Genomic DNA, 113,977 nt, shown 5'->3' with positions numbered 1-113,977 from the left:
CCAAGGGGTCCGATGCCAGGGATTCCATTTTCCAGGGTTCCGATGACGCACCATCAGTCCGACCATCCGTTCTTCGCCGCGCCTCCGCGCCGGTCGGCCCGCCCTCGGCGGCCGAGCCGGACGCTCGCCGCGGCCCTCCTGGGCGCCGTCCTCCTCCCGGGAGCCGTCCTCGTGCCCGGCACCGTCCTGGCACAGGGCAGCGCCGCCGCGCCGACGGCATCGCTCACGAAGGTGGCGAGCTTCGACCACCAGGTGACGGGCGTCACCGTGTCCAAGGACGGGCGGATCTTCGTGAACTTCCCCCGCTGGACCGAGGACACCGAGGTGTCGGTCGCCGAGCTGAAGGACGGCAAGCTGGTGCCGTTCCCCGATGCGGCCTGGAACTCCTGGCGCAACGCCCGCAAGGACGAAGTCACGGCCAAGGATCACTGGGTCTGCGTGCAGAGCGTCGTGGCGGGCCCGAACGGCAACCTCTGGGTGCTGGATCCGGCCGCGCCCGCCATGGCGGCCCTCGTGCCCGGCGGTCCCAAGCTCGTCGAGATTGACCTGAAGACCAACCAGCCGGCGCGCACCATCGCCTTCGACGAGACCGTCGCGCCGCAGGGCTCCTACCTCAACGACGTGCGCTTCGCCCCCGACGGCAAGACCGCCTACCTGACGGATTCCGGCGCCAAGGGGGCCCTGGTGGTGGTCGACCTCGATAGCGGCCGGGCCCACCGGGTGCTCGACGGCGATCCGACGACGCAGCCCGACAAGAGCGTGACGGTGACCTATGACGGCAAGCCCCTGCGCCGGCCGGACGGACGCGGCGTCGAGTTCGCCGCCGACGGCATCGCCCTCTCCCCCGACGGCAAGACGCTGTACTGGCAGGCGATCAAGGGCAAGACGCTCTACAGCCTGCCCACCGAGACCCTCGCGGGGAGCATCACCAGCGCGCTGATGCCGACCGCGCTGGCCGACAAGAGCGTGTCGGGCCGCATCGAGACCGTGGGCGAGAACGGGCCGGCCGACGGCCTGATCATCGCCCGCAAGGACGGGCGGATGTACGTGACCTCGCCGCAGGACGATTCGATCAAGGTGCGCGACCTCTCGGCGAAGGGGAACAGCCTGAGCACCGTGGTGCAGGACAAGCGCCTGCGCTGGCCCGACACCTTCGCGGAAGGGCCGGACGGGACGCTCTACGTCACCACCTCGCACATCCAGGACTCGGCCTTCTACAAGCCCGACGCCCCGGCGGCCCTGCCGACGGAGCTGTGGAGCTTCAAGCCGGGGACAGCGGACGCCACCGGTTCGACCGCCCCCGCGCCGGCCGCGCGCTGACCCGTCCCGCGCCGCCCCGCCGACGGGGCGGCGCCCTCATCGCACCCGCAGCCCTCGAGGATCGATGCCGACGATACGACGACGCGCGCTGCTCGGCGGCGCGGGAGCGGTCCTCGCCCTGCGCGCCTGGCCGGCCGCAGCGGCCCCCATCGTCCGGGTCGACGATCCGCGGCTGCGCGACGTGCTCGATCCCGGCGCGGCGCTGCGCACGCTCTATGCGGGCGGACGCTGGTGCGAGGGCCTGTGCTACGCCCCCGGCCTCGGCGGCCTGATCGTCAGCGACGTCCGCGCCAACCGGATGATCCGGATCGCCGACGACGGCGGCGCCGCCGTGTTTCGCGATCCCTCGAACAACGCCAACGGCAACACCCTCGACGCCGAGGGCCGACTCGTCACCTGTGAGCATCGCGGGCGCCGGGTCGTGCGGCGGGAGCCGGACGGGAGCCTCACGGTGCTGGCCGACGCCTTCGAGGGCCGGCCTCTGAATTCCCCCAACGACGCCGCCCTGGCTCCAGACGGCGCGATCTGGTTCACGGACCCCGTCTTCGGCATCACCATGCCGGACGAGGGCCTGATGGCAATTCCGGCGCAAGCGGCGCGGCGGGTCTACCGGATCGATCCGTCCGGCCGGGTCGAGGGCATGACCGACGCCGTGGGCCAGCCCAACGGCATCGCCTTCAGCCCGGACGGGCGCCGCCTCTACGTCAGTGACACCAGCGCCTCCCTGAAGAACCCGGAAGGCGCCCGCACCATCCTGGCCTTCCCGGTGCTGGAGGGCCGGAGGCTCGGCCCCCCGAAGCCCTTCGCCACCGTGGAGGCCGGCGTGCCGGACGGCCTCGCGGTGGATGCCGATGGCCGGGTCTACGCCGCCTGCTTCGACGGCGTGCGGATCTACGCGCCCGACGGCACGCTCCTGGGGCGCATCGCCACCGCGACCGACGCCGCCAACGTCGCCTTCGGCGGCCCGGATGGCCGGCGCCTCTTCATCGGCGCGGGGGCCCACGTCCTCGCCATCGACCTCAGGGTGCGCGGCTCCGCCCGGGGCTGACCTGCCATCTTCCTCCCCCTCGCTCGTACCGGATCCCACCATGACGCTCGCTCGCCGTGACCTCCTCGCTGCCGGCATTGCCGGTGCCGGCTTCGCCGGGACGGCCGCCCTCGCCCGCCCCGGAGAGGCCGTGGCGGCGACGTCCCCGGAGGTCGCCACCCGCCGGGCGGCGGGCGGGCTCGAACTTGCGTTCACCGCCAACGCCCCCTCGACCCCCACCGGCCTCGCCATCTCGGCCGGCGGCCGGCGCTTCGTGATGATGCCGCGCTTCACCGCGACGGTGCCCTACACCCTGGGTGAGGTGCTGGCGGACGGAGAGGTCCGGCCCTACCCGGACCTGCCGACGAACCAGCCCGACCCAGAGAACCCGCAGGCCCGCCTGTTCCACGTGCCCAACGGCGTCTTCGACCGCGACGACACCCTGTGGTGCCTCGATGCCGGCCTGCCGGACGGCTCCGGACCGCCGGTGAAGGGCGGGGCGAAGCTGGTGCAGATCGATCTCTCCGAGAACCGCATCCGCCGGGTGGTCCCGCTGGAGGCCGGCATCACCCCGACCTCGTCGCTCAACGACCTGCGGGTGGATATCCGCGACGGCTACGCCCGCGCCTACATCACCGACCAGGGCCAGGACGGGGAGGGCGCCATCCTGGCCGTCGACCTCGCCAGCGGCCGGGTGGTGCGCCGCCTCGCCGGTCATGCCAGCACCAAGTCGCAGAAAGGCCTCCTCAAGATCGTCGAGGACCGTCCGGTGGTGCAGCGGAAGGGGGAGGGACCGCCGCGCCCGGTCCAGGGTGGGGCCAACGGCATCGCCCTCAGTCCCGACGGACGACGCCTCTACTACGCTCCGCTGATCGGGCGCCGCCTCTACGCGGTGGAGACCGCCGCGCTCCTCGATCCCGAATCCAGTGACGCGGCCGTGGCGGCCGGCGTCACGGATCTGGGCGAGAAGGGCATGACCGGCGGCCTGACCACGGATTCGAAGGACCGGGTCTACCTCGCCATGCAGGAGTTCAACGCGGTCGGCCGGCGCGACCCCGACGGCACCGTCACGCTCATCGCCTCCGATCCGCGCCTGATCTGGGCCGACACGTTCTGGATCACCCCGGATCGCTGGCTCCACATCTCGTCCGCCCAGGTGAACCGGCGTCCGGAATACAACGGTGGCAAGGATCTGCAGGCACCGCCCTATGCCATCCTGCGGATGCGAATCGACGCCGATCCGGCGTGAGGCGCGCGGATCCGCTTCCCGGGTCAGGGCCGAGCCGTTCCCCGGAATTACCCGCACCGGTTGCAACGCAACCTTAAGCTTTCGTTCCTAACCTGGGTGCGTTTAGGCCGCATCGGGGTGAGTCATGCCGCAGCGAAGGACCACGATCGACGCCATCCGCGGTCTGTGCCTGATCAATATCTTCGTAAACCACATCCAGGACGGCGCCATCTCGGTCGTGTCGCCCTCCCGGCTCGGCTTCTCCGACAGCGCCGACATCTTCGTCCTGCTCAGCGGCATCTCCATCGCCCTGGCGGCGAGCCAGGCCTCGCGGCGCCGGCTGCCGGACATCGTCGCCCACCTGTGGCGGCGGGCGGCCCGGATCTACGCCTTCGAACTGGTCATCGTCTTCGCGACGCTCGGTCTCCTGGCAGCCATCCTGGCCCTTCGCGGCGTGACGGGCGTGCACGCGCAGGAAACCGGCCTGTTGCGGGAGCACGGCTTCCCGAACCTGCTGGGCCACGCGCTCACCCTTCGCCAGACGGTGGGCTACTCGTCCGTCCTGCGCCTGTACGTGGCCCTGATGCTGATCGCACCGATCCTGTTGCGCCTGGCCGGGTGGCGGTTCTGGGCGCCCCTGCCGCCGGCGCTGCTGCTCTGGATCGCGGCCGGTCACTTCCACCTGGTGCTGAGCAACAGCCTCACGGGCGCGCCCTTCTTCCTGACGATCCTGCCCTGGACCCTGATCTTCGCTGTGGGGATCACGATCGGACAGGGCCTGGTTAACGGCGTCGCCCTGCCGCGCCCGCGATGGCTGACCGGCCTCGCCCTGGGCTATCTCGTCGCTTACCTCGTGCTGGCGGTGGTTGTCGTCCGTCTCTGGCCGGCGGCCGCCGACTGGGCCGCGACGCGCAACGACGCGTTCTGGCTCGGCGCGAGCAAGACCTACCAGTCGCCCCTGCGCGTCCTGCACGTGCTCGCCCTGGCCTACTTGGTGATGGCCCTGCCGCGGGCCCCGCTGATCCGCCTGCTGCACCAGGTGCCGCGCGACCACCTGCTGACCCGGCTCGGCCGCCGCTCCCTTCCGGTCTTCACCGCCGGCGCAATCGGGGCCATGCTCGCCAGCGAGGCGCTCGATCTCGCCGCCCTGTCCTGGAACGCCGCCTGGCTTCCCTTGCTGCTCCTGGAAGCCGGCATGATCGCGCTGTTCATCGGCATCGCCCTGCGCATCGGCGAGCGCCCGGGCCGGACGCGGCCCTCCCGCCCCGCGCAGCCGGAGGGTCGAGCTTCCCGGCGGGACCCTCAGGTTCCGACACCGGATCGCCCCGCCCTCGGCCTGCGGGAGCGCGCGGCGCTCGCCTGACGCCCTATTCCGACCAGCGCAGGGCCGCGGCGGCGGCGAGCGTTCCGATCACGCCCGCGATCAGGCTGAGAGCGCACAGGATGGCCAGCGGCGTGGTGAACGGGACGGTGCCGCCGAGGGCCGACTCGCTGGCCGAGACGCCGAAGATCAGCGTCGGGATCATCAGCGGCAGCACCACGACCGCCAGGATGAGTCCGCCCCGGCGGATCGAGGCGGTGAGGGCGGCGCCCACGGCACCCACGAAGGTCAGGGCCGGGGTGCCCACCAGCAGGGTGAGGGCGGTCGCCGCCATGGCCCGTCCGTCGAGGGCGACGAGGAGCCCGAACAGGGGCGAGGCCAGGGCGAGCGGCAGGCCGGTGGTGAGCCAGTGCGCCAGCACCTTGGCGAGCACGACGCCCTCCAGCGGGGCCGGCGAGCCGCTCATCAGGTCGAGGGAGCCGTCCTCCTCGTCTGCCTGGAACAGGCGGTCGAGGCCGATCAGGGTCGAGAGCACCGCGGCGAGCCAGAGGATGGCCGGGCCGATCCGCGAGAGCAGGTTGAGGTCCGGGCCGAGGGCGAACGGCACCAGGGCGACGATCATCAGGAAGAACACGAGGGAGAGCGCCCCCGAACCGCCGACGCGGGCGGCGAGCGCGAGGTCGCGGGCGACGAGGGCCCTGAGGGCGCGCATCACCACCAGACCTCGTCGGCCGCGGCCACCGGAGCGGCCTGCGTCGATGCAGCGGGCGCCTCGATCCGCAATTCCCGGGCGTCGACGAGGCCGAGGGCCTGGTGAGTCGCTGCGATGACGAGGCCGCCCGCCGCACGGTGCCGCGCCATCATTCCCGCCAGGACCTCCTGTGAGGCCGCATCGAGGGCGGCCGTCGGTTCGTCGAGGAGCCAGAGCGGACGTCGGCAGACCAGGAGGCGGGCCAGCGCGACCCGCCGGCGCTGGCCGGCGGAGAGATAGGCCACGGGGAGGCGCAGGGCGTGGCCGAGGCCGAGTTCCTCCAGGGCCGCCTGCGGGCTCGCGGTCGGTGCGCCGAGGAGGTCGCGGGCGAAGGCGAGGTTCTCTTCCGCCGTCAGCGGGCTCTTCAGCCCGTCGCGATGGCCGACCACGTGCAGGCACTCGGACAGGGTCGCCTCGCCGACCTCGCTCGCCGTGACGGTTCCGGCCTCGGGCTTGAGCCGGCCGGCCAGCACCGCGAGCAGCGTCGACTTGCCGGCCCCGTTCCGCCCGGTGACCATCAGCGCCTCCCCCGGCCCGAGGGCGAAGGACAGGCCCGAGAAGATGCGGCGGCCGGAGCGGCGGACGGCGAGGTCTTGAGCGGTCAGCCGCACGGGGTGTCCTGAATCATGAGCCTCATCGAACCGGCGACCGGCAGACGTCGCGGCGGTGGCCGATCTTGATCACGAGGATGCGCAGGGCGTCGTCCTCGATCGCGGCGATCACGCGAACGTCGCCGATCCGGTCTTTCCAGAAGTTGCCGAGCCGAGAGCCCTTCAGGGCTTCGCCAATGACACGCGGATCGTCCAGTGGCGAGCCCGGTCGCGCAGAAAACTCAGGCTGCGCTGGGCCGCCGCGTGATCGGCACGGGCGAGTTCGCGTTCCGCGGAACGCTCGAACTCAACCCGGCAGACCGGAGCGCAATAGCAGGTCATCTAGGGGAACGGCATCCCTCGCGCCGCTGCGGACCGCCGCGAGGCGCATCTCGGCGTCCTCAAGATCCTCCAGGTTTTCCAGGTGTTCGAGGTGTTCGAGGATGGCGTCCCCGGCGTGATCGTCCTAGCTCCGGCCCGTGCGCCGGGCCAACGCTTCCAGGCGGTCTTCGATCTCGGGCGGCAGGCGCAGCGAGCGCATCGGTGTCTCCATCGGATTGCCGGAGCCCAGCAGGGGGGCCTCGTTTGGCGAAGACGCGTCCGAACAGATCTCACCCGGTGTCAGGGCACCGGTAGCGGCCAGTTTCGAAGTGTTCTATAACGCGCGCAGGCTGCGCCGCGCGAGATTTCAGGGCGTCCAAATCGCCCTTCGCGCAACACCCTATCCGGGCACCCCCGGGGCGGCGCGCGCTTCATAGCGCTCCCAGCCGAACACGTGTTTTCGTGGCGCAGGTTATGCCTGCGCGTGTTCGACCAACCGCTCGCGAGGAATTATAACGCCGTGGCATCGCTCGACAGCTTCCAGTCTCGCCAGACCCTCACCGTCGGAGACAAGTCCTACACCTACTACTCGATCCCCCATGCCGAGAAGTCCGGCCTCGCCGACGCCACCGCGCTGCCCTTCTCGATGAAGGTGCTGCTCGAGAACCTGCTGCGCTTCGAGGACGAGCGCTCGGTCAAGAAGGACGACATCTCCGCCACCGTCGCCTGGCTCGGCAACAAGGGGAAGACCGAGACCGAGATCGCCTTCCGCCCCTCCCGCGTGCTGATGCAGGACTTCACCGGCGTGCCCGCGGTGGTCGACCTGGCCGCGATGCGCGACGCCATGGTGGCCCTGGGCGGCGACCCGCAGAAGATCAACCCGCTGGTGCCGGTCGACCTCGTGATCGACCACTCGGTGATCGTCGACGAGTTCGGCACCCCGAAGGCGCTGGCCGACAACGTCGCGCTGGAATACTCGCGCAACGGCGAGCGCTACACCTTCCTCAAGTGGGGCCAGTCGGCCTTCGACAACTTCTCCGTCGTGCCGCCCGGCACCGGCATCTGCCACCAGGTGAACCTCGAGTTCCTGTCGCAGACGGTCTGGACGAAGTCGGAAGACGGCACCGAGCTCGCCTATCCGGACAGCCTCGTCGGCACCGATTCGCACACCACCATGGTCAACGGGCTCGCGGTCCTCGGCTGGGGCGTCGGCGGCATCGAGGCCGAGGCCGCGATGCTCGGCCAGCCGCTCTCGATGCTGATCCCCGAGGTCGTCGGCTTCAAGCTGTCGGGCAAGCTGCCCGAGGGCACCACGGCCACCGACCTCGTGCTCACCGTGACTCAGATGCTGCGCAAGAAAGGCGTGGTCGGCAAGTTCGTGGAGTTCTACGGCCCCGGCCTCGACGACATGGCGGTGGCCGACCGCGCCACGATCTCCAACATGGCCCCCGAATACGGCGCCACCTGCGGCTTCTTCCCCATCGACCAGAAGACCATCGACTTCCTCAAGGTCACCGGCCGCGCCGACGACCGGATCGCCCTGGTGGAGGCTTACGCCAAGGCGCAGGGCATGTGGCGCGACGCGGCCACGCCGGACCCGGTCTTCACCGACACGCTCGAGCTCGACATGGGCGACGTGCGCCCGTCGCTCGCCGGCCCCAAGCGTCCGCAGGACCGGGTGCTCCTCGACGGTGCCAAGCCCGGCTTCGCGCAGTCGATGGAGACCGAGTTCAAGAAGGCCGCCGACATCGCCAAGCGCTACCCGGTGGAGGGCGCGAACTTCGACATCGGCCACGGCGACGTGGTGATCGCCGCCATCACGAGCTGCACCAACACCTCGAACCCGAGCGTGATGATCGGCGCCGGCCTCCTGGCCCGCAACGCCGTCGCCAAGGGCCTGCGCTCCAAGCCCTGGGTGAAGACCTCGCTGGCGCCCGGCTCCCAGGTGGTGGCCGAGTACCTGGAGAGCGCCGGCCTGCAGAAGCCCCTCGACGCCCTGGGCTTCAACCTCGTCGGCTTCGGCTGCACCACCTGCATCGGCAACAGCGGCCCCCTGCCAGCCCCGATCTCGAAGGCCATCAACGACAACGACGTCGTCGCCGCCGCCGTGCTCTCGGGCAACCGCAACTTCGAGGGCCGCGTGAACCCCGACGTGCGGGCGAACTACCTCGCCTCGCCGCCGCTGGTCGTCGCCTACGCGCTGGCCGGCTCGATGCAGATCGACATCACCACCGAGCCCCTGGGCACCGGGTCTGACGGCCAGCCCGTCTACCTGAAGGACATCTGGCCCTCGAGCGCCGAGGTGCAGGCGTTCATCGAGGCCAACATCACCTCGACCCTGTTCAAGTCCCGCTACGCCGACGTGTTCGGCGGCGACGACTACTGGAAGGCCGTCGAGGTCACCGAGGCCGAGACCTTCAAGTGGGATTCGACCTCCACCTACGTGCAGAACCCGCCCTACTTCGTCGGCATGCAGAAGACCCCGGCGCCGGTGGAGGACGTGGTCGACGCCCGCATCCTCGGCCTGTTCCTCGACTCGATCACCACCGACCACATCTCGCCGGCGGGCAACATCCGGGCGAACTCCCCGGCGGGCGCCTACCTGCAGGAGCATCAGGTCCGGGTGCAGGACTTCAACCAGTACGGCACCCGGCGCGGCAACCACGAAGTCATGATGCGCGGCACCTTCGCCAACATCCGCATCAAGAACCAGATGGTCCGCGACGCGTCCGGCACCGTGGTCGAGGGCGGCTGGACGCTGTTCCAGCCCTCGGGCGAGCGGATGTTCATCTACGACGCCGCGCAGAAGTATCAGGCCGAGGGAACCCCGCTCGTTGTGTTCGCCGGCAAGGAGTACGGCACCGGCTCGTCGCGCGACTGGGCGGCCAAGGGCACCAAGCTCCTGGGCATCCGCGCCGTGGTGGCCGAGAGCTTCGAGCGCATCCACCGCTCGAACCTCGTCGGTATGGGCATCGTGCCCCTGGTTTTCCAGGGCGAGATGTCCTGGGCCTCGCTCGGCCTCAAGGGGGATGAGACGGTCTCGATCCGGGGCCTGTCGGGCGACCTGAAGCCGCGCCAGACCATGATCGCCGAGATCATCTCCGCGGACGGCACGAAGCGGGAGGTCCCGCTGACCTGCCGCATCGATACCCTCGACGAGCTCGAGTACTTCCGCAACGGCGGCATCCTGCCCTACGTCCTGCGTTCGCTGGCGGCGTAAGGCTCCCCAGCCTCTGCGGACCGCGAGTCTGAGGCCTCGCCCGAAAGGGCGGGGCCTTTTTCCGTTCCAGAGGCCTTGAAAAACTTCACTCAGGTTAACAAATCGATGCAAATCAAACCTAGAGTTTGATTTGCATCGGAGGTCCCCGTTGGCCGCCGTGAATCGAGGAGCGAAGCGATGTCGGCGTTGTCTTACCCCTGCTACAAGATCAAGAAGGACGTTCGGGGGCATTGGTACTGGATCTACTACGCCAAGAACGGCGAGGAGATTTCCAAGAGCAGCGAGAGCTACGTGGCGAAGGCGGATTGCCTCCACGGCCTCAAGCTCAACAAGGCTTCGGGCAACGATCCGATCTACGAGGTCTGAGACGACGCAGTTGAGCCCTGCCAGGGCACGCCGCTGCGTCCCGCAGTAGCGTGCCCATCGCATCCGGCTTGACGCCACGGCGCGCCCGGTCGAAACCGCGAGGCATGACGATGCGCCCCATCCTCCTGACCCACGCGACGCTCTGCGACCCGGCCACGGGCCGCCAGGCGCCCGGCCACGTCCTCGTGCGCGACGGCCTGATCCGGGAGGTCGGCTGGGGGCCCCTCGCCGGGGTGCCGGACGAGGCCGAGACCGTCGATTGCGGAGGCCACGTCCTCAGCCCCGGCCTCATCGATCTGCGGGCCTTCGTGGGCGAGCCCGGCGCCGAGCATCGGGAAACCCTGGCCAGCGCCAGCGCGGCGGCGGCGGCCGGCGGCGTCACCACCCTGGTCTGCATGCCGGATACCAATCCGGTCATTGATGGGCCGGCCATCGTCGACTTCGTGCTGCGCCGCGCCCGCGACACGGCCAGCGTCCACGTCCTGCCGGCCGCCGCCATCACCAAGGGCCTCGCCGGTCAGGAAATGACCGAGTTCGGCCTGCTGCAGGAGGCCGGTGCCGTCGCCTTCACCGACGGCCTCAAGGCCGTGACCAATGCCCAGGTCATGCGCCGCGCGCTGACCTATGCCCGCGACTTCGGTGCCCTGCTGATGCAGCACGTGGAGGAGCCGGACCTCGTCGGCGACGGCGTGATGAACGAGGGCGAGATGGCCTCCCGCCTCGGGCTCCTCGGCATCCCGCGCGAGGCCGAGACGGTGATGCTGGAGCGCGACATCCGCCTCGTGCGCCTCACCGGCGCCCGCTACCACGCCGCGATGATCTCCTGTGCCGATTCGATCGAGATCGTGCGCCGGGCCAAGGCGGACGGGTTGCCGGTCACCTGCGGCGCCTCGGTGAACAACCTGGTCCTGAACGAGGGTGATATCGGGCACTACCGCACCTTCTGCCGGCTCTCGCCGCCCCTGCGCCACGAGACCGACCGCCTCGCCCTGGTGGCCGGCCTCAACGAGGGCGTCATCGACGTCATCGTCTCCGACCACAACCCGCAGGACGTCGAGACCAAGCGCCTGCCCTTCGCCGAGGCCGCGGACGGGGCGCTGGGGATCGAGACGCTGCTCGGCGCGGCCCTGCGACTGGTTCATACCGGCGACGTCACCCTGCCGCGCCTGCTGGCCGCCCTGAGCGCCAGCCCGGCGGCGCTCCTCGGACGACCGGCCGGACGCCTCGCAGTCGGCGCGCCCGCCGACCTGGTGCTGATCGATCCGGACCTGCCCTACGTCATCGACAAGCGCGCGCTGAAGTCCCGCTCGAAGAACTCACCCTTCGACGAGGCGCGCCTCCAGGGGGCCGCCATCCTGACGATGGTGGCGGGCCGCATCGTCTTCCGCGCCCCCGCCGAGACCGAGGCCGCCGCGTGATCACCCTGGATACCCTGCCCTGGACCCTGCTGCTGGCCGCGCTGGCGGGAGGCTACCTTCTCGGCTCGATCCCGTTCGGATTGATCCTGACCCGCTATGCCGGGCTCGGCGACGTGCGGGCGATCGGCTCCGGCAACATCGGTGCCACCAACGTGCTGCGCACCGGGCGCAAGGGTCTCGCGGCCGCGACGCTGCTGGGCGACGCCCTGAAAGGCACGCTGGCAGTGCTCCTCGCCGGCCGCTTCGGGCTGGAGGCGGCCCTCGTCGCCGGCCTCGGCGCCTTCCTGGGGCACCTGTTCCCGGTCTGGCTCGGATTCAAGGGCGGGAAGGGAGTGGCGACCTTCCTCGGCGTCCTCCTGGCGCTGAGCCCCCTCGGCCTCCTGGCCTTCGCCGCCATCTGGCTCGGCCTCGCCTTCACGCTGAAATACTCCTCCCTCGCGGCCCTGGCGGCCTCGGGCCTGACGCCCCTCGTCCTGTGGGCCCTGGGACAGCCTGCGGTTGCAGGCCTATTTCTCCTGCTCGCCATCCTGCTATGGTGGAAGCACGCGCCCAACATCCGTCGGCTGATTGACGGGACCGAGGGGCGCATCGGGCAGAAGGGCTGAGGCCCGTCGCCCGCTCCGGGAGGGGAGGGCGATGCAGCTCACCGATGCCCAGCGTCTCGACTGGCTGCGCCTGATCCGCAGCGAGGGCATCGGCCCGCGCAGCTTCCGCACCCTGGTCAACCGTTTCGGCGGCGCCGGCCCGGCGCTGGACGCCCTGCCGAACCTCACCGGCCGCAGCGGCCGGCGCATCACGCCGCCGAGCCGGGCCGAGGCCGAGGCCGAGCTCCACGCGGCCGGTCGCCTGGGCGCCCGCCTGGTCGCCCTCGGGGAGGCGGACTACCCGAAGCTGCTGCAGGCCGCCGATTCGGCGCCGCCGCTGATTGCGATCCGGGGCGAGGCCGCGATCCTGAATCGCCCGGCCATCGCCATCGTCGGCTCGCGCAACGCCTCGGCCGCCGGCCTCGCCTTTACCGAGCGCCTCGCCCGCGGGCTCGGCGACGCCGGTCTCGTCGTGGTCTCGGGTCTGGCGCGCGGCATCGATGCCCGCGCCCATCGGGCCGCCTTGGCGCCCGGCACCGTGGCGGTGCTGGCGGGGGGACAGGATCGGATCTACCCGGCCAGCCATGCCGCCCTCGTGGAGGCGATCCTGGAGGCGGGCGGGGCGGTGCTGGCCGAGATGCCGATGGGATGGGAGCCGCGCGGCCGCGACTTTCCCCGGCGCAACCGCATCATCTCCGGCCTCGCCTACGGCACCGTCGTGGTGGAGGCCGCCCGCCGTTCGGGCTCGCTGATCACCGCCCGCTTCGCCCTGGAGCAGGGCCGCGAGGTCTTCGCCGTGCCGGGTTCTCCCCTGGACCCGCGGGCGGAAGGCACCAACGACCTGATCCGCCAGGGCGCGACCCTGGTCTCCGACGCCACCCACGTCACCGACGTCATCGCCCCGCTGCTGGCGGGCGGCGCCGATGCGCGCAGCGTCGAGGCCCTGGCCGTCGACCGGCCGGACCTCGCCGACGCGCCGATCTTCTGGGACGAACTCGACGTCGACGGCATCGTGCTGCCGCTCCCCGCCGAAGATTTCGCCCCACCGGAGCCGACCGACGACCGCGCCCGTCTCATCGCCTATCTGAGCCCGACCCCGATCGGGACCGACGAGCTGGCGCGCACCGCCGGCCTCAGCGTCCGCGTCGTCCAGACCACCCTGCTCGAGCTGGAGCTCGACGGGCGCATCGAGCGCCACGGCAGCGGATCGGTGTCCCTGGTGGGGTGAGGGCCGTCAGACGGGTGCCCCCGAGTCCTTCGGGACGGCGGCGTTCGGCGGCGCCCGCTCCAGGCCACGGACACCGCATCAGGCGTCGTCGTCGTGCTCCTCCTCGCCCAGGGCGCGACGCATCTGGTCGAGGCAGCCCTGCAGGATGTAGGCGGCGGCCAGCATGTCGACGACCTCGCCGCGCTTGGCCCGCGAAGCATCCGCCGCGATGAGCGCGCGGGTGACGGCGGCGGTGGAGAGGCGCTCGTCGCAGTAGAGGACGGGCAGGGGCAGCAGCGGCTTCATGTTGCGCACGAAGGAGCGGGTCGACTGGACCCGTGGGCCCTCGCTGCCGTCCATGTTCAGCGGCAGGCCGATGACGAGGCCGCCGACGGCATGCGTCTCGCACAGCATCCGCAGGCGCGCGACGTCCGGGGTGAACTTCACCCGCCGGATGGTCTCCAGGGGCGAGGCGATCTGGCGCCCGACATCCGACAGGGCGAGCCCGATCGTCTTGGTGCCCAGATCGATCCCGATCAGGCGGGGACCGCCCTGCGACGCCTCCGCGAAGGCCCGCATCTCGGCCTCGTCCATGTTCGTCGCTCTCCCGTGCCGGCGCCCGTCCTGCGCGATCCGGCCCCGGCCGGCAAGGGGCTCCTGGCGGATCAGTGCAGGCCGGTCGAACCTTCGGTGCCGTCGCCGACGAAGCTGGCGGGGAGGGGCTCGGCGCCCATGCCGAGGATGCCGCGCACGGCCGCACCCTGGCTCCGCCGCATCAGGTCGACGAGGTCGGCCCCGCCGAAGCGCACCGATTCGAGGTCGGCGCCCAGGACCCAGATCTCGTACTCGTCGCCTCCCGGCACCACGTCCCAGAACAGGAACTCGCCGGCCTCGGAGCGCCCGAAGAAGCCGGCCCGCTCGATGACGGTCGGATCGTCGCCCTCGACCTCGAAGCGATGCTCGGGACGGTCGCCGAGGACGGAGGCGATGCTGTGGGCGATCAGCTCGGAATGGGCGACGAGGTCCGTCTCGGGTGCCTCGCTCGGGACCGCCACCCGGAAATAGCCGTTGGCGAGCCCTGCCCCGAGGCTCCGGCAGAAGGTGCGATAGCTCTCGGGCAGGCCGTAGCCGAGCTCCGCCTCTGCCCGGTCGAGGGCCGCCTCGGTGGCGACCGGCCCCGGCGCACAGGGCGAGAACACCGTCTCCCACATGAATCTGATCTCCGGCTCGCCGTTAACCCTAAAGAAACGTTGTCATAGCCTTGCGGGGACCGGATCGGCCAGAGCAGGGTTAAAGAACCGTTAAGACGCTGAAAGCCGACCGCATGCCCCTGCCGCCCCGCGCGACCACGCCCGCCCCACGCCGGATGCCCCTGCGGCACAAGCTGATGCTGGCCCTGGCCTGCGAGATCCTGCTCGTCGGGTTCCGGCAGGCGGATCGCGGGCCGGCGCGGGCCGGGATCCTGATCGAATCGCCGGTGCTGCCGCATCACGCGATCGCCTGAGACGCCGGGGTCGCGTTCCCGATCCGGTACGCGCTTGGCCCCGCCGTTGCGAGCGCGGGAAGGCGGGTGCTATAGCCCGGCCCGACGCTCCATCGCCCGCGGAACCCCGCCGGGCTTCGGATGGGGCCCTGAGGATCTGAAGACAGCATGTCGGTCGACGCAACGACGGTGAGGCGCATCGCGCACCTGGCGCGCATCGCGGTGAGCGAGGATGAGGTCGCCCCCCTGCAGGGCGAGCTGAACGCGATCCTGGCCTTCGTCGAGCAACTCGGCGCGGTCGACGTGACGGGGGTCGAGCCGATGACCTCGGTCACGCCGATGGCCATGAAGAAGCGCGAGGACGTGGTCACCGACGGGGCCAAGGCCGACGCCATCGTGGCCAACGCGCCCGAGACCGAGGACCACTACTTCCTCGTGCCGAAGGTCGTCGAGTAGGCGTACGCGCCGCCGACCCCCGAACCCGGCCGCCCCGAGGGACGGTCCGCCCGGCGCCCGAACGGCGACGGCGGCGGTGCCCCGGGACCCACCAGGACGAGCGCCCAGGACTCTCCCACCCATGACCTCTCTGAACGAACTCACCCTGGCGGAGGCCCGTGACGGGCTCAAGGCCAAGGACTTTTCCGCCACCGACCTGACCCGCGCGCATCTCGACGCCATGGAGAAGGCGCGGGGGCTGAACGCCTACCTCGTCGAGACGCCGGACCGGGCCCTGGCCATGGCGCAGGCGGCCGACGGGCGGATCGCCTCCGGACAGGCCCGTCCGCTGGAGGGCATTCCCCTCGGGATCAAGGACCTGTTCTGCACCGAGGGCGTGGCGACCACCGCCGGCTCGAAGATCCTCGAGGGCTTCACGCCCGCCTACGAATCGGCCGTGACCGCCAATCTCTGGCGCGACGGCGCGGTGATGCTCGGCAAGCTGAACCTCGACGAATTCGCCATGGGCTCGTCCAACGAGACCTCCGCCTACGGCGACGTGGTCTCGCCCTGGCGCCGCGCCGGATCGGACGCCAAGCTGGTGCCGGGCGGCTCGTCGGGCGGCTCGGCGGCGGCGGTGGCCGCCCATCTCTGCCTCGGCGCCACCGCGACCGATACCGGCGGCTCGATCCGCCAGCCCGCCGCCTTCACCGGCACCGTGGGCATCAAGCCGACCTATGGCCGCTGCTCGCGCTGGGGCACGGTGGCCTACGCCTCCTCCCTCGACCAGGCGGGCCCGATCGCCCGGACGGTGCGCGACTGCGCGATCCTGCTCGCTTCGATGGCCGGCCAGGATGCGCGCGACACCACCTGCGCCGACCTGCCCGTGCCGGACTTCGAAGCCGCCGTCGCCCGCGGCGTGAAGGGGCTGACCATCGGCATTCCGAAGGAGTACCGGGTCGAGGGCATGTCGGCCGAGATCCAGGCGCTCTGGGACCGGGGCGCCGCCATGCTCCGGGACGCCGGCGCCACGGTGCGGGAGATCTCGCTGCCGCACACCCCGTACGCGCTCCCGGCCTACTACATCGTCGCACCGGCGGAGGCCTCCTCCAACCTCGCCCGCTACGACGGCGTGCGCTACGGCCTGCGGGTGCCCGGCAAGGACATCGCCGGCCTCTACGAGAACACCCGGGCCGCCGGCTTCGGCCGCGAGGTGAAGCGCCGCATCATGATCGGCACCTACGTGCTCTCGGCGGGCTACTACGACGCGTACTACGTGCGCGCCCAGCGCATCCGCACCCTGATCAAGCGCGACTTCGAGCAGGCCTACGCCTCCGGCATCGACGCGATCCTCACCCCCGCGACCCCGTCGGCGGCCTTCGGCATCGGCGAGAAGGGCTCGGGCGACCCGGTCGAGATGTACCTGCAGGACGTGTTCACCATCACGGTGAACATGGCGGGCCTGCCCGGCATCTCGGTGCCGGCCGGTCTCGACGCCCAGGGGCTGCCCCTCGGGCTCCAGCTCATCGGCCGGCCCTTCGACGAGGAGACGCTGTTCGCCGCCGCCCAGGTGATAGAGGACGCCGCCGGGCGGACCAGGCTGCCGGCCGCGTGGTGGGCATGAGGCGCGCCCGATGACGGTCCCGGTCTATCCCTTCGACGTCTGGATCTGGGCCGCCTTCGATCCGGTGCTGATCGCCATCGCCTTGGTGATGGGCTGGAAGTCGGACCAGTTCGTGAAGGTCATCCTCGTGTCGCTGATGGCCTTCGCGATTTCGGTGCTGGTGTCCTGGGCCGTCACCGCGATCGGCATTCCATGGCCGGCGCCGGTGAGCCACGACGGGCCGACCTTCTTCCCCGTGCGCTGGATCGCCGGCTTCCTGTGGGGCACCGTGGGCTTCCTGGCGCACCAGCTCTACCGCCTGCGCGCTTGACCGCGCCGGCGGGCCCTTCCACCTTTTCCGGCGCGCAGCCGCGCCACGCACCCCTTCCGGCGCATCCCCGCGCCCCGCAACGCTGAATTCGGGCCATCATGACCGCTGCCGTGAACCCCAAGAAGCTCATCAAGGGCGGCCTGCACGACTGGGAGGTCGTGATCGGCATGGAGATCCACGCCCAGGTCACGAGCCGCTCCAAGCTGTTCTCCGGCGCCTCCACCGCGTTCGGCGGCGAGCCGAACGACCACGTCTCCCTGGTGGACGCGGCGATGCCCGGCATGCTGCCCGTCATCAACCAGGAGTGCGTGGCCCAGGCCGTGCGCACCGGCCTCGGGCTGAAGGCGCAGATCAACCACCGCTCGGTGTTCGACCGGAAGAACTACTTCTATCCGGACCTGCCGCAGGGCTACCAGATCAGCCAGTTCAAGGACCCGATCGTCGGCGAGGGCGAGGTGCTGGTCGATCTCCCCGACGGCGAGTCGATCACCGTGGGCATCGAGCGCCTGCACCTGGAGCAGGATGCCGGCAAGTCCCTGCACGACCAGAACCCGACCCAGAGCTTCGTCGACCTCAACCGCTCCGGCGTCGCCCTGATGGAGATCGTCTCGCGGCCGGACCTGCGCTCGTCGGAGGAGGCGCGCGCCTACGTGACCAAGCTGCGCACCATCCTGCGCTACCTCGGCACCTGCGACGGCGACATGGAGAAGGGCTCGCTCCGCGCCGACGTCAACGTCTCGGTGCGGAAAGTCGGTGACCCGCTCGGCACGCGCTGCGAGATCAAGAACGTCAACTCGATCCGCTTCATCGGCCAGGCGATCGAGACCGAGGCCCGGCGCCAGATCGCGATCATCGAGGATGGCGGCACGATCAGCCAGGAGACCCGCCTGTTCGATCCGGGCAAGGGCGAGACCCGCTCCATGCGCTCGAAGGAGGAGGCGCACGACTACCGCTACTTCCCGGACCCGGATCTGCTGCCGCTGGAATTCGACCAGGCCTACGTCGATGCCCTGGCCGCCGGCCTGCCCGAGCTGCCCGACGCCAAGAAGGCGCGCTTCATCGAATCCTATGGGCTGTCGCCCTACGATGCCGGCGTGCTCATCGCCGAGCGCGCCTCGGCCGACTACTTCGAAGCGGTGGCCAAGGGCCGCGACGGCAAGGCCACGGCGAACTGGGTCATCAACGAGCTGTTCGGGCGCCTGAACAAGGAGGGCCACAGCATCGAGTCCAGTCCGGTCTCGGCCGACCAGCTCGGCGCCATCGTCGACCTCATCGGCGAGGGCGTGATTTCGGGCAAGATCGCCAAGGACCTGTTCGAGATCGTCTGGTCCGAGGGCGGCGATCCGCGCCAGATCGTCGATGCGCGCGGCATGAAGCAGGTCACCGACACCGGCGCCATCGAGGCTGCCGTGGACGAGATCATCGCCAAGAACCCCGACAAGGTCGCCCAGGCCCGTGAGAAGCCGACCCTCCTCGGCTGGTTCGTTGGCCAGACCATGAAGGCGACCGGCGGCAAGGCCAATCCGGCGGCGGTGAATGCGCTGCTGAAGGCGAAGCTCGGGATCGAGTAGCGATCGGGCCTGTATTCCGCGCGTCGGACAGCCGCGGCCGGAACCGTTTGGCGAACCAGCCCGTCCGGCTTGTCGATGCATGCATCGTCCGCTGAGAGCGCGTGCTGCCTTCGGGCGCGGGACCGGCCTTCCTCAGCGTGACGGTCGCGGTCCGTCGGCGCCCGAACCCTGGCTCAGATGCTCCCGCGCATGGGTCGAGCCGCTCGCGCGGAAGCGCAGCGGCGACGCGTCGAGATGAACGTTCTCGTGGGATTTCGGCGCGACGCGCGCCAGCCTGTGTTGAGAAAACTGGCGGCGGAAGCGGCCGAGGTGGGGCTTGGTGCATGTCTGAAGTCGTGCCGTGATGGCCGCTTCTGCGCCCCGGAGACCGCTTCCGTCCCGTAATTCGCGTGTGCGCTGCTCAACGTCCAGGTCGAATCAGCCCTGGATGATCGCCGCAGCCGCCTGCTGGGGTGGAGTCATTCCAACATCTCCTGCGTCCGGTCGGTCGTGATCGTTATCCGATCAAGGCCTCCTCGTTGCTTGAGCTGTGCTTTGCCGTCGAAGCACCACATCAAGGTGCGACCGGATCGTGGATGCGTCAAGAGCCTATTTGCATGATTTCGCGACTGTATTCATTCCCATCGCCACGGCCTTAAAATATCCTGTCGCGGCAGTCGCTTGGGCGCGGCTGCAACCCCTCGCCATGGCGCAACAGCCTACGGGGTGGGGGCCGCGGATCCGGTGAAGCGGCTGCGCAGGCGTGCGAGCCAGTCCTGCCGATGCGTGCCGGGCTCGCCCACCGAGATGGTGGCGGTCATGCCGGCGACCAGGGTGACGCCCTCGGGCACCGCCTCGATGCGGATGCGCACCGGCACCCGCTGGGCGAGGCGGACCCAGGTGTAGACCGGGTCGACGTTGGGCAGGCCCTGGGTGCTCGCGGTGGCGTTGGCGGTGCTGATGCCCAGGGTGATGCTCTCCACCGTGCCGCGGATCAGCGGGTCGTAGCCCAGAAGCTCGGCCGAGACCGGATCGCCCACGTGGATATGGGCCATCTTGGTCTCCTCGAAGTACCCGTCGATCCAGAAGGAATCGGTGTCGATGATGGCGATGTTGACCGTGCCGGTGGTGGCATAGTCGCCAGGGCGCAGCAGGAGGTTCGTAACCCGGCCATTCACCGGCGAGCGCACCTGGGTGCGCTGAAGGTTGGTCTTGGCTTGAGAGAGCTGCGCCTTGGCCGAGGCCACCGCCGCCTCGGCGATCTTGGCGGTGCCCGCATATTGCTGCTTCTCCTCCACCGAGGTCGAGAGGGTGGTCAGCGCCTCGCGCCGGGCGGCCTGGGTCCGCTTGACCTGGAGGTCGGCCTCCCGGTTGTCGAGCTCGGCCTGGGCCGAGGTCACCGAGACCTCGAAGTCGAACGGGTCGATCACATAGAGGATGTCGCCCTTCTTCACGGTCTGGTTGTCGGCGACGCGCAGCTCTGTGATCTGGCCCGAGACCTGGGGCGCCACGCTGGCGACCTGCACGCGCACCCTTCCGTCGCGGGTCCAGGGAGCGGTCACGTAGAACTGCCAGACCAGGGCCGCCGCCACGAAGGCGCAGGCCAGGATGAGTCCGGTGATCAGCAGGCGCAGCACCCGGCGCCCCCAGCCGGGCGCGCGGGGGCGGGTATCCGGCGCGGCGGCACGGGGGCGGCTGTCGGAGCCTGTGGCGGCGGTCTCGGCGGGCGGGTCTTGAGCCATGGTCACAGGAACACGATCAGGAGAGCGAGGAGGCAGACGTAGAGGCCGGCCTCCGCCAGGGGCGGGTTGGCGACGTAGCGGGCGATGCGCAGGCGCGCGAAGATCAGGCGCAGCCCCACGAGGATCGCCAGTGCGCCGGCGGCGTAGGCCACGAAGGGCGAGAGCATCACGCCGCCGAGATCGAGGTCGCTGCGCATCAGGCGACTTGGATGCCGAGGCGCCGCAGGAAGCGCCCCTGGCCCTCGGCAACGTGGGCAGCGGTTGCGAGGTCGCTCACCGCTCGGGCCAGGTGCAGGCGCGTGGCCGGATCGGCCTGTCCGCCGGCGGCGAGAAGGGCCGCAGCGGCCTCCCGCATCCGGCCGACATCGACGCTCGCGAGGGCCGCGCCGGCCCGGCCGGCGACCGACGCCAGGGCATCGTCCCGGGCGAGACCGCGCAGCTGCGCCTGGGCGCGGGCGGCGGCCGACTCCATCCGGGCGAGGTCGAAGGCGCGGTCGAGGTTCGCCCGGCGCACGGCGGCACTGCCCGAGCTCCAGCGGGCGAATTGCAGCAGACGGTCGCTGTTGAGGCTGGTCCGCGTCGTGGCGTCGCCGCCTCGGCCCGCCAGGGCCTCGACCAGGGCGCGCCGGGCCGAATCGAGGGCGAAGGCGCGGTGACGGGCGTTGGAGACGGGAAGAATGACCCGGACGGTGCAGAAGAGGATCAGGGCCGCGAAGATCACCAGGAACGCGTTGGTGAGGAACCCCTGCGGGTCGTAGCTCTGAGGGTTGGCGGGCGAAAGCAGCACGGGGAAGAACACCAGCAGGATGAAACCGATGCCGAAGGTCGGCGGATTGAGGCTGAGGAAGCAGGCGGCGCAGACCACCGGCGCTATGGCGATGGCCAGCAGGGGAAAGCCCTGGACGCCGGCGAGCGCCCCGAACAGCACGAGACCGGCGCAGAGGGCTGCCAGCGGCATGCCGATGAGCACGCCCTTGGCGAAGACGCGCGGGTCGGGGGTGATCGAGGAGAGCGAGCAGGTCGACGCCACCTGGACCAGGGCGAAGGAGGTCGCGGGCCATCCCGTGGCGACGAGCAGGAGAGCCGTGAGGCCGAAGGCGATCACCACTCGCATGGCGCCCCGAAGGGCTTCCGGCATGTCGCGGTGGGTCGGGAGCGGCACGTCGCGCAAGGGGCGGCCGCCATGGGCGAGGACGCAATGCCCGTCCGCCGCGAAGGCGGCCGCCCGGGCGAAGTCGAGGGCGCGCTGCAGGGCGAGGATCGCGTCGAGGGGCTGGCCGCCCGTGCGCACCGCATCCTCGACGAGATCCGACAGGCGTGCCGCCGCCCGCACCGCGTCGGCCTCCGGCTCCGTGAGCCCGAGGCAGAGGGCGCGCGCCTCCACCACGGCGGGCGGCGGGGCCGGGAGGCGGGCCACGGCCCCGCGAAGATGGCGGGCGGCCGCCGCCATGACGTAGAGCGCCGCGATGGCGCTGCGGGCCCCCGCGGCCCGGTCCGGCCCGTCGTCGAGTTCACCCGCGATGGCGCTGGCGTCGCCCCGCAGGGCGGCGATCTTGCGGATCAGCGCCGCGGTCCGCTCGGAGCCGGGATCGCCCTGGGTCAGGGTCTCGCGGGCGAAGGCCCGGGTCTCCGCGAGGGCGTCGCCGAGGGTGTCGCGCACGGCCCGCCAGATGCTCGGCGACCCGAGGGCATCGTTGATGAAGGTGATCGCCACGATACCGAGCGTGATCGCGGCGACCCGATCGACGGCCGCGTCGAAGGTGCTCTGTGGCGTATCAATATGGGCGATGGCGATGATCGCCACGGTGTAGCCCGACAGCATCGCCCCGTAGGCGCGGGTATCCTGCAGAAAGTGGGCGGTGTAGACGCACAGGCCGAGCCAGGTCGCGAAGGCGACGAGGAGCACCACCCGGTCCTGCGCGAACAGCGCCATCAGGACAATGGCCACGGCAGCGCCCACCAGGGTGCCGAGAAAGCGGTAGAGTGCCTTCGACAGCGCCTGCCCGCGCTTGGGCTGGGCCAGGATCGCCACGCAGACGGCCGCCGAGGAGGCGCTCGAGAGCTGCAGCCAGAAGGCCGCGTAGAGAGCCAGGACCATGGCGAGCCAAATCCGCACGGCGAAGGCCCAGGCGGCGGGCTTCGGGATCACGCGCTCGAGGGCGCCGAGGATCCGGTCCGGCAGGCGGGGCAGGCTGTCGGCGAGGGTGCTCACCCCGGGACTCCGGCGGGCATCGCGTCGGAGGCACGCGCCGCGACCCGGGCCTGCCACAGACAGAGCAGCGGGGTGACAAGGAGTTCGACGGCCAGGGCGGCCAGCATCAGGAAGGACGGCAATCCCGTCAGTGCCCAGCCGAGGAGGCGGGCGAGCCCACCGAGGGCCACCACCAGGGTGAGGAAGCGGAACAGGGTGGTCTTGGCCTCGATGCCGGGCACGCAGGTCCAGAACAGGATGCCGATGCCCATGTGCAGGCCGGAGAGGTATCGGAAGTGGCTGTCGGCGGAGACGTCGACGAGGCCGCCGTGTCCGATCCCATTCAGACCGAACAGCACCCCGTAGAGACCGGAGGCCACCGGGACCAGGGCCATCACCGCCACCGCGCGCTGCAGCGCCTGCCGTTCCCGCATCGTCGCGTCCGTTCGGAATCCGCCTATCAGGATCGGCAACCGGGACGGTCAGGCTTACGTTCCTTGGCGACCCGCGAATGGGCCCGCCCGGTTCCGCACGGGATGTCGGCCGCCCGCGGAAGATCGCGCGCGGCCGGGTCGCCTCAGGCCTTCATCTGTTTCAGGCGCTTGACGCACTTGCTGTAGTATTGCGGCCATTTCGGTCCCTGCGCGGCCTTGTCGGCGACCGAGAGGGCGCGCCACTCGGCGCCGCATTTCTTCTGACGCTCGCGCGCGGCGCTTTGGCCGACGCTGAGTTCCTTGACGGGCTTCGCCGCCGCGGCTTGTGCCAGCGCACCGCTGGCGACGAACGGGCTTGTCAGAAGGAGGGGACTTGCCAGAAGCAGCAAGCCCGCGAACAAAGCACGGGTGTGACGCGAACGGAACGACAGCATGACGACCCCCGGGGACGCTTGGGCGCCGCCGTGTGGCGGGCCGGCCGCATCACAGCCACAACCCCGGGCGAGGGCAAGTGCCATTTGTACGGGTATCGACGCGATCCACCGCTCGTGCCACGTGTTGGAGCGATGGCACGGAGTCTGCAACCATCCGCTCGCGTTCCCGATTGTTTCGGCGGGTCGAGCGAGCCTGAATAGGGTCGGAAACATCAGCATGGCACACGCGCCGGGAAAACCCATCGACGTGCACACCTGGAGCACGCCGAATGGCTGGAAGATCCCGATCATGCTGGAGGAGTGCGGGCTGCCCTACCGGGTGGTGCCGGTGAATATCGGCCGGGGCGACCAGATGGCGCCCGACTTCCTGAAGATCTCGCCGAACAACAAGATCCCCGCCATCGTCGACCCGGACGGACCGGGGGGCGAGCCCATCACGGTATTCGAGTCCGGTGCGATCCTGCAGTATCTCGGGCGCAAGACCGGCTGCCTCTACCCGGCCGACGCGCGCGCCCGGGTAGCGGTGGACGAGTGGCTGTTCTGGCAGGTCGGCGGCTTCGGGCCGATGCTCGGTCAGGTCCATCATTTCCGCATCTACGCGCAGGAGAAGATCCCCTACGCCATCGACCGGTTCACCGCGGAGGCGCAGCGCCTCTACGGCGTGCTCGACCGGCACCTCGCGGACCACGAATTCGTGGCGGGCGACTTCTCCATCGCCGACATCGCGATCCTGCCTTGGGCCAAGTACCACGAGAAGCAGAGCATCGAGCTCGCCAGCATGCCCCACGTGCGGGCCTGGCTCGACCGCGTCATGGCGCGGCCGGCCGTGCAGCGGGGATTCGCGGCGGTCTGAGCGGCTGCCTCACCCAGCCAGCGTCACCTCGAGGGTGTCACTGGCCGGCGTCCCTTGGCGGGCGTCCTCTGGCCGCCATCACTCGGCCGGCGGCGCGACCGCCTTCGCGGGGGCGGCCTTGGCGGCCTTCGGTGCGGGCCGAGGGGCGGGCGCCGAGTCGGGCGTGGCGGCGGAGGCCTGCTGGTTCACGTCCGGCACCCGGGTCCAGGTCTGCGAGCCGCACAGGACCCGGAGGAGGCAGCCGGAGACCGAGAGCTCGGAGCTGCTCTCGCGCTCCAGGCTGACCTGGTACATCTTGCCCTCGTCGGCGTTGTAGATCTCGCCGGAGAACTTCGCCTCCTCGGGCTTCAGGTTATCGAGGAGGGTCAGGCCAAGCACCGGGCGGCTGCGCTTCTTCGGATCGGGATTCTTGATATCCGTGCGCGGGGTCCCGTCCTCGTTGGTCGCGGTCTTGGCCCACACCACCTTCCCGCAGATGTTGGCGGCACCCGGACCGCAGCGGTCGATGCGGACCTTGGCGCGGCCGTCTCCGGTGAGCCAGGTGCCCGAGGGGTCCTGCGCGGGGGCGGCGGATGCGGGGGCGAGGCCGGTGAGGATGAGGGCGGCGGTAAGAGCGACGCGCATGTCCTGGTCTCCATCGTGGCGTGGCTGCGGCAGGAGGCCGGCGGCCAGAGAGTCGGCAAGGGGATCGGCAAGCGACCCGGCGCGGGGGCAGGGCCGTGTTCGTCTGGCCACAGGAGGCGTCCGCATTCGGGCGATTTTCCGGCGCTGTTGCGCCAAAGCCATGGCGGCGGGAAAACCGGCACCGATCGTCGGGTTATCCCCCGCGTTCGCGCCTCGGGTTGAGGGGCGGGAGCCTGCCGGCTATAAGCCCGGCGCCGAAGCCATTTTCGGCTGAGCGATCACAACCGGACGGACCATGGCCACCGAGCGCACCTTCTCCATTCTCAAGCCCGACGCGACGAAGCGGAACCTGACCGGAGCGGTCAACGCCGTGATCGAGAAGGCGGGCCTGCGCATCGTCGGCCAGCGCCGCATCCAGATGAGCCGCGCCCAGGCCGAGAAGTTCTACGAGATCCACAAGGAGCGCCCCTTCTTCGGCGAGCTCGTGGAGTTCATGACCTCCGGGCCGGTCGTCGTGCAGGTGCTCGAGGGCGAGAACGCCGTTGCCAAGTACCGCGAAGTGATGGGCGCCACCAACCCGGCCAACGCCGATGAGGGCACCATCCGCAAGACCTTCTCCGAGTCGGTCGGCGAGAACACCGTTCACGGCTCCGACAGCCTCGACAACGCCAAGGCCGAGATCGCCCAGTTCTTCCAGGATTCCGACATCGCCGGCTGAATCCTTCGGGGTTCGGACACGGTCGACCAAACCGGCGCGCCGGAGCTTCCCGGAAGCTTCGGCGTTTGCCGTCCCAGTGTGGCCCCGGCGCCCTTGCGCGGCGGGGGCACGGACGTGAAACCGGTTCGTTCCCGAATCGCTCTCACGGACCCATCATTCCATGCGCTCCATCGCCCCGCGCACCGGCCGACTCCTGCTCGCCGCCGGCCTGCTCTCGCTCGTCGCCGCCTGCAATACCAACAAGTCCGGCCCGACCGCGTCGCTCGAAGGCTACACCCCCGATCCGGCGCTGAAGACGGCCTCCGCCGGCAACCTGACCGGGCGCGTGCGTCACGCCTGCACGGTCACCCAGGCCCGCCTGCAGAACGTCTCCGAGGTCTCCCTCGCTCGCCCCTGTGGCTGCTACGCGAACCAGACGCTGGCAAGCCTCGACAGAAGCGAACTCGATGCCTACCGCAGCACCGGCTACTTCAATGATTCCGCCCGCGGCAAGGCGCTGAACGCCCTCGACAGCTGCAAGCTGCCGCGTCCGGCGTAAGGCTCGGCTCGTCCCGGACAGCCGCGGCTGGCAACGCGTCGGAGCCGCTTCAGTGCGACGACGCGTTGTCCGGAGCCGGCGCGTCTCCCCGCTCGCCCGCCGCGATGCGCGCGGCCTGGAGGAGCTCGTCGGCGAGGCCCGGATCGTCCACCGCCCGGGCCAGGACGACGGCGCCCACGAGGGTGGACAACTTGGCGAGCGCCCGCTGCCGGCGGCGCTCCTTCGCACCCTGGGGCGAGAGCTCGGACAGCAGACCGACGAGGTGCCGAACCCCGTGGGTAAAGCGTGCCCGCAGGGGACTCCCCGTCGGCTCGCGGGCCACGTCGTTGGCCAGGGCGGCGAGGGGGCAGCCCAGGCCGGGCGACTGGACGTGGCCGACGGACAGGTAGTTGGCGATCAGCATGTCCAGGGCGCCGCGTCGGTCCTCCCCGAGGGCCGAGTCGAACGCCTCGACGGCCAGCGCATCCTTGCTGGCGAACTGGCCGTAGAAGCCGCCATGCGTCAGGCCGGCCGAGGCCATGATGTCGGCCACCCCGACTCCGTGGAGGCCACGCTCCCGGAACAGGGCGGCGGCGACCTCGACGACCCGTTGGCGGTTGAGCTTGGCCTGCTCCTGCGAAACTCTCGGCATCTCCGGCTCTCCCATTGCCGTCCCGGCCTTATATAGATGCGGGCCGTCATCAATACAGGTCCGCGTCGGCCGACCCGCCGAGGGGGCAGGGTGCGGGTCGGCCGACGGACCGCGCGGGGCTGAGGAAGCCCAGCGCGATGGGCTTATATCATCGGCGCCGGGATCTCACCCCGCGCCCGCGTCAGGTCCCGGCCGCGTGCGGCGCCGCCTCGGTCGCGTTCCCTGCGGGGCGTGGCTGACGGGCCACCCGGAACCAGAGGGCATAAAGGGCGGGCAGGAACAGGAGGGTCAGCAGGGTGCCGACGCCGACGCCGCCGATCAGCACGTAGGCCAGCGCGCCCCAGAACACCGAGTGGGTGAGGGGAATGAAGGCCAGCATGGCGGCGGCCGCCGTCAGGATCACGGGGCGCGCCCGGCGCACGGTGGATTCCACGATGGCGTCGTAATCCCCCAGGCCCGCCGCCTGATCGTGGTGGATCTGGTCCACCAGGATCAGGGTGTTGCGCATCAGGATGCCCGAGAGGGCGATCAGCCCCAGGATCGCGTTGAAGCCAAAGGGCTGGTGGAAGAGCAACAGCGTCGGGGCTGCGCCCACCAGACCGAGGGGCGCCGTGGCGAAGACCATGAACATGGTGGCGAATGAGCGGACCTGGATCATGATGACGGTGAGCGTCACGATCAGCATGATCGGGAACACCGCCACCAGGGACAGCATCGCCTTCTCGCTCTCCTCCACGGCACCCGCGGTATCGATGCGGTAGCCCGGCGGGAGCTTGGCCTTGATCGGCGCCAGGAGGGGAAAGACCTGGGCGTGGATGTCCGGCGGCTGCTTGCCGTCGAGCACGTCGCCCTGGACGCGGATGTAGGTCTCGCGGTTGTAGCGCTTGAGCACCGCATCCTCGGTCCGGCTCTCCAGGCGCGCCACCTGCGAGACCGGCACCTGGCGCCCGTCCCTGGTCGTCAACGTCAGGTCGCCGATCTCGCCCAGGGAGCGCCGCTCGGGCCCGGGGCTGCGCAGGACGACGTCGACGGAGCGCAGGTTCTCGCGCACCTGGGTGGCGGGCGTGCCGTTGAGGTAGCTCTGCAGCTGCTGGCCGGCCTCCTTCGGGGTCAGGCCGATGAGGCGCAGGCGTTCCTGGTCGAAGGCGAGGCGCAGGCTCGGGGTCTTGTCACCCCAGTCGAGGTGCACGAGGCGCATGTTGGGATTGGCCGCCATGACCTCCCGAACCTCGGCGGCGATGCCGCGGATGACATCGAGGTCGGGCCCCACCACCCGAAAGGCGACGGGAAAGCGGATGGGTGGGCCGAACACGATCTGAAGCACCCGCACGCGGGCTTCCGGAAAGCGGCCGTCCTCCACGAGCTGGCGCACCTTGCCCCGCAGGACGTCGCGCGCCTGGGCGTCGGCCGTCTGCACCACGATCTGCGCGAAGGCCGGATCGGGCAGCTCGGGATCGAAGGAGAGGACGAAGCGCGGCATACCCTGCCCGATATAGCTCGTGATCTCCTTGGCCTCGGCCAGGTCGCGCACGGCCGCCTCGACCCGCTTGACGCTGGCCTCGGTGGTGGCGAAGGCCGAGCCCGCCGGCAGCGTGACCTCGACGATGAGCTCGGGGCGTTCGGAATTCGGGAAGAATTGCTGCTCGACCTTGCCCATCGCCACCACGGCGAGGGCGAAGAGCCCCACGGTGATGCCGGCGGCGAGCCACTTGTGGTCGACGGACAGGCGCACGACGCGGCGCAGGCGCTCGTAGGTCTTCGTGGCGTAGATCGCGTCGTGGCCGCCCGCCACCGTCTTGATGTTCGGCAGGAGCTTGACGCCGAGATAGGGCGTGAAGGTCACGGCCACGATCCAGGAGATGATCAGCGAGAAGGCCACCACCCAGAAGATGTTGCCGGCATACTCACCGGCCGTGGAGGCGGCAAAGCCCACGGGCAGGAAGCCCGCGATGGTCACCAGGGTGCCGGTGAGCATCGGCGCGGCCGTGGCGCTCCAGGCATAGGTCGCCGCCTCGATGCGGTCGGCGCCTTCCTCCATGCGCACCACCATCATCTCGATGGCAATGATGGCGTCGTCGACGAGGAGACCGAGCGAGATGATGAGGGCGCCCAGCGTGATGCGGTCGAAGTCGCGACCGGTGACCATCATCACCACGAACACCGCCGAGAGGGTGAGCGGCACGGCCAGGGCCACCACGATGCCGACCCGGAAACCGAGCGCCACCAGGGAGACGAAGATCACCACGCCGAGGGCGGTGAAGAACTTGACCATGAATTCGTGGATGGCTTCGTCGATGACCTTGGCCTGATCGGTGATCTTGGTGAAGCTGATGCCCACCGGCGTCTCATGGTGGATCGCCACTTCCTCGGCATTGAGCGCCTCGCCGAGCTTGAGCCCGTTGAAGCCCGGCTTCATCACGAGGCCGAGCATCAGGGACGGCTCGCCGTCGTTGCGGATCTCGAAGGTTCTGGGGTCCTCGTAGCCGCGCCGGACCTCGGCGATGTCGCCGAGCTTGAGGCTGCGGTCACCGGCGGCCACGGGCAGGTCGCGGATCGCGTCGAGCCCGTCGATGGCCCCGTCGAGGCGCAGGTACACGCGTGGACCCGCCGCCTCGACGAAGCCGGCCGGGGTGACGTCGTTCTGGTTGGCCAGCGCAGCCAGCAGCTGCTGGCCGGTGACGCCGAGGGTCGCGAGGCGCTGGTAGGAGATCTCGACGAAGATCTTCTGAGCCTGCTCGCCCAGGATGTTGATCTTTTCCACGCCCGGCACCCGCAGCAGGCGCTGGCGCAGGTCCTCGGCGCGCAGCACGAGCTCGCGATGCGACAGGCCCTTGGCCTGCACGGCGTAGAGGGCGAAGTAGATGTCCGAGAACTCGTCGTTGAAGAGCGGTCCCAGTACCCCGCGTGGCAGGCTGGAGGCCTGGTCGGAGAGCTTCTTGCGGGTCTGGTAGAACTCCGACGGGAGCTTGGCCGGGGGCATCGCATCCTTGAAGATGACCTTCGTCACCATCACGCCTGGGCGCACCGTGGTCTCGGCCCGGTCGTAATAGACGAGCTCCTGCAGACGCTTCTCCAGGGGGTCGGCGACCTGGCGCTGCATCTCCTCAGCCGTGGCGCCGGGCCAGGCGGCCGAGACCGTCATGACCTTGACGGTGAAGGCCGGGTCCTCGGCCCGCCCGAGCTTCTCGAAGGCGAAGAAGCCCGCCCCCGTAAGGGCGATCAGCAGGAACAGGGTGACGGCCCGCTCGCGGACGGCGAGCGCCGAGAGATTGAAGCCGCTCATCGCACCACCCCGGTCATGCTGGCGGGCGCCGGGCGCACCCGCTGGTCCGCCTTGAGGAGATGCGCGCCGAGCGCCACGATCCGGTCGCCGGGGTTGAGGCCGCCGACGATCTCCGCGCGCTCCTCGCCCAGGCGGGCGACCTGTACGATCTGCGAACGCACGGTCTCGGTGGCGGCATCGTAGCGCCAGACCGCGGTGCCGCGCCCCTGGTCGAACAGGGCCGCGAGGGGCACCTCGACGCGCGGCAGGCGGGCCGTCGCGGGGGCCCTGAGCTGAAGGGTGACGGTGGCGCCCAGGGGCGCGGCCTCACCGCCGCCCGACAGGATGTAGCGCGCCCGGTAGGTGCGGGTGGCCGGGTCGGCGGTGGCCGACAATTCGCGCAGGCGCGCCGGGTAGGTCGCCGCGCCATCGGCATAGAGAGTGGCGGAAGCCTCCCCCTCGGCGGCGCGGCGGCTGCCCTCGGGCAGGAACACCTCCGCCTCGCGCGCCCCGTCGCGGGCGAGCTTGACCACGGTCTGGCCGGCCGCGACCACTTGGCCGGGCTCGGAAGGCACCTCCATCACGACGCCGTCGGCATCGGCCTGGAGTTCGGCATAGCCCGCCTGGTTCTGGATCTGGCTGGCCTGGGCCTCGGCATTGGCGAATTGAGCGATGGCGGCATCGGCCGCACCCTTGTTCTGGTCGTAGGTCTGCCGCGAGGTCCAGCCGTCGGCCACCAGCTTGCGGCTGCGCTCCTCGTCGGCCTTGGCCTTGATCATCTGGGCCCGGGCCGCCTCGACGGAGGCGCGGGCGGCATTCAGGGCAAGCGAGAAGTCGGTGCGGTCGAGGCGCATCAGGGGCTGGCCACGGCGCACCCGATCACCCGGATCCACGAGGCGGTCGAAGATCTTGCCTCCGACCCGGAAGCCGAGATTGCTCTCGGTGCGGGCCCGGATCACCCCGGTGTAGCGCGAGACCGCGTCGGGGCCGGGGGCCACTTCGGCGATCTGAACCAGGGGCGGCTCGGGGTTCACCGCCGTCTCCGCCGGCGAGCACGCGCCGAGGGCGAGGGTGGCAAGTCCGGGTACGAACCACTTCTGCATGACGCATCCTCCGCAGCCGGACCGTCCGCCGCCCTAAGATTACGAGCATAATCTATTTTGGCGAAGGGTCGGGGTCAAGGATGCCGTGGCGGCCGGCGTGCGAATGGACACGGGGAAACAGGAACACCGGGAGAGGTGAAGTCCCTGATCAGGAGTTCTGAACGACCGGATCGGTCGACGCGGCACCCGTGCCCCTCAGCGCCCTGGCGCTGGCGCCGGGCCGGACCGCACGACCAGGGAGGCCAGCAGCACCGCCATGAAGAAGAGGAAGTACTGGTTCACCGACAGTTCCTCGAACATCATCGAGGGCACCAGGAACAGGGCCGTGTAGGCGGCGAAGGGACCGGCAGCGGCGGGTGCGAGGGCGATACGCACCAGGGCGGCGAGGAGGAGCAGGGCCGTCGCGATGCCGCTCTGGAGCGCGAGGGAGATGAAGCCGTTATGCGGCGTCACGAGCCCGGTGAGGGCGCGGAGTTCTTCGCGCCGCGTGGTCTCGCCGACGCCGAACGGGTACTCGGCCACGAGTTGCAGGGCGGTGAAGCCGGAGATGAAGCGCTCGTCGGCGTTGCCCGAGACGTTGCCGTCGCCGGCAAAGCGCGTCTCGATCGACTGCGCCAGCTTCTGGGGCAGGGGGATCTCGCCCGTCATCGAGAAGCCGATGAGCAGGATCCCGAGCACCCCGAGGACGGGCAGCACCACCTGCAGCCGGATGCTCCGGCGCATCAGCACCAGCAGGATCAGCACCGGCATGAACAACCCGGAGCGGTTGTTGGTCAGGGGGAAGCTCGCCAGCAGGGCCGCGAAATAGGCGAGGTAGATCAGGTTCAGGCGGTAGCGCAGGCTGAGCAGCAGGGCCGCGGCCCCGCCGAGGGCGAAGACGTGGCCGGTCTCGTTTCCCGACGCCCAGAGGCCGCCCTGCTTGTCCTCGACGAAGAGCTTGAGTTCCTCGTCCAGGCCGTCGGTCGGAACTCCGAGGCCGAAGCGGTCCAGCGGAAGTCCGGAGGACGAGAGCAGCAGGACGACCAGCGATCCGCCGAGGCCTGCGAGAAGGCCCCAGCAGAAGGCGTTCTCCAGGCTCCGGTCGCGGAACATCACGAGCAGGATCATCGCCAGGACGAAGTAGAGCAGCAGGACGAGGGTCAGGTAGACATCGCCCGCCTGGATCTCGGCCTTCAGCACCAGCGAGAGGGCAATCAGAATGCCGACGGCTCCGATCGGGACAGCCTGGCGCAGCCCCTCGACGATCACGGCGCGGCGCAGGCCGAACCAAGGGATCAGCAGGAAGGGCAGGAGGTCCGACAGGCGTTGGACCGGCAAGCCGAAGCTCGACGTCAGGACGTTGAGCTGCAACGCGACCCCGAGCAGGAACACGGCGGCACGGTCGGCCACGATCGGCACCGCCCGCGTCCGTTGCATCCCGACCGCAATCGGCTCCGCTGGCCCCGTCATCGCTCCGGACCCTCCGAGAATACGCCGTGCACCCGGCGGGGGCACGCCTCCGACCACGCGCGCACTCTCGCGCGCAAAGGTTTGCGAAGCGTGCAGGCGGCGGAACGCGCCCGGCTCAGCCGCCGCGGCGGACGAAGAACCCGAGCGCCGCGCGGACCGTGGGACGCAGGAAGACCAGGGCGAGGGCACCATAGGCCACCATGCCCAAGCTCACGCAGGCGAACAGGCCGAGGCGGTCGCCGAGGGCCGCATGGATCGGCTCCTGCATCAGGAGCACCAGGGCCGCCATGGCGCCGGCGCAGGCGGTGGCGGGCAGCAGCACCCCGACGAGACCCCCGTTGCTCACCGGGACGAAGCGCCCCGCCCGCGCGACGATCAGGGGCGAGAACAGGTAGGCCCGGACTACGTGGCCGATGACGAGGGCCGACAGGCCGAACGGTCCGGTGAGGATCGCCGCCACGGCTCCGATCCCGAACTGGACGCCGGCGAGCTTCAGGGCGGTGCCGCTGCGGCCCAGGGCCGTAAAGATCATCCACAGCATGGAGGTCACGACGAATTCCGGCGCCAGGAGCGCGAGGATGCGCAGGACCGGCGCCGCATCGTGCCACTGATCGCCGAACAGGAACGGGATCAGCGTCGGGGCCACGGCCGCCATGCCGAAGAAGGCCGGCAGCGCCAGGAACGCCGAGGTCCGGGTGAAATCGTGGAAGGCGGCGGCGAGGTCGGCGGGGCGATCCTGCAGGCGGGCATAGGTGGTCAGCCCGACGGCCGAGAACGGGATCACCGCGACTTGGCTCACGAGATCGATACAGCGCCAGGCGAGGCGCAGGTGACCGACATCGGTGGTGGACAGGAAATAGGCGGCGATCACCTCCTGGCTGCGGATCGAGAACACCAGCAGCAGGTTGGTGGAGAAGACCCGCGAGCCGAAGGCGAGCTGGCGCCGGGCCGCCGCGAGATCCAGGCGCCGGGCCGGGATCCAGGGCATCGCCGCCCAGGTCAGGAGCGTGGTCGCTCCGGTGGCGACGAGGCGCTGGACCACCAGGCTCCAGACTCCGTAATCCGCGAGCGCCAGGGCCAGAGCGGCGGCGCCCCCGAGGATGTTCGCGCCGAGCGCCCGCAGGGCGAGCTTGCGGAAGCCGAAGCTGCGCTGAAGGCGCGCCTCGTGGATCGCGCCCAGGGCCGAAATCACGAAGCAGGCGGAGAGCGCGCAGAGGGCGGGATGCAGTTCGGGCAGGTCGAGCAACCAGGCGATCGGCCAGGACAGACCGACGAGGGCCGCCGCGTAGACGACGCTGGAGGCCAGGGTCACCCAGAAGGCCGTGGCGGCGAAGGCCTCGTCGAGGTCGGCCTGCTGGACCACCGCATCGGGCAGGCCGCCGCGGGCGACGATCTGCAGGATGTCGATGAAGACGGCGGCGACGGCGACGAGCCCGAACTCGGCGGGCTCGATCAGTCGGGCCAGGACCAGGAACACCCCGAAGCTGAGCACGACGTTGCCGACCGAGGCCACTGCCACCCAGCGGGCCGCCGCGAAGGAGCGGCCGGAGACGTCCGGCTCGTCGGTGACACCGAGGGAGGCCGGCGCGGTGGCGGCCTGCCCCGGAAGCAGTGCGGTGGCGCTCACGCGCGGTCGGCCCGGCGCTCGTCCACAAGCTCGGCGTAGAGGTCGAGATACTTCTCCGCCACGCGCTCGGAGGTCGATTCGCGGATGACGTGCTGGAAGCTGCGCTCGTCCGGCAGGTCGACGCGACCGCGGGCGATCACGGCCCGGACCCGGTCGGCGAGTTCGGCCGCGTTGCCCGGCGTGAACAGCCACGCGGCGTTGTCCTCGCCGATCAGCTCCGGGATGCCGCCCGAGGCCGCACCGATCACCGGCACGCCCATGACGTAGGCCTCGTAGATCGTCCGCGGCGAGGGCTCGGCCCAGAACGAGGGCACGATGAGCACATCGATCTCGCTGAGGAAGTCGGCGGGCTTGGCCCAACCCACGAACTCGATCGGTAGGCCCTCGGCCTGCGCCTTGAAGCGGTCGATCGAGTCGTCCATCGCCTGGCCGGCCACGAGACAGCGCCAGTCGCCGGGTCCGACCGCGCGGAATGCGTCGACGAGGGTGCCGACGCCCTTCTCGACGTTGATGCGGCCGAGATAGCCGAACGTCAGCGGTCTGCCGGTGCGGTCGATCCGCCGCCGCGCCTCGGGATCGCCGTCCGGTACCGTGCAGGAATAGTAGATGACCCGGCGGCGCTCCGGCGCAAGATGGCGGAACAGGCCGTGATCCACGTGGGTCTTCAGGATTTCGGTCCCGACGCTGACCACGGCCCCCACCGCCCGGTTGGTAATCTGCTTGGTGGCGTTCACCACCTTGCAGCCGAGGTGCCAGTGCGTGCAGGGCTTGCCGTGCCGGAACATCGCGGCATTGCCGCAGATCAGGTCGTATTCGCAGACCGTGTGAACGATCGGGATGCCGCGCTTGGCCGCCTCGCGCCAGACCAGGGTCGAGACGTCGAGCAGCGAGTGCGTGTTGACGAGGTCGGGCCGGAAGTCGTCGAGGACGCGGCCGAACTCGGCGGCGATGGCGAAATTCCACTGCTGCTTGAGCTTGGCCCAGGTGCGGCCGACCCGTGTCACCTTGGGCCAGTCCTCCAGCCAGAAATCGTTGTTGTGGGCCATGCGGTAGACGGTGACGCCGTTGCGCACGGTCTTGGGCTCGGCCTCTCGGGCGATGCAGGCCGCCGCCACAATGTGACCGGCCGCGACCAATTCCTCGGCGAGGTGCTCCACCGAGCGCTCGGCACCGCCGACGATGTAGGGCGGGTAAAGCGCGCTGAGATGCAGGATGCGCAGCGGCCCAGTAGCGGCGATCCGCGCGGCGCCCTCCACGCCGCGCGCTGCATAAGCCGGCGCAGCGGTCGGCGCCAGCGGGGCGCGGGCGAGGCCCGCGGCCGTCATCGGGGCAGCGGCCATCTCGGAAGCGGTCATCACGGAAGCGGTCATGGGCGACACTCGTCGAGACGCGGAGGCTCGGAGAAGGCCACCGGCGGGAGAGGATGGGGGGAGGCCGCGACGCCAGCGCGAACGGCGGCGTAGAGCGCGAGATAGGCGGCGGCGACGGCGTCGGGGTCTGTGCCCGATCGAACGGCTTCGGCACGGGACAGACCGTCGGAAAGACACTCCGGCGCGGCCACGACCCGCGCCATCGCGGCGGCCAGGGCGGCAGCATCGCCGGGAGGGACGAGCCAGGGACCGGGGCCGACCTGCTCGCCGATTCCACCCACGGCGGTACCGATCACCGGCACGGCGCGACCGTAGGCTTCCGCCACCGTGCGGCCGAACGCTTCCGGCCAGACCGGCGGGACGACGAGACAGTCGATGGCGTCGAGGAAGGCATCCTTGTCGGCATACCCGGCAAACGTTACCGGCAACCCTTCGGCCAGGGCACGGTATCGCTCCAGTCCATCCGCCGCGCGGCCGGCGATGACGAGGCGCCAGCCCTCGGGTGGCAGGTGGCGGCAGGCCGCCAGTAGTACGTCGGTGCCCTTCGAGGCCTCGATGCGTCCGAGGGAGCCGAACACGACCGGGTCGCCGGGCCGGCGCGGCTGGCGTGCGGAGGGACCGCCGGGGGCGATCGGGTTCCAGATCACCTGGCGGAGCGAGTGGGGAATCGCGGTGAAGAAGCCGGCGGCCAGGTGCCGGTCCAGGATGTCGGTGCCGACTGCCGCAACCGCGGAAACCGCGCGCTGGCACCGGCGGTGGGGCTGGGCGTAGAGCCGGCACTTGAGGTGCTGGCCGACGCAGGCCCGTCCGTGCTTCGCCATCGCCCCGTTGGTGCACAGGCTCGTGAAGTCGTGAAGCGTGTGGACCACCGGAATGCCGAGGCGCCGGAGCATCGGCCAGATGGCCGGGGTGATCTCCGAGATCGAATGGGTGTTCACAACATCGGGGGCGAAATCGCGGACCGCCGCCTCCATCCGGCTCAGCGTCTGCCGGTTCCACTGCGTGGCGAGCTTGTAGCGGAGGCGGTCGAGGCGTCCGTGCCGCGGCCAGTCGAGACTGTGGAAGGGCGTACCGTGTCCGGTCCGATAGACGGTGACCCCGTCCTGCAGGGTCGGAGTCTCCCACCGGCGCGAGGCGCAGGCCACCGCAACGGCATGGCCGAGGCCGGCCTGAATCCGGGCCAGGGTCTCCACCATCAGTTCGGCGCCACCGACCTGCTCGGGGGCGTAGAGGGAGCTAAGGTGCAGGATGCGCATCCGCGGCCTCCCCGGCGGGCATCGGGCGGGCGGCGTCCTGCAGCGCCTCGCTAAGCACGCCCTCGTAGCGCCGGGCGGTCTCGGCCCAGTCGTAGCGGCGGGCGTTGGCGTAGCCGCGCACGATCAGGTCGGCACGCAGGCCGGGCTCGTGCAGGAGGCGGCGCAGGGCCGCGGCGAGCGCGGTGGGATCCGTGGGATCGAAGGTAAGCGCACCGTCCCCGGCGATCTCGGGCGTCGCCGAGCGATCCGAGCACAACACCGGGCAGCCCAGGGTCTGCGCCTCGAGCACCGGCAGGCAGAATCCCTCTGCGAAGGAGGGCACGCAGAGGCACAGGGCGCCCCGGTAAAGGCTGGCAAGACGATCCTCGCCGATGCGCGACAGGCGCGTCAGCCGCACCGGCGCTCCCGCCAGGGCCGCCGCGATGGTGTCCTGCGGGTCCTCGCCCACATGGACGATGGCGAGGTCGGGATGGGTGTGGGAGAGCGCCGCGGCCGCCCGCGCCAGGGTGGCGAAGTTCTTGTTGTGGGTGGCATTGCCCACCGCCAGGACGTAGGCGCCCCGCGTGGCTTCGGGCGCGACGCCGCTCGATGCCGACGCATCGAGCATGGCCGCGGAGGGCACGGTCCGGACCCTTTCGCGCAAGGAGGGGTAGAACTGCCCGAGGCTGTCCCGGGTGGTGTCCGAGACCGCGATCACGCGGGCGCTGTTGCCGAGAACGAGCCGGAAGATCAGGTCCGTCGTGAGCGCCTCGCGCCACCCGGTGCAGTCCGGGATGGTGCGGAAGTAGAGGTCATGCACGACGCTGACGCGAGCCCGGCCCCCGAAGGCCGCACCGTAGGGATCGGCGTTCAGCACCACGTCGATTCCCTCGGCCCGGCAAAGGGCCGGGACGGTGACGGCCTGGCGCAGGACATCGAGGACCATCAGGCGCGGGCGCGGCACCGTCAGGACCGCGACCCGGTCGCGGATCGCCTCGGGCAGTTGCGTGCGGGTCCAGGGCGAGCGCAGGACGACTGCGACGTTGCCCCGGTTGAGCAGCCCGGCAACCACCCGGAAGGCGACCAGCGCCACGCCGGACGGGCGCCCCCCGTGCTGGCTCGGCATGTTGACGAGGACGCGCATCATCGTGGCTCGGCAGCTTCGGAAGAGGGGATGGCCTGTATGCGTCACGCGCGGGCGGCGACCCGGCGGATCAGGGCGGCGAGGTCGTCCTGCATCCGGGCGGCGCCGTAGCGGGCAAGGGCTCGCTCGCGGGCCAGACGGGTGCGCTCCGCGAAGGCCTCCGGGCGATCCAGGATCTCGCTGAGGGCGGCGGCGATGCGATCGGGTCGACGGGGCGGCACCAGGGTGCCGAGGGCTCCGCCGTCGAGGATCTCGCTGGAGGCACCGGCATCGGTGGCGACCACCGGCACGCCGGCCAGCATCGCCTCGACGAGAGTCCGGCCGAATGGCTCGGGATCGACGGAGGGATGGACCACCGCATCGACGGCCTGCATCAGGCGGGGCACGTCGCTGCGCTGGCCCAGGAACAGCACCCGGTCCGAGACGCCGCGGGCCGCCGCGAGATCGCGCAAGGTCGCCGCGTAGGCCTCCTCGCCGAACAGGGCCGAGCCCACCACCACGCAGCGCAGGCCCGGCACCACTGCGAGCGCCTCGATCACGACGTCCTGCCCTTTCCAGGGTGCGAGACGGCTGAACACGCCGACGAGGGGACCGATCGGCAGGCCGAGTTCCGCGCGCAGTTCGGCCGCGGGGCGCGGGTCGAGGGTCAGGTCGAGGCCGTTCGGCACCACCGTCACCCGATCGCGGCGGCCGCCGGCCTGCACGAAGGCCTCGGCCGCGGCCCGCGAGGGGACGACGACGCGCACCGCGCAGGCATTTGCGAGCCGGACCTGGATGATCCGCTGCGCCCGGCCGAAATGAGCGCCGTCGAGGATGTCGTGCAGGTGCCAGACCAAGGGGCGACCGACGAGACGGGTGGGCAGGGCCGCGAGCAGGAAAGCTTTCTGGGAATTGGCATAGACCACGTCGCAGCCACGCGCCGCCCCGGCGAGGTCCCACGCCAGACGGGCGAGGCGCCCGAGCACCGGAAGGGCGTGCAGCGGGGAGGCGTCCCGGCGCAGGCCTGACAGATCGGCGCCCGGCGCGGCGAGACGGATCGTCAGGCCGGCCTCCCGCAGGGCATCGGCGAGGGGACCGCCTTCGAACAGGAACGCCTGAGAGTCCGGCCAGGCCTGGACGACGTCCTGCAGGACGAGCTCGGCTCCGGACATGGTGCCGGTGTGGCTGACGAACAGCACCCGGGGGTAGGCCGCCCGCGCCTCCATCGAAGGCGCGGCGGGCGCGAGTTCGGACCCGACCGCGGTGGAGAGCACCCCGGCCATCAGGCGGCTCCCGCGCGATGCGGCAAGGACAGGGGCATCGCCTCGTAGGCCGGCTGGCCGCCGGACTTGACCATCGTCATGGCGATGCCGAGGACGGCACCGCCCGCTTTGCGCAGGCTCGTCACGGTCTCGATCGTGTCGGATAGCTGCGAGCGGCCCGCACGGGTGCAGCAGAGCACGCCGTCCACGTGACGGGCGAGCATGCAGGCATCCATCAGCAGGCTGGTCGGTGGACTGTCGAGGAGCACGAGGTCGTAGCGCCGGCTCCAGCGCAGGAGGTTCGCCATCCGGTGATTCATCAGGAGCTCGGTCGAGTCCGGCGTCGGGACGCCGGCCGGGATGACGTCGAATCCGTCCTTGGCGATGACGGCCGCCGCCGCGTCGATCTCGCCGCGCAGGACGCCGGCGAGGCCCGGGCTGCGGCCGAGACCGAGGGACGCCTCGAAGTTGGGCCGGCGCAGGTCGCACTCGATCACCAAGACGCGGCGGCCGCTCGCGGCGCTGAGGCCGGCGATCGCGAAAGTCGTGAAGGACTTGCCCTCGCGCGGCTTGCCCGAGGTCACCAGGACCGTGCGCGAGCCGTCGCCCCCCGCCAGGAACAGGTGGGCGTGGAGAGTCCGCAGCACGTTCCGCATGCCGGGGTCGGCCTTCGCCCGCTGGAGGGCTTCGGCCAGGGGGAGTTCCCGGCGCCGGTCGGAGAGACGGCCCATCAGGCCGCCGGCATCCAGGCAGGGCAGTTGGGCAAAGACCGGAGCGCCGGTGCCGGCCACCAGCTGGGCGGGCGTGCGGACCCGGCGGTCGGCGAGGTCGCGCAGCAGGGCGACGCCGGCGGCCAGCACGGTCGCCAACACGACGGCGCCGGCGAGGAAGGGCACGGGCTTGGGCGAGAACGCCTCCTGCGGCACTTCGGCGAGGCTCACCAGGCGGGTGCTGCCGGTGAGGATGCGGCGCTCGGTCTCCAGCTCGCTCGCCCGCTTGACGAGGTCGGCGTAGCGGGCGCGCTTGATCTCGGCGTTGCGGACCATGCCCTCGATCGAGGCTTCGTCGTCCATCGCGGCGGCCGCCTCGGACTTGGCGCTGTCCATCTGGGCGCGCAGGGAGCGCGCCAGGGTGTTCGAGGCCTCGTAGGTCTTGCGCAGGCCGTCGGCGACGTTGGCGAGCTCCCGGTCGATCCGGGCGCGCAGGCTGGCCTGCTCGGTCTGCAGAGCGCGAACGGTCGGGTGGTTCGGGCCGAGCAGAGTGCTCTGATTGGCGAGTTGGGCACTGACCCCGCTGATCTGCTGCTTCAGGTCGCCCACGGCGCGGCTGGCGAGCACCGCCGGGGCGCTGTCGGAGCCACGGCGCCGGTCGGCCTCGATCTCCTTCAGGCGTGCGGCGGCATCTGCCTTGGCCGCCTCGGCGGCAGCGAGCTGCTGGCTGATCCCGGTGAGGCGCTCGGCGCTGATCGGACCGGTCGCGCCCTTCACGAGTCCCTTGCGGCGGCGGAAGGCCTGGATGCGTGCCTCGTCGTCGCGGATCGAGGCGTCGAGCTGCTTGATTTCGGTGAACAGCCAGTCGGTGGCCGCCTTGCGGCTCGAGGCCTGCGCGTTGCGCTGGTCTTCCAGGAAGGCGTTGATGAGGGCGTTGGTCATCGTCTGCGCCACCTCGGGCAGCGGCGACTTGTAGCCGATGGCGATGACGCGCGAGCGGCCGGCGCTGCCGACCATGTAGCGCTTCTGCAGATACTCCACGAGCGCGTCGCGATCCGCACCGAGCTTGGCGCAGACGGCATTCTTCTTTTCCGTGATCCGGTCGGGGTGCCCGCGGGTGACGGTCTCACGGCACTCGGCCATCACCGCCTCGGCGAGGCCGCTCTCGGCGGCGAGGCGCATCATGCGGGGCGAGCGGATCACCAGGATCTGGCTCTCGAGATCGGCCGGGTCGCCGAGCTTCTGGATCCAGGCCATCGAGGCGTTGCTGGCGCCCGGCTCGGGCTCGGCCACGATAACGGAGCCGGTCGCGACGTACTGGGCCGGCGTGCGGATCAGAATGGTCACCGCGAGCCCGAGGATGGCGACGAAGATGGTCGCGAACAGGACGCGGCGGCGCCAGATCTTGAGGAGAGGCGCCATGAGGGCGCCGCCGCGCTCGCGGTCCTGCTCGGGGACGCGCCCGGCGACCGGCGCGCGATCGGGCATGTCGAGGGTGAGGAGGGACATGCGCGCCGTTCCTCAGGACACGGCTTCGAAGCGGGGAACAGCCTCGAGCCGAGGGAGGGTGCGCAGGCGTGGCTCGCAGGCGGCGCGATGCATCGTGAGCTGTTCGTCGACGAAGCGCGAGAACCGGATGCGGAACAGCTCGGCGGAGAACGGCTCCGCCTGATTCCGGCAGGCCTCGCGGGTGAAACTGTCCTCTTGGCGGATGAAGTCGCAGACGCAGGACGCGATGGCATCGGGCTCGGGCGTATCGAAGAACATGCCCGTGCGGTTCGGCCCCCGCACCAGCACGGTCTCGCGGGCTCCTCCGCGACCGAGGGCCAGGACGGGCGTGCCCTCCGACTGGGCCTCCACCACGATGATCCCGAAATCCTCCTCGGCCGCGAAGACGAAGGCGCGGGCAGTGGCCATGAGGCGGCGCAGCTCCTCGTCGGAGACGAACCCCGCAAAGGTGACGTTCGGCGTCGCGATCGCCTTCAGCCGCTCGGCCTCCGGACCAGTGCCGGCGACCACGAGGTTGAGGCCGGGCAACTGTGCGAAGGCGCGCACCACGGCCTCGACGTTCTTGTAGGGCACGAGGCGGCTCGCCACCAGGAAGTGGTTCCCGCGGGGCCCGTCGTAGCGCTGACTGGACAGGGTGACGGGCGGAGGGATCACCTCGGCGCCACGGCCGTAGACCTTGTGGATCCGCCGCGCCACGAAGCCGGAATTGGCGATGATCGCGTTCGGCCCGGCCGCGGTGCGGTAGTCCCACAGACGCATCCGGTGGAGGATGAGGCGAGCAAGCAGGCCCTTGAGGCCGCTCGCGCAGCCGCTCTCCCGCAGGTAGGTGTGCTGCAGATCCCAGGCGTAGCGCATGGGCGAGTGGACGTAGGACACGTGAAGCTGGTCCGGTCCGGTGAGCACGCCCTTGGCCACCGCGTAGCTGCTCGAGATGACGAGGTCGTAGCTCGACAGGTCGAATTGCTCGATGGCGAGCGGCATCAGCGGCAGGTAGTGCCGGTGCCGGGTGCGTACGAAGGGAAGGCGCTGGATGAAGCTGGTGCGCGCTTGCGTGTAGCCGAGATAGGCCCGGGCGGACTCGGGCAAAAAGTCGAACAGGGTAAAGACATGCGCCTGAGGATAGATCTTCAGCAGTTGGCGAAGCACCTGCTCGGCGCCTCCGACCACGTATAACCAGTCGTGAACGATCGCTACGCGCATCCGAACCATCCTCGCCGGCGTGCCGGACACAGAGAATCTCCGCCGACGGGCGGCAAGACCACCGACCCAGGAGAGCATTCTCTCTTCGAACTTCAATACTATGATCGACCCAGGCGTTAAAGCAGCGTCACAGGCGATTATTACTTACAGATAATGCTCTACGGATGCTTTTTATCGAAAATCTCCTCACCCGTCTTAGGTTTTTATTAGGGATCCGGGTAGAGGGCGGTCGCACGAAGCGGCTTTTATCCAGCTATAGAGGAACGGGCCCGGGCAGTGCTGCAGGACGTGGGCTCCCGTCGCAGACCCGCCGCAAGGCGGCTCCGATGGGCCTTTCCACGCAGCGGAACAGCCATTCCGCGAGGAGCACAGAGGCGCTGAAGGCCAGGACGAAGACCAGCGCGACGCGCTGGGGACCGGGCGCCACCAGAATGGCCGCCGCCTTGGCGCTGACGTGCAACATAAGGTTGTGGATAAGATAGAATGCATAGCTGGCGTTCCCCTGCGAGAAGAGCCAGCGCGCGCGCAGGACGACGCCGCCCTGCTCCAGCAGAAGCAGCGCGCCGACCGCCAGCACCGCGGCACTCCCCCAAATGAGCGGACGCAGGAAACCCGTCATCTCCAGATCGGCGCCGAGGGCTCCCGCGACCACCTGTCCACCGAGGATGAGGGCGCCTGCGACCGCGAGGGCGGCGCCAGCTGTCCGCCGAATTGGAAAGCCGGGCGTGGGCGTCCCCAGGCGGAGATAGGCGTACCCGAGAGCCGCGCCGGCGACGAATTCGAGCACGATCGGCTTCGTGTAATAGGCCCAGTAGAGCCCTGGCACAGGCGCTAGGCCGAGAAGGACCACCGCGCCGAAGGCGGCGGCGAGGCCAATCAGTCGCGCCCGCACGCCTGCCAGCATCAGCAGGCCAGCGAAGCCGGCATAGAAGAACATCTCGTAATTGAGCGTCCAGCCCACCGAATTGAGGGGCTCGACGTAGCCGCCCCGCGAGAACGGCAGGAACAGCAGTGACTGCACCACATAGTCCAGCCGCAGTTCGACGATGCCGATCGGCTTCAGTCCGGCAAGCGCGATCAGCGCCAGCGCAAGGGTGACGAGCCAGTAGAGGGGCACCACCCGGATCGCCCGGCGAAGTAGGAAAACGCCAGGGCTCTCACGCCGACCAGCCGTGCTCACGAACATGATGAAGCCGGACAGGACAAAGAACACGTCCACGCCCGCCGCTCCGAAAGCCAGGGCGTTGGGCCTCGGCAGGATGGGGCCCGCGTAGAGTCCGAAATGCGTCAGGAAGACCGAGTAGGCCGCCAGGGCGCGCAGGATCTGCAGGTTGTAGATCATCTCTCGCCGAAGGATCGCGTGCGTCCGCCGAACAGGAGCGGATCCCGAACAACGCCTGATCATCGAACTTGAGCGCTCGACGGTTGGCAAAGTCACGTCATTCCAGGCATTATCCTGAATCATTGTGTATTTCGTCAATCATCGTCAGAGTTTGTTCATCACATTATCAGCTGTCTCACCCCTGCCCTGAGATTGACGACAAATTGTTTAGGAGAGCGTTCTTAGGAAGAGACCCGGGAAGGTCGCCGACTGCAAGGATCTGCGCGAAGATCAAGAGTCTGCGTCAAAGTTCGGCACGCGGGCGAGCATCAGAAGGCCCTTATCCGGCAAGCTCAATTGCATACAGCAGAGGCCGGTATTTACCATTGCGCTCCTTGTTGTTTGACAATTCATTCGGCTGACCAATACATGAATCATTGCTTAGACAGGAGCCGTACCTTGGTCACATCCCAGGATATCCGCCAGATCCTCGCAACCAATGAGGCGCTGGCCCCGGTCGCCGAACAGATCGGCGACGACGACAGCCTGTTCGATCGCGGCCTCGACTCGTTCGGCTCGGTCCAGCTGATGCTGGCCCTTGAGGAGCGGTTCGGCATCGAATTTCCGGACGAGTTCCTAACCCGCAAGTCCTTCGCGTCGATCGCTGCGATCCGCGAGACCGTGGCCACCGTCCTTCGTCCCAAGGCCGCATGAGCACCGTGACCCAGCGTGGGCAGCGCGCGGCGGCAGTCGCTGCGCTTCACGCCGATTCCGTCGACCGCGACGGTCGCTTCCCGCTGGAGGCGGTCACGGCCCTCAAGGCGGAGCGGCTGCTGGGACTACAGATCCCGAGCCAGTTCGGCGGCGAAGGCGCGGGCCTGAGGGAGATCGCGGACCTGTGCAGCACCCTTGGGCAGGCGTGCAGCAGTGCCGCGATGGTGTTCGCCATGCACCACATCAAGGTCGCGAGCCTCGTGGCACACGGGCTGGACAGCGCTTGGCACTGCCACCTGATGGAACGGATCGCCCGGGAGCAGCTCCTCGTCGCCTCCTCGACCACGGAAGCTGGAATCGGCGGCGACCTGCGTACCAGCTTCTGCGCCGTCGAGACCACCGGCAGCGTCTTCGCCCTCGGCAAGGACGCTTCCGTGATCTCCTACGGGACGCAGGCGGACCTGATCCTCGCTACCGCCCGACGTCACCCCGAGGCCGCGGGCTCCGACCAAGTGCTGGTGGCCCTGTTCGCCGACCAGATCTCCCTGGAGCGCAAGACCGTGTGGGACACCCTCGGCATGCGCGGCACCTGCAGCGACGGCTTTCGTCTCGAGGCGCGGGATATTCCCGTCGAGCAGATCCTGCCCAAGCCCTTCGCGGAGATCGCGGCCCAGTCGATGCTGGCCTCTTCGCACCTCCTGTGGAGCAGCGTCTGGTTCGGCATCGCCAACTCCGCCGTCGACCGCGCCCGCACCTTCGTGCAGGCCGAGGCCCGGCGCCAGCCGGGACAGGTGCCGCCCACGGCCCTGCGCCTCGCGGAAGTTTCCAACACCCTCCAGGCGATGCGGGCCGCCATCGTTTCGGCGCTCCGCCGCTACGAGGACGCGCAGGGTGACGCCGACACCATCGGGTCGATCGGCTTCTCCGTCATGCTCAACAACCTGAAGACGACCGCCTCCGAGATGGCCGTCGATATCGTGCAGCGCGCCCTCTCGATCGTCGGCCTCGCCGGCTACAAGAACGGCACGCCCTTCAGCCTCGGCCGGCCACTGCGCGACATCCTGTCGGCACCGCTGATGATCGGAAACGACCGCATCCTCGCCAACACCGCCAAGCTTCTGCTCGTGCAGAAGGGCGGCGGCCAGCTCATGAGCGCGTGATGGACTCGACCTTCTCTCTTCCGGCAGATTCCGGGGCCGCCGAGATCTTTGACGATGCCCCGGGCGCCGTCCCGAGCTTCCTCGACCGCCTGTTCGACCAGGGCCTCCTGGTGCGCACCGGCATCGACGGCCTCTACGGCCGCAGCGGCGCCTTCGAGAGCGTCGTCGACGCCCTCGAGCGCCTGATCAGCCGACTCGGTGCGACGGATAGCGCGGAGGTGATGCGCTTTCCCCCCGCCATGAGCCGGCCGGCCTTCGAGCGCAGCGGCTACCTGAAGGGTTTCCCGAACCTCGCCGGCACGGTGCACAGTTTCTGCGGCAACGAAGCGGAGCATGCCGAGCTTCTCGCCTGCGTCGAGGCCCGGAACGACTGGACCGGTCACCAGCAGGCGACGGACATCGTGCTCACCCCCGCGGCCTGCTACCCCCTCTACCCGGCCGCCGCAGCGCGCGGCCGTCTGCCCGCGGAGGGTGGCCTGTTCGACCTGCAATCCTACTGCTTCCGGCGCGAGCCCAGCCTGGAACCGACCCGGATGCAGCTCTTCCGGATGCGCGAATTCGTCCGCATGGGTAGCCCTGAGCAGGTACTGGCCTTCCGCGAATCCTGGCTTGCCCGCGGCAGCGAGATGATCCGCAGCCTGGCGCTGCCGCTGGCGATCGACGTGGCCAACGATCCTTTCTTCGGCCGGGCCGGTCGGATGCTCGCCAACAACCAGCGCCAGCAGAACCTCAAGTTCGAGCTGAACGTGCCCGTGAACAGCGTCGAGAAGCCGACTGCCTGCCTCAGCTTCAACTACCACCAGGACCATTTCGGAACGACCTGGGACTTACGCCAAGCCGACGGCAGCGTCGCCCACACCGCCTGCGTCGGCTTCGGCCTGGAGCGGATCACGCTGGCGCTCCTGCGCCATCACGGCCTGGACTTTGCTGCCTGGCCGGATTCCGTGCGCACCACCCTGTGGGGTTGAGCTGGTGACCGCCGCCCTTCTCCAGCCGGCGCCGGGGCTCGGCCCCGCGATGCCCTACGCGCCGCATCCGCTGCATGGAGCTGATCGCAACTGGCCGGAGACGAACTGCTATGTCGACCTCTGGATCGAACTCCTGCACGGGCGCGGCCTCGTGCCGGAGGCGATGTTGGGGTTCACCCTGCGGCAGGATTTCGAAGGCGACCAGTTCACGTTCTTCAAGCCACAGGCAGCCGATCTCGAGCGGCTCTACGGGCTCGAGGTGCTGGAACTCGCGGTCTACGACACCCTCGAAGCACAGGCGCTGCTCCAGGTCCGGCAGGGCCGGCCGGTGCTGGTCGAGGTCGACGCGATCTACCTGCCCGACACCCAGGGCACCACCTACGGCCGGGAGCACGGCAAGACCACGATCGGCATCCTGGCTCTCGACCCGGACACACGGGAGCTCGACTACCTCCACAATGCCGGGCGCTTCCGGCTCTCCGGCGACGATTATCATGGCCTCTTCGGATCCGCCGTGCTGCCGCCCTACGCGGAGTTCGTGAAGGCGGTCGCCCCTCCCATGAGCCCGGCGGAGTTGCCGGGCGCCGCGCTCGACCTGCTCCGACGCCACCGCGACCGGGCGCCAGGGCACAACCCGATCCTGGCGTTTCGCGACACTCTCACGCGGACGGCACCAGCCCTGGTTCAGCGCCCCCTCGGGATCTTCCACGCCTACGCCTTCAACACCACGCGCCAGCTCGGCGCGAATTTCGAGATGCTCGCGAGCCATCTCGCCTGGCTTGAGGCAGCGGGTGCGGGGCGTTTCGCTCCCGCCTCGGACGTGGCCTCACGCCTCGCCGTCGAGGCCAAGGCCTTCCAGTTCCAGCTTGCCCGGGCCTTTCACCGCCGCAGTGCCGACGGCCTCGCAGCGCGTCTCGACCGGCTCGCGGCCACCTACGCGGACGTGTTCGCGGCCCTCGACCGCGCGCTCGATTGATAGGGACGGATCATGGCCCGGATCCGGTCGATCGACGGTGTCGTGCCGCAGGCCGTGGACGGCCCCTGGCGGCTCACCCTGACGCCGCCCGGTGCCTGGACCGGGCCTGGCGACCTGTTGGAGACCGCCGACTGGATCCCCGCCCCGGTGCCCGGTACCGCCGCCGCGGCCCTGCGGGGCGCCGGACTCTGGTCCGAGGCGACCCCGACGCCGATTCATGATCAGGACGTCTGGTACCGGAGTCCGCTGGCCCGGAGTGGCCCCGTCCGCCTGCGCTTTGAGGGCTTGGCGACGCTCGTCGAGGTCTGGCTCGACGGCGTGCCCGTTTTGGTCTCACGCTCGATGTTCGAGGCTCACGCCGTCGAGGCCGATCTCCGGCCGGGGACTGAGCTGGCCCTCTGCTTCCGGTCGCTCAAGGCGGAGCTCGACCGCCCGTCGAAGCGCGGGCGCTGGCGCCCCCGGATGATTACTCCGGGCTCCCTGCGCCACGTCCGCACGAGCCTCCTCGGGTTCATGCCGGGCTGGTGCCCGGAAATCGACCTCGTGGGTCCCTACCGCCCGATCACGGTGGAGCCCCAGCACCCCGGTCTGATGGAAGCCGACCTTCGGGCCATCTATGATGGCGACGCAGGCCGGCTCTCGGCGCGCCTTCGGATCAGCGGCCACCCCGCGTCGGTCACGCTGCTTTGCGACGGGCGGGCGATCGTCCTGACAGAATCCGCGCCCGGCCTGTACGCCGGAACCCTGGCGCTGCCCGGGATTGCGCCCTGGTGGCCTCATACCCACGGTACGCCCCACCTCCATGCCGTGAGCGTGGCGATCGACGGCACGACAATCGATCTCGGCCGGACAGGCTTTCGCACCCTGGCGCTGACACGTCCCTTCGCAGAAGGTTTGGCCCTCGCCGTCAACGGCGTGCCGGTGTTCTGCCGCGGCGCCAATTGGACCCCGTCGGACCTCGTCGGCCTCGGCACTGAAGATTGCGGCACCCTCGTCGACCTCGCGCGCGAGGCCGGCATGAACATGCTGCGCGTCTCCGGCACCACCCTCTATCCCGCGTCCGAATTCTACGACCTCTGCGACGCCGCCGGCATCCTCGTCTGGCAGGACCTGATGCTGGCGAATTTCGATTATCCGCACGACGCCGCCGATTTTACCGACGCCCTCGCGCGCGAGGTGACGGGCGTGCTCGACCGAGTTCAGCTCGCCCCCTCCCTCGCCGTGATCTGCGGCGGCAGCGAGGTCTGGCAGCAGGCGGCCATGCTCGGAGCGCCGCGGACCGTCTGGGCCGACGCCTTCTGCAGCGAAACGTTGCCCGGGCTCGTCGCCGACACCCGTCCCGACCTCGTGGTGGTGCCGAACTCGCCGTCGGGCGGCGACCTGCCGTTCTCGCCGAGCGCGGGCTGTACCCACTACTACGGCGTCGGTGCCTATCGTCGGCCTCTTGAGGATGCGCGCCGGGCCGAGGTGGGCTTCGCCAGCGAATGCCTCGCCTTCGCCAACCTGCCGGAACCGGCGACGCTCGGGCAGCGACGGCCCGCCGATCCGCTCTGGACGCGCGGCATCCCCCGCGACCGGGGCGCAGACTGGGACTTCGAGCAGGTGCGCGACCACTATGTCGGCCTGCTCTACGGGGTCGATCCCGCCGCCCTGCGCGCCGACGATCCCGAGCGCTACCTCGAGCTCGGCCGCGCTGCCGTGGCCGAGGTCATGGAGCAGACCTTCGCCGAGTGGCGCCGGGCGCGCTCACCGACGGCCGGCGGCCTCGTCTGGTTCCTGCGCGACCTCGGGCCAGGCACCGGCTGGGGCGTGATCGACTGGACCCAAGCTCCAAAATCCGGGTGGTACGCTCTGAAGCGGGCCTTCCGTCCGGTTCAGGTCACCCTGTCGGACGAGGGCCTGGGCGGTCTATACCTCCATGTTCACAACGAGACCGCCGGGCCTGTGGACCTGCGCCTCGCACTGACCTTCGCGGACCGCACCGGCAAGGTCGCGGCGCGGGCCGAGCGCGGGATCACGCTCGACCCGCGCGCCTTCCTGACCCTCTCCTCGGCCGAGATGCTCGGCCGCTTCTTCGATGCCACCGACAGCTATCGCTTCGGCCCCCGCATCCACGACGTGGCACATGCCCGTCTCACCGATACGGACGGCGCGGTCGTCGCCGAGAGCTTCCACTTTCCCGGCACCCGGCCGATCACCCCCGAGGCGATCGGCCTGCGGGTCGAACCCGTGGCGGGTGCATCCGTGCCGACCCTGCGCGTCGGAACCGACCACCTCGCCCTCGCTGTGACCGTGCGGAGCTCCGCGGCGCGGCCCTGCGACAGTGGCTTCCACCTAGCGCCGGGGTCGGACAGGCTGGTTCGCTTTCCCGGTTGCCAGCAGCTCCCGCAGGGCATGGTCGCGGCCCTCAACAGTAGAGAGAGCGTGAGGTTCGGTCATGACGCGTGAGGTCCGCCACCAGCATGGGACGAGCGCGGCGCCCGACGCCGCCATGCCGGTGACCTTCGACGACCTGTTCGGGTGGATCCACCCGGCCGCGGGCCGGCGTGGCGTGGTCCTGTGCGGCGCCTTCGGGTTCGAGCAGATGGCCGCTCATCGCCCCTGGCGTGCCCTGGCGGATCGGATCGCCGCGGCCGGCTGCCCGACCCTGCGGTTCGACTATCCGGGGGAGGGCAACTCTGGCGATCCAGCCGAGGCGCGGGTTTCGGCCAATGTTGCGGCAATCCGCCGGGCAGTGCGCTTCCTGCGCGAGACGACCGGCGTCACGGAGATCGTCCTCGTCGGCCTGCGTCTCGGCGCCAACCTGGCTCTTCTGGCGGCCCAGGAGGAGGCGGTCGACCGCTTGGTCCTGCTGGCGCCGGCCGTCACCGGACGCGCCTATCTCCGCGAGATGCGGCTTCGCGCCCGGACGGTGGCCGGTGTCGCGGGGGGGGTGGCCCCGACGGTGGATCCGGACGGCCTGTCCGTCGGGGGCTTCCGCATGGATGCGGCCTTCCTGGCCGATGTCGGCGCCCTCGACGCCACCGCGATCCCGCGTGCCCCGGCGCCGCGAACCCTCCTCCTCGCCCCGGAAACCCGGACGCTGGCGGGACGCCTGACGGCACTCGGCAGTGCCGTCGAGACGGGACCACTGCCGGGCCTTCCGCTCCTCGTCGGCGACCCGATCTTCGCCGAGGTCCCTGAGGCGGATTTCGATCGCATCACCGCTTTCGCGACGGACGGCGTGACGATCGCCGGACCCGCGATCCCCCTGCATCTCGGCCCGGCGCGCCTGGCCGGCATCGGCTGGTCCGAGGCGCCCGCCCGGTTCCAGCCGGACCTGTTCGGCATCCGCTGTACGCCGCGTCGGCAGGATCCGGGCGCGCCGACGGTGGTGTTCGTCTCGACCGGCATGACCGTGCATTCGGGCTGGGGCCGGCAGACCACGACACTCGCCCGCAGGCTCGCCGCGGACGGAGTTCCCTCCTTCCGCTTCGATCTCGCCGGCATCGGCGACAGCGGCCGCCGGTCGGATGGCCGCAAGCCGCCCTACGCCCCCGACGGGTTCGCGGATGTGGGCCGGGCCCTCGATCACCTGGCCGAGGTCCGAGGATCCATCGTCCTCGTGGGCACTTGCAGCGGCGCCCATGCGGCGTTCCAGGCCCTCTGCCGCGACGCGCGGGTCGATGGAGCGCTCCTCGTCAACCTCTACTGCTTCGATTGGGACCCGGACGAGGATGTCGACGCCGCGATCCGCCAGACCTTCGGCAGCACCGGTACCTACGCGGCGCTGCTCAAGCGGGGTGCGACCTGGCGGCGGCTCCTGCGCGGCGAGATCCACGTGCGGGCGATCGGTGCGACCCTGGCCAAGCGCAGCCTCTCTGCCGCCGTGCGGCGGCTGCGGCGCCTCGTAAACCCAATCTCCCCCGGCGGCTCCGTCGCCCGACGGGTCGCGCGACTGCGACGACGGGGTGCCGAGATCCGCCTCGTCTACAGCGCCGGTGACCCCGGGCTCGTCGCCCTGCATCGCCATCTCGGCCGCGCGCCCGGTCGGGCGGATCGGCGTCTCGGCGCGCCCGTGGCGATCGTGCCGGAGGTCGACCACAATTTCAGCTCGCCCGCGGCCCAGGCCCTGCTCGGGCATCACCTGCGCGACCTCCTGCGGGCGGTTCAGGAGGCTCAGGCGTTTCACGCTGAAGCGCGCAGACCCGTCGAGACGGATTCCGGAGCCACCAGTCTGGCGAGCCTGGCGTGAGCCGGCTCACCCGCCGGGCGACCCTGGCCCTGGCGGCGGGGGCCTTCGCACCGCGGGTCGTGGCCGCGCCCGCGCCCGTGCATCGCTGCGAGGACCTGATCGATGCCATCGGCATCAACGTGCATCTCGGCCATGGCGGCTCGCCCTACGTCGCGCGCTTTGCCGAATGCGCCGCCGCCCTCGACGACCTCGGCCTGCGTCACCTGCGCGACGACATCGTCCTCGTCGGCACGGAGCCTGCCGGACAGTTCGAGCGGATCGCCGGTCTCGCCCGCCGGGGCTACCGCTTCAGTCTGGTCTTCTACGACGGCCTGACGCCCGGTCCCCGCGTACCGCCGGAGCGCTTCGCCGAGATCGCCGACTGGGCCGAGGACGGGCTCGTCGTCGTGGAGGGCGGCAACGAGCCGCCGGTGGCCGCGCGGCCGGGCCTTGCCCGCCTGTCCGCGGATCATCAGGCGGCGCTGTTCCGCACCGTGCGGGACACCCCGCGGCATCGCACCGTCCGGGTTGCCGGGCCGAGCTACATCCAGGCCAACATCGCCGCCGCGGAGAACCTGTCCGCCTCGGTCGATCTCGCCAATGTCCACGCCTATCCGGGGATGGAGCATCCCGAGACCCGAGGCGCGGGCAGTCTCGGCGGTTTCGTCGCGGCCGTTCGTCCGGTCTTCGGCTCCGCGCCGGTCATCGTCACGGAAACGGGCTATCACACGGCCCTGGCCACCCGGAGCGCCCACCTGCCGGTCTCGGAAGCCGTCCGCGCCCGCTACCTGCCGCGCCTGCTCCTGTGGAGCTACCTGCAGGGCGTGCGGCGGACCTATCTCTACGAGCTGATCTCCGCCTTCGAGGGGGGCGAGGCCGACCCCGAGAGCCGGTTCGGCCTCATCGCCCATGACGGCACGCCGAGCGCGTCCTTCGCGGCCGTGCGAAGCCTGATCCGCCTGTTCGCCGGCCGCGCAGAGGAGGCGCGGGCGTCCCGGGACCGCATCGGGGTCGTGCTGCCGGTGGGCGTGCCCGATCTCGTGGCGGCCAGCTTCGCGCGGGCGGACGGCGCCCTGCTGGTGCCGATCTGGCTCGGGCTCGACGGCTGGGACCGGAACGCCCGGGCGCCCCGCCCGGACAGCGCGCCGCGCGCCGTGGACTTGCACCTTTCGAGCCCGCCCCGGCGGTTGCGGCTGCACCGCTTCGGCGATGACGGTGTCGTCGGCATCACCGCGCTGGCGCCGATGCAGGTCTTCACGGTGGCGGTCACTGACCGCCTCGCCGTGCTCGAGATCTGGTAGTCCGCCGGTCCTAAGGGGCCGGTTCGTCGACGAACTGGATGCCGATCTCACCCGGCTTGCGCCAGGCGACCCGGGCCGGGCGACGCTCGCCCTGCATCTCCAGGAGCAGCGTGAAGCGGTCGGGAATGCCGACCACGCTGGCGACCCGGAGGCGGGCGCCGGACGGGGAGCGGTTGCGCAGGGTGCAGTCGATCACGCCGCCACCGTGCAACGCGATCTTGCCTGCCAGCAACGTGCGGGAACGGGGCTCGGATCGTCTCTCTTCCATCGGGAGTGCCATGTGGTTGTGGTCTGAGCGAAGGTAAGTCCTGAGTGGTTACGACCCGGTAACGACAATGCCCGGGGCGGATCGGCATCGAAACGGCGCACCGATCATGTCCTGGGTGGGCCGGACGATGTGGAAGACCTTGCGAGTGTTCAGCGGTGAGGCCGTCGGCAGGCAGGGACGCGGCACCGAGGCGGCATCCGGCCGGGTGATCCTGACCCCAATCCGGGAGACATCATCGACCCGGCAGGCGATCTTGGCGGGTTTGTCGAGGGTGAGGCGGCCGGCGTGATCGGACCGGATCCAGGGCGCGGCGCGGCGGTCTTGCATGGGACGGATCTCGAGACCGATCGGACATCCCAGGATTCGGACGTCGCAGGATTCGGATATCGCAGGATTCAGGCGCCCGTGCGAAGAACGGCCTAACCGGGTCGCTCAAATTGCCCGTACCCCGCGAGAAAGCCTGCAACGCGGACGTCCGGGCGGGAAAACCGCGCCGGGTATACGGCGGAGGTCGTGTCGAGGTCGCGCGACGGGCCAATGCCCCCGGGTGACAGCTGTGCACGGGACACAACCCTCGGCTGGAACCGGGGGGTGCGACGTCCCGTTCGGCAGGGAGACAACCGGAGCCGAGCGCCATGAAGATCGTCACCGTCGCGGACCTCATCGTCGACACCCTGGATCAGGCGGGCGTCCAGCGGATCTACGGCATCGTCGGCGACAGCCTGAACGCGCTGACCGAGTCGCTGCGGGCCCGGGGCACCATCGACTGGGTCCATGTCCGGCACGAGGAGGTGGCGGCCTTCGCGGCGGGGGCCGACAGCCAGCTCTCGGGCAAACTCGCGGTCTGCGCCGGGTCCTGCGGGCCGGGCCATGTCCACCTGATCAACGGCCTCTACGATTGCCACCGCACCCGCACCCCGGTGCTGGCGATCGCGGCCCATATTCCCTCGTCGGAGATCGGTTCGGGCTACTTCCAGGAGACGCATCCGGGCGAGCTGTTCCGCGAGTGCAGCCACTACTGCGAGATGGTGGGCGACGCCTCCCAGCTGCCGCAGGTATTGGAGAACGCCATGCGGGCGGCGATCGGCCTCTCCGGCGTCGCCGTGGTGATCATCCCGGGCGACGTCGCCCTGATGGACGCGCCCACCCGCGGGGTCGCCCCCAATGCGGGGCTGATCCCGCCCAGGCCCGTGGTGCGGCCGGCCGAGACCGAGCTCACCGCGCTCGCCGACCTCTTGAACGGCTCCGAGCGGATCACCCTGCTGTGCGGGCGCGGCTGCGCGGGGGCCCATGCCGAGCTGCTCCAGCTGGCCGAGGCCCTGAAGAGCCCGATCGTGCATGCGCTCGGCGGCAAGGACGTGGTCGAGTACGACAACCCCTACGACGTCGGCATGACCGGGCTGATCGGCTTCGCCTCGGGCTATGCCGCGATGATGTCCTGCGACACGCTGCTGATGCTCGGCACCGACTTCCCCTACCGGCAGTTCTACCCGCAGGACGCCACAATCGCGCAGGTCGACATCCGCCCGGGCCAGCTCGGGCGCCGGTGCAAGCTCGACCTCGGCCTCGTCGGCCACGTGGACGACACCATTCGGGCCCTGCTGCCGAAGCTCACGGTCAAGACCGAGCGCAAGCATCTCGATGCCGCCCTGAAGCACTACGCCAAGGCGCGGGAGGACCTCGACGACCTCGCCACGGTCACGCCGACCCGGAGCTGGTTCGGCCTCAAATCCGGCCCGCAGCCGATCCACCCGCAATACCTGACCAAGCTCGTCAGCGAGGCGGCCGACGACGACACGGTGTTCACGGCCGATGTCGGCACCCCCACGATCTGGGCGGCGCGCTACCTCAAGATGAACGGCCGGCGCCGGCTGATCGGCTCCTGGGTTCACGGCTCGATGGCCAACGCCATGGCGCAGGGCATCGGCGCGCAATCGGCCTATCCCGACCGGCAGGTGGTCTCGCTCTCCGGCGACGGCGGCTTCACCATGCTGATGGGCGACCTCCTCACCCTGCGCCAGCAGCAGCTGCCCCTGAAGATCGTGGTCTACAACAACGGCACCCTCGGCTTCGTCGAGCTCGAGATGAAGGCCGCCGGCTACATCGAGACCGGCGTGTCCCTCGACAACCCGGACTTCGCCGCCATGGCCCGCGGCGCCGGCATCCATGCCGTCCGGGTCGAGGACCCGGCCGAGCTGGAGGGCGCCGTGCGCGAGGTGATGGCCCATCCGGGACCGGCCCTCCTCGACTGCGTGGTGGCCCGCCAGGAACTCTCGATGCCCCCGAAGATCGACGGCAAGCAGGTGAAGGGCTTCAGCCTCTACGTCCTGCGGGCGGTGATGAGCGGGCGCGGGGATTCGGTGCTCGACCTGGCGAAGACGAACCTCCTGCGCTGAGGGCCGGAGCCGCGCGAGCGGCCCGGGCTCTCCGGCCGCCCCCGGCCCCGAACCGCCGCCGCGGGCGCGGCCGGGTTTCGCCCGGCCGCCCGAGGCCGTCAGCCCAAGGGGGAACGGCCCTCGATCGCGCCGAACTGCAGGTAGTGCAGCATCGGGTCCATCTGCGCGGCGCCGACGTCCGGGTTGGCCGCTTCGTACGCGTTGGTGTGGAAGCCGGCGGAGGGATCGCGCCCTTCCTTCCAGCCGAACGCGTGATAATGCGCCAGCGGATCCATGTCGGCCGCGGCGACGTCCGCGTAGGCATTCAGGTACGCCTGGGTGTCGAAGATCGCATTCGGGTTGCGGCCCTCGTGCCAGCCGTTGGTCTCGTAGTGCTGGTACGCGAAGGCGAAGCTGTCCCCGCCGGCCTTGAGCGCCGCCTGGGCGACGTCGCGGTTGGACAGCAGATAGTATTCCGCGTCGAAGCCCGGATGCGTGTTCAGGTCGGTGGCGCGGCCCACGGCGTCGTAGGTCTCGCGTCCCTCGGCCTGACCGAAAGCGAGGTAGTGGGTCAGGGGATTCATGCCGTCCGCCTTCACGTCGGGATTCCGGGCGAGGTAGAGCTCGTTGTCGAAGCTCGACGACGGATCGCGGCCCTCTTTCCAGCCCTGGGTCTCGTAATGCGTCAGGGGATTCACCTTGGCGGCCGCGACATCCGCATTGGCCGCCAGGTAGCCCGTGGTGGAGAACGCGGCGTTCGGATCGCGGCCCTCCTGCCAGCCGAACTGGGCGTAGTGCGTGTCGGCATCCATGCCGTCCCGCCAGACGTCCTTGTTGCTCCCGTAGTAGAACAGGTCGTCGACCAGCGGGCTCGCATCGTTCTCGACGATGGTCCCATCGGTGAACCTGATCTCGTAGATCCCGGTGACGTCGTGGGACAGCCCGTTCGGATCGATGAGGAACGCGCGTCCCTCGTCCATCCGGACCTGCGAGGCGTCGAAGGCGAAGTTGAACGTGACGGAGTCGCGCGATCCCACGTCGATGATCGCCCCGATCGTCTCGGTGGCGCGCCCGTCATGGCCCAGGCCATCGGTGTAGGACGCAGCGATGGTGAGCGACTTGCCGCCATCCTGGTAGCCGGGCGTATAGACACCGGTGGTGTTCGTCTCGACCACGATCCCGTCGAGCGTGACGTCGTAGGCCACGCTGCCGGCGGCCGGGTCGCCATCCGCGTCCGTCACCCGGGCGGTGAGCATCTGTCCCTCGACGGCCTTGCCCTCGCTGAGGCCGGCCAGGATCAGGCTGCCGGCCCGGTCCCCGTCCGCCACGCTCCCGCCCGCGGCCGCGACCACGCCGTCATGCCCCTGGGCATCGGTGTAGCTGGCGATTACGGAGAGGGCCTTGCCGCCATCGGCGTAGCCGAGGGTGAACTGGCCGGACGTGTTGGTCTCGACCGTGCTGCCGTCGAGCTGGAAAGCATAGCTCGCCCCACCCGGCGCCGGGCCCCCGTCGGGGTCCGACAGGCTGGCGCTCACCGTCTGGCCCTCCACCACCAAGCCGGACAGCAGGAGGCTGCCGGCTCGGTCCACGTCCGTGACGCTGCCCCCCGCGGCTGCCACCACGCCGGCATGGCCCTGCCCATCGCTGTAGCTGGCGATCACCGAGAGGACCTTGCCGGCATCGGCATAGCCGAGGGTGTACTGGCCGGACGTGTTGGTCTCGACGGTGGCGCCGTCGAGCTGGAAGGCATAGCTCGCCCCACCCGGCGCCGGGGTGCCGTCGGGATCCGACAGGCTGGCGCTGACGGTCTGGCCTTCCGCCACCAGGCCGGACAGGACCAGGCTGCCGGCCCGGTCCCCGTCCGCCACGCTCCCGCCCGCGGCCGCGACCACGCCGTCATGCCCCTGGGCATCGGTGTAGCTGGCGATCACGGAGAGGACCTTGCCGCCATCGGCGTAGCCGAGGGTGAACTGGCCGGACGTGTTGGTCTCGACCGTGCTGCCGTCGAGCTGGAAAGCATAGCTCGCCCCACCCGGCGCCGGGCCCCCGTCGGGGTCCGACAGGCTGGCGCTGACGGTCTCGCCCTCCGCGACGAGGCCCGAGAGCAGGAGACTGCCGGCGCGGTCCACGTCCGTCACGCTGCCCCCCGCGGCCGAGGCGATGTCCGCGTGGCCCTGCGCATCCGTGTAGCTGGCGACCACCGCGAGCAGCTTGCCGGCATCGGCGTAGCCGAGGGTGTATTGGCCGCTGGTATTCGTTTCGACGGTGCTGCCATCGAGTTGGAATGCGTAGCTCACGCTCCCCGGCGCCGGAGTCCCATCGGGATCCGACAGGCTGGCGCTGACGGTCTGGCCCTCCGCCATCAGGCCGGACAGGAGCAGGCTGCCGGCCCGGTCTACGTCCGCCACGGCGCCACCCGCGGCCGAGGCGATGTCCGCGTGGCCCTGCGCATCCGTGTAGCTCGCGACCACCGAGAGCAGCTTGCCGGCATCCGCATAGCCGAGGGTGTATTGGCCGCTGGTATTCGTCTCGACGGTGCTGCCGTCGAGTTGGAAGGCGTAGCTCACGCTCCCCGGCGCCGGAGTCCCATCGGGATCCGACAGGCTGGCGCTGACGGTCTGGCCTTCCACCATCAGTCCCGACAGCAGGAGGCTGCCGGCCCGGTCCACGTCCGTGACGGCGCCAGCCGCGGCCGAGGCGATGTCCGCATGACCCTGTCCATCGGTGTAGCTCGCGACCACCGCGAGCACTTTGCCGGCATCGGCGTAGCCGAGGGTGTACTGGCCGGAGGTGTTGGTCTCGACGGTGCTGCCGTCGAGCTGGAAGGCGTAAGTCACGCTCCCCGGCGCCGGAGTCCCATCGGGGTCCGACAGGCTGGCGCTGACCGTCTCGCCCTCCGCGACGAGGCCCGACAGCAGGACGCTACCGGCTCGGTTCGCGTCCGTGACGGTGCCGCCCGCGGCCGCCACCACGCCGTCATGCCCCTGCGCATCCGTGTAGCTGGCAACCACCGCGAGGACCTTGCCGGCCTCGCCATAGCCGAGCGTGTACTGGCCGGAGGTGTTGGTCTCCACCGTGCTGCCGTCGAGCTGGAAGGCGTAGCGCACCCCGCCGGGTGCCGGGACCCCGTCGGGATCCGACAGGACGGCACTGACGGTCTGGCCCTCGGCCATCGACCCCACCAGGATCAGGCTTCCGGCCCGGTCCACGTCCGTGACGGTGCCGACTGCGGCCGAGGCGATGTCCGTGTGCCCTTGCGCATCGGTGTAGCTCGCGACCACCGAGAGCAGCTTGCCGGAATCGGCGTAGCCGAGGGTGTGCTGGCCGGAGGTGTTGGTCTCGACGGTGCTGCCGTCGAGCTGGAAGGCGTAGCTCACCCCACCGGCGGCCGGGACCCCGTCGGGATCCGACAGGCTGGCGCTGACCGTCTGGCCTTCCACCATCGGTCCCGACAACAGGAGGCTGCCGGCGCGGTCCACGTCCGTGACGGCGCCAGCCGCGGCCGAGGCGATGCCGGCATGGCCCTGCCCATCGGTGTAGCTCGCGACCACCGAGAGGGCCTTGCCGCCGTCGCCGTAGCCGAGGGTGTACTGGCCGGAGGTGTTGGTCTCGACCGTGCTGCCGTCGAGCCGGAAGGCGTAGCTCACGCCCCCCGGCGCCGGGGTGCCGTCGGGATCCGACAGGCTGGCGCTGACCGTCTCGCCTTCCGCGACGAGGCCCGAGAGCAGGACGCTGCCGGCGCGATCCACGTCCACCACGGTGCCGCCCGTGGCCGAGGCAACGCCGGCATGGCTCTGCCCATCGTTGTAGCTCGCGACCACGGACAGGGCCTTGCCGGCATCGGCGTAGCCCAGGGTGTACTGGCCGCTGGTATTCGTCTCGACCGTGCTGCCGTCGAGCTGGAAGGCGTAGCTCACGCTCCCCGCGGCCGGGACCCCGTCGGGGTCCGACAGGCTGGCGCTGACCGTCTCGCCTTCCGCCACCGTGCCCGACAGGAGCAGGCTGCCGGCCCGGTCCACGTCGATGACGGTGCCGGCCGAGGCGGAGGCGGTGTCCGCGTGCCCGAGGGCGTCGGTGTAGGTGGCCGTGACGGCGATGATCTTGCCGCTGTCGCCGTAGGTCGGCGTGTAGCTGTTGGACGCGGTCGCCTGCAGCACCTGATTCGTGACGATATCCAGGAAGGTGTAGAGCACCGTCCCGCCGGGCATCAGGCCATCGGCATCGCTGAGGGTCGCCACGATGGGCGTGCCTTCGGTCGCATCGCCGTTGGTCAGGCCGGACAGGGTCAGGTCCCCGGGCTGATTGGTCTCCGCGATCGTGTAGGGGCCTGCCGCGTAATCGCCGGGAATGAAGACCGCGTTGTTGACGTCCGCGAGGACGTTCAGGCTGATCGGCCCACCGATCTGCGCGGTCGGAAGGCTGAATTCCAGCACCGTGCGATCGGCATTGTAGGCGTAGGCGAGGGGTGTGCCCGAGACGAGGTTCTCCCCATCGGCCCCTGTATAGAGATAGGGTTTCCCGTCCGGCGCGATGTTGATGTTGAAATCGTAGCCGCCGTAGAGGCCGAAGAGTGTGTATCCGGTCGCCGCGCTGGCGTCGGTGTCGAGCCAGAGCGTGGTGTAGGTCCCGATCGCGGTTCCGGCGGGGGCCGTGATGGCGAAGGATGCCACGCCGCCCTCGATGTGCCCATAGAGGCCGTAATCCGTCGGCCCGCTGCCGACAGGATTGAGACGATCGGAAGGCGCCCATTCACCGAGATTACCGTCCATCGTATACATGGCGTCCCTGTCTCCCTGCGACAGAAAAGATACGAACAACGACGACCACAGCGTATCTAACGACGCGAACAGGTCCTGATGCGCGCTTCAGAGGAGCCAGATGAGTGGCAGTAAAGATCAGGGCTCCAGAACAACCATTCGCGATTAGACGATAACGCTGCCGTTTTTGCGTCTATTTTTACGTACCGCAGCGGGACAACGAGGAAAATCAAACCTTTGGTTCTTTGAATAACGAAAAATGATTAGAGACTTCGGGCGGGCACGGGCGGATGATCCACGCCGCGGCGGTGCGGGTTCGGCGCAGGCGCCAGCGCGGCCCGCCGCGTCCGGCGGATCGCTGCGGTGGGCTCGGGGATCGGCTCCGGAGCGGCGCCGGCGTGCCGATCCGGGCACGGCCGCGCGGACCCGCGCCTCAGGTGCTGAGGTTCAGGCGGTAGCGGTACGCGTCGCCGCGGAACAGGCCCTCGACATACTCGATCATCACCGAGTCGCCGTTGTAGCTGTGGCGCTTGATCAGCAGGCAGGGGAGGGGCTGGGCGAAGGCGAAGATCTCGCATTCGGCCGCATTCGGCATCGTCGCCTCCACGGTCTGCTCGCAGCGCACGAGGCGGCCGCCGGGGTGCTCGGCGAGGAAGGCGTAGACCGAGCCGGAGAGGTCGCCGGTCTCCAGGGCGGGCACGGCCCGGAGGTTGTACCAGGCCACCTCCCGGGACATCGGCACGCCGTCGCCGGAGCGCACGCGGGTCAGCCGCAGGAACGGGGCCGTGGAGGGCAGGCCGAAGATCGAGGCGATCGAGCGGTCCTCGGTGACCGCCCGCTCCAGGATGCGGGAGGAGGGGATCTTGCCGAGCTCCCGCATCTCCTCGGTGAAGCCCTTGAGGCGGTCCATGCCCGGGCGCACCGGCTCGGGGCGGTGGCGCACGAGGAAGCCGGAGCGCCCGCGGGGGACGAGCAGGTCCTCGTCGCTGAGCTCGGCATAGGCGCGCTGGACCGTGACGCGGCTGACCCCGAGACTGTCGGCCAGTTGTCGTTCGGCCGGCAGGATGACGCCCGGCGGCAGCGAGCCCGACAGGATCAGCTCGCGCAGCTGGCCCTCGATCTGCCGGTAGAGCGGCATGGCGGTGTCGCCGCGCAGCCGCAGCAGGGACAGCACCGAGGGGCGATCACCGGCCGCGAGATCCGGCGCGACATCGCCGTGTATCGTCCGATTTCTAGGGCGCACGTCCGACCGACCTCCGGTAGGGATGCTTATATCGGATCAGCCCGGGGTGCTCCATGCGGGTCTTCGTCATCGGCAGCTTCGTGATCGCCTGCTCGGTCAAGGTCGCGCGGCTGCCGCAGGCGGGCGAATCCCTCGCGGGCTCGGCCTTCCGCGCCGAGCCCGGCGGCAAGGGCTTCAACCTCGCCCTGGCCGCGCACCGGCTCGGCGTCCGGGTGGACGGGCTCTTCGCCGTCGGCGAGGACGTGTTCTCCCCGGTGGTCCGGTCGACCTTCGCGCAGGTGGGCTTTCCCGACACCATGCTGGTGCCGCGTGCGGGCTCGACCGGGGCCGGCGTCGCCTTCGTCGATCCGGCGGGGGAGAACTGCCTCGCGGTCTGCCTCGGGGCCAACCTCGCCCTGACGGCGGCGGATGTCCGGGCCGCCGCCGCCCGCGTCGAAGCCGCCGACCTCGTGGCGGCGACCTTCGAATCCCCGGATGCGCCCATCCGCGAGGCCTTCGCCCTGGCCCGGAGGCGGGGCCGGCCCACCCTGCTCAACCCGTCGCCGATGCGCCCCCTCGACCCCGCGATCCTGGCCGACACCACGATCCTCGTGGTCAACGGGATCGAGGCGGCGGAACTCGGCCTCGGCACGGCCGAGACTCTGGAAGCCATCCGGACCGGGACGCGCGCCCCGACGCCGGCCATCGCCGCCCTCCTCGACGGCGGCCCGGCCTGCCTCGTGGTGACCCTGGGGGAGCGCGGCGCGATCGCGTTCCGCCCCGGCCTGCCGCCCCTGCGCCAGCCGGCCTTCGCGGTGACGGCGATCGATACGGTCGGGGCAGGGGACGCCTTCGCGGCCGGCCTGATGGCGGCCCTGCTGGCGAAGGCCCCCCTCGATGCCGCCCTGCGACGCGCGGCGGCCTGCGGGGCGCTGGCCACCGGTCAGTTCGGAGCCTTCGACGCCTTCCCGACCGCCGCCGCCCTGGACGCCTTCTTGGACGCCTTCTTGGACGCCTTCCCGGACGCCGCCTCCCCCGGTGCCGGCCTCAGCACGGGACCGACGGCCCGCTGAACAGCGAGAGCGAGGCGACGATGCTGAGGAGCTCCGCCTGCCGCTTGGTCCCCGTCTTGTTGAAGATCGAGGTGAGCTGGGTCCGCACCGTGCTGGTCTGCACGCCGACGCTCTCCGCATAGGTCTGCAGGCGCAGGCCCCCGGCCAGGGCCTGGAGCAGGCGCGCCTCCGCCGGGGTCAGGTCGAACAGCAGGTGGAGGAGGCCGTCATCCGGCGCCGCCCGGACGCCGACCTCCACCAGGATGAGCAGCACCGCCGAGGCGTCGAAGACGTCGCCGGGGTGCCGGTCGAAGCGCAGGATATGGGCGATGTGGGCGCGGTGGTCGGCGTAGCTGCGCACCGGCATAATCTGGGCCGTGCGCCGGCCGGCGACCACGTTGGCGATCGCGTCCTGCAGGAGCTTACTGTTGGCCAGGCTCTTGAACAGCAGGCCGCCGTGCTGGCCCGAGGGCAGGACCTCGTCCCGCTCCTGCAGGCGGGCATTCATGGTCAGGACCCGGCCCGAGGCCGACAGGACCGCCGCCGGCAGCCCGATCCGGCTGAGGGCCGTGGTGGTGGTGCGGGCGCGCTCGGAGCCGAATTGCGCGCTGAGCTGGCAGGCGCGGACGAGATGCGGCCGCAGGGCGTCGAGGCGCGGCAGGAGGCCGGCCTCGTGCGGACCCGACTCGGCCCGGCGCTCGGCCGTGACGATCGCCACGTCGCCGGTGGGGAGGGGGATCGTCGTGCCCACCTGCCAGAACGGTTCGTCGACCCGGCAGGCCCGGCCGTCGTAGGAGCCCGGCAGCAGGTCGACGTCGCGGACGAAGCTGCCATGGGCGAGGGCGCGCCACTGCGCCGTGCGCCCGCTGCCGCGCCCGGTCGCGGCGTCGGTGTGATGCCGCAGGCGGCGCTCGAGGGCGGGGGAGGCGATCCAGCGCGGCGTGCCCGCGGGCGGCAGCACCATCAGCACGCCGCCATCGGAATGCGCGGTCTCGCCGAAGCATTGGAGCACGTCCGGCCAAAGTTCCGGCGTGCCGGCCGCCTCGTAGATCCGGTCGATTAGAGCTTCCCGCACCGGCCCGCCCCATCAGTGATCTGTCTGATCTTGATAAGACCAATATCAGTCCAAAACCGGCAGCGGTATCCTCCGAATGGGGGATGTCGCCGGCCCGACGGGGGCACGGGGACGTCGGCGGCGCCCTCCGTACAGGGCCGCGGCCATGGCGGGCGGGATCCGGCCGGCGTCCGGAACGGCGGCAAGCCCCTGGCGAGACAGGCCTTTCCCGATGGGACGCGCGCGCCGTGCGGGGTCCGCGCCGACCGGAGCGGCGGCGGCCACGCCATCCGCCGTCCGGTGGATGCCCGGCCTCCCGGCCTGCCTAGACTATCGGTGTTTCGGAGGATCCAGCCATGAAGATCTTATGCGCCGGCGTCATCATCATCCTGTCCTGCACGGTGACCTGGGCGGACGAACTCAACGACTTGCCCGATCTCGCCTGCGCCCAGGCCTCCTCGGCCCTGGAGCGGGCTCAGATCGGGTGCCCGGAGGCGAGCCGCGCCCCCGTCGCGCCCCGCGCGGACATCGTCCCCCTCGACCGCGCGGAGGACGATTAGGCGCCCCGCCGCGGGCGCCATGGGCGTCCTCGTCACCGCCCTGCTGACCGGCGCGAGCCTGGGCCTGTCCATCGCCGCCCCCATCGGCCCGACGAGCCTGCTCTGCATCCAGCGCACGCTCGCGGGCGGCCTGCCCACCGGCCTCGCCACCGGGCTCGGCGTCGCGACGGTCCACCTGACCTACGGAACCCTGGCGACAGGCTGGGGCGCCGGCTTGCCGGCGGCCTGGTCGAACGCGGCCCTGCCCTCCCTCGTCTCGGGGGCGGTGCTGCTGGCCGTCGCCATCCGGATCCTGCGCCGCGTCGCGGTCCTGGGCCTGCCGGGCGCGGGGCACCGCAGCCTGGTGGCCAGCTACGGCAGCGCCATCGGGCTCGCCCTGGCGAACCCGATCACCCCCGTCCTGTTCCTGGCCGCCCTGCCGGCCCTGCCGGTCCCGGGCAGCGCCCCGCTCCCGCTCCTGGCGGCGGGCGTGTTCCTGGGGTCGTTCGGCTGGTGGATCACCCTCAACACGGCGGTCGCGCTGTTCCGGCGCGGCCTGACCAGCCGCACCCTGAACCGGATGAACCGGGCCGCGGGCCTCCTCCTCGCCGTCCTGGCGGTGAGCCTCCTGGCCAGAGGTCTGGCCACGGGTGTGGCCACGGGTCCGGACAGCGGCATGGCCGGTGATTCGGCGGCCGGCCTGGATCGGGCCTCGTCCTGCGCGCGCGGGCCGGAGCCGCGCGATCCGGAGCCGGCGGCAGGCCCCGCGCGTCATCGGCCGGTCCCGGACCCCGGCGGACCGGACGCCGACCGTCCGCGCGGCGACGTCGCGTCGGACGCGTCCGACACGTCGCACTGACCGCGTTCCCGGGGGCAGGGCGCGGTTTGTTAAGCGCTTCCGGCCTTACTGATCGGGGCGGACGCAGACTCCGGCCGCCCGGGCCGGGGCCGTCCGCGTGGCCCCCGGTCCCCCGGAGCGGGCCTGGTGCGTGGGATCCGAATGGCCATGACGGGACGGCGCAGAGCCGCGGTTTCGCCCCTCGGCGCAGGGCGCGCCGAGTTCGTGGCCCTGGTGAGCTCCGATGCGCGCCTGCTCGCCTTCGCCCGGCGCGCCGCCCTGATCCTCGTGCCGCTGACCCTCGGCGTCGTTGCCGTGCTGTACGGCACCGGCCCCACGCCGCGGCGCAACTGGCAGGGCGACGGGCTCGGCGTGGATTTCAGCCAGATCTGGGTCGCCGGCCGGGCGGCGCTGGAGGGCCGCGCCGGGGAGCCCTACGACCTGCCCGTGCATCTCGCGAACCTCAAGGCCGCGTTCGGGCCGGATTGCCGCTTCGCCTGGCACTACCCGCCGGTGTTCCTGCTGCCGGCCGCCGCCCTGGCGGTGTGGGAGCCGCAAGCCGCCTTCTGGCTCTGGACCACGCTGTCTGTCGGCGTGTTCGCCTTCGCGATGCGGATCGCGGCCGGGCACCGCGACGGCGCCTGGATCGCGCTCGCGCATCCGCTCGTCTTCTGCACCCTCGTCTACGGCCAGAACGGCCTGTTCACCGCCGGGTTCCTGACGCTGGGCGCGACCTGGGTGGACCGGCGCCCCTGGCTGGCGGGGCTGTGCTTCGGCCTGCTCTGCTACAAGCCGCACTTCGCCGTGCTGGCGCCGCTCCTGCTCCTGGCCACGGGCCGCCGGGCCTGCCTGGGCGCCTGCCTCGCCACCATGCTCGCCCTGGTCGCCGCCTCCCTGGCGGCGTTCGGCCCGGCCGCCTGGATCGGCTTCCTGCAGACCCTCGGCACCACGAACCAGATCATCCTCCGGGACGCCGGGGCGGGCCTCGACATCAACGTCAGCGCCTTCGGCGCGGTGCGGCTCGCGGGCGGCGCGATGGCCGCCGCCTGGGCCTTCCAGGGCCTCGTCGCCCTAGCGGCGCTGGCCCTCGCCCTCCGGAGCTGGCGCCGGCCGACGCCGGCGCCCCTGCGTTCCGCCGCCCTGCTCGCCGCGGTGCCGCTGCTCTCGCCCTACGTGCCGGTCTACGACCTCGCGCCCCTGGTGCCCGCGACCCTGTTCCTCGTCCTGGCGGCCCGGGAGGCCGGGGGCCTGGGCTGGCCGGAGCGGGCCCTCCTGTGTGCCACGCCCCTGTTCGCCCTGCCGCGGGTCGTCGCCGACCTGACGAGCCTGCCCCTCGGGCTCGGGCTGGCCCTGGCCGTGCTCGCCTGCGTTGCCCTTCGGGTGATCCGGCCCGACGCGGCCGCGACGCGCCCCGGTCCGTCGACGGCTCCGCAGCCGGGCGACCCGGGACGCTTGGAACGCTTGGGACACTTGGAACGCCTGGAACGCCTGGAGCCGACGCGCAGGGCGTGAGACCCGAACGGTCCATCTCCCGGACCCGCCCGAGGCGGGACCGTGCCGCAGCGCCTGGCCTCGCCCGGCCGGACACCGGCGGGCTCGCCCCTGCCGTCCGGTCGTGTCGCCGGGCTCGTGGCCACGGGCGGCGTCGGGTCGGGGCAGGTCGGGTCGGGTCCGTCCGGGGCGCGGCGGTCCCTCCCGTGTTCCGCCTGGATCCGGCGCGATCGTCCCGGACGCCTGCGCGGGCGGTGGCCGGGACGATGGCGGATGTTCGCGGGTGGGCGTGCGCCGCGAGAGACGATCCGCTCCGGGACGGGCGGCGCGCGGGGCGTTCGATCCGCGAGCGCTGGATCCGTCCACGCCTGGCGCGGGTTGCGGCGGTCCGGGCACCCGCCCGTAAGCCGCATGTGCGGGGCGCCGCGAGCACTCCCGAGCGCACGCTTCGAAGCGCATCCCCGGCCGGGACTGCCGCGGCCTGCGCCGAGATCCGGGGATCGCCGGCTCGGGGCGAGTCCGCGCGTCGGACCGGCGCGTGCCGGCGGCCTTGATTCCTTGCGCGGTCTTGGTCCCCGGCGCGGGCTGCTCCCGGCGCAAGGCTGGGCGCCGAGGGCGTCGGGGAGGGCAACGGCATTCGGCCCGCCCCTGGGCCGGGCGGGCCGTCTGGTCCGGGGCCGGAGGCCGGGCAGGCCGGCCTCGCGATAGCCCCCTGAGCCGGGCCGCAGCGCCTCAGACGATGTGGAAGTCGTTCATCACGAGCTGGTCCTTCTGGACACCGAGGAGCGTCACGGTGTCGTGGGCGATCGTGGTCAGCACCACGTCGTTGCCGACGTCCCGCGCCGACCAGATCGGGTTGTCGTGCTGGAAGGCGCCCGCATCGAACTGGAGCACGTCGTGCAGCGAGCCCGTGCCGGCGTTGAAGCCCGAGATCGTGTCGTGGCCGAACCCGCCCTTGAAGACGAAGGTGTCGGCGCCGGCGCTGGTGAAGTGGTCGTCCGACGGGGAGGACCCCACCGTCACGCCGCGGGCCAGGACCGTCACGTCGTGACTGCCGTCGCGGTGCATCGCATCGGCGTAGAGGGTGCGCCCGGCGGCGTCGAAGGCCGTCCCCAGCGAGGCGTGCGTCGCGTCCTGCGGCGTGAAGTCGAACACCATCTTGGCGATCGACGCGCCGGGCGCGTACTTGATGATCTGCTCGTCCAGCACGCCGCCGACGTAGCTCTCCGTGGTCGTCGAGCCGTCGGCGCCGGTCTTGAGCGTCGAGACGAGGTGCCCGTCGGCGTCGGTCCGCTCGATCGCGACGAGCTTCCCGGCCGCATCGTAGGACGCGTGGGTGGCGGTGTAGGCGAGCCCCTTGAGGCCGTACTGGAACACCTCCTTGCCGAGGACGTCGCCCGGGGCATGGGTGACCGTCTGCGACGTGACCGCCGCGCCGTCATAGACCGTCGCCACCGCCGACTTGTCGGCGTGGACCTCGGTGACCGCGGTGACGTGGCCGGCGGCGTCGACCGTGACGGTCTTCGCGCTGCCGTCGGTGCCGGCGACGGTGGTCGAGGCCAGGACGCCCTTGGCGTCGAAGGAGCGCGTCGTCGTGGTGCCGTCCGCGTCGCGCACCGCCTGGTAGTCCAGGGTGCCGTCGGCGTGGCTGCGGGTCGAGAGCACGAGGTTTCCGGCCTTGTCGTAGCCCTGGTAGGTCTCGACGTAGCTCTTCCCGGTGACCCCGTACTGGTGCACTTCGCGGGCATAGGCCGCGTCGGCCCCGCTGTGGACGACCACCTCCTTGGTGAGGCTGCCGTCCTTGTAGGAGCGCGTCACCACGTCCTGCAGGGTGCCGGCGGCATCGTAGGACGAGACGGTCTGGTTGTCGGGCGTGCCGCTCTTCACTTCGAAGCTGTAGCCGTCCCCCTTGATCGCCTTGAGGGCGGCGCCGTAGCGCTCGACGTACTGGGCCACGCGCCCGGCCGGCACGGTGAGGACATGGCTGTCCGTGAGCCAGACGCCGGCCAGCCCGGCCGTGGCGCCGATCGTCCCGATCTGCTTCACGAACTCCGCGCTGGTCATGACGAAGGCGGAGACGCTGTCGGAGTTCTGGCTCATGAGGCCGGCCTCGGTCAGGGTCGAGGCGCTGAGCTTGTGCGGACCGGCCGCCAGGCCGGCCGTCTTGAAGCTGTAGGTGCCGTTGGCCGCGGCCGTCGTCGTGCCGATGAGCTGACCGTTGTCGTAGATCATCACGGCCGAGCCCGCGAGGGCCTCGCCCTTCAGCACCGCCACCAGGGCCCCGCCGACCATCTGGGTCGCCGCCGTCGGCGCCGGGCCCATCACGGGGCCGATGCCCGCATGGGCACCGCCCTGCACCATGGCCAGGGTCGGCGCCGGCTCGCTGCCGAGGCCGAGGGCCGGGGCGAACTTGGTGTCGACCCAGGTGTCGGCCACGTATTCGAGCTTCGTCTGCTTGCCCGAGGCATCGTACCAGCGGTGGATGCTGCCGTAGGTCTTGCCGGAGATCCCGAAGTCCCAGGCCTCCTTGGTGCCGTCGGCGTGGGTGATGACCTCCCGGGTCTGCACGCCGCCGACGAAGGTCTTCACGTCGTTCGACTTGTCGGCCAGCACGATCTTCTCGGAGGCGAGGCGCTGGGCGGTGTCGTAGATGCGGGTGCGGGTCGAGCCGTCCGTGGCCAGCCAGGTGATGGTGTCGAACGAGCCGTCCGCCCGGGTCTTGAACTCGGTCAGGAGCTGGTTCGTGGCCGAGTAGCTCTGGTGCAGGGTGACGTAGGACTGGCCGGCGATGTTGTAGGTAAAGTTCTCCTTCATGACCAGGCTGCCGGCGGCGTGGGTCACGAACTCGTTCGTCAGGACACCGTTGGTGAAGACCTGCGTGTCGGTCGACTTGTCGGCGTAGGTGGTGGTCTTGTTCGTGACATCGCCGGCGGTGTTGTAGTTGCTGACCACCGTGACGCCGTCGCTGCCGGCGAGATTGGTGGACTTGAGCTTGCCGGCGGCGTCGTAGACCTTGGTCAGCGTTCCGCTGGCATCGACCTTGGACCAGTAGTCCGGGGTCCCGTCCGCGTGGCTGCGGGTCGTGAGCACGACGTTCCCGGCCTTGTCGTAGGCCTGGTAGATGGTCGTGTAGCTCTTGCCGGTGATGCCGTACTGGTAGACTTCGCGTGCGTAGCTGGCCGCATCGCTCGCATCGACGAAGGTCTCGCGCAGGAGAACCCCGTCCTTGGTCAGGGCCGTGTAGCTGCTGACCAGCGTGCCGCCGGCGTCGTAGCGCGAGAGGGTCCGGTTGTCGGCCGTGCCACTCCAGAACTGGAACTGGTATCCGCCGTCGATCTTGGCGAGCACCTCCTTGTCGAGGGCGTTCATGCTCTGCATCTGGGCGAGCGAGGACACCGTGAAGACGTGCTTGTCCGTCAGGTAGACGCCCGCCAGGTCCGCCTTGGCCGCGATCGCATCGATGCGCCCGAGGATGTCCGCCGAGGTGCCGACCTCGACCACGACCTCCGCCGACACCTTGCTCAGGTGGCCCGCGGCGTCGGTGGCGGTGGCGGTGAAGACGTTGCTGCCTGCGGTGACGCCCGCGACCTTGATGACGTAGGTCCCGTCGGCGCCGCTGACGCCCTGGGCGACGAGCTGTGAACCGTCGTAGATCTTGACGATCGCGCCGGCCGGCGCGCTGCCCTTGAAGGTGGCGCCGACGGTCCCGTCCTTGGCCACGGCGCCGGTGACGAGGGCGAGGGTCGGCGCCGCCGCCGCCGCGACATAGGCCGCGCCCGCCTTGGGCATGTCGACCATGTCGCCGATGTTGATCTGCAGGTCGGAATAGGTGGCGGCGATCGTCTCGGCGGCGGGCGAGCGGTAGATGCCCTCCTTCCAGTAGACGCCCTTGGTGTCGGCGTAGCCCATCGGGCCGGTGTAGTCGGCGATGACCTGGCCGTCGCGCACGACCACGAGCCGGCCGGCGCCGGTGGGGTCGAACACCGCCTTGATGTCGATGTCGTAGGTGTGGCCGCGCTGGATGTCCTGGGTGTCGAGGTAGACCGCCTTCTCGACGATCGTCCCGCTGGCGTCGCGATAGCGCACCATCACGGACATCTTCTCGCCGACCATGTTGATCGACATGCCGGGAGGCGCGCCGGCCTGGCCGTCGGTGGCATCCTGGATCAGCTGGCCGAAGGCGAGCCAGCCCTTGGCGGTGTTCGCCGCGCCGGGCTCCAGGGTGAACTTGTAGGAGATCTCGGCCGGAACGCCCTGCTTGATCAGCTCGCGGCTGGACACCTCGGAGCGCTCGGCGCCGTTCCGCTGCTTGTCGTACCAGTTGCTGTCGCCCGAGCGGACCTCGAAGCGCAGCGTGTTGTTGTCGGTGGAGGTCAACGCGTAGGAGGCGTTGGTGTCGTAGGAGTAGCCCGAACCGGCATTCAGAACGTCGTAAACGTCGTTGCCGAGCCCCATCAGATAATAGATCGGGCTGCCTGCCTTCCAATCCTTCGCGTCGACAATGACCGCGCCCATCCCGTCCTCGCACCCTGATCTGAATTGACCTGATGCAAGCGTTGTATCCGTCGAGTTAATACATTCTATTCCCCTCAGTAGCGCAATTCTTGTGTTTGATTTGAAATTTCATTTACCTTTCCAAGGCGTATCAAAACTTCATCGGCATCCACCTCCCGTACAGAACGGCCTCGGCCGCGACGGCACGCGCGCTGGCGCCGGAGCCCGCATGGAGCGGGTGAGACCCGCGCCGGGGCGGCCCGACACGCCCGGGGGGGCTTCGATCGCCCCGTTTCGCGGTCCACCCCTCAGGCCGTCGCCGACCGGATCGCCCGCCGGGCGACGATCACCGAGAGGATTCCATTCACCACCGCGATGCCGAGCATCAGGTCGAGGAGGACGTCGAGGCCGAACCAGTCCGTGAGGTAGCCGCAGGCCAGGGGCGTCGCCGCCTGCCCGAGAAGGGGCAGGCGCGCGAGCCGGCCCATGACGGCCGCGTAGTCGTCCTGGCCGTAGAGGGTGAGGGGGAGGGTTCCCCGCACCACGGTCCGCATGCCGTTGCCCGCCCCGTAGAGGACGATGGCGAGCCAGGCGAAACTCGGCGCCGTGGCCAGGATCAGGAGGCCGAGCCCGACGCTCCCGCTCGACACGAGGAGCGCCCAGGCCGGATGGGCGCGACGCCCGAAGACGAGTTCGAGGATGCGGGCTCCGACCTGGGACGGCCCGATGAGCGCGCTCAGGGCCACGGCCGCACCGGCGGAGACGCCCTTGGCCTGCAACAGCAGCAGGAGTTGCACCGAGACCGCCGTCATGATGACCGCCGCGCTCGTGAACGTCACGGCGAGGAGGTGCTCGCCCGGCAGGCGAGCCGGCCCGGTGGGTTTCGCGAGCGGCGTCGCGCCCACGGCGGGCGGAGGGAGGACGGCAGCGCTCCGCTCCCGGCGGGGGAGGGCCCAGGCGAAGAGCGGCGCCACCACCAGGACCGCGAGCACGGCGTAGACGACGCAGGTGCCGCGCCATCCGACCTGGACGACGAGGAAACGCGTCGCGGGCCAGCACACGGTGATGGCAAAGCCCGACGCGATGGCGATCTGGGTCATCGCCCGGCGGGCCGAGGCACCGTAGGCCTGCCCGATGGCGGCGAAGAGCGGATCGTAGAGGGCCGCCGCCATGCCCGCGCCGATGACGGCCCAGGCGAGGAGGAAGATCGGCAGGTTCGGGGAGACCGCCATCAGGATCTGGCCCGCGGCGATGACCAGGGATCCGGCGACCAGGACGGTCCGGCCGCCATGACGCCGGATCATCCGGCCGATCCAGGGTGAGAGGACCCCGGAGATCAGGATCGCGAGTGATAGGGCACCCACCACCATGCCCTGCGGCCAGCCCGTGGACTGGACGATGGGATCGGCCAGCACGGCCAACAGGAAGAACGAGCCGCCCCACAGGACGATCTGGGTCAGGCCGAGGGCGACGTTGCCCGGCAGGGTCGGTCCGGCGGCTGTTGCCGGAGGGGGCGCCGGAGACGTCTTCGGCAAGGGTGTTGGGGACACGGGTGTTCTGGACAAGGGGGCTCTGCTCCGCATTGCGGGCAATCCATCGTCGGGCCTGAGAGGATCGCGGTCTGGCGGTTTCTTCGGGTGGACGAGCTGTATCCCACCCGGATGCCGCGCGCGACGCGATCCGCCGCGACGGCCCGGATGGTGTCTCCGACGAAACCCGGTGCGCGGCCCACCGGCCGAGCGGCGGGAGCGGCGATCACGGGTGTCCGGGACGGGGTCGGATCGACCGGCGGCGAGACCCGCGCACTGGAACACGGCTCCCCCGTGGCCGAACCGTTTCGCGATGCTGCCGGCGTCTTCTTCCAAGGTGGTCTTGATCCGGCGGAGTCTTGGTCCAGGGGAGCCTTGGTCCAGGAGGGCCATGCTGGCCCGGCTTGCTGAGGAGAGCCCGCGCCGGCGGGGTCCGCGTTCCTGCCCATCGGCGCATCGCCCGATGGGGTGCTGCCGGTCCTTTCTCCGGAACGGCCCCGCCCGGGGCGGAAACGGCCCGCCTGTGGAAGCCGCTCCGATGCAATGAACGCGGAGCGCCTTCCCACGTTGGTAACCCTGAACCTCCTTATCATAGAGCAAATTGCACGGGCATGAGCCAACCTCCAGACGCCTCCGCCCGCTACGCGCTCATCGTGGATGATGATGGCCTGATCCGCATGGACATCGCCGACATCCTCGAAGACGCCGGATTTCTGACCTTCGAGGCCTGCGATGGCGACACAGCCATCGCCTTGCTGGCGGACAAGTTCGAACAGGTGGTGCTGCTGTTCACCGACGTTCAGATGCCCGGTACGCGCAACGGCTTTGCCGTCGCCCGGGAAACCGCACGCTGCTGGCCCCACATTTCCATCGTGGTGGCCTCCGGGCACGTGCAGCCGGGTCCGGATGAAATGCCCGAGGGAGCCGTCTTTATCGGTAAGCCTTTCACCGCCGGCATGGTGCACGACCATCTCACCGAGATTTTACCCGATGGGAACAAGCCCGAGCCCCTGCGTCAAAGGTCTTGATGCACCGGAGCCGCACGGTTCCTGCACGCGAAATGGGCATCGTGCTCGCGGAAATCTGAATACCTCCGCACCGTACCCAGTGGTAGATGCGTGGCCACGGCACGACGCTACTGCTAAGTTTCACCTTGTCGCGGTAATGGCGCGTTAGGTGGCCCATGCATCTCTGTGCCTCGACTTCGGAGGGGCGGGACATGGCGGCTGAGCAGGCTGCTCGCGCTGATGGATTTCTTGCCGTCAGCGACGAGATCATTGATGGTTGCTACTTGGTGATGATGGTTTGCCCGCGCGGCAGCGTGCTGCTCATCACCAAGTTCGATGCCCAGAGCGACGACGCGGCGCTCGTGGTGGCCCAGGGCATGCGCAACGAGCACGCCGTGGAACTCTGGCAGGGCGTGCGCTTCATCGAGCGCTTCGATCCCGTGGCCCCATAGGGCGGAGCGGTCCGTGCCGGGCGGACCCTCCGGCACGCTGGCGGAAGGCCCTGCCAAGCGCCTCGCGCCCGGACGCTTCGCAACACGGTCGTGACGTGGACGGACGGGTCCCGATTCCCTCGCTGTCGCGCGCGGATTTCGCGGCCGGAACGGAGCTGCGTTTCGGAAGCGTCGCGGTTCGGAAGCGTCGCGGTTCGAAAGCCTCTCGGTTCGAGAGTGTCTCTCGGGTCGGGGCGTGCCCAGCGCCGGATCCCGCTCAGGCGGGTCCTGCGGCGGGCGTGCCACAGGCGTAGCAGAAGCGCTCGAACGTGCTCTTGCGACGGGTGCAGGCCGGGCAACGCTCGAAGATCCCGATGCCGCAATGCGGGCAGAAGTTCGCCTCCGCATTGGTGAGATCGATCGGCCGTTCGCAGCCGGGACAGACCTTCTTGGCGAGCCGCAGCAGAGCCTGGTCGGTCGCGATCTCCGTTCGGCGCTCCTCGTTCGGCCGCGCCTCGGCCGCCTTCTGGCGCGCGTTGTAGGCCTGCAGCGCGTTGATCGCGGCGCGGCCGACGACGAGGGTCAGGATGACCCCGACGCCGTATTGCACGTAGCCGCCGTAGCTCGGCAGGTAGGGAACGAGCTCGACGAAGAAGGCGAAGGCGGCCGCGAAGGCAAAGCCCCAGACGAAGGGCCAGTTGCGCGTGCGCCGCCGCTTCAGCAGCAGCCATCCGGCCAGGGCGAGCAGCGGGAGCGTGAGGGCGAGCCGATAGCCGAACACGCGCAGCTCCTGCTCCCGCTCGGCCGCATCGAGCTTCGCCTGAGCCGTTGCGCGCAGTTCCGTCTCGACCCGCTCCTGGGCGTCTTCGCGCTCCGAGAGGGCAAGCTGTGCGCTCGCCCGCTCCTCCAGGCGCGCCTCGATGGCGCGCTCCGCACTCTTGAGGGTGTCGAGCTGCTGCGTGCGGGCAATCAGTCCGGGATCCTGGTCGACCCGCTGCGTGGCGTCGCGGGTCTTCAGCCAGTTGGCGAAGGTTTCCTGCGCGGCCTCGGACGCGGCGCGCGCGGCCGCAAGGGCAAGCTGGTCCTGTTCGGCCCGGCGGCGGCTGTCCGCCTGCTCGCGCCTGATCTCCCGCAGGGCCTCCGCGGCCGGGCGCGCCTGATCGGCATCGAGGAACTGGTCGAGGCTGTAGCGATGCTCGACCTGGGGGAGGTCGCCGACCACGAGGGAGCCGAGGCCGATCAGGAACCAGGCGAAGAGGAACGCCACCAGCCAGAGCACGAGCGTGAACCAGCGTTCGGAGAGCCTGCGACCAGATGCCATTTCAGTAACCTTGCTCGGGCGTGACGGGCCTGCATCCGCCGATGTGCGGCACCGGCCTCGCCGACACGCGCGTCTCGGGATGCCCGCAGCGTTCCGAGCGCATCGGAACGGCCCTTGATCTCGCAGGAGACATCGGCCCTGTCACCAACGATCTGCAGCCGATCTCAGCCCGGGCGCACCCGGCTCTCGTCCTTCCGGCACGATTCCGGAGCGCGGACGGAGCGGTTGTCGGCGCAGGACGACGTCGCCTTCCGGCTCGTGCGGTCGAAGCGCGTCCCGAGCTCTCCGGCGATGCGCGGACGTCGCGTTGCTCCTGCCTTCCGAGACCGGAGACCGCGCCCCGCCCTGAGCCGAAGCGGCCGGCCCACGCAGGGCCGGCGCAGGGCCGACGCAGGGCCGACCAGGAGAAGCCTGCCTGACGCGTCAGGCCGCCGGCGGAGCCGCAGCCCCGTTCTCCAACGCCTCCAGGTAGGCCCGCAGCAGCGACGCCCGTCCCGGCCGGAAGCTGCCGCCCGCGACCCGGGCCTCGACGATGCGGTCGACCCGGAACATCCGGAACGCCTCGCGCAGGCGGCACCAGGCCAGAACGACCAGCCGCCGCTCCGTGTACACGAGCGCCAGCGGCAGGATCGTGCGCTGCGTGGCCGCGCCGTGTTCGTCCGTGTAGCGAATGGCGAGCGCGTCCTCCCGCCAGCACGCCTGCCGGATCAGCCCGAGGCCCGGTACGGGGAGATAGCGCGCGTCGGGGCGGTAGACCTTCGACACGGCGTGAAACAGCTGCTGCTCGCGGTCGTCCGGCAGGGTTGCGGCGACCTTGGCCACGACCGAGGCCGCGGCCGCCGCCAGGTCGGGGTCGCCCATGCGACGCACCTCCGCCATGCCGAGGGCCAACGCCTCGATCTCCAGGCGGTCCAAGGTCTGCGGCGGCAGCGCGTAATCCTCGGTCAAGCGGTAGCCGTAGCCCCGCTCGCCGTCGATCCGGGCCCCGGCTGCCCGCAGGCTCTCGATATCCCGGTAGAGCGACCGCACGGAGACGCCGGTCTCCTCGGCGAGCCGTGCGGCGGTCACGGGGGCGGGCAGGGTGCGCATCGCTTGGAGGAGACGGAAGAGGCGGTCGCTCCGGGCCATCACGCTACTGCCGGTTTCTGTCAGGTCGGGGTTGGTACATCCCGGTCGCCAGGCAGGACAACACGTCCCGCGCATCGGAGACCGCCATGAGTGTCCAAACCACGACCCATCTCAACTTTCGCGGCCAGGCCCGCGAGGCCCTCGACTTCTACCGCTCCGTCTTCGGGGGCGAGCGGACGATCGTCACGTACGGAGACCTCGGGGCGACGCAGGACGCCGCGCAGGCCGAGCAGGTGATTTGGGGCCAGGTGGCGTCCGATCAGGGCTTCCGGATCATGGCCTACGACGTGCAGCCGGAGAAGCCGTGGCACCCCGGCGAGAACGCGGTCTACGTCTCGGTCCGCGGCAGTTCGGCCGAGGAGATCACCGCGCACTGGGAGACGCTGCGCGCGGGCGCGTCGATCCTGCAGCCGCTCGGCGCCTCGGCCTGGTCCCCGCTCTACGGAATGCTGACGGATCGCTTCGGCGTGACCTGGGTCCTGGACGTCATGGTCGCCTGAGCTCCCGGTTGGCGGACGATCGCAGGTTCGTCCGCCGTCCCGCACCGGGGCCGCGGGGGCGCTCCCGTGTCGGTTGCGAAACCGGCGGCGTCGGGGAACCGCGAACGCGCTTCCCGGGCGGTGATCGGCTCCGAACGGGTACGGCTCTTGCATGCCGGTCGGCGACAGGCGACGTGCGAGACCCTCGCACGTCCCTCGCTGCAGGCCGCGCAATGAAGCGTGGCCGGATGAGGGCCTCGGCCCAGCCCGTCCGGCGAGCTTTGCAGAAGCCCGAACAGGAAAAGGACCCGATATGGCCTATCTCGCCCCTGCTGAGTTCGTCACCAAGATGGTGGATGCAGGCGAATCCAAGATCTTCATGTCGACCCGCGACACCATCATTCGCGCCTACATGGCCGGCGCGATCCTGGCCCTCGCCGCGGTCTTCGCCGTCAGCATCACGCAGCAGACCGGCATTCCCATCCTCGGCGCCGCCCTGTTCCCGGTCGGCTTCTGCATGCTCTACCTGCTGGGCTTCGACCTGCTCACGGGCGTGTTCGTCCTGGCTCCCCTCGCGCTCCTGGACCGCCGGCCCGGCGTGACCTGGGCGGGCGTGTTCCGCAACTGGGGCCTCGTCTTCCTCGGCAACTTCCTCGGCGCGCTCACCGTGGCCCTGATGATGGGCTTCGTGTTCACGTTCGGCTTCACGGCGCCGGCCGACAAGGTCGGTGAATTCATCGCCCATATCGGCGAGCGGCGCACCGTCGGCTACGCCGCGCACGGCGTCGGCGGCTGGTTCACGATCTTCATCCGCGGCATGCTGTGCAACTGGATGGTCTCCACCGGCGTCGTCGGCGCGATGATCTCGACCACGGTCAGCGGCAAGGTGATCGCCATGTGGATGCCGATCATGCTGTTCTTCTACATGACCTTCGAGCATTCCGTGGTGAACATGTTCCTGTTCCCCTTCGGCCTGCTCATGGGCGGCCAGTTCTCGATCGGCGACTACTTTTTCTGGAACGAGATCCCGACCGTGCTCGGCAACCTCGTCGGCGGCCTCGCCTTCACCGGCCTGACTCTCTACACCACCCACGTCCGGACCGCCCCGAAGCGGACCGTCGTCAACGCGGAGCGCCGCCTCGCGGCCTGAGCGCCGACTCGGCGGTCGAGCCCCGCGCCGCACGGTGCCGGGCGCGACCGCCGGGATCTGCCGATGCCTTCGCCTCTGATCCTCTCCCTCGGCCAGGCCAGCGAGCGCGGGCGCAAGGAGACCAACCAGGATTTTCACGGCGCGCGCGTCCCCGAGGGCGCCGCGCTGGTTCTGCGGGGAAGCGCCATCGCCCTCGCGGACGGGATCGGCAGCAGCCCGGTCAGCCACGTCGCGAGCGAGACGGCGGTCCGGAGCTTCCTGTCCGATTACTACGAGACCCCCGAGACCTGGTCGGTGAAGACGGCGGCCAGCCGGGTCATCGCCGCGACGAATTCGTGGCTCTTTGCCGAGACCCGGCGCAACCGGCACCTGCAGGATCCCGAGGGCTCCCGCGATCGGGGCTACGTCACCACCTTCAGCGCCCTCGTCCTGCGGTCGCGCACCGCCCACATCTTCCACGTGGGCGATGCCCGCATCGCACGCGTGGGGCAGCGCTCGCTCGAAGTCCTGACCGAGGACCACCGCGTCGTCCTCTCCGCCGACGAATCCTATCTCGGCCGGGCGCTCGGTGCCGCCGCCCATGTCGAGATCGACCACCACGCGGTGGCGATCGAGGGCGGAGACGTTTTCGTCCTGACGACGGACGGCGTGCACGAGCACGTGCGGCCGGAGGCGATCGTCGCCGCGATCGCGACACATGCCGGCGATCTCGACCGGGCCGCCCGGGAGATCGTCCGCCAGGCCTACGACAACGGCAGCGGCGACAACCTCACCGTCCAGATCGTCCGCGTCGAAGCCGTGCCCGACGGCGCGCTGGACGAACTCTCGGGCCGGATCGACGCCCTGCCTCCGGCGCCGCTCCTCGCTCCGCCGACCACGTTCGACGGCTACCGCGTGCTGCGAACGTTGCATGCGAGCCACCGCAGCCACGTCTACCTGGCGATCGATGCGGAGAGCGGGCGCAACGTCGCCCTCAAGGTGCCGTCGACGGAGTTGCAGACCGACCCGGCCGGCCTGCAGCGGCTGATGATGGAAGAGTGGATCGCCCGGCGGATCGACAATCCGCACGTGTTGAGCGCCCCGCCCCAGACCCGGCGGCGCAGCCACCTCTACACGGTCATGGACTACGTCGAGGGCCGGACGCTCGCCCAGTGGCTGAGCGACACTCCGGAGCCGGACCTCGAGGAGGTGCGGCGCCTCGTCGAGCAGATCGCGGTCGGCCTGCGCGCCTTCCACCGCCGTGAGATGGTCCACCGCGACCTGCGCCCCCACAACATCCTGGTCGACGCCGCGGGCACCGTCCGGATCATCGATTTCGGCTCGACCCGGATCGCCGGGCTCGCGGAGGACGATGCGTCCGTCGACGACACGGTGCTGGGCACCGTGCAGTACACCGCGCCGGAATGCCTCGCGGGACGCCCCGCCACGCCGCAATCGGACATCTTCGCGCTGGGCGTGATCGCCTATCAGATGCTCACCGGACGCCTGCCCTACGGCGCGCGCGCGGCCCAGGCCTTCAGCGAAGCCCGGGCCCGGCGCCTGCATTACGTCTCCCTCGCGGCGGCGCGCGCGGGCCTGCCGGCCTACGTCGATGCGGCCCTGCGGAAAGCGGTGCATCCCAATCCGGCCCAGCGCTACGAGGTTCTCTCGGCGTTCCTCCACGACCTGCGCCACCCCAATCCGTCGCTGCCCGGCCTCCGACGGGCGGCGCTGCTGGAGCGCGATCCGGTGCTGTTCTGGAAGCTGGTCTCGCTCGTCCTGGCGGTGGCCGTGGTCTGCCTGTCCGTGCGGCTGGCCGCCTGAGCCGGCGCGTCGCCCGCGCGGGGACGGGACCGGTCGGGTTCGCCGCGCCGGGGTTGTACCGGCCGATCCGCCGGAGAGATGTCTGCGCGAGTCGCCGGCGCGATCCGATCGAGGCCGAGCCAACGATCCGGATCGAGATGGACATCGCAGCGCTTCGGCAAGCAACCCGCAGCGCGGAGGCCCGCGAACACTTACCGTTTCCGCGTTGAAAATCCGATCGCGCACGGGCCTGCGCCTCGGACACCATCCCGCACCCCGATCCGCACCCTTTCCGCACCCCTGCGCGCGAGAAACTGGTTTCCCCTTTCCGGCCCGATGCTCTAAACCCGGCCCCAGAGTAGAACATTTCCAAAGGCGGCCGGCGGGGTGTCCCGATGGGCGCGGGACCAGGGAACGCCATGCGCATCGGACTGTTCGTGCCGTGCTACGTCGACGCCTTCGAGCCGGAGGTGGGGGTCGCCACGCTGGAGCTGCTGGAGCGCTTCGGGCTCGACGTGGACTACCCCTTCGACCAGACCTGCTGCGGCCAGCCGATGACCAACACCGGCTGCCACGCCGAGGCGGCCGCCACCGAGGCGCTGTTCGTCAAGAACTTCGCCCCGTTCGACTACGTCGTGGCCCCGTCCGGCTCCTGCGTGCATCAGGTGCGCGAGCACCTCACGGCGATCCCGCAGACGGACGAGGTCAAGGCGGTGCGGGCCAAGACCTTCGAGCTGGTCGAATTCCTGCACGACATCCTCAAGGTCGAGGAATTTCCCTGGGCGGAGTTCCCGCACCGGGTCGGCTACCACGGCAATTGCAACGCCCTCCGGGGCATCCACCATGCCCGTCCGTCCGAGCTGAACGCGCCGTTCTTCTCCAAGCCTCTCGACCTGCTGAAGAAGGTCAAGGGCATCGAGATCGTCGCCCCCGCCCGGCCCGACGAGTGCTGCGGCTTCGGCGGCACCTTCTCGGTGTTCGAACCCGCGGTCTCGGCCAAAATGGGCTACGACAAGGTCTCCGATCACGCCCAGGCGGGCGCCGAATACGTCGTCTCGGCCGATTCCTCCTGCATGATGCACCAGAAGGGCTGCGCCGACCGGATCGGCGTGCCGCTGAAGTTCATCCACATCGCCCGCATCCTCAATGGAGCGACCGCATGAGCGCCTCCGAAGACCTTCAGCCCCGCGGCGAACAGCGTCCGCAGGACGAGGCCCGCCGCGACGGCGTGATCCACCCCGAGGTGCTGGCCGGCAACGACGAGAGCGAGCGCGGCCAGGACGGCCAGCGCCTGCAGCACGCCGAGGGCGCCTCGCGGCCGATCTCGGCCAAGGCCATCTCGCCGAAGGCGCCCCGGGAGCCGCAGCCGCGCGGCGCCAAGATCCGCGGCGACCGCCCCATCGACCAAGCCGAAGCCGCCGAGCGCTTCCTGGCCGCGCCGATGCACCAGAAGGCGCACGACGCCCGGCTCTGGGACCTGCGCTCCAAGCGCGACACCGCCGCCTTCGGCATCCCCGAATGGGAGGAGCTGCGCGAGCTCGCCTCGCAGATCAAGACGCACACCCTGGCCAACCTCGACCGCTACCTCGAGCAGTTCGAGGCGCAGGCCAAGGCCAACGGCGTCCACGTGCACTGGGCCGCCGACGGGGCCGAGCACAACCGCATCGTCCACGGCATCCTCAAGGATCACGGCGCGACATCGCTGATCAAGTCGAAGTCGATGCTCACCGAGGAGTGCGGCTTCCGGCACTACATGGCCGGCACCGGCATCGAGGTGATCGAGACGGATCTCGGCGAGCGCATCCAGCAGCTCGACAACGAGGAGCCGAGCCACGTGGTGGTGCCGGCCGTGCACAAGACCCGCTTCGACGTGGCCGAGGTCTTCTCCCGCACCATGGGGACCGACCCGGAGAACGACGACGCCCACTACCTGGCCGAGAGCCAGCGCATGCACACGCGCCCGCTCATCCTGGAGGCGGATGCGGGCCTGACCGGCTGCAACTTCGCCATCGCGGAGACCGGCACGGTGGTGACCTGCACCAACGAGGGCAATGCCGACCTCTCGGGCAACGTGCCCAAGCTCCAGATCCACTCCATCGGCATCGAGAAGCTGATCCCGCGCATCGAGCATCTCGGCGTGTTCCTGCGCCTGCTCTCGCGCTCGGCGCTGGGCTCGCCCATCACCCAGTACACCTCGCACTTCCGGGCGCCCCGCGCGGGCACCGAGATGCACATGGTGCTGGTGGATAACGGCCGCTCCGAGCGCCTCGGCATGGAGGAGTTCTGGACCTCGCTGAAGTGCATCCGCTGCGGCGCCTGCATGAACACCTGCCCGGTCTACCGGCGCTCGGGGGGCCTCTCCTACGGCGCCACCTATTCGGGCCCGATCGGGCTGATCATCGACCCGACCTTCAACAAGCGGAAATACTCGACCCTGCCGTTCTCCTCGACGATGAACGGCTCCTGCACCAACGTCTGCCCGGTGAAGATCAACATCCACGAGCAGATCTTCGCCTGGCGGAAGGTCCTGGCGGAGGAGCACCAGATCCCGCTCCTCAAGCAGGGCATGATGAAGGCGGCGGGCCAGGTGCTGAGTCGCCCCGCCACCTACCGGGCCGCCATCGGGGCGGCCGATTCCGCCCTGAAGGTGCTGCCGCGCTTCGCCGTCTACAACCCGCTCAACACCTGGGGGAAGGGCCGCGAGATGCCCGAGGCCCCGCGCCAGACCTTCCACGCCTGGTACAAGCAGAACCGCCTGGCGAAGGCGGGGGGCAAGAAGATCGACGGCAAGAAGAGCGACGGCAACACGAGCGACGGCAACAAGTCCGGGGGCAACAAGTGAGCGTCCGCGAAGCCACCCTGGCACGCATCCGCCGGAACCGCCCGGCCGGCGAGCACCCGCTGCCGGAGGTGCCGCTCTTCGCGCCGCTGGTCGGCGACGACCGCGTGGCCGAGTTCGGCGAGCGCCTGAAGCGCATGGGCGGGCGGCTCGCCGAGGCGCCGCCCGAAGGGGACCTCTTCGCCAGCGTGCGCGAGCGCCTGGACGGCGCGGCGGTCATCGCCTCCGCCGTGCCGGAGATCGCGGGCAACCGCGATCTCGGCGCCGTCGCCCGGCCGCAGGACCTCGCCGACGTCGACGTCGCCATCGTGCGGGCGGTGTTCGGCGTGGCCGAGACCGGCTCGGTGCTGTTCACGCAGGCCGAGTTGAAGGTGAACGCCGTTGCCTATCTCGCCCAGCACCTCGTGGTGCTCCTCGACCCGGCCGACATCCTGGTGAACATCCAGGCGGCCTACCGCCGCCCGGACTTCGCCCACGCCGCCTACGCCGTGCTGCACACCGGCCCCTCGGCCACCGCCGACATCGAGGGCGTGCTGATCCACGGCGCGCAGGGCGTACGCTCGCTCACGGTGATCCTGGCGCCGCGGACCTGACCGGGCCCGTGCCGGGCCCTCAGCTGATCCGCAGCGCGTCCTGCTGCTCCGGCGGAACGAGCGAACGCAGCCGCTTGGCCACCGCGGTCGGGGCGTTGCAGATGGTGACCAGCCGCCAGACGATGGACCAGCCATCCGCCACCTTGGCTTGGGTGTAGGAGAAATCCGCCTGCGTCGGTTGCCGGATCCCGTTCTGGTCGAACAGGTAATACTGCCAGACCGAGTAGGGATTGGGCGTCGGGTCGGTGAAGGACTGGGCCAGCTGGTACATCCCCTGCGGGTAGGTGATCCCGGTTCGACCTGTGAAGTCCGCCGGGTGGACGTAACCCAGGGAATTGACGATCCGGTTTCCCTGGAAGGTCAACTCCGTGAAGGTGAAGTTCTTGTCGACCTTCGTGACGTAATTCATCACGTCGAGGACCGTGCGTCCTGGGACCTGGGTAAAGTCGACCGCGTAACGATAAAATATTCCAACAACGCTGAAGTTGACGGTCATGGCGTAGTCCCTGCGGCATCAGTAAAGCGCGCCAAGCCGCTGCCGATGCAGCGTGACGAGGCCTCCACGCCTGAGATGAAGGAAGGTCTTCCGAATCGCCGGACAGGCACGCCTAGGTGGCATTTCTCGCGCGAGAAAAGCAACCTCAGATTTATTTTTGCCGTCTGCTGTTCCGGGGCCGCGGGCGCGACAGGCGTTGCGGGCGGACACGCCGCGTCGACCAAGACCCTCGCGGACTTGTCGCGAAGGCACGCCACGAGGCGCGATCCTTGCTATGGTCGTCCCCGATCACGTCGTCCTCGCTGCGGTCATCTCTGCTCGGGTGACGACCCGAACCTGCCGGCAAGGAGCGGATGGTGCGCTATCAACTGGGCTGCAATTTATCCTACAACATCCTCTCGGACACGACGTTCATCTTCAATCTTGAAGTCGCGCGCCTGCGCAGCGTCGAGATCCTCCATGAAAGCCTGGTGTTGTCGCCGAACTTGAAGCGCGACATCTACATCACGCCCGACCTGCAGAACCGGTATCTCGGCGTCAACGTGCCGGTGGGTCAGTTTTCGCTGGAATACAGTGCCGAGGTCGAGCTCACCGTGCACCGGGCCGACCCGGCGACGATCAACGAGACGCCGATCGCGAAGCTGCCCCTCGACATCCTGCCCTTCCTGCTGCCGAGCCGCTTCGTCTCCTCCGACCGGCTGACGCCCTTCGCGCTGGCCGAGTTCGGTGCCCTGCCGAAGGGCCATCAGCGCGTCAACGCGATCTGCAACTGGATCCACGACCACCTGACCTACCAGCCCGGCACCAGCGACGGCGAGACCACCGCGGACGAGAGCCTGCTCAAGCGGGCCGGGGTCTGCCGGGACTTCGCGCATATCGGCACCGCCTTCTGCCGGGCGCTCGGCATCCCGGCCCGCTTCGTCAGCTGCTACGCCCACGGCCTCGTGCCGAGCGACTTCCACGCGGTGTTCGAGGCCTATCTCGACGGGCGCTGGTGGCTGTTCGACGCCACGCGCCAGGCCGACCTCGACGGGCTCGTGCGCATCGGCGTCGGCCGCGATGCCGCCGAGATCGCCTTCTCGACGCCCTGGGGCAACATGCAGCCGGTCAACCAGCAGATCCGCATCGTGCGGGCGGACGGGCAGGGCAGCCCGGCCCAGCGCACCGTCGACGCGATCTCCACCGAGGAGCCCGCCCCGCACGCCGGCGCGGCCTGAGGGTCGGCGGACACACGCCCCGACGCACGCGCTCGGCAGGCGCGCCGCGCCGGGCTCGCTGCGCCGGTCTTGCCGCGCCGGTCTTGCCGAAGCGGGCCGGGGCGCGATCTGGACAGTTCACGGAGGGCATCGCGCCATGGCCTATCGTCACGTCGTCGGTCCGCGGACCCACGTCTTCGCCGATCTCGCAACCCTGATGGCGAAGGCGACGCCGGTGCGGTCGGGCGACCGGCTCGCCGGCATCGCTTCCGAATCCGCCGAGGAGGAGATGGCGGCGCGCTGGTGCCTCGCCGAGGTGCCGCTGCGCGAGATCCTGGCGCGTCCCCTGATCGCCTACGAGGCCGACGACGTCACGCGCCTCATCCTGGACACCCACGATGCGGGGGCCTTCGCCGAGATCGCCCATCTCACCGTCGGCGATTTCCGCGAGTTCCTGCTCACCGCCGCGCCGGGGACCCTGGCCCGGATCGCCCCCGGCGTGACGCCCGAGATCGCCGCGGCGGTCTCCAAGATCATGCGCAACCAGGACCTGATCCTGGTGGCGCGGAAGTGCCGGGTGGTCACCCGCTTCCGCAACACCATCGGGCTGCCGGGGCGCCTCGCCGTGCGCCTGCAGCCCAACCACCCCACCGACGATGCCGCCGGCATCACCGCCTCGATCCTCGACGGCCTGTCCTACGGCTGCGGCGACGCGGTGATCGGCCTCAACCCCGCCTCCGATTCCGTCTCGACCCTGAGCGGCCTGCTCCACCTCTTCGACGACCTGATCCGGCGCCTGGAGATCCCGACGCAAGGGTGCATCCTCACCCACGTGACCACCACGATCGCGGCGATGAACCGGGGCCTGCCCGTCGACCTGGTGTTCCAGTCGATCGCGGGCACGCAGGGGGCCAATGCCAGCTTCGGCGTCACCCTGCCGATCCTCCGGGAGGCGCACGAGGCGGCCCTCGCCCTCAAGCGCGGCACGGTGGGCGACAACTGCATGTACTTCGAGACCGGGCAGGGCTCGGCCCTCTCGGCCGGCCAGCATCACGGCATCGACCAGCAGACCCTGGAGGCGCGGGCCTACGCGGTGGCGCGGCCGTTCCGGCCCCTCCTGGTCAACACGGTGGTGGGCTTCATCGGGCCGGAATACCTCTACGACGGCAAGGAGATCATCCGGGCCGGGCTGGAGGACCATTTCTGCGGCAAGCTTATGGGCGTGCCCCTGGGGGTGGACGTCTGCTACACCAACCACGCCGAGGCCGACCAGAACGACATGGACACCCTGCTGACCCTGCTGGGGGCGGCCGGCTGCAACTTCATCATGGGCATCCCCGGCGCCGACGACGTGATGCTGAACTACCAGTCCACCTCGTTCCACGATTCCCTCTACCTGCGCGAGGTGCTCGGCCTGAAGCGCGCCCCGGAATTCGAGGCCTGGCTGGAGCGGATCGGGCTCACCGACGCGGACGGCGCCCTGCTGCCGCAGGGGCCGAGCGCCCGCCTCCTCGCGGCGGCGCCGGGTCTCGCGACCTCCGGCCTCGCGGGTTCGGATCTCGCCGCATGAGCGCCGACCGCCGTACGGGCGAGACCGGTCCGGACGCCGACCCCACGAACGATCCCACGAACGATCCCACGATTGATCCTTGGGCCCGGCTCGCCCGGCTCACCCCCGCCCGCATCGGCCTCGGCCGGGCCGGCTCCGGCCTGCCGACCCGGGAGGTCCTGCGCTTCGGCCTCGCCCACGCCCAGGCCCGGGACGCCGTGCACACGCCCCTCGACGCCGGGGCGGTGAGCGCCGGCATCGCCGGACTCGGCTTCGAGACCCTCACGGTGACCTCCGCCGCCCCGGACCGGGCGACCTATCTGCGCCGGCCCGACCTCGGCCGCGCCCTCGGGGACGGGGCTGCGGCGGCGCTCGCCGCCGGCGGCGACGGCCCCGTGGACCTCGCCCTCGTGGTCGCCGACGGCCTCTCGGCCCGGGCCGTGCACGAGGGGGCGGCGGGCTTCCTCGCCGCCTTCAAGCCGCATCTCCACCGGGCCGGCTGGCGCGTGGCGCCGGTGGTGGTGGCGACGCAGGCACGGGTCGCCCTCGGCGACGGCGTCGGCGCGGCGCTCAGGGCCCGCGCCGTGGTGGTGATCATCGGTGAGCGGCCCGGCCTGTCCTCGCCGGACAGCCTGGGGCTCTACCTTACCCTCGACCCCCGGGTGGGGCGCTCGGATGCCGAGCGCAACTGCATCTCGAACGTGCGCCCGGCCGGGCTCTCGCACGATCTGGCCGCGTTCAAGCTCGACTGGCTCCTGACCCAGGCCTTCGCCCTCGGGATCTCCGGCGTGAACCTCAAGGACGACAGCGGGCCCGCCCTCGCGGCGGCCCCGGGCCCGACCCTGCTGGGCGACGGATCGGAGTCGGCCCAAGGCTCCTGAGGCGCCAAGGCTCCTGAAGCGTCAAGGCTCCTGAAGCCTTCGCGCGCGGCCGGGAGACGAAAATGGCCGTCGCTTCAGGTTGTTCGGAAGAAATCCCGCCCGAAAGCGTGGCTGTGGCGAGGTCGCAACACCCCGAAAGCATCCCGACTTTGCCTTGGGAGACGCCTCTCGCCGCCGCGATCCCGCCATAAACCGGGACCACCTCAGCAAGCGCGGTAAACGATAGTTCCCCCAACGCTTTACCGCGGAGTTCAGACGCTTTCCGAGAAACGGTCCGGTGGGGCCGCGCGCCGTGGGTCCCCACGGAACGCACCCATCTGTTCGCGGTCGCGCCGAACCCACACATGCGTATCAGGCCGGGGCGGTGAGACGAACGATGGACGCGAGCAAAACCGACAAGTCGAAGCTTCCGAGCCGCCATGTCACGGAGGGGCCTGAGCGCGCTCCCCACCGCTCGTACCTCTATGCCATGGGCCTGACCCGCGAGCAGATTCACCAGCCGCTGGTGGGCGTCGCCTCCTGCTGGAACGAGGCCGCCCCCTGCAACATCTCGCTGATGCGCCAGGCGCAGGCGGTGAAGAAGGGCGTCTCGGCCGCCAACGGCACCCCGCGCGAGTTCTGCACCATCACGGTGACGGACGGCATCGCCATGGGCCATGCCGGCATGCGCGCCTCGCTGCCCTCCCGCGAGGTCATCGCCGACTCGGTCGAGCTGACCATGCGCGGCCACGCCTACGACGCCCTCGTGGGCCTGGCCGGCTGCGACAAGTCCCTGCCCGGCATGATGATGTCGATGGTGCGCCTCAACGTGCCGTCGATCTTCATCTACGGCGGCTCGATCCTGCCCGGCTCGTTCCGCGGCCGGCCGGTGACGGTGCAGGACCTGTTCGAGGCCGTGGGCAAGGTCGCGGTGGGCGACATGTCCCTCGAGGACCTCGACGAGCTGGAGCAGGTCGCCTGCCCGTCGGCCGGCGCCTGCGGCGCGCAGTTCACCGCCAACACCATGGCCACCGTCTCCGAGGCCATCGGCCTCGCGCTGCCCTACTCGGCCGGCGCGCCGGCGCCCTACGAGATCCGCGACAGATTCTGCATGACCGCGGGCGAGAAGGTGATGGAGCTCATCGCCAAGAACATCCGCCCGCGCGACATCGTCACCCGCAAGAGCCTCGAGAACGCGGCGGCCGCCGTCGCGGCCTCGGGCGGCTCCACCAATGCGGCCCTGCACCTGCCGGCCATCGCCCACGAGTGCGGCATCAAGTTCGACCTGTTCGACGTCGCCGAGGTGTTCAAGCGGACGCCCTACATCGCCGACCTGAAGCCGGGCGGGCGCTACGTCGCCAAGGACATGTTCGAGGTCGGCGGCATCCCGCTGCTGCTCAAGACGCTCCTCGACCACGGCTTCCTGCACGGCGACTGCATGACGGTCACCGGCCGCACCATGGCGGAGAACATGGAGCGGGTGCACTGGAACCCCGACCAGGACGTGGTTCGCTCCGCCGGTACGCCCCTGACCCCCACCGGCGGCGTCGTCGGCCTGCGCGGCAACCTCGCCCCCGAGGGCGCCATCGTGAAGGTGGCGGGCATGTCGGAGGAAAAGCAGGTCTTCACCGGTCCGGCCCGCGTCTTCGACGGCGAGGAGGCCTGCTTCGAGGCCGTCCAGAAGCGCACCTACAAGGAGGGCGAGGTCCTCGTCATCCGCTACGAGGGCCCGAAGGGCGGCCCCGGCATGCGCGAGATGCTCTCCACCACCGCGGCCCTCTACGGCCAGGGCATGGGCGACAAGGTCGCGCTCATCACTGACGGGCGCTTCTCGGGCGCCACCCGCGGCTTCTGCGTCGGCCATGTCGGGCCCGAGGCCGCCGTCGGCGGTCCGATCGGCCTGATCCGTGACGGCGACATGATCACCCTCGACGCCATCAAGGGCACCCTCGACGTGGCGGTCTCCGACGCGGAGTTCGCCCAGCGCCGCGCCGCCTGGAGCCCGCGCACCAACTCGGCCACCTCCGGCTACCTGTGGAAGTACCAGCAGACCGTCGGTCCGGCGGTGAATGGCGCGGTGACCCATCCCGGCGGCGCCGAGGAGACGCACACCTATGCGGACATCTAGGACAGCCCACGGCCGCGTCACGCGGCCGGCACGGGCCGCCCGGGATCGGCCGCCGGCCTCGATGGGCCGGCGGCTCGCCGCGGCGGTCGGGCTCGTGTTCCTCGGCGCCCTGCCGGCGGCGGCCCTCGACGCCACCGCCCGGACACCGGTGCCCAGCGGCAACTACCGCAGCGCCCGCGAGGCCCTGCGCATGGGCGTGCGCGACTACAATGCCGGCGACAAGGAAGGGGCCGCCCGCGCCCTGGAATACGCCGCCGAGCAGGGCCATGCCCTGGCGCTGTGGAAGCTCGGCCGCATGTATGCGGAGGGCGACGGCGTGCCCCACGACGACCTGAAGGCGTTCGAGTTCTTCTCGCGCATCGCCGACGACACCACCGACGAGGGGCCGGACGCCCAGAACTCGGGCGTGGTCGCGAGCGCCTTCACGGCACTCGGGACCTACTTCCTCGACGGGATCAAGGGCACCTATGTGCGCCCGAATCCCGAGCGCGCCTACGACATGTTCAACTACGCCGCCTCGTATTTCGGCGACCCGAACGCGCAGTACAATCTCGGCCGGCTCTACCTCGACGGCACCGGAGTCGACACCGACGCGCGCCAGGCCGCGCGCTGGTTCAACCTCGCCGCCGAGAAGGGCCATGCTCCGGCCCAGGCCCTGCTCGGGCAGCTCCTCGTCAACGGCCAGGGCGTGCCGGCCCAGCGCGCCCGCGGCCTGATGTGGCTCTCCATGGCCCGGGAAGCCGCCCAGGGGCGCAAGGACGACTGGATCGTCGCCCTCTACGAGAAGGCCTGGGCCACGGCCAGCGAGGAGGACCGCGCCGCCGCGATGGCGCAGGCCTCCCAGACCACCGCCCAGGTCACCGGATCGGCGCGCCGCCGGCGCTGAGGTCCGACGGTCGCGCCGCCCGGGGACGCCCAGTTCGGGCAATCCGTTCGGCCCATTAGTTCGGCCAATCAGTTCGGCGACGTCCGGGCCGCGAGCGCCGTCACGAAGGACGGGCGCGCCAGGGTGGCGCTGACGTAGCCGGCGAGCTTCGGCCAGCGCCCGGCATCGACGGTTTCACCGGCCAGATGCAGGTTGTGGAAGCCCGTGGCCACGGAGATGTCCGCGACGCTGAAGGCGTCCCCGACGAGGTAGGGCCCGTCGATCTGCCCTTCGAGGTAATCGTAGATCTTCGGCAGGTCCTCGTTGAGGGCCTTGGCGACGGCGCCCTCGTCGCCGGGCTGCCCGAGCATCTTGGGCTTCACCACACGATTGGCGAAGGGGGCGATGATCGCGTCGAACATCTCGGTGTCGCCGTACTTGTCGAACCAGATCGCGCGGCCGCGGGCCTTGGCCTCGGACGGGTACAGCGCCGGGCTCGGGACCTTCGCCTCCAGGTAGGTCAGGATCGCCGAGGAATCGGCCAGCAGGAAGCCGTCATCGTCGAAGGCGGGAATCTTGCCGAGGGGGCTCGCCGCCTGGAACGCCGCATCCTCGGCGTGGAAGAACAGCGGGATGTGCTCCACCGCCTGGCCCTTCTCGGCCAGGGCGACGAGGACCTTGCGGACGTAGGGCGAATAGCCGGTGCCGTAGAGTTTCACGTTTGGGGGTGCTCCATGTTGGGGGGATCGGTGGAGCCCAACCCCCGGGCGCGCGGATCGTTCGCTCACGCGTCGGTGAGGTCGGCCGTCACCGGCACGTGGTCGGAGGGCTTTTCCAGGCCTCGCAGGTGCTTCTGCACCGAGGCCGCGGTCAGCCGGTCGGCGGCCTGCGGCGAGAGCAGGAGGTGGTCGATCCGGATCCCGGCATTCCGGTTCCAGGCTCCCGCCTGATAGTCCCAGAAGGTGTAGAGGCCGGACCGCGGGTCGCAGGCCCGCAGGGCATCGGTGTAGCCCTCGGCGAGGAGCGCCCGGAACGCCGCCCGGCTCTGGGGCAGGAACAACGCGTCCGCGCGCCAGGCCTCGGGGTCGGCGGCATCGTCCGGCTCGGGAATGACGTTGTAGTCGCCGGCCAGCACCACCGCCTCCTCGCCCTCGCGCAGGCCCTGCGCATGGCGCCGCAGCCGCTCCAGGAAGCCGAGCTTGTAGGGGTATTTCGGGCTGTCGACGGGATTGCCGTTGGGCAGGTAGATCGAGGCGACGCGCACGGGGCGCACCCCCTCGCCGGAAACCAGCGCCTCGATGTAGCGGGCCTGCTCGTCGCTGTCGTCGCCGGGGAGGCCGCGGCGGATCTCGGACATCGCCAGGGGCGCGCGCACCAGCAGGGCGACGCCGTTATAGGCCTTCTGACCGAGGGTCTCGACGGCGTAGCCCGCGGCCTCGATCTCCGCCCGCGGAAACCCCTCGTCCTGGCATTTCAGCTCCTGCAGGCAGACCACGTCGGGCTTGGCCTCGTCGAGGAAGCCGACGAGGTGACCGACGCGCTGCTTGATCGAATTGACGTTCCAGGTGGCGATCCGCATGGGCAGGGGGTCTCTGGGAGCTGGGGCGCGTGGGTGTCCGTCATCGGGCCTTCGCCGCGGGCTGGCAAGGCGTGACGCGAGACGAAGGCGAGGTCCAGATGGAAGGTGACTGGCTGGCGCCGATCTGCGCCTATTGCGAGCGCGGCGATCCCGGCTTCTGGGCGGAGCCGGTCAACGCCCTGTCGAACGGCGCCTTCCTGGTCGCCGCCGCCCTGGCGACGGCGCGCGTGCGCCGTGCCCGGACGGGCGATGCGCCGGCCCTCCTGCTCAGCGCCCTGGTGGCGGTGGTGGGGGTCGGCTCCTTCCTGTTCCACACCCTGGCGGTGCGCTGGTCGCTGCTCGCCGACGTCATCCCGATCGCGCTCTTCATCTACGCCTACTTCCTGCTGGCGATGCGGCGCTACTTCGACCTCGGAATCGGGGCGGCGCTCGCCGCCACCCTGGCCTTCGCGGCGTTCAACCTCGGCCTGGAGCCCGCCCTCGACGGGCTCACGGGCCGGTCGACGGACGCGCTGACCAACGGCTCCCTCGCCTACGCCCCCGCGATCCTGGCGCTGACGGGCGTCGCCGCCGGCCTGCTGACGCCGCGAGGCCTTCTCGATCCGGCTAGGCGCGAGGCCGGGCTCGGCCTCCTGGGGGTGGCCGCGCTGTTTGCCGTCTCGCTCGGCTTCCGCACCCTCGACCGGGCGGTCTGCCCGGTCTGGCCCCTGGGCACCCACGCCGTCTGGCACCTGCTCAATGCCGGGGTGCTCTACGGGCTCATCGCCGTCGCGGTCCGATACCGTCGGCACCGATCGTAACGCCGGGGCTCCAGGACGGCGGGCCGTTTTGTTGCACCCCCCGGCAAATCGTTGCAGAAGATCGGGCCGCGTCGAGCGCGGCATTCGCCTCCGCCGATCGACGCCGAGCCCGCACCGCCGCCGGACGCGGCAGGTCCCGGACGCGACAGGTCCACGGCGCGACAGAGTGACGGAACACACCCATGACACAGAGCCTTCGCCTCGGCGTTGCCGGCCTCGGCACCGTCGGCGCCGCCGTCGTCCGGATGGTCGCCCGCCGGGCCGAGGCCCTCGGCCAGACCAGCGGACAGGCGATTCGCGTCACCGCCGTCTCCTCGCGTGACCGGGGCCGCGACCGCGGCCTCGACCTCGCCGGCGTGACCTGGTTCGACGATCCCGTCGCCCTGGCGGCCTCCGGGGCGGTCGATTGCGTGGTCGAACTCATCGGCGGCGCCGAAGGGCCGGCCCGGCAGACGGTGGAGGCGGCCCTGGCCGCCGGCAAGCACGTGGTCACCGCCAACAAGGCCCTGCTCGCCAAGCACGGCGCGGCGCTCGCCCGGCAGGCCGAGGCGGCGGGCGTGGCCCTGGCCTACGAGGCCTCCGTCGCCGGCGGCATCCCGGTGATCAAGGCCCTGCGGGAGGGCCTGACCGGCAATGCCGTGTCGCGCGTCTACGGAATCATGAACGGCACCTGCAACTACATCCTGACCCGGATGGAGCGCGAGGGCCTGACCTTCGAGGCCTGCCTCAAGGACGCCCAGGCCCTGGGCTACGCCGAGGCCGACCCGACCTTCGACGTCGAGGGCTTCGACACCGCCCACAAGCTCGCGATCCTGACGAGCCTCGCCTTCGGCACCGAGGTCGACGCCGAGGGCGTCTCCGTCGAGGGCATCTCGGCGATCCAGCCCCTCGACCTGACCATGGCCGAGGAGCTGGGCTACCGGATCAAGCTCCTGGGCGTCGCCCAGGCGGCGGCCGGCGGCATCGAGCAGCGGGTCCATCCGACCATGGTGCCGAAATCCTCCGCCATCGCCCAGGTCATGGGCGTGACCAACGCGGTCACCATCGACGCGGACGCGGTGGGCGAACTCACCCTGATCGGCCCCGGCGCCGGCGGCGAGGCTACCGCCTCGGCCGTGGTCTCCGACATCACCGACATCGCCGCCGGCACCCGCCGCCCGACCTTCGGGCGTCCCGCCGCTGCCCTGAGCCCGTCCCAGCGCGTCGCCATGCAGCGGCACGAGGGCGGCTACTACATCCGCCTCACCGTGCACGACCGCCCCGGCGTCGCCGCGGGCGTCGCCACCCGCATGGCCGAGCGCGAGATCTCCATCGAGAGCATCCTGCAGCGCCGTTCCGAGAGCGCGGCCTCGAAGGATCCGCATGGCCGCTCCGGCCAGCCGGTCCCCCTGGTGCTGATCACCTACGCCGCCACCGAGGGCACGATCCGGGACGCCCTGGACGCCATCGCGGCCGACGGCCTGCTCGCCGAAGCGCCCCAGCTGATCCGGATCGAGCGCGAATAGCCCCCGTGCGTCCGACATCGTACGATCCGGGGTGAACGAAGAAAAATGCGCGTCATGGTCGAAACTTAGTGCCTTACGCGCATTTTAGTTCATAAGGAGCGCCCGAGAGAGGCGCAGGGGCGCGAGGCTCACATGTCTGGTGGCAATTTGGAATCGCGCGCGCCGGTGGCCCGGTCCCTGACGCTGGAGCTGGCGCGGGTGACGGAGCGGGCCGCGATCGCCGCCGCCCGCCTGCGCGGACAGGGCCGCGAGAAGGAGGCCGACCAGGCCGCCGTCGATGCGATGCGCCTCGAGCTCAACCTGCTGCCCATCGACGGCACCGTGGTGATCGGGGAGGGCGAGCGCGACAACGCCCCGATGCTCTATATCGGCGAGCGCCTGGGCACCGGCGACGGTCCGAAGGTCGACATCGCCGTTGATCCCCTGGAGGGCACCACCCTCTGCGCCAAGGACATGCCCGGCGCCATCGCGGTGACCGCTCTGGCTGAGGCCGGCTCCCTGCTCGCCGCCCCCGACGTCTACATGCAGAAGATCGCCATCGGCCCCGGCTACCCGGCCGGCCTCGTCGATCTCGACGCCAGCCCGGCCGACAACATCGGCGCGCTGGCCCGTCACAAGGGCGTCGACCCGGCCCAGATCACCGCCATCATCCTCGACCGACCCCGGCACATGCAGCTCGTCGCCGCCGTGCGGGCGACGGGGGCCGGCATCCGCCTGATCTCGGACGGCGACATCGCGGGCATCATCCACACCGCCAATGCCGACGCGACCGGGGCGGACATCTACCTCGGCATCGGGGCGGCCCCCGAAGGTGTCATCGCCGCCGGCGTGCTCCGCTGCATCGGCGGCCACATGCAGGGCCGCCTGATCCTCGACAGCTACGACAAGCGCGAGCGGGCCGCCCAGATGGGCATCAGCGATCCGAACCGGAAGTACGAGCTGCACGACATGGCCCGGGGCGACGTCATCGTCGCCGCCACCGGCGTCACCGACGGCGCCCTGCTAAAGGGCGTCCGCTTCCGGCCCGGCCTGATCGAGACCGAGACCGTGGTCTATCGCTCGGCCAGCGGCACCGTCCGGCGCATGCTCTGCGAGCACCGCCTGCTGGGCGACGCCTGAGCGGGAAAGATCCGGGCTCGGACCAGGCGAAGGCGCTGTCTCGGCCCAGGCCCCCAGAGCTCGGCACGACCGCCGCAAGATCGCGTACAGTCACGCCGGTTCCGTGCGAGAGCGGACGAAAGGTTGCCCCTCCGAGGATCGCCGGCCCGACAGATTCGGCCGAGAATCGGCGCCGCCGTCCTGCGGACGACATCCGAGTCGGGCAGCCCGGCTGACGCCGGGATCTGTCGCTCTCGGTACAGGCTACTGCGGATTCCATGTTCCTCTATTCTGGACTTGCGATGTCCAAGTCCTCCGCTCGACAAACCATGGATCGTCGGCACCGACGGACTGCCGAACACGAAATTTCATCGTATCGAACATTGATCGCACCAGGTTATCGATAGAACACAACGCAATACTCCGAATGAATGCTGAAATCCGCCCGGACGATCATCACGAAAATGTTTATGGGCACGCCAAAGCTATCGATCCGGAAATAAAGCGGCCTTCATCACTTCGGCAGACAAGGTTGGTCCATGAAACCGGAGCCGTCCGTCGAACCGACGGGGGACCGGATACCCGACCGTCTTTCCGGCAGATCACCGCATGCTCACCACCATCAAAGGCCGCCTGGTCACGCTGCTTGGCGTGATGGGTTTTCTGCTGCTCCTCGCCTCGGGGATCGGCAATTTCGCCCTGTCGGCGAATCACCAGAGCTTCAACACCGTCTTCGGCGACCGCATCGTCCCGCTGCGGCAGTTCAGCCTGATCCGCGATGCCTATGACGATCTGCTGGCGACGTCGCGCGCGCTGCGAAACCGGCAAGGGGAGGCCGGCCAGGCCCGCGCGAAGATCGAGGCGGACCTCACCAGTCTCGGGACTCAGTGGTCGGCCTACCTGGCGACCTACCTCACCCCGGAGGAGAAGGGCCTCGCCGCCGAGATGCAGCGTCGGATCGACCACAATGCCGCGATCGCGGCCGACATCCTGCACCGCCTCGCCTCCGGCGGCACGCCCGACTTCGACGCGACCCACGCGGCTCTGGTTAAGGGCCTGGAGGAGGCCAACGCCGTCCTGAGCAAGCTCACCGCGCTGCAGGTCCGGGAGGCGCAGACCGAGTTCGACCGCGCCGAGACCCATTCGGGCCAGTCGCGCCTGGCGCTGCTGGCCCTCGTCGCCCTGGCCACCGCCGCCATCGGCTTCGGCCTCTACACCGTGCTGGCCCTGGTCGTGCGCCCGCTCGGCGGCATGACCGGCACCATGGCCAAGCTGGCCGACGGCGACGTCACGACCGACGTGGCGGGCGCGCAGCGCCGGGACGAGATCGGCGCGATGGCCCGGGCGGTCCAGGTCTTCAAGGACGCCATGATCGCCAAGCGCGACGCCGACGCCGCCGCCGCGATCGAGAGTGCCGCGAAGATGCGCCGGGCCGAGATCCTGGACGCCGCGACGCGGGGGTTCCAGGCGCAGGTCTCGCGCCTGACCCACGGCCTGTCCTCCGCCGCCACCGAGATGGAGGCCACGGCGCGGGCGATGAGCCGCACCGCCGACCAGACAGCCGGGCAATCCCTCAGCGTCGCCTCGGCCGCCGAGCAGACTTCGGCCAATGTCCAGACGGTGGCGGCCGCGAGCGAGGAGATGGCCTCGTCGATCGGTGAGATCGCCGCCCAGGTCGCCCGCTCGGCCGCGATGGCGGAGCGGGCCTCCGAGAACGCGGCCGCCACCGACACGATCATCCTCGGCCTCGCCGAAGGGGCCGAGCGGATCGGCACGGTGGTGGGGCTCATCTCGGGCATCGCGGCCCAGACGAACCTGCTGGCGCTGAACGCCACCATCGAGGCGGCCCGCGCCGGCGAAGCGGGCCGGGGATTCGCGGTGGTCGCGGGCGAGGTCAAGGAGCTGGCCTCCCAGACCGCTCGGGCCACGGCGACGATCTCGGACCAGATCACGACGATCCAGGGCGAGACCCGCCAGGCGGTCACGTCGATCCGGACCATCGGCGCGACCATCGCCGAACTGCGCAGCATCGCCATCGGCGTCGCGGCGGCGATGGAGGAACAGGGGGCGGCCACCCAGGAGATCGTCCGCAATGTGACCCAGGCCGCCCAGGGCACGCAGTCGGTGACCGTCAGCATCGGCAGCGTGACCCAGGCCGCCGGTGAGACCGGAGCGGCCTCGGCCCAGGTCCTGGCCGCCGCGTCCGACCTCGCGCGCCAGTCCGAACAGCTCAGCGCCGAGGTTTCGGGCTTTCTCGCCACCGTCCAGGCCGCCTGAGCGGGCTTGCCCGTCGGTCGGCTTTCGGGGCTGACGCCGGACGCCCCGGATGCCGGGGCCGGCATCGGGAGAACGGATGAGCGGTTCCGACGACACCCGCCCGCGATCCGGGCCCCGGCGCGGCCTGCTCGCCGGAGGCCTCGGAGCGGCAGCGCTCGGCGCTCTGTTGCTGGGGGCCGGGCTGCTAGGACACGGAGTGCCGGGGGCCGGACGCATCCTCGGGACTGAGGACGCGGTTCGGCGCAATCGCCAGATCGCCGATGCCCACCTCGCCGCGCGTCTGCCGGCGATCCGGGCGGCGCTGGCGACGGCGCGGCCGGGCTTCCTGTTCCTGGCGGGCAACTCGCACGCCGAGCTCCTCGGGAACGCCCTGGCCGGCCGGGCCGACGTGGTGAATGGCGGGATCGGCGGCACCTCGGCCCGTCGCTACGCGGGCGAGATCGACGGCTTGAGCGTCCCCGTCCGGGCCGGAGTGGCAGTGCTGTTCGTCGGCACGAACGACATCCTGCGGCGGGCCGACCCTCTGTCGGCGCGCACCGCGGGCGGGTTCGCGGCGGCGACGGCGCGCCTCCTCACGTGGCTGGGAGCGCATGCGGATCGGGTGCTGGTGGCGGCGGTACCGCCGATCGGGCCGGGCGCCGAGGCGGAGCGCGATCCGGCGGCGGTGGCGGCCTACACGGCGATCCTGCGCGGGCTCTGCGCGCGGCAGGGCTGCCGGGTCTTCGACCCCTTCGCGGATCTGCGCGACGGGCCACCGGGCCTGACCACGCAGGCGGTGCCGCCGGACGGCGTGCACCTGCGCGACTACGACGCCCTGGCGGCCGGGCTCGAGACGCAGCTGCGTGCGCTGACGGCCGTTCCGCCGCCGGACTGAGCAGGCGGCGGCACGACGGATGCGGGGGCGACGCCGAGCCCCCGCGCGGGCTCGGTCAGTTGAACAGCGAGCCGACGCCGCCCTGGACGCGGCCGAGGCCCTGCTTGGCCACCGCGTTGCCGGGCTCGATCTGCGCGGCGCGCTGGTAGCTCTCCACCGCCTCCTTCTTGCGGTTGGACTTCTCGTAGGCGAGGCCGCGATAGGCCCAGGAGGTCGCGTCCTTGTTGTTGACGTTGAGCGCCGCGTTGTAGTCCTCGATCGCCTTGTCGTACTGGTTGGTGGCGATCAGGCTCTGGCCGCGGGCCGCGTAGGGCGCCGCCACGAAGGGGTTCCGGTCGATGGCGGCGTCGAAATCCGCGATGGCCTGGGTGTTCTGGCCCTGCTTCTGACGGACGAGGCCGCGCGCGTGGTAGGCCTCGGCCGATTCCGGCGCCAGGCGGATCGCTTGGTTGAGGTCGGAGGTGGCGCCCTCGAGGTCACCCTGGGCGCGCAGCACGTTGGCGCGGCCGATATAGGCCGGAGCGTAGTTCGGATCCGCCGAGATCGACTTCGAGAAGTCCTGCAGCGCGGCATCGTTGCGGCCGATTTGGCGGTTGGCCAGGGCGCGGTTGTTGTAGGCCGAGGCTGAATTCGGGTCGATCTGCACCGCCTTGGTGAAGTCGCCGATGGCGTCGTTGAACTGGCCGGCGCGGGCATAGGCGGCGCCGCGGGTCACGTAGGCCGCCGCGTCGTTGGGATTGCGCTGGATCACGTCGGTGAGCGAGGCGATGTTGACCGTGGTGGCGCCCGTCTGGTCGGATTCGAGCACGGCGAACTGGCGCGACGCGGTGGCACCGCCGCCATAGGTCTCGCAACCGGCCAACGCGGCCGCCACGAGCGCCGTGGCCCCGATCAGCCCCGCCTTCGATGCCCGCAGCTTCAAAACCGTCATGGTCCTCGCTCCCCCCGGCGTCGCGCGCGACACCGCCCCCGATTCGATTGCGTCCCGTGCCGGTCCCCGCATGAAGGGGGCCGGTTGCGCCGGCACCATCCCGCATCGCGGTGAATGCGCGCTTAAAGTCGGCGACGGGTTCCGCTCAAGCGGTCGGATGTGGCGAAGGTATGGCCCACCCGACCCGCCGCGCCGAAACGGCCGGCGGGACCGTCGGTTGCCGGGTCGGTGTCACAATCGCGCCGCGGTTCGGGCGGCGGTTCGGGAGGCGTCTCAGGGTCTCGGCAGGAGCTGGGTGACGTGGCCCATCTTGCGGCCCGACCGGGCCTCGCCCTTACCGTAGAGGTGGAGTTGCGCCCCCGGCCGGGCGAGGATCGCGGCCCAGTCGTCGACGTCGGCGCCGATCAGGTTGTGCATCTCCACCGCCATGCCGCCGACCCGGGCCGAATCGCCCAGCGGCCAGCCGCAGACCGCCCGGACGTGCTGGGCGAACTGCGAGGTCGTCGCGCCCTCGATGGTCCAGTGGCCGGAATTGTGGACCCGCGGGGCGATCTCGTTGACCACGACCCGGGCGGGCCCGTCACCTTGCGGCACCAGGAACATCTCGACGGCGAGCACGCCGACATAGTCGAGCGCCTCGGCGATGCGGCGGGCGATGCCGATGGCGGCCGCCTCGGTCTGCGGCGCGATGCCGGGGGCGGGGACGCGGGTGACGGCCAGAATGTGGTCGCGATGCTCGTTGGCGCAGGGGTCGTAGGCCGCGAAGGCCCCGTCGGTCCCGCGGGCAGCGACCACCGAGACCTCCGCCTCGAAGGGCACGAAGCCCTCCAGGATGCAGGGCGCACCGTTGAACTCGGCCAGGATCGCGGCGGGATCGACCGCGCCCTCGGCCCGGATCATGCGCTGGCCCTTGCCGTCGTAGCCGAAGCGGCGGGTCTTCAGCACCGCCGGGCGGCCGATCTCCGAGAGTGCCCGGGCAAGGTCCTCGGCCGTGTCCACCGCACGGAACGGCGCGGTCTCGATGCCGAGTTCGTTGATGAAGCGCTTCTCGGTCAGCCGGTCCTGCGTCGTGGCGAGCGCCGCGGCGTTCGGGTGCAGCGGCGCCTTCGCGGCCAGGGCCTCGGCAGCCTGGGCCGGGATGTTCTCGAACTCGTAGGTGACCACGTCGACGCTCGCCGCGAAGCGCGCCAGGGCCGCGACGTCGTCGTAGGCCGCGATGGTGGCCTCGGCCGAGACGTCGAAGGCCGGGCTGTCGGCATCGGGGGCGAAGACGTGGACCCGCAGGCCATAGGTGGCGGCCGCGAGGGCGATCATGCGGCCGAGCTGGCCGCCGCCCACGATGCCGAGGGTCGCGCCGGGGCGGATGTCGGGGAGGGCGGTCACGGCGATTCGCTTTTCAAGACACGTTACAGGTCACGGCGGAGGAGAACTTACGGCAGGTCGGTCACCGGGGTCTCGGCGACGCTCGCGGTCTGCGCGGCGCGCCAGGCTTCGAGCCGCGCGGCGAGGCCGGGATCGGTGAGGGCGAGGATGGCGGCGGCGAGCAGGGCGGCGTTGACGGCGCCCGCCCGGCCGATCGCCAGGGTGCCCACCGGGATGCCGGCGGGCATCTGCACGATGGAGAGCAGGCTGTCCTGTCCCGACAGGGCCTTCGATTCCACCGGCACGCCGAGGACGGGGAGGGGGGTCATCGCCGCCGTCATGCCCGGCAGGTGAGCGGCGCCGCCGGCCCCCGCGATCACCACCTGGAATCCCTCCGCCTTGGCACCCTTGGCGAAGGCGACGAGGCGGTCGGGCGTGCGATGGGCCGAGACGATGCGGTCGTCATGGGCGACGCCGAGCGCATCCAGCGTCTCGGCGGCATGCCGCATGGTCGCCCAGTCCGACTGGCTGCCCATAATGATCGCGACCGGGGAGGCTGCCGCCATGGTCGTCAGATCCCTTCGCGATCATGTGGTGGACGGGCCGTGCGACGCGCGGCGGCCCCTGGAACGCCGAATACAAAAGCGACGGCGCGCCCGCAAGGCGCGTCCCGCACGGGCCGCCGCCCGCCGGGAGGCCCGGTCAGGCGATGATGTCGGGGGTGATCTGGTCCTCGAGATACGAGATCCGGTCGCGCAGGGAGAGCTTGCGCTTTTTCAGGCGCTGGATCTGCAGCTGGTCGGCCACCACCCCGACCTCGAGGGCATCGATCGCGCCGTCGAGGTCGCGGTGCTCCTGCTTCAGCCGCGCCAACTCGTCGGCGGGTTCCACCGACGCATCGTTATCGAACTGGACCGCCATCGCACCTGATGTCCCGGGACGCTTTCGCGGCAGACCATGCGACAGCCGCTCGGCCTGGGCAAGAACCCGCCGCGCCTCCTGCACAACCATCCGCCTGCACAAACATCCGTCAAGCCTAGCCGTCGATAGGCTTCGACAGCCGGCTGATCATATGTCAGTCTGGCCGCGTCGAAACGAGACAGGAGACACAGCTCATGTCACTGCAGACGCACCTGACCCAGCTCGCCCGGAAGCACGAAGCCCTCGAGCAGGAAATCCACGACGCCACCCTCCGACCCTCGGCGAACGATCTGCGAATCGCAGAACTCAAGAGACGCAAGCTCCACCTCAAGGACGAGATGAACCGCCTGCGAAGCGGATCCGACCAGCTGCATTAGCGGCTGCTCCGGCCCCACCTCATCGTCTCTCGAATGTTCGCCGCCGCCCCTGGTCCCCAGGGCGGCGGTTTTGGTTTCAGCATCCTCGCGCCCCTGGTCCCCAGGGCGGCGGTTTTGGTTTCCGCCGGCTACGTAGCACGGAGGGCGGGCGCAAAAGTCTGCGGTTCACGCTGTTCGGCCGGATGGCGCAGCAGTCCGACGCCGCAAATTCCGCTAGAGTGCGGAGAAACCGGCAGCACGACCGGTTGCGCAGGATACGCCATGGACGCTACGCCCCACGCCCCGAATCCATTGCCCGGCCGCTATGCCGAGGCCCATGCGGCGTCCCTGCGCGATCCGGAGGCGTTCTGGTTGGACGCGGCCCGGGCGATCGACTGGTCCAGCCCGCCCACCCGCGCCTTCGACGGGGCGGCCGGCGCCTATGGCCGCTGGTTTCCCGACGCCACCCTGAACGCCTGCCACAACGCCGTGGACCGGCACGTCGCGGGCGGTCGCGGCGACCAGGCCGCGATCCTGTACGATTCGCCCGTCACCGGCACGAAGCGGCGCATCACCTACGCCGCGTTGCACGGCGCGGTGGCGGTGCTCGCCGGGGTGCTGCGCGACCTCGGGGTCGGCCGGGGCGACCGCGTCGTCATCTACATGCCGATGGTGCCCGAGGCCCTGTTCGGGATGCTCGCCTGCGCCCGCCTGGGCGCGGTCCATTCGGTGGTGTTCGGTGGCTTCGCCGCCAACGAACTCGCGATCCGTATCGAGGATGCCGCGCCCAAGGTGATCCTCGCCGCCTCCTGCGGCCTCGAGCCGAGCCGCGTCGTCGCCTACAAGCCGCTCCTCGACGCCGCCATCGCCGCCTCGTCGCACAAGCCGACCGCCTGCCTGATCCTGCAGCGCCCGCAGGCGGCGGCCGACCTCGTGCCGGGGCGCGACCACGATTGGGCCGAGACGGTGGCGCGGGCGGAGGCCGGGGACCGGCGGGCGGCCTGCGTGGACGTCGCGGCCACCGACCCGCTCTACATCCTCTACACCTCCGGCACGACGGGAAAGCCCAAGGGCGTGGTGCGGGATACCGGCGGCTACTGCGTCGCGCTGACCTGGTCGATGCCCAACCTCTACGACGTGGCGCCGGGGGAGACCTACTTCTGCGCCTCCGACATCGGCTGGGTGGTGGGCCATTCCTACATCGTCTACGCGCCCCTCCTGCACGGCTGCACCACGGTGCTCTACGAGGGCAAGCCGGTGGGCACGCCCGATGCCGGCGCCCTCTGGCGGGTGGTCGCCGAGTACGGCGCCGCCTGCCTGTTCACGGCGCCGACGGCCCTGCGGGCGATCAAGAAGGAGGATCCGCGCGCCGAGCGGGTCGGCACCTACGACCTGTCGGGCTTCCGCTCCCTGTTCCTGGCCGGCGAGCGGGCCGACCCCGATTCGGTGGCCTGGGCGGAGCGGGCCCTCGGGCGTCCCGTGATCGACCACTGGTGGCAGACCGAGACCGGCTGGGCCATCGCGGGCAATCCCGTCGGTCTCGGCCAGCTCCCGGTCAAGCACGGCAGCGCCTGCGTGCCGATGCCGGGCTACGACCTCGCGGTGCTGGACGAGGCCGGCAAGCCGGTGCCCGCGGGCACGATGGGCACCATCGCGTTGAAGCTGCCCCTGCCGCCCGGCTGCCTGCCCACGCTCTGGGGCTCGGAGGAACGCTTCCGGTCGAGCTACCTCGCCACCTTCCCGGGCTGGTACGACACCTCGGATGCCGGCATCGTCGATACCGACGGCTACGTCACCGTGCTCGGCCGCACCGACGACATCATCAACGTCGCCGGGCACCGGCTCTCCACCGGCGGCATGGAGGCGGTGCTGGCGAGCCATCCCGACGTGGCCGAATGCGCGGTGATCGGCATTCGCGACGCCCTGAAGGGCGAGCAGCCCTGCGGCTTCGTCGTGCTGAAATCGGGGGTGGATCGCCCGACCCAAGCGATCGAGGGCGAGCTCGTGGCCCTGGTCCGCGAGCAGATCGGCCCCGTGGCGGCCTTCAAGCTGGCCTTGACCGTGCAGCGGCTTCCGAAGACCCGCTCGGGCAAGATCCTGCGCGGAACCATGAAGCGCATCGCCGACGGCGAGCCCTGGACCACCCCGCCGACCATCGACGATGCCGGTGTCCTCGACGAGATCGGCGTCAGCCTGAAGAACCGGGGGATCGGCGCGGGCTAGGCAGAAACGGGAGGCCGGGCACGAGTCGCTGGGCACGCGTCGCCGCGGACGAGTCGCCGAGGACAGATCGCAAAGGACGGGTTGGCGGGAGACGGGTAGCCAAGCGCGCGCCGACGCGCCACCTATGCTGGGATGCAGCCAAGCCGGAGCCCCGCATGACCGCCCGCCTGTTCGAGCCCCTGCGCCTCGACAATCTCACCCTCGAGAACCGGATCATCGTCGCGCCGATGTGCCAGTACTCGGCCCATGCGGGCCAGGCCGGCGACTGGCACCTCATGCATCTCGGGCAGATGGCGATGTCGGGGGCCGGGCTGCTCACCCTGGAGGCGACGGCGATCTCGCCGGAGGCGCGGATTTCGCCCACCGACCTCGGGCTCTACTCCGACGAGACCGAGCGCGCGCTGGGCCGGGTCCTGGACGCGGTACGCGGCGACGCCCCCGTGCCGATCGCGATCCAGATCAACCATGCGGGCCGCAAGGCCTCCAGCCGCGCCCCCTGGGACGGCGGTGCCCAGATCGACCCCGAGGCGCCGGACGGCTGGCGCACGGAAGCGCCCTCGGCCCTGGCGCACGGGGAGGGTGAGGCGGCGCCCCACGCCCTCGATTCGGAAGGGCTGAAGCGCATCCGCGACGGCTTCGTCGCCACCGCGCGCCGGGCCTTGCGCCTGGGCATCGACGGCTTCGAGCTGCACGGGGCACACGGCTACCTGCTGCACCAGTTCCTGTCGCCGCTCTCCAACCAGCGCACCGACCAGTATGGCGGCACGCTCGCCAACCGGATGCGCTTCCCGCTCGAATGCTTCGAGGCGGTGCGCGAGGCCGTGCCGGCGGGCAAGCCGGTCTGGATGCGGGTCTCCGCCACCGACTGGGTCGACGCGGGCTGGACCCTGGAGGAGACGGTGGAACTCGCCCACGCCCTGAAGCGCCGGGGCGCGGCCGCGATCCACGTCTCCACCGGCGGCCTCTCCACACGCCAGCAGATTCCCCTCTCGGCCGGCTACCAGGTTCCGTTCGCCGAGCGGATAAAGGCCGAGACCGGCCTCACCACCATCGCGGTCGGGCTCATCACCGAGGCCGCCCACGCGGAATCGATCCTGGCCCAGGGCCAGGCCGACGCGGTCTCCCTGGCGCGGGCCCTGCTCTACAATCCGCGCTGGCCCTGGCACGCGGCCGCCGAGCTCGGGGCTCAGGTGCGCGCCCCCCGGCAGTACTGGCGCTCGCAGCCGCGCCAGTTCAAGGACCTCTTCATCGACACCCGGCACGGACAGCGCTGAGCCTGCCTCACGGCGGGCCCGGTCACCGACCGCTCTGCATCGACCACCCCGCTGCGGCGGGCATTCCGGAAGAGACACACGCACCATGGACGACGACGACGACGTCACGACCTTCGCGGTGGAGCGGGTCCGCCTCGACATCGAGAACGGCATCACCCTGATCTCGGGGGCCGACGACGAGGAGGAGCCGGCGGGCTACTTCATCATCCAGATCGAGAAGGGCGATCCGGACGGGCCGCTGATCGAGGTCTTCGGCGAGGACCTGACCCAGTCGGACGGCGTCACCCGGCTCGAACTCGGCCTGCGCCACCTGCAGTTCGCCTTCGACCCGGGCAGCACCATCGGGGCCGAGATGCCGTCCGTCCGCATCGAGTCCCGCACGGAGATCCCGGAGGGCGTGCGCGCCCGCCTGTCCGTGGCGTTCGGCAAGCGCGCGAAGCGCGCGTGAGACTGAGACCGGGCAAGCGCGCGAAGCGCGCATGAGACGGAGACCGGCGAAGCGCGCGTGAGACCAAGAACGTGCGCGAAGCGCGCGCGAGACGGAGAGCCTGTGCGGAGCGCGGCCGACATCAGGACGCGCGCGGAGCGCACGTGAGATCAACCCAGAACGAGGCAAAGAGGAATTCCGTGGCGATCAAGGTCGGCGACTACGTCGCATCCGACGACAACGAGGCCACCATGACGGTGGTGGCCCTGGAGGGGGACCGGGCGCTCTGCCGTTGGTTCGTCGACGGCGACGTCGACGGCGACGAACAAGAGGCCTGGATCGACCTGGCGACGCTGACCGTTCTGTAGACGGGGCAAACGGAGCCGGAGGGACCATGTCCGAGATCGAGGAGAAGCGGCACGAGATCGCCGAGTTGATCGCGCTGGAACTCGGCCTCGGCGACCTCGAAGGCTTGAGCGCGGCCGACCGGGCCGCCGTGGACCGGCAGACTGCCGAGACCATCGCGGGCTGCGGGGCGGACAGCCCGGACCCCGCCGACTGCACCGAGGCCAACATCCGCCTGCGCGGCCTGCTGCAGCAGTATCGCGCCCTGCAGATCCTCCGGAGCGACGAGGCCGATGCGCGGCTGGCGGAGGAGGGCGAAGTCTTCGGCCGCGAGGACGATGCCTGAGGCGGTCCTCAGCGCGCCACCGCCCCGACCATCGGGCCGAGGGGGCGGCTGAGGTCCGAACGGTTCATCGACGGGGCGTAGAGACTCGACACGCTTCCGTCGAGGAAGAGCGCGTTGCGGCAGCCGAGGGTGTCCTTGAACAGCCGCGCGAAGGCGCCGAAGCTCACCGGGCGCTCGGAGATCGCGAAGACGGCGGTGCGACCGTCGTCGCGGACCCCGACCCCGTTGCGGATCTTCTGACTCGGGCCGTCGGCGGAGATCTTGGGGTGGATATGCCCGTCCACGACGAGCATCGGCCCCGACTGCGTGGCGAAATCCGGCTTCGGAGCGCTGCGCAGGTAACGGCCCGTCTCCATCACGCCGGCGCGCTCGCCCTTGACCCAGAAGATGCCGTTCGGCTTCAGGTGAAAGTTGCCCGGTCCGTTGGCGGTGGAGACGCCCTTCAGCTCGCGCCCGTCCTCGATGTAGAGCCCGACCGGGGCTTGGCCCTTGTCGTACATGCCGGCATTCATCGCGAAGCGTAGGCCGGCCCCCTGCTTCTCGGCCAGGGTCGAGAGCGAGGAATAGGGCAGGCCGTCGGCTCCGAGCCAGAACAGCCGCACCCGCTCGCGGCGCAGGTCGACCGTGCAGACGGTGTAGGCCTCGCCCTCCGCCTGGACGGCCCGGCAAGGGGCCGAGGTCGGGGCCGGGGCCGGGGCAGCCGCCGGCGCGGCCAGCGCCGGACCGCCGAGGGCGAAACCGAGGCAGGCGGCGCTCAGCAAGGTGGCGCGCACCAGGGCGGCGCGCAGCAGGGCGGGGACCGGGAAGCGGCTCATCCGAAGGCGAGCCCGCACGACATCCTGCACCATGGTCACCCGCATCGTCCCCGACCGCGCCCGCCGGAGGATCGAAGCGGCCGGCCACGCTTCCTCGCCCGAAACCCCGGGCGATTTCAAGGGCGGTCACCGGGGCCGGACGTCGCGCGCTTGACCAGGACCCAGAACCCTTGACGTGGACGTTGCGGGCTTCACGATGACGGGAGAGGCAAAACGCGCATGAACCCTTCCGGGTGCCACGGCGTTTGAGCGTCCAAGGGGACGTTTCGGCTTCTTTCGGAGACGATGTGATGAAACGAGTTGTTCTGGCCTCGGCGGCCATGATCGGCGCGCTCGCGATGATTCCCGCCACGGCGGAGGCGCGCGGCGGTTTCGGCGGCGGTGGCTTCCACGGTGGTGGGTTCCACGGCGGCGGCTTCGGTGGCGGTGGCTTCCGGGGCGGATTCGGTGGATTCCGGGGCGGCTTCGGCGGCGGCGGCTTCCGCAATGCCGGCTTCGGTGGCTATCGCGGCGGCTTCGGCGGCTACCGCGGTGGGTTCGGTGGCTACCGCGGCGGCTATTACGGTCGCGGCTACGGTCGCGGCTACGGCTACGGCCTCGGCGGATTGGGTCTCGGCGTCGGCCTCGGGCTGGCAGCGGGTGGCCTCTACGGTGGCTACGGCCCGGGTTACGGCTACGGCTACGCCCCGGTCGGTTACGGCGCCTACGATTACGGTTACGGCGGCGGCTGCTACACGGTCCCGCGCGTGCGCTGGACGCCCTACGGCTACCGCCGGGTGCTGGTCGAGCGCTGCTACTGATCGGATCGCCCGATCTGATTCGCGATCGGGTTCTCGGAGGGGCCGCCGCAAGCGGCCCCTTTTTTCGTCGGCTGCCCGTCCGTGCCTCAGCGGCGGCGCTCGTCCCGGCGCATTGGCATCGCGTCGATGGTCTCGAACAGCGCGTCGGCCCGAATCGGCGCCGTCTCGGTGCGCTTGGCCTCGCCGTCCTTGCCCACCAGCACCACGCGAAAGCCGTGTCCCGGCAGTCCGAGGGCCGCGCGCAGGCGCCGTGCCTCAGGCGTGTCGCCGAAGGCCTCGCGGATGACGAGATCGCGCTCCTTCATGCCGGCGCGGGCGTTCTCCAACTCGCCGCGCTGGGCCGTGACGCGCGGATCGCCGGCCTCGGGCGCGGAGATCACCAGCACCCGCGACCTCCAGCGGTCGTGCGCCAGCGGGTTCTCGGCCGCCTGGGCCGCCGTGACGCCGAGCAGCATCGCCCCGATCATCCGCCATCCGCGTGCCATCCTGACCTCTCCCGTGCCGGTCCCCGTCCCGGGACAACGCGGGGAGGGCACCCCGGACCCGTCGCCCGACCCGCGCGGAATTGTCATCGGCCGCTTCCGTCCCATCTGTCGGGGGATCTCCCGACCGGGCGCGGCCGCCACGCACCCGTCGCCCATCGCGAAACGCTTCGCGAACCCCCCGGAGGCCCCGCATGACCAACGTGAACCGCCGCATCGTCCTCGCCGCCCGTCCGCACGGTGAGCCGAACGCCTCGCATTTCCGGCTCGAAGAGGCGCGGATGCCGGTGGCGAAGGCGGGCGAGGTGCTGCTCGCCAACCACTATCTCTCCCTCGATCCCTACATGCGCGGACGCATGAGCGCGGCGAAATCCTACGCCGAGCCGGTGGCGATCGGCGACACCATGGTGGGCGCCACCGTGGCGGAGGTGATCGAGTCCCAGCATCCCGACTACCGTGTCGGGGAGACGGTGGTGGGCTTCGGCGGCTGGCAGGACTTCGCCGTCTCCGACGGGCGCGGCCTGCGCCGCCTCGATCCCGAGGCCGCCCCGGTCACCACCGCCCTCGGCATCCTCGGCATGCCCGGCATGACGGCCTATACGGGCCTCCTCAACATCGGGCAGCCCAAGGCCGGGGAGACCGTGGTGGTGGCCGCCGCGACCGGACCGGTGGGCTCCCTCGTCGGACAGATCGCCAAGCGCAAAGGCGCCCGGGCGGTGGGCATCGCAGGCGGCCCCGAGAAATGCGCCTTCCTGCGTGACACCCTCGGCTTCGACGCGGCCGTCGACCACCGCGCCGAGGATTTCCCGGATGCGCTGGCCGCCGCCTGCCCCGACGGGATCGACGTCTATTTCGAGAATGTCGGCGGCGCGGTCTTCGACGCGGTGCTGCCGCTCCTGAACAACTTCGCCCGTATCCCGGTCTGCGGCCTCGTCTCCGGCTACAACGCCACCGAGCTGCCGCCCGGTCCCGACCGGGTGCCGGTGCTGATGCGCGCGATCCTGTCGAAGCGCCTGCACGTCCAGGGCTTCATCGTCTGGGACTTCGCCGCGCAGGAATCCGCGTTCCTGCAGGACGTGGGGGCTTGGCTGCGCGAGGGCCTCGTGGTCCATCGGGAAGACATCGTCGACGGTCTCGAGAAGGCCCCGGACGCCTTCGCGGGCCTGCTCCAGGGCCGGAATTTCGGCAAGCTCATCGTCCGGATCCGCTGAGCGGACGGCAGGGCGCTTCCCCCAGGGGTGCCTTGCCGAAATGGTAGAACAAAGATAGAACATACAGGCGCCTCGACTCCCTGAGAGTCACGGGGACATCCCGCCGATCGCGATTGCCGCCGGGGGCCGAGAGGCCCATGACAGGGCGGCGTCCCGGTGGTTCGGGGCCGCAGCGCGCAGTGAGATCGATCGGTAGGAGAGAGCGGCATGGCCGGCAGCGTGAACAAGGTGATCCTGGTGGGCAATCTCGGGCGCGACCCCGAGACACGGCGCCTCGCCTCCGGTGATCCCGTGGTCAACCTGCGCATCGCCACATCGGAGTCCTGGAAGGACAAGATGTCGGGCGAGCGCAAGGAGAAGACCGAGTGGCACTCGGTGGTGATCTACAACGAGAATCTCGCCCGCGTGGCGGAGCAGTACCTGCGCAAGGGCTCGAAGGTCTACATCGAGGGCCAGCTACAGACCCGCAAATGGGCGGACCAGTCCGGCGCCGAGAAGTACACCACCGAGGTGGTGCTCCAGCGCTTCCGTGGCGAGCTGACTCTTCTCGACGGCCGCAGCGGCGGCGGTGAGATGGGCATGGACGAGGAGAGTGGCGGCCAGATCAGCCGTGGCGGCGATTTCGGCGGCGGTGGCGGTGGCGGCGGACGCGGCGGCGACCGCGGCGGGGAATACGGCGGCGGCCGCGCCTCGGGCGGCGGCGAGCGCCGGCCCTCTTCGGGCGGCGGCGGCGGTGGCGGCGGCGGTTCCAAGCCGAACTTCGACCTCGACGACGACATCCCGTTCTAGGGGCGACGCCAGGGCCGATGACCGAGCGGGACGCCAAGTCCCGACGGTCATCGGCACGGCTCCGGGATCAAATCGCCGCCTCGTTCGTCTCCTGTAAAGGCCAAGCTCGCCGCGACATTCCGCGCGCAGGGCTGCGGCCCGGCAGGCAGGGGTTCCCGTGAGCATCGGACTGATCGCGCTTCTGGATGACGTCGCGGGCCTCGCCAAGGTGGCGGCGGCCTCCCTCGACGATGTCGCGGCCCAGGCAGGCCGCGCCGGCGTGAAGGCGGCCGGCGTCGTCATCGACGATGCCGCCGTGACGCCCCGCTACGTGGTGGGCTTCGCCGCCGAGCGCGAGTTGCCCATCGTCGGCCGCATCGCCCTGGGGTCCCTGCGCAACAAGCTGCTGTTCCTGCTGCCCGCCGCCCTGGCGCTCGGCGCCTTCGCGCCCTGGGCGATCACGCCCCTGCTGATGCTCGGCGGCGCCTATCTCTCCTACGAGGGCACCGAGAAGGTCTACGAGGCCCTGTTCCCGCATCAGGCCCATGCCCACGAGGCGAAGCGCGACGAGGCCGCCGGCGACGCCCGGGCCCTGGAGGACCGGAAGGTCTCGAGCGCGATCAAGACGGACTTCATCCTCTCCGCCGAGATCATGGCGATCACCCTCGCGGCCCTGCCCGAGGGCTCCCTCTGGATGAAGTCGACGGTCCTGGCCGTCGTCGCAGTGGGGATCACGATCGCGGTCTATGGCGGCGTCGCCCTGATCGTGAAGGCGGACGATGCCGGGGTCGCGATGGCCGCCAACGGGTCGCGCTCGGCCTTCGGCAGTCTCGTGCGCGGCGTCGGCCGCGCCCTGGTCAAGGGCATGCCGGGCTTTCTCAAGATCCTGGCCATCGTCGGCACAGCGGCGATGATCTGGGTCGGCGGCGGCATCCTGGTGCACGGCCTCGAGGGCTACGGCCTGCCCCAGATCGGCCACGCCATCCACGCCGGGGCGGCCGGGGCGGCGGGCGTCGCTGGTCCTCTCGCCGGAACGGTCGAATGGCTCGTCACCGCGGCGGGCTCCGGCCTCGTCGGTCTCGTGATCGGCGCAGCCCTGATCCCGGTGACGAGCTTCGTCCTGGCGCCGGCCTGGAACAGCCTGGCCCGGCTGCGGACCAGGGCCGTCTAAGTCAGCCCGCCCGAGGTCTCGGAGGCGACGCGCAGGTGGGCGATGTGCCGGACGGCGAGTTCGTAGCCGTGTGTGCCGAAGCCCGCCATCACGGCGGTCGCGGCGAGCGAGACGTAGGAATGTTGGCGGAAAGCCTCGCGCCGATGCACGTTCGAGATGTGGCACTCGATGATCGGCACCTCGCAGGCGTTCAGGGCATCGAGGATGGCGATCGAGGTGTGCGTGTAGGCGCCCGGATTGATTACGATCCCGGCCGAGCCCACCCGATAGGCCTGGATCCAGTCGATGAGCTGGTGCTCGGCATTGCTCTGGTGAAAGGCGACGGCGAGACCGAAGTCCGCGGCCAGGGTCCGGCACCGGGCTTCCACGTCCGCCAGCGTCGCGTGCCCGTAGATGTGGGGCTCGCGCTGGCCGAGCAGATTGAGGTTCGGGCCGTTCAGGATCAGGATCGTGTCGTTCATGGGCGCCAGTCTTAAGGCGGGTGGGCGGGCCCGGAAAGGGTCCTGTCGCGCCCGGGGCGCCGCGCTTGCGGTCGCGGCCAATGCGGGCCATGCCGGGCGGGGAGGGGTGTCCATCGCCGTATCCGCACAGGAGGAAGTCTCATGAACGAGCCCGTCGTCATCGCCGTCGCGATCACCGGCTCGGTGCCCCGCAAATCCGACAATCCGGCGCTGCCGGTCACGGTGGCCGAGCAGATCGCCTCGACGCAGGCCGCCTACGAGGCCGGGGCCACCCTCGCCCATATCCACGTGCGCAACGACGACGAGACCCCGTCCTCGGATCCCGATCGCTTTGCCGCCGTCCAAGCGGGCTTGCGCCGGCACTGCCCCGGCATGGTGGTTCAGTTCTCCACCGGCGGACGCGGGCGCGACCCCGCGAGCCGAGGCCTATCCCTGCAGCATCGTCCCGACATGGCCTCGCTGTCCACGGGGTCGGTGAACTTCCCGACCATCGTCTACGAGAACCACGCGACCCTGGTGACGGACCTCGCGGGTCAGATGAAGCAGTTCGGCGTGCGCCCCGAAATCGAGATCTTCGACCTGTCGCATCTCCACGGCGCCCTGCACCTCGTGGAGGCCGGGCTGATCGATGACCGGCCCCACGTGCAGTTCGTCATGGGGGTGAAGAACGCCATGCCGGCGGACCCGCACCTCCTCGACCTCATGCTGGGCGAGATGCGCCGCATCCTGCCCCGGGCGACCTGGACGGCGGCCGGGATCGGGCGGCACCAAGCGGAGGTGATGGATTGGGCACTCGCCCGGGGAGCGCAGGCGGTACGAACCGGCCTCGAGGACAACATCCGGATCACCCGGGAACGCCTCGCCAGCGGAAATGCCGAACTCGTCGCCCTGGCGGCGGAGACGGTGCGGCGGCACGGCCGCGGGATCGCCACGCCGGCGGAAGCCCGTGCGATCCTGGGCTTGGCGCAAGCCTAGAACGCCGAGAGGCCCGTCGCGTGTGTTGCGCGACGGGCCTCTCGGCGTTTGGGTTTGGTTGCGGGGACAGGATTTGAACCTGTGACCTTCAGGTTATGAGCCTGACGAGC

99 protein-coding genes are annotated in these 113,977 nt (G+C 70.5%); 59 read left to right on the top strand and 40 right to left on the bottom strand.

Going from position 1 to position 113,977, the window contains the following annotated elements; translation table 11 throughout:
• The first annotated feature begins 42 nt into the window (after positions 1-42).
• The 4 genes from AC0IY1_RS20300 to opgC all read left to right on the top strand — a co-directional run bounded on the left by AC0IY1_RS20300 (position 43) and on the right by opgC (position 4,938).
• A complete protein-coding gene (locus AC0IY1_RS20300) occupies positions 43-1,320 on the top strand; it encodes an SMP-30/gluconolactonase/LRE family protein (protein WP_471771878.1) in 1,278 nt (425 codons plus the stop codon).
• 64 nt (positions 1,321-1,384) lie between these two features.
• Positions 1,385-2,368 carry an SMP-30/gluconolactonase/LRE family protein gene (locus AC0IY1_RS20295; protein WP_471771877.1) on the top strand — a complete coding sequence of 328 codons (984 nt, stop codon included), beginning with the start codon at positions 1,385-1,387 and terminating at the stop codon, positions 2,366-2,368.
• A 40-nt stretch (positions 2,369-2,408) separates the two neighbouring features.
• Positions 2,409-3,596 carry an SMP-30/gluconolactonase/LRE family protein gene (locus tag AC0IY1_RS20290; RefSeq protein ID WP_471771875.1) on the top strand — a complete coding sequence of 396 codons (1,188 nt, stop codon included), beginning with the start codon at positions 2,409-2,411 and terminating at the stop codon, positions 3,594-3,596.
• A 124-nt stretch (positions 3,597-3,720) separates the two neighbouring features.
• On the top strand, positions 3,721-4,938 hold the full coding sequence (gene opgC / locus AC0IY1_RS20285) for an OpgC domain-containing protein (protein WP_471771873.1): 1,218 nt from the start codon (positions 3,721-3,723) through the stop codon (positions 4,936-4,938).
• A gap of 4 nt (positions 4,939-4,942) precedes the next feature.
• Here opgC and ccmB read toward each other — a convergent pair whose 3' ends face one another.
• Positions 4,943-5,608 carry a heme exporter protein CcmB gene (ccmB, locus tag AC0IY1_RS20280; protein WP_181017307.1) on the bottom strand — a complete coding sequence of 222 codons (666 nt, stop codon included), beginning with the start codon at positions 5,606-5,608 and terminating at the stop codon, positions 4,943-4,945.
• On the bottom strand, positions 5,608-6,258 hold the full coding sequence (gene ccmA / locus AC0IY1_RS20275; RefSeq protein ID WP_471771871.1) for a heme ABC exporter ATP-binding protein CcmA: 651 nt from the start codon (positions 6,256-6,258) through the stop codon (positions 5,608-5,610). Before ccmA ends, ccmB begins: the two co-directional genes overlap by 1 nt.
• Positions 6,259-6,313: 55 nt before the next feature.
• Between ccmA and AC0IY1_RS20270 the strand changes: the two genes are divergently transcribed.
• From AC0IY1_RS20270 to dprA, 6 genes are all read left to right on the top strand, one after another.
• Positions 6,314-6,505, top strand: coding sequence for a hypothetical protein (locus AC0IY1_RS20270; RefSeq protein WP_471771870.1), 192 nt, complete (start codon positions 6,314-6,316; stop codon positions 6,503-6,505).
• Between the two features lie 573 nt (positions 6,506-7,078).
• Positions 7,079-9,778, top strand: coding sequence for an aconitate hydratase AcnA (gene acnA / locus AC0IY1_RS20265; protein ID WP_471771867.1), 2,700 nt, complete (start codon positions 7,079-7,081; stop codon positions 9,776-9,778).
• A 177-nt stretch (positions 9,779-9,955) separates the two neighbouring features.
• On the top strand, positions 9,956-10,144 hold the full coding sequence (locus tag AC0IY1_RS20260; protein WP_055949781.1) for a YegP family protein: 189 nt from the start codon (positions 9,956-9,958) through the stop codon (positions 10,142-10,144).
• Positions 10,145-10,254: 110 nt separating this feature from the next.
• Entirely contained in the window at positions 10,255-11,562 is a 1,308-nt protein-coding gene (locus AC0IY1_RS20255; protein WP_471771898.1) for a dihydroorotase, read from the top strand.
• A complete protein-coding gene (gene plsY, locus AC0IY1_RS20250) occupies positions 11,559-12,167 on the top strand; it encodes a glycerol-3-phosphate 1-O-acyltransferase PlsY (protein WP_471771865.1) in 609 nt (202 codons plus the stop codon). Before AC0IY1_RS20255 ends, plsY begins: the two co-directional genes overlap by 4 nt.
• Before the next feature lie 31 nt (positions 12,168-12,198).
• Positions 12,199-13,374 carry a DNA-processing protein DprA gene (gene dprA, locus AC0IY1_RS20245; protein ID WP_471771863.1) on the top strand — a complete coding sequence of 392 codons (1,176 nt, stop codon included), beginning with the start codon at positions 12,199-12,201 and terminating at the stop codon, positions 13,372-13,374.
• A gap of 78 nt (positions 13,375-13,452) precedes the next feature.
• On the opposite strand, the gene ruvX is transcribed toward dprA, so the two are convergent.
• Both ruvX and AC0IY1_RS20235 read right to left on the bottom strand, forming a co-directional pair.
• Complete coding sequence (ruvX, locus tag AC0IY1_RS20240) at positions 13,453-13,947, bottom strand: Holliday junction resolvase RuvX (RefSeq protein WP_471771861.1); 495 nt, start codon at positions 13,945-13,947, stop codon at positions 13,453-13,455.
• Between the two features lie 71 nt (positions 13,948-14,018).
• The gene (locus tag AC0IY1_RS20235; protein WP_471771859.1) at positions 14,019-14,564 is read right to left on the bottom strand and encodes an SMI1/KNR4 family protein; all 546 of its coding nucleotides are present in this window, start codon (positions 14,562-14,564) and stop codon (positions 14,019-14,021) included.
• Between the two features lie 113 nt (positions 14,565-14,677).
• Here AC0IY1_RS20235 and AC0IY1_RS20230 point away from each other — a divergent pair, with 113 nt between their 5' ends.
• The 5 genes from AC0IY1_RS20230 (at position 14,678) to gatB (ending at position 18,776) form a co-directional block, all read left to right on the top strand.
• Positions 14,678-14,857, top strand: coding sequence for a hypothetical protein (locus AC0IY1_RS20230; RefSeq protein WP_055949794.1), 180 nt, complete (start codon positions 14,678-14,680; stop codon positions 14,855-14,857).
• Between the two features lie 147 nt (positions 14,858-15,004).
• Positions 15,005-15,292 carry an Asp-tRNA(Asn)/Glu-tRNA(Gln) amidotransferase subunit GatC gene (gene gatC, locus AC0IY1_RS20225; protein ID WP_108038164.1) on the top strand — a complete coding sequence of 96 codons (288 nt, stop codon included), beginning with the start codon at positions 15,005-15,007 and terminating at the stop codon, positions 15,290-15,292.
• A gap of 121 nt (positions 15,293-15,413) precedes the next feature.
• Positions 15,414-16,895 (top strand): Asp-tRNA(Asn)/Glu-tRNA(Gln) amidotransferase subunit GatA, encoded by a 1,482-nt coding sequence (gene gatA, locus AC0IY1_RS20220; RefSeq protein ID WP_471771857.1) that lies wholly within the window; start codon positions 15,414-15,416, stop codon positions 16,893-16,895.
• Positions 16,896-16,905: 10 nt separating this feature from the next.
• The gene (locus AC0IY1_RS20215; RefSeq protein WP_055949802.1) at positions 16,906-17,205 is read left to right on the top strand and encodes a hypothetical protein; all 300 of its coding nucleotides are present in this window, start codon (positions 16,906-16,908) and stop codon (positions 17,203-17,205) included.
• 98 nt (positions 17,206-17,303) lie between these two features.
• Positions 17,304-18,776 (top strand): Asp-tRNA(Asn)/Glu-tRNA(Gln) amidotransferase subunit GatB, encoded by a 1,473-nt coding sequence (gatB, locus tag AC0IY1_RS20210; RefSeq protein ID WP_055949805.1) that lies wholly within the window; start codon positions 17,304-17,306, stop codon positions 18,774-18,776.
• A 698-nt stretch (positions 18,777-19,474) separates the two neighbouring features.
• Here the strand turns inward: gatB and AC0IY1_RS20205 are convergent.
• From AC0IY1_RS20205 to AC0IY1_RS20185, 5 genes are all read right to left on the bottom strand, one after another.
• Complete coding sequence (locus tag AC0IY1_RS20205; RefSeq protein WP_471771855.1) at positions 19,475-20,497, bottom strand: efflux RND transporter periplasmic adaptor subunit; 1,023 nt, start codon at positions 20,495-20,497, stop codon at positions 19,475-19,477.
• Positions 20,498-20,499: 2 nt separating this feature from the next.
• Complete coding sequence (locus AC0IY1_RS20200; protein ID WP_471771852.1) at positions 20,500-20,694, bottom strand: DUF1656 domain-containing protein; 195 nt, start codon at positions 20,692-20,694, stop codon at positions 20,500-20,502.
• Complete coding sequence (locus AC0IY1_RS20195; protein WP_471771896.1) at positions 20,694-22,595, bottom strand: FUSC family protein; 1,902 nt, start codon at positions 22,593-22,595, stop codon at positions 20,694-20,696. The genes AC0IY1_RS20200 and AC0IY1_RS20195 overlap by 1 nt, the downstream gene beginning before the upstream one ends.
• A 110-nt stretch (positions 22,596-22,705) precedes the next feature.
• Entirely contained in the window at positions 22,706-23,122 is a 417-nt protein-coding gene (locus AC0IY1_RS20190; RefSeq protein ID WP_103709570.1) for a DUF4345 domain-containing protein, read from the bottom strand.
• Between the two features lie 143 nt (positions 23,123-23,265).
• Positions 23,266-23,523: a hypothetical protein gene (locus tag AC0IY1_RS20185; protein ID WP_471771894.1), complete on the bottom strand. Its 258-nt coding sequence runs from the start codon at positions 23,521-23,523 to the stop codon at positions 23,266-23,268.
• Positions 23,524-23,773: 250 nt separating this feature from the next.
• On the opposite strand from AC0IY1_RS20185, the gene AC0IY1_RS20180 reads away from it, so the two are divergent.
• Complete coding sequence (locus AC0IY1_RS20180; RefSeq protein WP_471771850.1) at positions 23,774-24,409, top strand: glutathione S-transferase N-terminal domain-containing protein; 636 nt, start codon at positions 23,774-23,776, stop codon at positions 24,407-24,409.
• 78 nt (positions 24,410-24,487) lie between these two features.
• Here the strand turns inward: AC0IY1_RS20180 and AC0IY1_RS20175 are convergent, their stop codons facing one another.
• A complete protein-coding gene (locus tag AC0IY1_RS20175) occupies positions 24,488-25,033 on the bottom strand; it encodes a DUF2147 domain-containing protein (RefSeq protein ID WP_471771848.1) in 546 nt (181 codons plus the stop codon).
• Positions 25,034-25,328: 295 nt separating this feature from the next.
• Between AC0IY1_RS20175 and ndk the strand changes: the two genes are divergently transcribed.
• A complete protein-coding gene (gene ndk / locus AC0IY1_RS20170; protein WP_055949826.1) occupies positions 25,329-25,751 on the top strand; it encodes a nucleoside-diphosphate kinase in 423 nt (140 codons plus the stop codon).
• A gap of 160 nt (positions 25,752-25,911) precedes the next feature.
• The gene (locus tag AC0IY1_RS20165; protein ID WP_471771846.1) at positions 25,912-26,289 is read left to right on the top strand and encodes a hypothetical protein; all 378 of its coding nucleotides are present in this window, start codon (positions 25,912-25,914) and stop codon (positions 26,287-26,289) included.
• Positions 26,290-26,338: 49 nt separating this feature from the next.
• On the opposite strand, the gene AC0IY1_RS20160 is transcribed toward AC0IY1_RS20165, so the two are convergent.
• The 12 genes from AC0IY1_RS20160 to AC0IY1_RS20105 form a co-directional block, all read right to left on the bottom strand.
• Positions 26,339-26,920, bottom strand: coding sequence for a TetR/AcrR family transcriptional regulator (locus tag AC0IY1_RS20160; protein ID WP_471771845.1), 582 nt, complete (start codon positions 26,918-26,920; stop codon positions 26,339-26,341).
• A gap of 181 nt (positions 26,921-27,101) precedes the next feature.
• Positions 27,102-30,203, bottom strand: coding sequence for an efflux RND transporter permease subunit (locus tag AC0IY1_RS20155; protein ID WP_471771844.1), 3,102 nt, complete (start codon positions 30,201-30,203; stop codon positions 27,102-27,104).
• Positions 30,200-31,285: an efflux RND transporter periplasmic adaptor subunit gene (locus AC0IY1_RS20150; RefSeq protein WP_471771841.1), complete on the bottom strand. Its 1,086-nt coding sequence runs from the start codon at positions 31,283-31,285 to the stop codon at positions 30,200-30,202. Before AC0IY1_RS20150 ends, AC0IY1_RS20155 begins: the two co-directional genes overlap by 4 nt.
• A gap of 195 nt (positions 31,286-31,480) precedes the next feature.
• Positions 31,481-32,701 carry an O-antigen ligase family protein gene (locus tag AC0IY1_RS20145; protein WP_156375576.1) on the bottom strand — a complete coding sequence of 407 codons (1,221 nt, stop codon included), beginning with the start codon at positions 32,699-32,701 and terminating at the stop codon, positions 31,481-31,483.
• Positions 32,702-32,849: 148 nt separating this feature from the next.
• A complete protein-coding gene (locus AC0IY1_RS20140; protein ID WP_471771839.1) occupies positions 32,850-34,361 on the bottom strand; it encodes a lipopolysaccharide biosynthesis protein in 1,512 nt (503 codons plus the stop codon).
• Positions 34,358-35,731 (bottom strand): glycosyltransferase family 4 protein, encoded by a 1,374-nt coding sequence (locus tag AC0IY1_RS20135; protein ID WP_471771837.1) that lies wholly within the window; start codon positions 35,729-35,731, stop codon positions 34,358-34,360. The genes AC0IY1_RS20140 and AC0IY1_RS20135 overlap by 4 nt, the downstream gene beginning before the upstream one ends.
• Complete coding sequence (locus AC0IY1_RS20130; protein ID WP_471771835.1) at positions 35,728-36,987, bottom strand: glycosyltransferase family 4 protein; 1,260 nt, start codon at positions 36,985-36,987, stop codon at positions 35,728-35,730. The genes AC0IY1_RS20135 and AC0IY1_RS20130 overlap by 4 nt, the downstream gene beginning before the upstream one ends.
• Positions 36,968-38,110: a glycosyltransferase family 4 protein gene (locus AC0IY1_RS20125; RefSeq protein WP_471771892.1), complete on the bottom strand. Its 1,143-nt coding sequence runs from the start codon at positions 38,108-38,110 to the stop codon at positions 36,968-36,970. The genes AC0IY1_RS20130 and AC0IY1_RS20125 overlap by 20 nt, the downstream gene beginning before the upstream one ends.
• A gap of 44 nt (positions 38,111-38,154) precedes the next feature.
• Positions 38,155-39,315, bottom strand: coding sequence for a glycosyltransferase family 4 protein (locus AC0IY1_RS20120; protein WP_471771890.1), 1,161 nt, complete (start codon positions 39,313-39,315; stop codon positions 38,155-38,157).
• Positions 39,316-39,371: 56 nt separating this feature from the next.
• Positions 39,372-41,570, bottom strand: coding sequence for a GumC family protein (locus AC0IY1_RS20115; RefSeq protein WP_471771833.1), 2,199 nt, complete (start codon positions 41,568-41,570; stop codon positions 39,372-39,374).
• Positions 41,571-41,582: 12 nt separating this feature from the next.
• Positions 41,583-42,770 carry a glycosyltransferase gene (locus AC0IY1_RS20110; protein ID WP_055949853.1) on the bottom strand — a complete coding sequence of 396 codons (1,188 nt, stop codon included), beginning with the start codon at positions 42,768-42,770 and terminating at the stop codon, positions 41,583-41,585.
• 253 nt (positions 42,771-43,023) lie between these two features.
• Entirely contained in the window at positions 43,024-44,112 is a 1,089-nt protein-coding gene (locus AC0IY1_RS20105) for an acyltransferase family protein (protein WP_471771831.1), read from the bottom strand.
• Positions 44,113-44,550: 438 nt separating this feature from the next.
• Between AC0IY1_RS20105 and AC0IY1_RS20100 the strand changes: the two genes are divergently transcribed.
• Genes AC0IY1_RS20100 through AC0IY1_RS20070 form a run of 7 tightly spaced genes read left to right on the top strand, consistent with a single transcriptional unit; the run spans position 44,551 to position 53,423 of the window.
• A complete protein-coding gene (locus AC0IY1_RS20100; protein ID WP_244477217.1) occupies positions 44,551-44,805 on the top strand; it encodes an acyl carrier protein in 255 nt (84 codons plus the stop codon).
• Complete coding sequence (locus AC0IY1_RS20095; protein WP_471771829.1) at positions 44,802-45,965, top strand: acyl-CoA dehydrogenase family protein; 1,164 nt, start codon at positions 44,802-44,804, stop codon at positions 45,963-45,965. The genes AC0IY1_RS20100 and AC0IY1_RS20095 overlap by 4 nt, the downstream gene beginning before the upstream one ends.
• Positions 45,965-46,933 carry an amino acid--[acyl-carrier-protein] ligase gene (locus AC0IY1_RS20090; protein WP_471771827.1) on the top strand — a complete coding sequence of 323 codons (969 nt, stop codon included), beginning with the start codon at positions 45,965-45,967 and terminating at the stop codon, positions 46,931-46,933. The genes AC0IY1_RS20095 and AC0IY1_RS20090 overlap by 1 nt, the downstream gene beginning before the upstream one ends.
• A gap of 4 nt (positions 46,934-46,937) precedes the next feature.
• Positions 46,938-47,909 (top strand): DUF1839 family protein, encoded by a 972-nt coding sequence (locus tag AC0IY1_RS20085; protein WP_471771825.1) that lies wholly within the window; start codon positions 46,938-46,940, stop codon positions 47,907-47,909.
• A 12-nt stretch (positions 47,910-47,921) separates the two neighbouring features.
• On the top strand, positions 47,922-50,357 hold the full coding sequence (locus AC0IY1_RS20080; protein WP_471771823.1) for a glycosyl hydrolase 2 galactose-binding domain-containing protein: 2,436 nt from the start codon (positions 47,922-47,924) through the stop codon (positions 50,355-50,357).
• Entirely contained in the window at positions 50,347-52,143 is a 1,797-nt protein-coding gene (locus AC0IY1_RS20075; RefSeq protein ID WP_471771821.1) for an alpha/beta fold hydrolase, read from the top strand. The genes AC0IY1_RS20080 and AC0IY1_RS20075 overlap by 11 nt, the downstream gene beginning before the upstream one ends.
• Positions 52,140-53,423 carry a hypothetical protein gene (locus tag AC0IY1_RS20070; RefSeq protein WP_471771819.1) on the top strand — a complete coding sequence of 428 codons (1,284 nt, stop codon included), beginning with the start codon at positions 52,140-52,142 and terminating at the stop codon, positions 53,421-53,423. Before AC0IY1_RS20075 ends, AC0IY1_RS20070 begins: the two co-directional genes overlap by 4 nt.
• 10 nt (positions 53,424-53,433) lie before the next feature.
• Here the strand turns inward: AC0IY1_RS20070 and AC0IY1_RS20065 are convergent, their stop codons facing one another.
• On the bottom strand, positions 53,434-53,703 hold the full coding sequence (locus tag AC0IY1_RS20065; RefSeq protein WP_244477219.1) for a PilZ domain-containing protein: 270 nt from the start codon (positions 53,701-53,703) through the stop codon (positions 53,434-53,436).
• A gap of 623 nt (positions 53,704-54,326) precedes the next feature.
• Here AC0IY1_RS20065 and poxB point away from each other — a divergent pair.
• Positions 54,327-56,087: a ubiquinone-dependent pyruvate dehydrogenase gene (gene poxB, locus AC0IY1_RS20060; protein WP_471771817.1), complete on the top strand. Its 1,761-nt coding sequence runs from the start codon at positions 54,327-54,329 to the stop codon at positions 56,085-56,087.
• Positions 56,088-56,185: 98 nt separating this feature from the next.
• Here poxB and AC0IY1_RS20055 read toward each other — a convergent pair whose 3' ends face one another.
• Entirely contained in the window at positions 56,186-60,844 is a 4,659-nt protein-coding gene (locus AC0IY1_RS20055; protein WP_471771815.1) for a beta strand repeat-containing protein, read from the bottom strand.
• Between the two features lie 412 nt (positions 60,845-61,256).
• The gene (locus AC0IY1_RS20050) at positions 61,257-61,961 is read right to left on the bottom strand and encodes a GntR family transcriptional regulator (protein WP_244477226.1); all 705 of its coding nucleotides are present in this window, start codon (positions 61,959-61,961) and stop codon (positions 61,257-61,259) included.
• Positions 61,962-62,119: 158 nt separating this feature from the next.
• Here AC0IY1_RS20050 and AC0IY1_RS20045 point away from each other — a divergent pair, with 158 nt between their 5' ends.
• The gene (locus AC0IY1_RS20045; RefSeq protein ID WP_471771813.1) at positions 62,120-63,118 is read left to right on the top strand and encodes a PfkB family carbohydrate kinase; all 999 of its coding nucleotides are present in this window, start codon (positions 62,120-62,122) and stop codon (positions 63,116-63,118) included.
• On the opposite strand, the gene AC0IY1_RS20040 is transcribed toward AC0IY1_RS20045, so the two are convergent.
• A complete protein-coding gene (locus AC0IY1_RS20040) occupies positions 63,093-64,172 on the bottom strand; it encodes a helix-turn-helix transcriptional regulator (RefSeq protein WP_471771812.1) in 1,080 nt (359 codons plus the stop codon). The genes AC0IY1_RS20045 and AC0IY1_RS20040 overlap by 26 nt on opposite strands.
• A 335-nt stretch (positions 64,173-64,507) precedes the next feature.
• On the opposite strand from AC0IY1_RS20040, the gene AC0IY1_RS20035 reads away from it, so the two are divergent.
• The 3 genes from AC0IY1_RS20035 to AC0IY1_RS20025 all read left to right on the top strand — a co-directional run bounded on the left by AC0IY1_RS20035 (position 64,508) and on the right by AC0IY1_RS20025 (position 67,040).
• Positions 64,508-64,711: a hypothetical protein gene (locus AC0IY1_RS20035; protein ID WP_471771810.1), complete on the top strand. Its 204-nt coding sequence runs from the start codon at positions 64,508-64,510 to the stop codon at positions 64,709-64,711.
• Between the two features lie 19 nt (positions 64,712-64,730).
• A complete protein-coding gene (locus tag AC0IY1_RS20030) occupies positions 64,731-65,549 on the top strand; it encodes a LysE family translocator (RefSeq protein WP_471771809.1) in 819 nt (272 codons plus the stop codon).
• A gap of 147 nt (positions 65,550-65,696) precedes the next feature.
• On the top strand, positions 65,697-67,040 hold the full coding sequence (locus tag AC0IY1_RS20025; RefSeq protein WP_471771808.1) for a glycosyltransferase family 87 protein: 1,344 nt from the start codon (positions 65,697-65,699) through the stop codon (positions 67,038-67,040).
• A 711-nt stretch (positions 67,041-67,751) separates the two neighbouring features.
• On the opposite strand, the gene AC0IY1_RS20020 is transcribed toward AC0IY1_RS20025, so the two are convergent.
• Positions 67,752-71,534, bottom strand: coding sequence for a heparin lyase I family protein (locus AC0IY1_RS20020; protein ID WP_471771807.1), 3,783 nt, complete (start codon positions 71,532-71,534; stop codon positions 67,752-67,754).
• Positions 71,535-71,821: 287 nt separating this feature from the next.
• Entirely contained in the window at positions 71,822-73,048 is a 1,227-nt protein-coding gene (locus AC0IY1_RS20015) for an MFS transporter (protein WP_471771806.1), read from the bottom strand.
• Positions 73,049-73,653: 605 nt separating this feature from the next.
• On the opposite strand from AC0IY1_RS20015, the gene AC0IY1_RS20010 reads away from it, so the two are divergent.
• Both AC0IY1_RS20010 and AC0IY1_RS20005 read left to right on the top strand, forming a co-directional pair.
• On the top strand, positions 73,654-74,070 hold the full coding sequence (locus AC0IY1_RS20010) for a response regulator (protein WP_471771804.1): 417 nt from the start codon (positions 73,654-73,656) through the stop codon (positions 74,068-74,070).
• Positions 74,071-74,261: 191 nt separating this feature from the next.
• Complete coding sequence (locus AC0IY1_RS20005) at positions 74,262-74,501, top strand: hypothetical protein (RefSeq protein WP_103709521.1); 240 nt, start codon at positions 74,262-74,264, stop codon at positions 74,499-74,501.
• 256 nt (positions 74,502-74,757) lie between these two features.
• Here AC0IY1_RS20005 and AC0IY1_RS20000 read toward each other — a convergent pair whose 3' ends face one another.
• Positions 74,758-75,801, bottom strand: a complete 1,044-nt coding sequence (locus tag AC0IY1_RS20000) for a double zinc ribbon domain-containing protein (protein WP_471771802.1) — start codon at positions 75,799-75,801, stop codon at positions 74,758-74,760.
• Between the two features lie 423 nt (positions 75,802-76,224).
• A complete protein-coding gene (locus AC0IY1_RS19995; protein ID WP_103709519.1) occupies positions 76,225-76,929 on the bottom strand; it encodes a helix-turn-helix transcriptional regulator in 705 nt (234 codons plus the stop codon).
• 86 nt (positions 76,930-77,015) lie between these two features.
• Here AC0IY1_RS19995 and AC0IY1_RS19990 point away from each other — a divergent pair, with 86 nt between their 5' ends.
• The 6 genes from AC0IY1_RS19990 (at position 77,016) to AC0IY1_RS19965 (ending at position 83,772) form a co-directional block, all read left to right on the top strand.
• On the top strand, positions 77,016-77,429 hold the full coding sequence (locus AC0IY1_RS19990) for a VOC family protein (RefSeq protein WP_471771801.1): 414 nt from the start codon (positions 77,016-77,018) through the stop codon (positions 77,427-77,429).
• A 292-nt stretch (positions 77,430-77,721) separates the two neighbouring features.
• Positions 77,722-78,558, top strand: coding sequence for a formate/nitrite transporter family protein (locus tag AC0IY1_RS19985; RefSeq protein WP_055949910.1), 837 nt, complete (start codon positions 77,722-77,724; stop codon positions 78,556-78,558).
• A 63-nt stretch (positions 78,559-78,621) separates the two neighbouring features.
• Complete coding sequence (locus tag AC0IY1_RS19980; protein ID WP_471771799.1) at positions 78,622-80,361, top strand: protein kinase domain-containing protein; 1,740 nt, start codon at positions 78,622-78,624, stop codon at positions 80,359-80,361.
• Positions 80,362-80,759: 398 nt separating this feature from the next.
• The gene (locus tag AC0IY1_RS19975) at positions 80,760-81,503 is read left to right on the top strand and encodes a (Fe-S)-binding protein (RefSeq protein ID WP_055949917.1); all 744 of its coding nucleotides are present in this window, start codon (positions 80,760-80,762) and stop codon (positions 81,501-81,503) included.
• Positions 81,500-83,182 carry a lactate utilization protein B gene (locus AC0IY1_RS19970; protein ID WP_471771797.1) on the top strand — a complete coding sequence of 561 codons (1,683 nt, stop codon included), beginning with the start codon at positions 81,500-81,502 and terminating at the stop codon, positions 83,180-83,182. Before AC0IY1_RS19975 ends, AC0IY1_RS19970 begins: the two co-directional genes overlap by 4 nt.
• Entirely contained in the window at positions 83,179-83,772 is a 594-nt protein-coding gene (locus tag AC0IY1_RS19965) for a LutC/YkgG family protein (protein ID WP_471771795.1), read from the top strand. Before AC0IY1_RS19970 ends, AC0IY1_RS19965 begins: the two co-directional genes overlap by 4 nt.
• A gap of 19 nt (positions 83,773-83,791) precedes the next feature.
• On the opposite strand, the gene AC0IY1_RS19960 is transcribed toward AC0IY1_RS19965, so the two are convergent.
• Positions 83,792-84,268, bottom strand: a complete 477-nt coding sequence (locus tag AC0IY1_RS19960) for a hypothetical protein (protein ID WP_471771793.1) — start codon at positions 84,266-84,268, stop codon at positions 83,792-83,794.
• Positions 84,269-84,624: 356 nt separating this feature from the next.
• Between AC0IY1_RS19960 and AC0IY1_RS19955 the strand changes: the two genes are divergently transcribed.
• The 5 genes from AC0IY1_RS19955 to AC0IY1_RS19935 all read left to right on the top strand — a co-directional run bounded on the left by AC0IY1_RS19955 (position 84,625) and on the right by AC0IY1_RS19935 (position 90,887).
• Positions 84,625-85,485, top strand: coding sequence for a transglutaminase-like domain-containing protein (locus tag AC0IY1_RS19955; protein WP_055950117.1), 861 nt, complete (start codon positions 84,625-84,627; stop codon positions 85,483-85,485).
• A 136-nt stretch (positions 85,486-85,621) separates the two neighbouring features.
• On the top strand, positions 85,622-87,034 hold the full coding sequence (locus AC0IY1_RS19950) for an ethanolamine ammonia-lyase subunit EutB (protein ID WP_471771791.1): 1,413 nt from the start codon (positions 85,622-85,624) through the stop codon (positions 87,032-87,034).
• Positions 87,031-87,894, top strand: coding sequence for an ethanolamine ammonia-lyase subunit EutC (gene eutC, locus AC0IY1_RS19945; RefSeq protein ID WP_471771789.1), 864 nt, complete (start codon positions 87,031-87,033; stop codon positions 87,892-87,894). Before AC0IY1_RS19950 ends, eutC begins: the two co-directional genes overlap by 4 nt.
• Positions 87,895-88,270: 376 nt before the next feature.
• Positions 88,271-90,001, top strand: coding sequence for a dihydroxy-acid dehydratase (ilvD, locus tag AC0IY1_RS19940; RefSeq protein ID WP_055949931.1), 1,731 nt, complete (start codon positions 88,271-88,273; stop codon positions 89,999-90,001).
• Positions 89,988-90,887 (top strand): tetratricopeptide repeat protein, encoded by a 900-nt coding sequence (locus AC0IY1_RS19935; RefSeq protein ID WP_471771787.1) that lies wholly within the window; start codon positions 89,988-89,990, stop codon positions 90,885-90,887. Before ilvD ends, AC0IY1_RS19935 begins: the two co-directional genes overlap by 14 nt.
• 68 nt (positions 90,888-90,955) lie before the next feature.
• Here the strand turns inward: AC0IY1_RS19935 and AC0IY1_RS19930 are convergent, their stop codons facing one another.
• Positions 90,956-91,585 (bottom strand): glutathione S-transferase family protein, encoded by a 630-nt coding sequence (locus AC0IY1_RS19930; protein ID WP_103709508.1) that lies wholly within the window; start codon positions 91,583-91,585, stop codon positions 90,956-90,958.
• 65 nt (positions 91,586-91,650) lie between these two features.
• On the bottom strand, positions 91,651-92,445 hold the full coding sequence (gene xth / locus AC0IY1_RS19925; protein ID WP_055949940.1) for an exodeoxyribonuclease III: 795 nt from the start codon (positions 92,443-92,445) through the stop codon (positions 91,651-91,653).
• A 98-nt stretch (positions 92,446-92,543) separates the two neighbouring features.
• On the opposite strand from xth, the gene AC0IY1_RS19920 reads away from it, so the two are divergent.
• The 5 genes from AC0IY1_RS19920 to AC0IY1_RS19900 all read left to right on the top strand — a co-directional run bounded on the left by AC0IY1_RS19920 (position 92,544) and on the right by AC0IY1_RS19900 (position 98,999).
• Entirely contained in the window at positions 92,544-93,245 is a 702-nt protein-coding gene (locus tag AC0IY1_RS19920) for a ceramidase domain-containing protein (RefSeq protein ID WP_471771888.1), read from the top strand.
• A gap of 182 nt (positions 93,246-93,427) precedes the next feature.
• A complete protein-coding gene (locus tag AC0IY1_RS19915; protein WP_471771785.1) occupies positions 93,428-94,750 on the top strand; it encodes a homoserine dehydrogenase in 1,323 nt (440 codons plus the stop codon).
• 132 nt (positions 94,751-94,882) lie between these two features.
• Positions 94,883-95,869, top strand: coding sequence for a class II fructose-bisphosphatase (gene glpX / locus AC0IY1_RS19910; protein ID WP_055949950.1), 987 nt, complete (start codon positions 94,883-94,885; stop codon positions 95,867-95,869).
• A 588-nt stretch (positions 95,870-96,457) separates the two neighbouring features.
• Positions 96,458-98,125: a methyl-accepting chemotaxis protein gene (locus AC0IY1_RS19905; RefSeq protein WP_471771783.1), complete on the top strand. Its 1,668-nt coding sequence runs from the start codon at positions 96,458-96,460 to the stop codon at positions 98,123-98,125.
• A gap of 76 nt (positions 98,126-98,201) precedes the next feature.
• Complete coding sequence (locus tag AC0IY1_RS19900) at positions 98,202-98,999, top strand: SGNH/GDSL hydrolase family protein (RefSeq protein ID WP_471771781.1); 798 nt, start codon at positions 98,202-98,204, stop codon at positions 98,997-98,999.
• A gap of 55 nt (positions 99,000-99,054) precedes the next feature.
• On the opposite strand, the gene AC0IY1_RS19895 is transcribed toward AC0IY1_RS19900, so the two are convergent.
• The 4 genes from AC0IY1_RS19895 to AC0IY1_RS19880 form a co-directional block, all read right to left on the bottom strand.
• Positions 99,055-99,930 carry a tetratricopeptide repeat protein gene (locus AC0IY1_RS19895; protein ID WP_471771779.1) on the bottom strand — a complete coding sequence of 292 codons (876 nt, stop codon included), beginning with the start codon at positions 99,928-99,930 and terminating at the stop codon, positions 99,055-99,057.
• A 273-nt stretch (positions 99,931-100,203) separates the two neighbouring features.
• Positions 100,204-101,313, bottom strand: a complete 1,110-nt coding sequence (locus AC0IY1_RS19890) for a 5-(carboxyamino)imidazole ribonucleotide synthase (RefSeq protein WP_471771778.1) — start codon at positions 101,311-101,313, stop codon at positions 100,204-100,206.
• A gap of 47 nt (positions 101,314-101,360) precedes the next feature.
• Positions 101,361-101,858, bottom strand: a complete 498-nt coding sequence (purE, locus tag AC0IY1_RS19885; protein WP_471771776.1) for a 5-(carboxyamino)imidazole ribonucleotide mutase — start codon at positions 101,856-101,858, stop codon at positions 101,361-101,363.
• A 136-nt stretch (positions 101,859-101,994) separates the two neighbouring features.
• Complete coding sequence (locus tag AC0IY1_RS19880) at positions 101,995-102,213, bottom strand: YdcH family protein (RefSeq protein WP_055949968.1); 219 nt, start codon at positions 102,211-102,213, stop codon at positions 101,995-101,997.
• A gap of 194 nt (positions 102,214-102,407) precedes the next feature.
• Here AC0IY1_RS19880 and AC0IY1_RS19875 point away from each other — a divergent pair, with 194 nt between their 5' ends.
• The 6 genes from AC0IY1_RS19875 (at position 102,408) to AC0IY1_RS19850 (ending at position 107,184) form a co-directional block, all read left to right on the top strand.
• Entirely contained in the window at positions 102,408-102,590 is a 183-nt protein-coding gene (locus tag AC0IY1_RS19875) for a YdcH family protein (protein WP_055949971.1), read from the top strand.
• 261 nt (positions 102,591-102,851) lie between these two features.
• A complete protein-coding gene (locus AC0IY1_RS19870) occupies positions 102,852-104,792 on the top strand; it encodes a propionyl-CoA synthetase (protein WP_471771774.1) in 1,941 nt (646 codons plus the stop codon).
• A 155-nt stretch (positions 104,793-104,947) separates the two neighbouring features.
• Positions 104,948-106,066, top strand: a complete 1,119-nt coding sequence (locus AC0IY1_RS19865; RefSeq protein WP_471771773.1) for an NADH:flavin oxidoreductase/NADH oxidase — start codon at positions 104,948-104,950, stop codon at positions 106,064-106,066.
• An 85-nt stretch (positions 106,067-106,151) separates the two neighbouring features.
• Positions 106,152-106,514, top strand: coding sequence for a hypothetical protein (locus tag AC0IY1_RS19860; protein WP_055949978.1), 363 nt, complete (start codon positions 106,152-106,154; stop codon positions 106,512-106,514).
• A 179-nt stretch (positions 106,515-106,693) separates the two neighbouring features.
• Positions 106,694-106,861: a hypothetical protein gene (locus tag AC0IY1_RS19855; RefSeq protein WP_181017303.1), complete on the top strand. Its 168-nt coding sequence runs from the start codon at positions 106,694-106,696 to the stop codon at positions 106,859-106,861.
• A gap of 26 nt (positions 106,862-106,887) precedes the next feature.
• Entirely contained in the window at positions 106,888-107,184 is a 297-nt protein-coding gene (locus tag AC0IY1_RS19850; protein WP_103709498.1) for a hypothetical protein, read from the top strand.
• A gap of 8 nt (positions 107,185-107,192) precedes the next feature.
• On the opposite strand, the gene AC0IY1_RS19845 is transcribed toward AC0IY1_RS19850, so the two are convergent.
• Entirely contained in the window at positions 107,193-107,999 is an 807-nt protein-coding gene (locus AC0IY1_RS19845) for a phosphodiester glycosidase family protein (protein ID WP_471771886.1), read from the bottom strand.
• A 290-nt stretch (positions 108,000-108,289) separates the two neighbouring features.
• Between AC0IY1_RS19845 and AC0IY1_RS19840 the strand changes: the two genes are divergently transcribed.
• Entirely contained in the window at positions 108,290-108,799 is a 510-nt protein-coding gene (locus AC0IY1_RS19840; protein ID WP_103709497.1) for a hypothetical protein, read from the top strand.
• 86 nt (positions 108,800-108,885) lie between these two features.
• Here AC0IY1_RS19840 and AC0IY1_RS19835 read toward each other — a convergent pair whose 3' ends face one another.
• Positions 108,886-109,284, bottom strand: a complete 399-nt coding sequence (locus AC0IY1_RS19835) for a DUF4174 domain-containing protein (RefSeq protein WP_471771771.1) — start codon at positions 109,282-109,284, stop codon at positions 108,886-108,888.
• A 191-nt stretch (positions 109,285-109,475) separates the two neighbouring features.
• On the opposite strand from AC0IY1_RS19835, the gene AC0IY1_RS19830 reads away from it, so the two are divergent.
• From AC0IY1_RS19830 to AC0IY1_RS19820, 3 genes are all read left to right on the top strand, one after another.
• On the top strand, positions 109,476-110,492 hold the full coding sequence (locus AC0IY1_RS19830; RefSeq protein WP_471771769.1) for an NADP-dependent oxidoreductase: 1,017 nt from the start codon (positions 109,476-109,478) through the stop codon (positions 110,490-110,492).
• 207 nt (positions 110,493-110,699) lie between these two features.
• Entirely contained in the window at positions 110,700-111,281 is a 582-nt protein-coding gene (gene ssb / locus AC0IY1_RS19825; RefSeq protein WP_471771767.1) for a single-stranded DNA-binding protein, read from the top strand.
• Positions 111,282-111,438: 157 nt separating this feature from the next.
• Positions 111,439-112,431 (top strand): DUF808 domain-containing protein, encoded by a 993-nt coding sequence (locus AC0IY1_RS19820; protein ID WP_471771765.1) that lies wholly within the window; start codon positions 111,439-111,441, stop codon positions 112,429-112,431.
• Here the strand turns inward: AC0IY1_RS19820 and aroQ are convergent.
• Complete coding sequence (gene aroQ, locus AC0IY1_RS19815) at positions 112,428-112,892, bottom strand: type II 3-dehydroquinate dehydratase (protein ID WP_471771764.1); 465 nt, start codon at positions 112,890-112,892, stop codon at positions 112,428-112,430. The two genes, AC0IY1_RS19820 and aroQ, sit on opposite strands and share 4 nt — an antisense overlap.
• 141 nt (positions 112,893-113,033) lie before the next feature.
• On the opposite strand from aroQ, the gene AC0IY1_RS19810 reads away from it, so the two are divergent.
• Entirely contained in the window at positions 113,034-113,867 is an 834-nt protein-coding gene (locus tag AC0IY1_RS19810) for a 3-oxoadipate:acetyl-CoA acetyltransferase (protein ID WP_471771762.1), read from the top strand.
• Positions 113,868-113,977: the final 110 nt, after the last annotated feature.

It is taken from the genome of Methylobacterium sp. AC690, assembly GCF_979256535.1.
This window is presented reverse-complemented; position numbering and strand designations above follow the sequence as displayed.

Bases quoted from the DNA above. Each gene is read 5' to 3' on its own strand.
- AC0IY1_RS20300 (WP_471771878.1), top strand. From the start codon at position 43: ATGACGCACCATCAGTCCGACCATCCGTTCTTCGCCGCGCCTCCGCGC.
- AC0IY1_RS20295 (WP_471771877.1), top strand. From the start codon at position 1,385: ATGCCGACGATACGACGACGCGCGCTGCTCGGCGGCGCGGGAGCGGTC.
- AC0IY1_RS20290 (WP_471771875.1), top strand. From the start codon at position 2,409: ATGACGCTCGCTCGCCGTGACCTCCTCGCTGCCGGCATTGCCGGTGCC.
- opgC (WP_471771873.1), top strand. From the start codon at position 3,721: ATGCCGCAGCGAAGGACCACGATCGACGCCATCCGCGGTCTGTGCCTG.
- ccmB (WP_181017307.1), bottom strand. From the start codon at position 5,608: ATGCGCGCCCTCAGGGCCCTCGTCGCCCGCGACCTCGCGCTCGCCGCC.
- AC0IY1_RS20260 (WP_055949781.1), top strand. From the start codon at position 9,956: ATGTCGGCGTTGTCTTACCCCTGCTACAAGATCAAGAAGGACGTTCGG.
- AC0IY1_RS20255 (WP_471771898.1), top strand. From the start codon at position 10,255: ATGCGCCCCATCCTCCTGACCCACGCGACGCTCTGCGACCCGGCCACG.
- dprA (WP_471771863.1), top strand. From the start codon at position 12,199: ATGCAGCTCACCGATGCCCAGCGTCTCGACTGGCTGCGCCTGATCCGC.
- ruvX (WP_471771861.1), bottom strand. From the start codon at position 13,947: ATGGACGAGGCCGAGATGCGGGCCTTCGCGGAGGCGTCGCAGGGCGGT.
- AC0IY1_RS20235 (WP_471771859.1), bottom strand. From the start codon at position 14,564: ATGTGGGAGACGGTGTTCTCGCCCTGTGCGCCGGGGCCGGTCGCCACC.
- AC0IY1_RS20230 (WP_055949794.1), top strand. From the start codon at position 14,678: ATGCCCCTGCCGCCCCGCGCGACCACGCCCGCCCCACGCCGGATGCCC.
- gatC (WP_108038164.1), top strand. From the start codon at position 15,005: ATGTCGGTCGACGCAACGACGGTGAGGCGCATCGCGCACCTGGCGCGC.
- gatA (WP_471771857.1), top strand. From the start codon at position 15,414: ATGACCTCTCTGAACGAACTCACCCTGGCGGAGGCCCGTGACGGGCTC.
- AC0IY1_RS20215 (WP_055949802.1), top strand. From the start codon at position 16,906: ATGACGGTCCCGGTCTATCCCTTCGACGTCTGGATCTGGGCCGCCTTC.
- gatB (WP_055949805.1), top strand. From the start codon at position 17,304: ATGACCGCTGCCGTGAACCCCAAGAAGCTCATCAAGGGCGGCCTGCAC.
- AC0IY1_RS20205 (WP_471771855.1), bottom strand. From the start codon at position 20,497: ATGGCTCAAGACCCGCCCGCCGAGACCGCCGCCACAGGCTCCGACAGC.
- AC0IY1_RS20200 (WP_471771852.1), bottom strand. From the start codon at position 20,694: ATGCGCAGCGACCTCGATCTCGGCGGCGTGATGCTCTCGCCCTTCGTG.
- AC0IY1_RS20195 (WP_471771896.1), bottom strand. From the start codon at position 22,595: ATGGTCCTGGCTCTCTACGCGGCCTTCTGGCTGCAGCTCTCGAGCGCC.
- AC0IY1_RS20190 (WP_103709570.1), bottom strand. From the start codon at position 23,122: ATGCGGGAACGGCAGGCGCTGCAGCGCGCGGTGGCGGTGATGGCCCTG.
- AC0IY1_RS20180 (WP_471771850.1), top strand. From the start codon at position 23,774: ATGGCACACGCGCCGGGAAAACCCATCGACGTGCACACCTGGAGCACG.
- AC0IY1_RS20175 (WP_471771848.1), bottom strand. From the start codon at position 25,033: ATGCGCGTCGCTCTTACCGCCGCCCTCATCCTCACCGGCCTCGCCCCC.
- ndk (WP_055949826.1), top strand. From the start codon at position 25,329: ATGGCCACCGAGCGCACCTTCTCCATTCTCAAGCCCGACGCGACGAAG.
- AC0IY1_RS20165 (WP_471771846.1), top strand. From the start codon at position 25,912: ATGCGCTCCATCGCCCCGCGCACCGGCCGACTCCTGCTCGCCGCCGGC.
- AC0IY1_RS20160 (WP_471771845.1), bottom strand. From the start codon at position 26,920: ATGCCGAGAGTTTCGCAGGAGCAGGCCAAGCTCAACCGCCAACGGGTC.
- AC0IY1_RS20155 (WP_471771844.1), bottom strand. From the start codon at position 30,203: ATGAGCGGCTTCAATCTCTCGGCGCTCGCCGTCCGCGAGCGGGCCGTC.
- AC0IY1_RS20150 (WP_471771841.1), bottom strand. From the start codon at position 31,285: ATGCAGAAGTGGTTCGTACCCGGACTTGCCACCCTCGCCCTCGGCGCG.
- AC0IY1_RS20145 (WP_156375576.1), bottom strand. From the start codon at position 32,701: ATGCAACGGACGCGGGCGGTGCCGATCGTGGCCGACCGTGCCGCCGTG.
- AC0IY1_RS20135 (WP_471771837.1), bottom strand. From the start codon at position 35,731: ATGACCGCTTCCGTGATGACCGCTTCCGAGATGGCCGCTGCCCCGATG.
- AC0IY1_RS20130 (WP_471771835.1), bottom strand. From the start codon at position 36,987: ATGCGCATCCTGCACCTTAGCTCCCTCTACGCCCCCGAGCAGGTCGGT.
- AC0IY1_RS20125 (WP_471771892.1), bottom strand. From the start codon at position 38,110: ATGCGCGTCCTCGTCAACATGCCGAGCCAGCACGGGGGGCGCCCGTCC.
- AC0IY1_RS20120 (WP_471771890.1), bottom strand. From the start codon at position 39,315: ATGGAGGCGCGGGCGGCCTACCCCCGGGTGCTGTTCGTCAGCCACACC.
- AC0IY1_RS20115 (WP_471771833.1), bottom strand. From the start codon at position 41,570: ATGTCCCTCCTCACCCTCGACATGCCCGATCGCGCGCCGGTCGCCGGG.
- AC0IY1_RS20110 (WP_055949853.1), bottom strand. From the start codon at position 42,770: ATGCGCGTAGCGATCGTTCACGACTGGTTATACGTGGTCGGAGGCGCC.
- AC0IY1_RS20105 (WP_471771831.1), bottom strand. From the start codon at position 44,112: ATGATCTACAACCTGCAGATCCTGCGCGCCCTGGCGGCCTACTCGGTC.
- AC0IY1_RS20095 (WP_471771829.1), top strand. From the start codon at position 44,802: ATGAGCACCGTGACCCAGCGTGGGCAGCGCGCGGCGGCAGTCGCTGCG.
- AC0IY1_RS20090 (WP_471771827.1), top strand. From the start codon at position 45,965: ATGGACTCGACCTTCTCTCTTCCGGCAGATTCCGGGGCCGCCGAGATC.
- AC0IY1_RS20080 (WP_471771823.1), top strand. From the start codon at position 47,922: ATGGCCCGGATCCGGTCGATCGACGGTGTCGTGCCGCAGGCCGTGGAC.
- AC0IY1_RS20075 (WP_471771821.1), top strand. From the start codon at position 50,347: ATGACGCGTGAGGTCCGCCACCAGCATGGGACGAGCGCGGCGCCCGAC.
- AC0IY1_RS20065 (WP_244477219.1), bottom strand. From the start codon at position 53,703: ATGGCACTCCCGATGGAAGAGAGACGATCCGAGCCCCGTTCCCGCACG.
- poxB (WP_471771817.1), top strand. From the start codon at position 54,327: ATGAAGATCGTCACCGTCGCGGACCTCATCGTCGACACCCTGGATCAG.
- AC0IY1_RS20055 (WP_471771815.1), bottom strand. From the start codon at position 60,844: ATGTATACGATGGACGGTAATCTCGGTGAATGGGCGCCTTCCGATCGT.
- AC0IY1_RS20050 (WP_244477226.1), bottom strand. From the start codon at position 61,961: ATGCCGCTCTACCGGCAGATCGAGGGCCAGCTGCGCGAGCTGATCCTG.
- AC0IY1_RS20045 (WP_471771813.1), top strand. From the start codon at position 62,120: ATGCGGGTCTTCGTCATCGGCAGCTTCGTGATCGCCTGCTCGGTCAAG.
- AC0IY1_RS20035 (WP_471771810.1), top strand. From the start codon at position 64,508: ATGAAGATCTTATGCGCCGGCGTCATCATCATCCTGTCCTGCACGGTG.
- AC0IY1_RS20030 (WP_471771809.1), top strand. From the start codon at position 64,731: ATGGGCGTCCTCGTCACCGCCCTGCTGACCGGCGCGAGCCTGGGCCTG.
- AC0IY1_RS20025 (WP_471771808.1), top strand. From the start codon at position 65,697: ATGACGGGACGGCGCAGAGCCGCGGTTTCGCCCCTCGGCGCAGGGCGC.
- AC0IY1_RS20020 (WP_471771807.1), bottom strand. From the start codon at position 71,534: ATGGGCGCGGTCATTGTCGACGCGAAGGATTGGAAGGCAGGCAGCCCG.
- AC0IY1_RS20010 (WP_471771804.1), top strand. From the start codon at position 73,654: ATGAGCCAACCTCCAGACGCCTCCGCCCGCTACGCGCTCATCGTGGAT.
- AC0IY1_RS20005 (WP_103709521.1), top strand. From the start codon at position 74,262: ATGGCGGCTGAGCAGGCTGCTCGCGCTGATGGATTTCTTGCCGTCAGC.
- AC0IY1_RS20000 (WP_471771802.1), bottom strand. From the start codon at position 75,801: ATGGCATCTGGTCGCAGGCTCTCCGAACGCTGGTTCACGCTCGTGCTC.
- AC0IY1_RS19995 (WP_103709519.1), bottom strand. From the start codon at position 76,929: ATGGCCCGGAGCGACCGCCTCTTCCGTCTCCTCCAAGCGATGCGCACC.
- AC0IY1_RS19990 (WP_471771801.1), top strand. From the start codon at position 77,016: ATGAGTGTCCAAACCACGACCCATCTCAACTTTCGCGGCCAGGCCCGC.
- AC0IY1_RS19985 (WP_055949910.1), top strand. From the start codon at position 77,722: ATGGCCTATCTCGCCCCTGCTGAGTTCGTCACCAAGATGGTGGATGCA.
- AC0IY1_RS19980 (WP_471771799.1), top strand. From the start codon at position 78,622: ATGCCTTCGCCTCTGATCCTCTCCCTCGGCCAGGCCAGCGAGCGCGGG.
- AC0IY1_RS19975 (WP_055949917.1), top strand. From the start codon at position 80,760: ATGCGCATCGGACTGTTCGTGCCGTGCTACGTCGACGCCTTCGAGCCG.
- AC0IY1_RS19970 (WP_471771797.1), top strand. From the start codon at position 81,500: ATGAGCGCCTCCGAAGACCTTCAGCCCCGCGGCGAACAGCGTCCGCAG.
- AC0IY1_RS19960 (WP_471771793.1), bottom strand. From the start codon at position 84,268: ATGACCGTCAACTTCAGCGTTGTTGGAATATTTTATCGTTACGCGGTC.
- AC0IY1_RS19950 (WP_471771791.1), top strand. From the start codon at position 85,622: ATGGCCTATCGTCACGTCGTCGGTCCGCGGACCCACGTCTTCGCCGAT.
- eutC (WP_471771789.1), top strand. From the start codon at position 87,031: ATGAGCGCCGACCGCCGTACGGGCGAGACCGGTCCGGACGCCGACCCC.
- ilvD (WP_055949931.1), top strand. From the start codon at position 88,271: ATGGACGCGAGCAAAACCGACAAGTCGAAGCTTCCGAGCCGCCATGTC.
- AC0IY1_RS19935 (WP_471771787.1), top strand. From the start codon at position 89,988: ATGCGGACATCTAGGACAGCCCACGGCCGCGTCACGCGGCCGGCACGG.
- xth (WP_055949940.1), bottom strand. From the start codon at position 92,445: ATGCGGATCGCCACCTGGAACGTCAATTCGATCAAGCAGCGCGTCGGT.
- AC0IY1_RS19920 (WP_471771888.1), top strand. From the start codon at position 92,544: ATGGAAGGTGACTGGCTGGCGCCGATCTGCGCCTATTGCGAGCGCGGC.
- AC0IY1_RS19915 (WP_471771785.1), top strand. From the start codon at position 93,428: ATGACACAGAGCCTTCGCCTCGGCGTTGCCGGCCTCGGCACCGTCGGC.
- glpX (WP_055949950.1), top strand. From the start codon at position 94,883: ATGTCTGGTGGCAATTTGGAATCGCGCGCGCCGGTGGCCCGGTCCCTG.
- AC0IY1_RS19905 (WP_471771783.1), top strand. From the start codon at position 96,458: ATGCTCACCACCATCAAAGGCCGCCTGGTCACGCTGCTTGGCGTGATG.
- AC0IY1_RS19900 (WP_471771781.1), top strand. From the start codon at position 98,202: ATGAGCGGTTCCGACGACACCCGCCCGCGATCCGGGCCCCGGCGCGGC.
- AC0IY1_RS19895 (WP_471771779.1), bottom strand. From the start codon at position 99,930: ATGACGGTTTTGAAGCTGCGGGCATCGAAGGCGGGGCTGATCGGGGCC.
- purE (WP_471771776.1), bottom strand. From the start codon at position 101,858: ATGGCGGCAGCCTCCCCGGTCGCGATCATTATGGGCAGCCAGTCGGAC.
- AC0IY1_RS19880 (WP_055949968.1), bottom strand. From the start codon at position 102,213: ATGGCGGTCCAGTTCGATAACGATGCGTCGGTGGAACCCGCCGACGAG.
- AC0IY1_RS19875 (WP_055949971.1), top strand. From the start codon at position 102,408: ATGTCACTGCAGACGCACCTGACCCAGCTCGCCCGGAAGCACGAAGCC.
- AC0IY1_RS19870 (WP_471771774.1), top strand. From the start codon at position 102,852: ATGGACGCTACGCCCCACGCCCCGAATCCATTGCCCGGCCGCTATGCC.
- AC0IY1_RS19865 (WP_471771773.1), top strand. From the start codon at position 104,948: ATGACCGCCCGCCTGTTCGAGCCCCTGCGCCTCGACAATCTCACCCTC.
- AC0IY1_RS19860 (WP_055949978.1), top strand. From the start codon at position 106,152: ATGGACGACGACGACGACGTCACGACCTTCGCGGTGGAGCGGGTCCGC.
- AC0IY1_RS19850 (WP_103709498.1), top strand. From the start codon at position 106,888: ATGTCCGAGATCGAGGAGAAGCGGCACGAGATCGCCGAGTTGATCGCG.
- AC0IY1_RS19845 (WP_471771886.1), bottom strand. From the start codon at position 107,999: ATGAGCCGCTTCCCGGTCCCCGCCCTGCTGCGCGCCGCCCTGGTGCGC.
- AC0IY1_RS19840 (WP_103709497.1), top strand. From the start codon at position 108,290: ATGAAACGAGTTGTTCTGGCCTCGGCGGCCATGATCGGCGCGCTCGCG.
- AC0IY1_RS19835 (WP_471771771.1), bottom strand. From the start codon at position 109,284: ATGGCACGCGGATGGCGGATGATCGGGGCGATGCTGCTCGGCGTCACG.
- AC0IY1_RS19830 (WP_471771769.1), top strand. From the start codon at position 109,476: ATGACCAACGTGAACCGCCGCATCGTCCTCGCCGCCCGTCCGCACGGT.
- ssb (WP_471771767.1), top strand. From the start codon at position 110,700: ATGGCCGGCAGCGTGAACAAGGTGATCCTGGTGGGCAATCTCGGGCGC.
- aroQ (WP_471771764.1), bottom strand. From the start codon at position 112,892: ATGAACGACACGATCCTGATCCTGAACGGCCCGAACCTCAATCTGCTC.
- AC0IY1_RS19810 (WP_471771762.1), top strand. From the start codon at position 113,034: ATGAACGAGCCCGTCGTCATCGCCGTCGCGATCACCGGCTCGGTGCCC.